Here is a 114,422-nt window from a genome sequence, read left to right as displayed (position 1 = left end):
GTCGCTCCCCTGCGTGCTTCCCATGACGGCCATCTGGTGGCACGCCGCGTTCCTCGCCCCGCCCGACTTCGCCTGGCCGAACGTCCTGCAGGTGAGCATCATGGTCGCCGTCGCCTGGACGTTCGGCAACAGCACCCGGATGCTGGTCGAACGCAACAAGCAGCTGGCCCACCTCACCGGACGGCTGCGCCAGGAGCAGGAGGACAAGGCGCGGCGCGCCGTCACCGAGGAACGGGTGCGCATCGCCCGTGAGCTGCACGACGTGGTCGCCCACCACATGTCGGTCATCGTGATCCAGGCGGGGCTCGCCCGGTACGTCTTCGGCACCGACCCCGCCACCGCGCGCGGCGCGCTCACCACCATCGCCGACACCGGCAGCGAGGCCATGGGCGAGATGAGACGGCTGCTGTCCGTCCTGCGCATAGAAGCGAGCGACGACACGGATGGCTACGACCCGGCACCCGGCCTGCAACGGCTCGAACAGCTCGTGGAACGGGTGAACTCGGCCGGCCTGCCGGTGAAGATGTCGATCACCGGCGCCGTACGCACGCTACCTCCAGGAATCGACCTGTGCGCCTACCGGATCGTCCAGGAATCCCTCACCAACGTGCTGAAGCACGCGGGCCCGGCGACGGCGACGGTCTCGCTCCATTACGGCGCCGAGCTGAAGCTGCGCGTCACCGACGACGGAAACGGGTCGACCGTCACCCCGGACGGGGACGGTCACGGCCTGATCGGCATGCGCGAACGCGTCAAGCTCTACGGGGGCACGGTCACGGCCGGGCCGAAGCCGTCAGGCGGATTCGAGGTCTCGGTCACCCTGCCCCTGGCCTCCCCGGCCATGGACGATCGCCCTTCGTAGTCCGATGACCAAGAACTTGTTCACAATGATGGGGAACCTGCGATACTACACAGCGCCCGCTGAAAAGCCTCCCGGGCCCGCCCTAGAGGCGGGCCCGGGTCATTCTGGCTCTTTCACGAGGCCTTGTCGGGCCGCTCCGAGATGCGGATGGCGTTGACGATTGTCATGCCCTGCCGCGTGGCGAAGCGGACGTTGAGCTGGCCGTCGGTGACCTTCACCGTGTATTGCCTGCTGACGGCCGTGTACGTGCCCGCCTCCAGCGCCAGGTCCAGCGCCGGGATCGCGAGCTGGCCCTCGACGAGGACGTCGAAGACCCGGCGTCCGATCTGCGTCGACTTGACGTCGGCGAAGTCCAGCTCCACGGTGTACGTCCCGGCCGGCACGTTGTCGAAGCGATATTCCAGCATCCCTTCGCGAGCCGACTTGAACAGCGCCTGGTCGTCGGTGCCCTTGATGGCCTTGGACGAGGTGCTCGTACGGGTCGAGGTGGCGATATACCCGTAGCCGCCCGTGCTGTACTTCTTGTCGGCCGTCCACGCGTCACCGGCCGTGTCGGTCACGGCCTTGGTGCCGCCGGCCTCCAGAGCCACCTGGAGCTTGGGCACCACGACCGTCACCGTGACCTCGATGATCGGCTGCCGCCCGCTGGCCGACTTCACGATCAGCTTGCCCGAGCGGTAGGTGCCCGGCTGAACGCCGGTGCTGGACACGCTGACCTTCAGCGTGACCGCCTGCCCCTTGGCCAGGTTGCCCGCCGTCGGTGTGACGCCGATCCAGCTCTGCGCCGGGTCGGTGGTGACGGTGTACGCCGTGGGCGAGCCGAGGTTGGTCAGCTCCATCGTGCGGGTCCTGGCGGCGTTCGTGGGCATCACCACGGTCAGCTCGCTGACCGAGGGGCTGACCCGGCCGGTGACCAGCGCGGTGTCGATCCTGGTGACCGTCGTCGGCGCGATCGTCACGGTCTTGGTGAAGGTGCCGTAGTTCTCCTTCGACACCACCACCTCATAGTCGCCGGCCAGGACCTGCCCGTAGAAGGCGCCGTCCTCGCCGGTGGTGTAGGTGGCCACGTCGCCCACCTTCACGGTCGCGCCCGCGAGCGGCTTGCCGTCGTTGGCGTCGGTGACGGTGCCGGTCACCAGGCCGTGCCTGCTCGCGATGAACGTCAGGCCCTGCCCGTTGGACAGCGCGGGCTCCTCGTTGGCGTACTGGAGCGCGTCGGTGCCCGTCGCGTTCTCGATGCCGACCGTGGCGCTGGTGCCCTTGTCACGCTCGCTCTCGATGTCCTTGTAGCGGTAGCTCATCGTGCCGTCCTCGCCCAGCAGGGCCGCGAACGAGATGCGCTGATCGGCGGCCGAGTAGAACTTCGCGTTGCGCCACTCGACCACGAACTGGCGGTGCGGCGCCGTCCCCGTGACGCCGGTGTAGACGCCGCTGTCGGCGTCCACCACCAGGTCGTCCCAGTACGGGTAGACGGCGTTGTTGGGCGTACCAGCGCTGGGCAGCTTGCTGTTGCTGCCGGTGACGACCTTGTCGGTGGCGAAGGTGGCGAACCCGTTGGTGCTGATCCACGCCTTGCTCTGCCCCACCCCGTAGAACGGGACCGGGAACGGCAGCGTCACCTGCTGTGCCTCGTCGTCGCCCGAGAGCGCGAGCTTGTCGGTGCCCGCGACGTACGGGGCGGCGGCGCTGCGGCAGGTGTAGCCGAAGTCGTCGCCGCGCAACGGCAGCTCGACGTCCTTGGTCACGTCCCCGGCCACCGTGACGGACGCCGTGGCGCCGCTGGCGCAGCGGGAGGCCGGAGTGATCGTGAGGTCGTAGGTGCCGTTCGGCAGCGACATCCGGTAGCGGCCGGCGGCGTCGGTGACCGCGCTGACGGGCGTGCCGGCCGCCTCGACCTTGGCGCCCGGCTCCGGCGTGCCCGCCGTGGTGACCGTGCCGGTCACCACGCCCGTGGCCTTCAGGGTCATCACCACGTCGGCGGTGGTGCTCTGGTCGGCCGCGATCGTCGCCGTCGCGGTGCCCTTGTCGTAGCCGAACTTCTCCGTGGTGATCTGGTAGTCGCCCGGCAGCAGGCGCGGGACGGCGTACGTCCCGTCCGTACCGGTGACCACCGTACGGCTCAGCGGCCCGGACAGGGTGACCGTGGCACCGGACACCGGGCTGCCCGCGGCGGTGACCGTACCCTTGAGGTCGCCGAGACCCCCGCGCGGCGCGGCGGAGACCGCGGCGAAGGCGTCCAGGCGGCCCTCGCCCCAGACGTTGTTGTCGGCGGCGGTGCCGCCGCAGCTGGTGTCGTTGACGTCGATCGCGGTGCTGTCGAGTAGCGGCCGGGTGGCGGCCACGTCACCCTGGAGACCCGGCGAGGCCGACCAGATCAGCGCCACCGTCGCGGCCAGGTGCGGCGAGGCCATCGAGGTGCCCGTGTAGCTGTCGTAGCCGTTGCCGGGCACCGAGGAGCGGACGTCCACGGCGGGGGCGGCCAGGTTCGGCTTGATCTCGCCGTTCTCGCCCTCGCCCTTGCTGGAGCGGGCGTACAGGACGTTGTTGACGTCGAAGCCGCCCGCGCTGTAGCTGCTCACGTACTGGCCGGGCGAGCCGCTGGTCCGGCAGGCGGGCCCCTCGTTGCCGTTGGCGAAGGCGGGAAAGATGCCGGCGGCGACCCACGCGTCGACGATCTCCTTGTACCAGGGGTCGAAGCCCACGCCGCCCCAGGAGTTGTTGACGATGTCGGGGGCCAGGTCGGGGCGCGGGTTGGCGCCGTTCAGGTCGGTGGGGGCGAGCATCCACTGGCCGGCGGCGAGCAGCGAGGCGTCCGTGCAGGTGTTGACCTCACAGCCCTTGGCGGCGATCCACTTGGCGCCGGGCGCCACCCCGATGCCACTGGCGCCGACCATGGTGCCCATGACGTGCGTGCCGTGCCCCAGGTTGTCGCAGGGTGCCGCGCTCGGGCAGATGTGCGCCGGGTCGAACCAGTTGTAGTTGTGGTCCACGGAGCCGTCAGGGCTTCTGCCGCGGTAGGCGGCGGCCAGCTCGGGGTGGTCGAACTGGGCACCGGAGTCGATGGTGCCGACCACCATGCCTTCGCCGCGGTCGCCGAGCTCGTTCCAGACGCGCGGGGCGTTGACGCGGTCGATGTTCCACTCGACGGCGTTGACCTTCGCCACGGCCTTGCCGGGCTCCGGCTTCGGCAGCGACACGGTCCGTACGGGGTCGATGCGGTCCACTTCCGGCAGGGTGGCGATCTCGGCCGCCAGCTTGGGGTCGGCGGTCACTCTGACGGCGTTGACGATCCAGTACGGGGTGTAGTCGGCCTTGTGGGAGTCCAGGAGCTTGCGCAGGGCCGCCTGCGAGCTGCCGGCCTTGGCGGTCTTGGCCTCGAAGACCTGCTCGGCCTTGTCGTCCTTGGTCGTGGCCCGGCGGGCACCGCTGAGGTCGGCGGTGCCCTTCAGGCGTACCCAGAAGGTGGCCTTTCCGTCCGCTGCCAGGTCGGCCTGGACGGATTGATTGATCTTTCCCGGGTCGGGCGCGGCTTGGGCCACGCCCTGGGGGAGGATGAGGGTGACAGCGGCGGCGACCGCGATCAAGATCGCACGCCAATGGGGGGTGGACGGCACACGCTCTCCTTCACGCCATGGAGTAGAGCTGATCTTTACGCCTATGGGGAGAAGAGTGAAGAGAACGTGTCAGCTTTGCAAGGGCCCGACCATAACAAGACATGACTTGTCATGAAATGTGATCTGGTAACCGCATAAGCCGCTAGGGGCCTGCATGGAGTTGAGATCAAGGGGATTGGCTGCGCTGCCCGACCTCGCGCGAGCAACCGTCGGCGCAGACAGCGGGTGCGGGAGGGGATCTTGACCACGCCTACGGAGACGGCGTTGGCGACCAGAGTCCGGCCGCGGTTCCGTCCTCTACATGCTTGCGATAGGTGAGAACCTTGCCATGGATGATCTCCAGGCTCGCCGTCAAGTCGGCGATCTTGTCACATCAGGAGCCACTCCACATCCTCCGGGTCATAGACCCGCTGCCCCCCGGCTGTGCGCGGGATCGGGCGGAGGAAGAGCTCCTCCCGCTCGAAGAACCGCAGCGCGTGCACGCCCAGCCCGGTCGCCTTCGCGACGTCGCCGATGGAAAGGGCATCTTCAGTTGCGTACCTGCTCATGCAGTTCCGCCTAGCTTGACCTAGATTGCACTCTAGATTCTAACGTTCGAGGCATGGCAATCACGCAACACAAGATCGGTTCGGGATTCGACGCGCACAGCACAGCGAACGACGTTCTGGCCGGTATCCAACTATCCGGCAAGAACGTCCTGGTCACCGGCGGTTACTCGGGCCTCGGCCTGGAGGCCACAAGCGCGCTGGTCCGCGCCGGGGCACACGTCATTGTGCCCGCCCGCCGTCCTGCGGTGGCGAGGCAGGCGCTGTACGGCGTTCCGCGAACGGAGGTGCAAGAGCTCGATCTGTCGGACGCCGACAGCATCCGGACCTTCAGTCACCGGTTCCTGGAAACCGGCCGCACCCTCGACATCCTCATCAACAACGCGGGCGTCATGGCCTACCCGCACAGGCTCATCGGTTCCGGTTGGGAAGCGCACTTCGCCATCAACCACCTCGGGCACTTCGCTCTGGTCAACCGGCTGCGCCCAGCGCTGCCCCCCACCGGGGCACGAGTGGTGTCCGTGGCCTCGTCCGGGCACTTCCTGTCCGACATCCGCTGGGACGACCTGCACTTCCGCCACGGCTACGACCATTGGTCGGCCTACGGGCAGTCCAAGACGGCCAACGCCTTGTTCGCCGTCCACCTCGACACCCTCGGCGCGGCCAGTGGCGTGCATGCCTTCGCGGTACACCCCGGCAGCATCCTCACTGAACTACAACGGCGCATCCCCCAAGAGGAGCAGATCGCCCAGGGCTGGATCACCCGGGACGGCCGGCACGCCGACGGTTTCAAGACTCCAGCCCAGGGCGCGGCGACGGCCGTATGGGCGGCCACCTCGCCCCTGCTCGACGAGCACGGCGGTGCCTACTGCCAGGACTGCGACGTCGCAGAGCCCGCGATCACCGACGACATGCTCATCGGCGGTGTCAAGCCGTGGGCGGTCGATCCCGGCTCCGCATCCCGGCTCTGGGCCCTCTCCAGCGAACTCACCGGGCTGGATCGCTTCTCCTGACTCGGGGGTGAGGTCACCACGCGCCCTGGCTGGATCGGCTAGACCTGGTTGGGGATCGCCCCGCCGTAGCGCCTGTCGCGCTTGGCGAAGGTCTCACACGCCTCCCAGAGATCGCGGCGGTCGAAGTCCGGCCAGAGCCGGTCGAGGAACACCATCTCGGCGTAGGCCGACTGCCACAGCAGGAAGTTGGAGAACCGCTGCTCCCCCGACGACCGCACGAACAGGTCGACCTCCGGGATCTCCGGCTCGTCCAGATAACGGGCGAACACCTTCTCGTTGACCTTCGACGGCCTGACCCGGCCCGCCGCGATGTCGTCGGCCAGCCGTAGCGCCGCCTCAACGATCTCCGCCTGGCCGCCGTAGTTGACGCAGAACTGCAACGTCAGCTTGCGGTTGTCCTTGGTCAGCTCCTCGGCCGTCTGCAGCTCGGAGATCACGCTCTTCCACAGGCGGCCCGGCTTGCCCGCCCAGCGCACCCGTACGCCCATCGCGTGCAACTCGTCACGGCGGCGGCGGATGACGTCGCGGTTGAAGCCCATGAGGAAGCGGACCTCGTCGGGCGAGCGCTTCCAGTTCTCCGTGGAGAAGGCGTACGCGGACAGGTAGGGAATGCCCAGCTCCAGCGCGCCCTCGATGACGTCGAACAGCGACGCCTCGCCGGCCTTGTGCCCTTCGGTGCGCGGCAACCCGCGAGCCTTGGCCCAGCGGCCGTTGCCGTCCATGATGATCGCCACATGCTTGGGCACCAGGTCACGCGGGATCGGCGGCGCAACCGCGCCGGACGGATGCGGGGTCGGGGGTCGGACGTTCACACATGCTCCCTTTCGACGTGTCGGAGAGAGCGTATTCCGTGCTCGAGGTGCCATTGGAGATATGCGGCGACGAGGCCGCTGCACTCGCCGCGATGCCGTGACTGCGACGCGTCGGCCGTGGCCCAGTCGCCGCGCAGCAGCGCGGTCATCAGCCCGATCGTCTCCCCCGCGGGCACCACCGATCCGGACGGTTTGCACGCCCCGCACACCACGCCACCGGCCACGATGGCGAACGCCCTGATCGCCGGGGCCTGACACCGGGCGCACGCGTCCAGCGCGGGGGCATAGCCGGCGACCGCCAGGGAACGCAGGAAGTAGGCGTCGAGCACCAGCCTGGCCTCGTGCTCGCCGTCGGCCAGCGTACGCAGCCCGCCCACCAGAAGCAGGAACTGCCGCAGCGCCGGCTCCTTCTCGCCCTGCGTGAGCCGGTCGGCGGTCTCCAGCATCGCCGTGCCCGCGGTGTAGCGGGGATAGTCGATCGCCAGCGCCTCGCCGTAGGGCCTGATGGTCTCCGCCTGCGTGACGACGTCGAGGGTGCGGCCGGTGTGCAGCTGCAGGTCGACGTGGGTGAACGGCTCCAGCCTGGCCCCGAAGCGCGAGGTGGTGCGGCGCACGCCCTTGGCCACGGCGCGGACCTTGCCGGTGCGCTTGGCCAGGATGGTGACGATGCGGTCGGCCTCACCGAGCTTCTGCGTGCGCAGAACCACGCCTTCGTCACGATAGAGACTCACTCGCCCATCCTATGGCGCGCCAAGGTCATGCTCGGGTGGACTTCGCTTCGCGAAGCCCGGGTCGAACGGTGGCGCGAAGCCCGGGTGGAACGGCTTCGCAGAGCTCGGATGGAGCGACTTTGCGCAACCCTCACTAGACTTTGACGTCCGTCCCCGCTCTACCCGTTGTTCAACCCCCCGCAACCGCCTCGAAAGGGAGTCATGACCCGCGTGGTCCTGCTGGGCTCTTCGCCCGGCCCCGACACCGCTCCGACCGGCCTGAGGCTGGCCGCGCTGCCTGGCAATCCCACCGTGGCCGAACGGCTGCGCAGCCAGATCCTCTCCCTGGATCCGCAGCCTGCCACGATCGAGCCCGGCGACGTGGCCTCCGCTCTGCGCGCGCTGGCCGACGTAGCCGAGTCCGCAACGGAGAACCTGTTCCTGATCCCGGACAACTCGATCGTCCACGACGAGCTGATCTACCAGATCACCAAGGCCAAGCGCGGCGCGCTGGCCCTCGTCGCCAAGGAGCCGCGCCCGGACGTGGTCGACCAGGCGCAAGAGGACATCGTCCCGATCGACGAGGCGGAGCCCGAGATCGGGCTCAACAAGCTCGAAGGGCTGCCCGTCCGCGCACGCGCCGGCAAGTCCCGCGTCATCTCCGTCGGCACCGCCAACCACGCCGTGACCAGGCCCAACACGGTGCTGCTCGGCCCCCTGCACGTGAGCGCGCGCAACGCTCCCATGCTGGCCGAGACCTGCCGCGAGCTCGCCGACATGGCCGGCTCGTTCGGCGCCGACGATGACCTGATCCAGCTGATCGTCTTCGGCCTGGTCCGCAAGGGCGTGTCCGTCGGCATCCGCGGCCGCCGCGACCTCTTCTACCGCCGGGTCACCACCCAGGAGGAGGTCAACGAGGCCGGCACCGAAATGTCCGGCATCGACGAGGACCGCGCCAGACTCGACAACGCGGTCAAGGGTGCGGACGGCTTCTTCACCACCTATTTCGTCTCCACCTACTCCCGCTTCATCGCCCGCTGGGCCGCCCGCCGCGGCCTGACGCCCAACCAGGTCACGCTCATCTCGATCACGCTCGGCGTGCTCGCCGCGGCCTGCTTCGCCACCGGCGCCCGGCCGTGGATGGTCGCGGGCGGCGTGCTGATCTACTTCGCCTTCGTCTTCGACTGCGTCGACGGCCAGGTCGCCCGCTACGCCCGCAAGTTCGGCGTACTCGGCGCATGGCTCGACGCCACCTTCGACCGCTTCAAGGAATACGTCGTCTTCGCCGGCCTGGCCATCGGCTGGGTCGTGTCGGGCAACGGCGATGACATCTGGATTCTCGCGCTGGCGGCGCTCGGCCTGCAGTCCACCCGCCACCTGCTCGACTTCTCCTTCGGTGTCTCCAACCGCCGCAAACCGCCCGCCCAGCTGCCCACGCTTCCCCTGGACGCCCCCGACGACCGCGCCCTGCGCAAGGCGCTGGAGCGTCGTAAGGTGGAGCGCAGCCAGGGCATCCGCGGCGTCCTCAAGATGTGGACCCGCGCCGGGCGGTTCCGAGCGGTGCACTGGGCGCGTAAGATGATCGTCTTCCCCATCGGCGAGCGGTTCGCGGCCATCGCGATCACCGCCGCCCTCTTCGACGCCCGCATCACCTTCCTCACACTGGTGATCTGGGGCTCCGTCGCCGCCGCCTACACCCTCACCGGACGCCTCATGAGGTCGCTCGCATGATCACCGCACCACTGGCCGCAGCTACCCCCACGCCGGATCCCGACGAGGAACGCCGCCGCATCCAGACCGCCCGCCTCCTCGCCTACCGCGACGACGGCCCTCTCGTGCACGCGCTGGCGGGCCGCATCGGCAAGGGCATCCCGCCGGTCCCGGCCACGCTCGTCGCCCTGCTGGCGGTGGTGGCCGTGACGGTCACCGGCGTATTGAAGCCGGGCCCGATCCTGCTCCTGCCGCCGCTGATCGTCCTCCTGCTGGTCCTCCCGACCGCCCCCCGCGACCACTTGGGCCGCCTCGACTGGCTCACCCCGCCGCTGCTGCGCGGCGCCGAGTTCCTCACGATCATCACGGTGGGGCTGGCGGCCGACGTACCGAAGTGGCTGCTGTTCGTGCTCGTGTACGTGGTGGGTTATCACACCTACGACACCGTCTACCGGACACGGCAGAGCATCTGGCCGCCCGCCTGGGTCTTCCACGCGGGGCTCGGCTGGGAGCTACGCCTGCTGATCATCGGGATCGGCGCGGCGCTGGGCGTACTGACGCCGGTCCTGGCGGTACTGACGGCGTACCTGTTCGTCCTGTTCGCGGTGGAGAGCGTGACCAGCTGGGTCCGCCTCGACAAGGCCTCCGCCCAGGCCGGCGCCGACGCCGAACAGGACCTGGAGGCGTCCCCGGAGGACGCCATGGAACAGGCCACCGGAGAGGCCGAGAAGGGCTGAATTTCTCGCCACACCACCTCTGTGAAGGCTCGTCTGCCATCCAGGGGTGGTGTTTTATTTTCAAGGAACGAAGCGGGCAACCCCAGGAAGGCTAGCCGGGCCCCTTTTCGAGCGTGGTCGGTTGTGCGCTAGCCACGTCCTTCCAAAGGATCTACGCTGTCGAACGCAGATTCGCATCCCTTGGAGGTCACATGCGCTCAGCACGACGGATCGCTGCCATCTGCGGCGCGTTAGCGATGGCGGCCGGCCTCATGGTCACCTTGGCGACCAGCGCCTCGGCCGCCGACTCCACCACCTACCTCGGCGGCGTCATCGGCAAGGGTGACGTGGCCGTGGGCGGAGGCAAGGTGTTCGTCTCCGCGTCGGACCGAATCGTCGTCGCGGACACCAATGGCGCGCTCACGGGCGCCGTCACCGGCCTGTCCAATGCCCAGGACCTCGTCGTCACGCCCGACGGGGCCCGCCTGTACGCGGCGCTGAGCGGCTCAGACGAGGTGGCCGAGATTGACACCGCCACCCTTGCCGTCACCCGGCGCTTCGACGTGGCTGCCCACCGATGCCCGCAGCATCTGTCGTTGTCCGGCGCCCGTCTGTGGGTCGGCTACGGCTGCAACACACCGGGTGCTTGGGAGAACGGCGCCTACAGCCTCGACCTGTCGGCGACCGCGCCGCAGCCCGCAGCCCCCGTGAAGCACGGCGTCGGGGCGGCCCCCCTGGTGGCCGCTGCTGGGGACACTCTGGTGGTCGGCACGACGGGCACAACCAGCTCCGACCTGCTGATGTTTGACGTGGGCGGCGACAATCCCACCCCCCGGGGCACCCTCGACGGCTTCACCTCCGGCCTGGCCTTCCTTGAGGAGCTCGCCATCACGCCGGACGGCTCTACGGTCATCACGGTGGCGCGCGCGGAGAGCCGGCTAGAGGCCTGGGACACCACCAGCCTGACCGCCGTGCGCGCCTACACCGACGCACAGGGAGACGCAGTCGCTGTCGCGCTCAGCCCGGACGGCGCCCGCCTCGCCGGCGGGTGGGCGAGCAGCGCGTCCAAGCCGCGCGTCACCGTCCACGATGCGGCGACGGCCCAGCAGACCAACGCCTACGAGGACACGACGAGGGAGCCGGTATACGCGAGCGTCGCCTTCTCCGGCAGCGACCTCTTCGCCGTGCAGCGAGAGCGGAAAACCGGACGGCTTTACCTGTGGCGCGTGCACGGTGCCGCACTCCCCGCGTCCGCCGTCCGGCTGACGCCCCCGGCCGAGGCGAAAGCGCTCGAACCGCTCACCATTACCGGCCAGCTTACAACGAACGGCCTGTCGGCTCCCGGCGCGCAGCCGCTCGTGGTGACCCGCCAGCCGCCCCGTGGTGCCATCGTGACGCTGCCCACCGCCACGACCAAGGCAGACGGCACGTTCACCATCACCGACACCCCGCCGATCGGCGGATGGACCACCTACCAGGTGCTCTGGGACGGCGACGCGGGCTTCCGGTGGAGCAGCGCCTCCGTACGCGTCTTCGTGTCCCGGCGCGAGTGGACCCTCACCCTGACGGGGCCGGACGTGGGCACCGTGGGGCAGCCGCTGCAGTTCAGCGGCACGCTGAGCAACGTCGACCCGGTCTCTCCAGCGGGCGTCCCCCTGTCGGTGCGGCGCGCCGTCTTCACCCCCGACGGCAGCTACTACACCGAGCTGCCCAAGCTGACCACCGGCGCCGACGGGTCGTTCAGCTTCTCCGACACGCCCGTGGAGAGCGGGCCGCAGACGTACATCGTCACGAAGGCCGAGGACAACGTGTACCTGCCAGCCCAGGCCTCGCACGATGTCAACGTCCAGGCCGCTACCCAATAAGCGAGCAGGGGCCACGATGACGCCCCCGCGTCGCGGCCCCTGGGGACGGCGACATATTCGGGACGATCTTGTGTGGAGCATATGTCACGGGCGCCCTTTGCCTAGGTCATCTAGGGCCTGGATGCAGTACGGCTGGCGTCGGCCCCGCCCCCCGGTGTAGCTGCGCGCCGTCGCGCGGCTGGGGCTGCTGCTAACCGAGGGCCTAATGAGAGATAGCGGGGTTGCTCGTGTTGATCGGGCAGGCGTCGAGCTGTAGCCGCTGGCAGGTGAGCACTGTGAGGCCCTGGATCTTGAGTTCTGTCCAAAGACTGTGCGCAGTCGGTCAAGTACTGCGCACAGCTGCTCATTGGAGGAGAGCCGTTACCCAAGAGTAAGGACTGCGACGAATATCCCTTCGCCGCCACACACGAAGGATCCGCAGGGGTTACTACCAACCGAAACGTTGCGGTCGACTTCATCGCCCACGACCACAACGGGAGTGTCGGCTCCAAGCTGAAGTGGTTCCGGCAGAGCTACCGAGTCTTCGGCTCGGACGCAGCCAACGCAGAGGATAAATTGCATCCCTTCGAGAGCTTCTATGTGAAGACTCCCAAAGATTAGACCGACCATCCCAGAAGCGAGTCGGCAGCGCTTCAGGCGTTGAGAGCGGCGGAGTCGACGGTACGGGCCTTGGCGTCCAACGCGCTCATGGTGGGGACGACGTATGGCTCGGAGCGTGTCCTGCATCGGGTCAGGACCTTCCGTCGTGCGTATGGCGGGCCGCCGTCCAACGCTCTTCGGTCTTTCGACGAACGTCTTCACGCCACTCTGCTCTGAGGGGGATCATGGTCCGCATTGCCGTCTCCGGCCATCGGGGCTTGCCGGAAGAGACTGTCCTACTGATCGATCGGGCGGCACATGAGGCGCTCGCGGAGTACCTGCCCGACATCAGTGGGTTGTCCTGCTTGGCGGATGGAGCCGATCAGATCTTCGCTCGCGGGGTGCTGGACCTTGGTGGAGTACTGGAGGTCGTGATTCCGGCCAAGGAGTACCGAGACGGGTTGCCGAGCGAGTGCCATGCGGCTTACGACGAGTTGCTGGGCCGGGCGATCCGGGCCCACAGGCTGGACTTCGTGGAGTCCACCTCGGAGGCCCACATGACGGCCAGTACGCGCATGCTTGACGACGCCGATGTGTTGTTCGCCGTCTGGGACGGACAGCCCGCCCGAGGCTATGGCGGCACCGCCGACGTGGTGGCCGAGGCCCGGGGGCGGGAGATGTCCGTCCGGGTGATCTGGCCCGAAGGAGCCCGGCGAGGTAGGAGTCTTTAGGCGCTAGATAGCACCAGGTCCTCGGCGTCGCGCCCGTCGGCGGTCGAACCACGGCGTAGCGGTCGAGTGCCGCCAGCCGTGCGGCCACGGCTGAATTCTCGCCACACCACCCCTGTGACGGCTCGCCTGGAGGGCTTCAGGGAGTCGCGACCTCCATGTCCCCGGAGTCGCTGGACAGCGCGATCGAACGCTGGGCCGAGGTGTCACTGGCGGTCCTGATGACCTTGTTCCCGGAGTCGGTTCTGGCGTCGATCCGGTACGGCCTCTGCGGCACGTGGATCACGGTCTTGCCCGAATCGGTGACGGTCGTGACCTTGTCGGGCGGCCCGGTGAAGGTCAGGGTCATGTCCCCCGAATCGGTCTTCGCGACGACGTACTTGGCCGTCAGGCCGCTGGCCTCGACGGTCCCGGAGTCGCTCGTGGCCTCCAGCGCGCCCGACAGCCCCTTCAGCGTCAGGTCCCCCGAGTCGGAGCGGACCTTGACGCGCAGACCCTTGGGCACCTCGACCTGGTAGCTCACGTCGCAGGTCACGCCCCAGGCGCCCAGCCCCCAACTGGTCGGGCAGTCGAACGCCAACTCCAGCGTGTCACCCCGTACCTCGCGGCGGGTCGTCGGCTTGTTCTTGCGCCAGTTGAGGCGCTCGATCACATGGATGCCCTGCCGATCCGACTCGACCACGTCCACGGTGCCGGCGTCGGCTTCGATGTGCAGCGCTGCCACCTTGTCGGTGAGGTCGTACGACTTTGTGTCCGCCTCGGACGTAATACCGGCGCCGCATCCGGTCAACACCGCCGCGAGCCCGAGCAGGCCCGCGATCACCGCCGTTCTCTCGATCTTCATGGTGCTCAATTCTGCGCGATCCGCCCCGTACCAGGCCTCAAGGGGATCCCTGAAATCCCCCTGATGACATCACTGAGTGAAACCGGCGATCACCAAGGGCAGCGCGTGGCGAACGGTCTGGTTGTGGTCCACGTCGCCCGCGTCGGTGAGGGCCTGCGTCGCGCCGCGGGAGCGCAGGTCGTTCTGGCAGTACAGGGCGTTGTCGTACGCGACGTCGGAGTCACCCTTGGCGTGGTGGAGGCGTGCCGGGACGTCCGGCTTCCAGGCGCAGGTGGAGTCGAGCGCGGTCATCAGCTGCTTGAGCTTGCCGGTCGGCTTGCGCACCTTGTCCAGGAACTCCGCCATGAACAACTTCTCGGACGTCGGCGGCAGCGCCTTGGCGATCCCCACGGCCTGGTGGTTCCCGTCGAAGAACCCCCTCGGCCTGCTTGCCGTACGGACCACGATAATAGAGCGATCGCTCCGGAATGGTGTATCTTGTGGATGTCGTCCTGACCGGAGCAATTACCGAAAGTAATGAGGCGATCTTGGTGCGTGGGCGGAAGCGGTCACGGGAGCAACCTCGCCAGCGGAGCCGAGGGCCTTCCGCGCCCGCGCTCGCAGTGGAGCCGATCTCCGGACTCGTGCGGCATCCCCCCTGTGGCGACGTCAAGTCAGGAGTTTTCGATGTTTCGCAGATCTCTGTCGGTCGTTCTTGCGACGGCCTCCGTCATGACCCTGCAAGCACTCGCGTCAGCACCGGCGAACGCGGGCGCGTACGGCTGCACCGGATCGCTGGTGCGCAGCTGGCCCCTGCCGCTGAAAGACGCCATTACCCGAAAGACCTATTACCGGAGTGACGTCAAGCTCTACTACAACGCGAGAACCGGCTGGAACTGCGCCGTCCTCGCCAAGCGTCCCGGCCTCCCACGGTACGGCGTGCGCACTCCGATGAATATATATATGGAAAACGCCCTTATGGGCGACGACAATGTGAAGAACGTGAAGAACAAGAGAGACTACGATGGTGGGAACTTCAAAGTCTACGCGGGTCCGGTGAAGGTCTACGGCAGGAACCTCTGCGTGACCATCAAGGCCGAACACGATGACGCCGAGAACCACGGCAGCGAGCCCACCAAGTACCAAGGTCGTCTCTGGCTCCTCAGGGTGGGTTGTCGCTGATCCGCTCGAACCGCTGAACCACCGTGCCGGCGAGCTTCCTGCGGGCTGAGCGAGTACGCCGCCCGCAGGATTCCTATGCTTGGGCCCGTGCACGATCACTCTGGCCATCAGCATCCTCTCGACCGATGGGGGAACGCGCTGCGCTACGTCGCGGCGCTGGCGCCGATGCTCTTTTACGGCGCGCTCTGGGTCTGGCTCGTCCCGCAGGAGCCGGATCGGCTGCCGCGCGCCCTGCTCGACGTGGGCCTGAGCGTGGTGGCGCTGGTCCTCATGAGGTGGCGGCACCGGTGGTCGTGGCAGATCGCCGCGGTGACCGCGCTGCTGACCGTCCTGTCCAGCATGGCGACCGGTCCCGCTTATGTGGCGTACGTGTCCCTGTGCGTGCACCGCCGCTGGCGGCAGATCATCCCGATCGCGGCCCTGTTCTGGGCCTGCGCGGGCGGGTACGCGTTCGCGGACGGCCCCACGCAGCAGGCCATGATCAGCCTGGTCACCAGCACCGCGATCCTCGGCGGGCTGACCGTCTTCGGTCTCTACCTCCGCTCCCTGCGCGAGGCCGACCTGGCCGCCAAGCGGGCCGAGCTGCAGCGCATCGAGCAGGCCAAGCTGACCGAACGCGCGAACATCGCCCACGAGATGCACGACGCGCTGGCCCATCGCATGTCGCTGCTGGCGATGCTCGCCGGCGGGCTGGCCTACCGAACAGACCTCGGCCCGGAGGAGATGCGGCAGACCGCGCAGGCCGTCCAGGAGAGCGCCCACCAGTCACTCAACGAGCTTCGCACCGTGCTCGGCACCCTCCACTCCGAGGGCGATACCGCGGGCCCGCAGCCGACACTGGCCGACCTGCGAGAGCTGTTCCATGAGGTACAGGCCGCCGGGCAGAAGGTCGACGTGGCCGACACCATCGAGCAGCGCGACCTGCTGCCCACACAGACCGGGCGCAACGCCTACCGGGTCGTTCAAGAGGCGCTCACCAACGCGCGCAAGCACGCGCCAGGCAGCAGCGTGACGGTCGAGCTGAACGGGCAGCCGGGCGACGCGCTGTGCATCCGCGTGACCAACCCGACGCCTTACGGGGCTTTCGCCGGTCCCGGTGGCAGGCTGGGCCTGGTCGGCCTGGGGGAACGGGTCCGTATGGCGGGCGGCACGATAGCGCACGCCAACCAGAACAGGCACTTCGTCCTCGATGTCCGGCTGCCGTGGAAAGCTTGACCCCCTGAAAAGTTGCCGCTCAGGGCCTCTGCGTCCAATGGCGATCGAGTTCGCCATAACACGCGGCCGGCGCGCGGTAGTGCGCAGCCCAGATCTGGTTGCCGAAATCGAAGTGCCACCATTCATCGGCGTCGCACCGAAAGCCGGCGCCCGTCATCGCGTCCCGGAGTATACGCCGGTTATTCCTGGCAGTCGGGTTCCGGGCGTCGTCTTCGAAGTAGAGCGCGGCTGACTCCGGCCCGAAATGGTCATATGGCGTGCCCATGTCGAGCTCACGCCCATCTGCGTCCACCAGGGTCAGATCCACGGCTCCCCCGGTGGCGTGCGGCGGGATGCGCCGCGAGCTCCCGGGGTCCGTGACGAAGACCTCCGCTTTCTTCCGCAGCTCGTCTTCGTCCACGTCTGGATGGCCCGCTCGCAAGGTGGCGACATAATCGTCGAATATGTTTCGCTGCACGAGCCTGGGGCGGTAACCGTCCCATATCTTGAAGGTCAGCGGCGCCAACGCCCGTTGAATGCCCACCAGCATTCCGGCAACGGCCTGTCGCACGAACATCGCGCTCGTCGGCGACAGCCCGCGGTGGAAGTAGGAGGAATGGCACTCGAACGGGTAGCACGTCAGGTCCGCCAACGGATCCCCGTTCTCTCGTATGACGACGTGCTCGAACTCGGCTGCCGTCATGAACGCGCCGCCAGTCGGCAGATGCGTTCGCACAGCTCCGGGAAGGCGATCCCGGCCGCCTGTGCCGATTGCGGGAAGAGGCTGGTGGCGGTCATCCCGGGAAGGGTGTTCGCCTCAAGGCACCAGATCCCGCCGTTCTCGTCCATCCGGAAATCCACCCTGCTGTACGCCCCCAGTCTGAGGCTCTGGTGTGCGCGCACGGCCAGTGCCCGCAACTCCTCGTCCATAGCGGCCGGAATGTCCGCGGGGAAGATTTCCTCAGCTCCGCCGACCTGGTATTTGGCCTCGTAGTCAAATATTTCCCGGCCTTCCGTCCTGATCTCGCCTACGGCCAGCGGCGTGCCGTCCAGGACGCCGACCACGAATTCGCGACCCGGCACGAAACGCTCGACCAGCACGTCCGCGTCGCGCATGCGAGCCGCCTGTACGGCATCGCTCAGATCCTCCCGGCCTTTGACGAGAGTCAAGCCGATCGACGACCCCTGGGCGTTGGGTTTGACGATGACCGGGCCGTCGAAGGGAATATCGTCGAGATCGGTATCAGGCCGTAGGAGAACCCATTCCGGCGTGGGGATCCCTGAGGTGCACAACAGCCGCTTGGCGATGTCCTTGTCCATCGCCATGGCACTCGCGAGGTGCCCGCTGCCGGTGTACGGCAGGCCGGCCGAGTCGAGGATGGCCTGGACGACGCCGTCCTCGCCGGCCCCTCCGTGCAGCGCGAGGAAGACGACGTCCACGCCCAGCAACTCCTCCACCAGTCTGGGAGCGACCGCCGCGGTGGGCGGCCTGACCGGGTCTGGAGGGGCCGGGGCGACCTTCGCCCGCATCACGCGTTCCGCGTCGGCCGGACTGAGCCTGCCCTTCGCGATGTCGAAAGCGTCCACGCGATGCCCGAGCGCGCGCAGGGCGGACATGACCTGCGCGGCACTCGCGACCGAAACGTCTCGCTCCGCGCTCACCCCGCCGAGGAGCAACGCCACGCGCATGGATTTCCTGGGCGGAATCTTCAAGACGCCCCACTCTCGAACTCTCGTATGATCGCGTCAATGTCGTCATAGAAATGCATGGCGTCCTCCAGGACGAGAACTTCCGCCTGAACGGGCACCGCGTCCGCACGCGCTTTCGCCATGTACGCATGGATCGGCCGAACGAGATCATCGGGCACCAGCCCCGGATCGCCGATCAGCGCCGTCATCCCGGCGTTGCGTAAATAGAGGGCGGCGATGATCGCCTGCTTGCCAAAGACCGGATGGGGATCGACGAGGGCGACATGAGCGGCCATGACCAGACGACCTTCGCAGCGGATCACCGTCTCGGGCGTGACGCTATCGACAATGTGAAAGACATGGCACTCAGCCGGTGATCCATGGCTCACCAAGACAAGCGGAATAGGGGGCATCGTTCACACAATCCGTCAAAGCCTCAGAGCGCCTAGTAGGACAGCCGAGGCGAGGCGCCAGGACGGGATGACACCCTCGCCCTTCTTGATCGTCTGCCCATCGATTCGACGTCCTGGGCCGCGTACCGCGTCTGGGTGCCGTTACCGGCCCGCACCCAACGCATCAGGTTGACGACGTCCACATTTCCTCCACTCAGGTGAGTTTCTGTCGGCTGATCTCCTCGATCAGCGGTTCGCGCATGTTCCGGTGGAGCACGCGCGACACGGCGCGGCCCGTGCGCCCGTCCGGGTCCCTCCGCGGGAACGGCGATCGTTCACGCATAGGGAAAGTTACGGCTGCGTTTAACGATTCAGCAACCCATGAACATCGTTATCGCAGCTCAGCTGGTCTTAATTGGCGAAACTACGCTGTAGGCAAATGCAACATCACTTGGCCGTGTGCAGCAGATCAAGCACGCCTGACGGCATGCTTGTACGTCCTGCGGCGGAGCACCCCATCGAGGACGTCTGGTACCGGGCGTGGTCGGCGGGCACCCGATCGATGGGGCTCCCTATCCAGATCATGAACCCCAGGCATGGTACCAATATAACAGAGCATGTGCTCCGGAATGGAAGAGTGCGCTCTGGAAGCCGATCTGCGGCGTCCGGGCCGACCAGGGAGCCATCTCGGTCGGATTCTCGACCTGTGTCAGCATCGGCGTGGCCAGGAGCCATTGGAGTGTGATTCGAGCGATTAGGGTGAGCAGTGAGGGCACACTAGTCGGGTAGCGGTTCTCTGCCGGGAGACGCGGATGGCGTTCTGGTCGCGGCTGTTCAAGTGGGGGGCCGGCGATCCGCTGGCCGAGCGGGAGGAAGCGCGTCGGCAGGGGATGCGGGATGCCCGGCAGCATCCGCTTGGGGAATTCACGGACCCGGAGTTCCAGCCTTCGTACGTGACCGAGGTGCGTGCTCTGGCGCGGGAGCGGATCACCGAGGTCGATCGGCGACTGGCGGCCACCAGGACCGCGCTGCTTGAGCGGGCTGTGGGGGCTCGGGAGACGATACTGCGCGAGCTCGGGCGGGCCGATCTGCGGCCGGTCGGCGGCAATGGGTCCGGATCCGGCGTCAAGGGTGCCGGATCGGCGGGTGATTCCACTGCTGCTTCTGCCGATGCTTCGGCCCGGGCCTCCGCTGGTGGGGAGGATGCGTTCATTTCCATCGCGGAGGCCAGGCGGCGGCGGGGTGAGGCGCGGCGCAGGGTGGTGTTACAGGAGGCCAGTGACACGGTTCATCGGGCCAGGGCGCAGATCGAGCGGCTCACGCAGGAGTGGGAGAGCGCGCTGATCGAGCGCAACCACGCCGTGGAGACCGTGCATGCCAGGGCCGAGCAGCTCATCGCCGCTTATCGGGGTGGGGTGATGCGGGCTCATCCGCGCAAAGAGGAGATTCCGTCGCTGTGGAAGGGCGAGGTCATAGCCATGGACTCCTCGGGGGACAGTGCTGCGGCGGTCTCCGGGCGGGAGGAGATCGGGCGGATCATGGAGGAGGTCGAGGCGCGGATCGAGGTGTGGCACGCCGAGGTCATACCGCGGGCGCTGCCCGGCGAGGTACGGCGCTCCCTGCCCAGAGAGGCAACCGCCGATGCCGACCCGGACTCGGAGGGTTCCGATGGGGACCTCGGTTCAGACGCCATCTCCGATGAGGACCTCGGTTTGGACGTCACCTCCGATTCGGACGCCGCCATGGGGTCCGACGCCGATCCCGATCCCGGCCCCGATGCAGGCCACCGCCCCGCCTCCGACTCGACCTCCGATCTGGGCCCCGTTGAAGAAACGGCGCCTGATCGGGGGGTCAGGTCGAAGGGTGACGAGCCGAGAACCGGAGGAGGGCGATGACGGACGGAGGTGGCGGCGACGTCGGGGGTCGGGGGGAGTCCCAGACACAAATGGCCAGGCGGCGGGCAAGCGTTGGGGGGCGGTCGGTGGCTTGGGCGGGCACCGCGCCACAAGCGAGGGCTTCGGTGGCCTGGGCAGGCGTCACGCGGCGGGCGATGGCTTCGGCGGCCGTGGTGGTGCTGGTGGTGGGCGGGGTCGCTGGATGTGGGACTGAGGCGAAGGCCGTGTGTGGGGTGGTCGTGGACTCCACGAGTTATGCCGATCCGGCGACCTCTCGCAGTGATGTCACCTCCAAGTTGCCCGCCTTCGCCCAGGGCTGTGACTGGATCGCGTACGCCGCCGTGACCGGAAGCTCCGAGAGCAGTACATGCCGCCAGGACCCGGTGTCCATCGCAGCGACCAAAGCCGAGAACCCCAACGCGAACCCGGTCGTCGAGGACCGCATCCGGGCCCATCGGATCACCGAGGTGCTCCCCCGGGCGGTGAAGTTGTTCGACTGCCCGACCGAAGGCGAGGGGTCGGATGTGCTGGGGGCGCTCCGGTACCTGGTCAAGCAGATGAGCGCGCAGCGGCAGCCGGACAAGGCGCATCAGATCATCGTGTTCAGCGACCTCATCAACAACCGGGGTGAGCTGAACATCAACAAGCTCGACCTGAGCGAGGCCGCCAGAAGGCAGAAGGCCAAGCAGTTGCGGGAGTCGCAGTTGATGCCTGATCTGGCGGGTTACGGGGTGGTCGTGCATGGGTTTCTGCGGGAGAAGACGGCGAGTCCTGACCGCTTCCCGCTGCTGGAGGACTTCTGGAAGGAGACGTTCGAGGCGGCGGGAGCGAGTCCGGTCGATCTGCTGTAGCGGAGCGAGTTCGAGAGCGCTCTCTATCGGCGGCGAGTGGTCTTACTCTGAGCGGTCAAGGCCGTGTTGACACGGCGTTACGCCTGTGTTTACGTCTCGTTGAGAGAGCGCTCTCTAGCACGAACAACCCCTGCTCAAGCCTCCGCATCCCCCAGGAGCAAGGAATGGCAGCACAATCACCGAGCCGCAGGCGCTTGGCGGCGGTGGCCGTGGCGCTGGCGGTGCTCGCCGCCCTCTTCGTGCACGTGGCCGTGAGTGCGTCCGCGGCCGTGCCCCCAACCCCTTCCGGCTGGTCACTCGTCTGGTCGGACGACTTCAACGGCAACGCGGGCGCGCCGCCCTCGTCGGCCAACTGGATCGTGGACACCGGGCACGCCTACCCGGGCGGACCAGGCAACTGGGGCACCGGCGAGATCCAGAACTACACCGGCTCCTCCTCGAACCTCGGCCTCGACGGCGCCGGGAACCTGCGCATCACACCCCAGCGCAGTAGCTCCGGCGAATGGACGTCGGCACGCATCGAGACGACGCGATCCGACTTCAAGCCGGCCGACGGGCGGGTGCTGCGCATCGAGGGCCGCATCCAGATGCCGAACGTGACCGGTCAGGCCGCCCTCGGCTACTGGCCGGCGTTCTGGGCGCTCGGCTCGCCGTACCGGGGTAACTACTGGAACTGGCCGGGCATCGGCGAGTTCGACATCATGGAGAACGTCAACGGCATCAACTCCGTCTGGGGCGTCCTGCACTGCGGCGTGAGCCCCGGCGGGCCGTGCAACGAGACCACTGGCCTGGGCGCCAACCGCGCCTGCCCCGGCTCGACGTGCCAGGAGGCCTTCCACACCTACCGCTTCGAGTGGGACCGCAGCGTCAGTCCCAACCAGTTGCGCTGGTACGTGGACGGCCAGCAGTTCCACAGCGTGAGCCAGTCGCAGATGGACGCCACGAGCTGGGCCAACATGACCGGGCACGCCGGGTACTTCCTGCTGCTCAACGTGGCCATGGGCGGGGCGTTCCCGAACGCGCTGGCCGGCAGCGGGACGCCGGTCGCGGCCACCGTACCGGGGCGGCCGATGGTCGTCGACTACGTGGCGGTATGGCAGAGCGGCAGCTCCGGACCGACCAACCCGCCAGGCGGGGTGGACGCCCGCTCGACCATCCAGGCCGAGAACTACCAGGCCCAGTCGGGCACCATCGTCGAGACCACCACGGACACGGGCGGCGGCCAGAACGTCGGCGCCATCGCCAACGGCGACTGGCTCCGCTTCGACGGGGTGAACTTCGGCTCCACGGCCGCCGGGCAGTTCAAGGCCAGGGTGGCGTCGGGGGCGGGGGCCGGTGTGAGCGGGCTCGTGCAGGTACGGCTCGACAGCCCCACCGCCACGCCGATCGGCGACTTCGCGCTGGCCAACACGGGCGGCTGGCAGAACTGGCGGACGGTGCCGGCGAACATCTCGGGAGTGACCGGTACGCACACGGTCTACCTGACGTTCAGCAGCGGGCAGCCGGCCGACTTCGTCAACGTCAACTGGTTCACGTTCTCCACCACCTGATCGCCCCGGTCCGTCAGTCCCCTGAGGGACCGTCTCTCGGGGGAGATGGCAGGACCGCTCTGATCATCTGGCTAGGGTTGGCGTCATGATTCTGCGCCATGTGACGATCGACTGCACCGAACCGTACGAGCTGGGAACCTTCTGGAGCCAGGTGACCGGGTGGCCGTTGTCCGACGAGGACGAGCCGGGTGACCCCGAGGTGCTCGTCGTGGCGCCCTCGCCCGTGCCGGGCCTGCTGTTCATCCGGGTGCCGGAGGGCAAGACGGTGAAGAACCGGATCCACTTCGACTGGATGCCGACCGACCGGACCCGCGACGAGGAGGTGGAGCGCATCATCTCCCTTGGGGCGAAGTTGCACGAGGACCACCGCAAGGCTGACGGGCGCGGTTGGGTGACACTGCGCGACCCTGAGGGCAACGAGTTCTGTGTTGAGCGCAGCGAGGCCGAGCGCGCCAGTTGAGCTGATCAGACACCTTGCCCACCGCATGGGGCGGCCCGCCGCACCTCAAGTTCCCTGAGGGTTGGTGCTGCGGCGTCTGACCACGATGCGTTCGGCCCAGCTCGCCGCCTCCGGGTCGTGCAGGCCCTCCACCACGCCGCCCAGGTACGCCGTGCCGAGGCTGTCGAACCCGCTGTCGAGCTGTCTCATCCTGCTGGCCTGACGCCGCTCGACGGCCTGGAGGTACTGGGCGACGCTCTCCGCGTACCCGGCGTCTCGCTGGTAGTCGGCCTGGGCGGCGGCGCAGGCCGACGCCTCGGCGTCGCGTTTGGCGCGCAGCTCACGCAGTCGGCGGTCGTTGGGGTTGTGCATCCTGCGCCCCAGGTCGGCGGCGATCAGCGCGGTGGCCACGAGCAGGGCGAGCAGCAGGATCATGGTGGGCAGGAGGCCGACGCCCGAGGAGGTGGGCCCGATCTCCTGGCCGTCCACGACCAGCGGCTTGACCAGGGCCTCGCGGCGAAGCACGGCCACGGCGACGATCAGGCCGAGCCAGACGAGCGCGATTCCGATCAGCAGCCAGCGTCCCTTGGCGGGGCTGCCGTTCTCCTGCCAGGCCCGGAACGACCTGCCGTACATGTGCGGCGCGACCAGCATGATCAACGCGGCGCCCGCCGCGAGCAGGGCGGTCATCGCCACGCTGTCGCCCCAGTTCAGGATCACCTGGTAGAGGATGGGCACCTCGACGATCAGCAGGAGCAGCAGGAGCAGCGCGGCAGGCAGCCAGCGGCGTACGACCGGCCAGCGGCTGCCGGACAGCGCGATGGAGCTCGGGCGGCCGTCGCCGGGGCGCCGGCTCGGCTGCTCCAGCTCGCGCACCCGGCGCTGGGTGTCGTCGAGGGCCTGCCGGGCCTCCCCGAACGTGCGCTGTGACTCGGTCAGCTTGATCTTCTGTGCCTCGAACTCGGCGCGGGCCTGCTGGATCTCGCGCTCGGTGAGGTTCTCGATCTGGGCCAGTTCGGCCAGGCGCTCGTCCTCCAGCTCGTGGAAGCGCGGCACGCTGCCGGTTTCGAGGGTGAGCGTGTCGATCTGGCCGTCGGTGGCGTGGGCGCGGCCCAGCTCGCGTTCCTCGCGGCGGCGCTGCGCCCAGTCGGGCAGGTGGTAGAGGTCTCCGTCGTACGCGACGGCGGGGGCGATACGGGCGACCTGGCGTGGCTCGTCGGATTCGTCCCCGTGCTCGTCCCCGTGCTCGTGCTCGTTCCGGCGAGTGAAGCGCATGCGGCCTCCAACGCGGTCCTGTCTTTCGATGCTAATCGCCGGGAATGCGGAACAATGGCGTCGTGAGTGAATTGCCGGTGATCGATATCTCACCGCTCCTGCTCTCCAAGGACGCGGGCTTTCGGGATAAGGGCGTCGTGGCGGAGCGGATCGGCGCCGCCTGCCGGGACAGCGGCTTCTTCTACGTCTCCGGCCACGGGGTCTCCCCCGAGCTCGTCGCCCGCCTCGACGCGGCGGCCAGGAGGTTCTTCGAGCTGCCAGTCGAGGTGAAGAACGAGATCTCGATGGAGCGCGGCGGCCGGGCCTGGCGCGGGTTCTTCCCGGTCGGCGACGAGCTGACCTCGGGCCGGCCGGACCAGAAGGAAGGCGTCTACTTCGGCGCCGAGGAGCCCGCGAGCGAGCTGCCATTGCACGGCCCGAACCTGTTCCCCGAGCAGGTGCCCGAGCTGCGCGCGGCCGTACTTGACTACCTCGGCACGATGACCGGCGTCGCCCAGGCCGTCATGTCGGGGATCGCGCTCAGCCTGGAATTGCCTGAGGACTATTTCCGCACCGGCTACACAACCGATCCGACCATCCTTTTCCGGATATTTCACTATCCGCCTGCGGTGCCGAACAAGGACGAGTGGGGCGTCGGCGAGCACACCGACTATGGGCTGCTCACCCTCCTGCTCCAGGACGGCAACGAGGGACTCCAGGTCCACACCTCTAGCGGCTGGATCGACGCGCCACCGCTGCCGGGCACGTTCGTCTGCAACATCGGCGACATGCTGGACAAGCTGACCGGGGGCCTCTACCGGTCCACTCCGCACCGGGTACGCAACCTGAGCGGCAACGAGCGCCTGAGTTATCCGTTCTTCTTCGATCCCGGGTGGGATTGTGAGGTGCCGCCACTTCCGTACACACCTGGCGGCCGCGCGCGCTGGGACGGGCAGGATTTGCGGGCGTTCAGCGGCACTTATGGGGACTATCTCCTCGCGAAAGTGTCCAAGGTCTTTCCCCATCTCGCCGAGGCGCTTGCGAAGTAATACGCGAAAACCCCGGCGCGGTGGCCGAGGTTTCATGAATTAACTACACAGAGTAATGATGGTAATTTTCCTCGCAGCCCGGGTCGACGTCGAGGACCTCGACGGTGGCCTCCTGGCCCACCTCGGCGATCCCCCCGAGATGGTCGATGTGTTTCCAGGACTACGATGCCGGCACAGGCCGTCATCGCCACGCGTTCCAAGTTGCCGATCGATGGCGTTCGCGATCACCTCGTCGGCGCCCTCGACAGCGTGCCGGCAGATCATCGCAGCCCTGACATTGTCGTGCCACATGCGGGCCATGAAGTGCTTGAGTCCCGTGCCGGACTCATATGGCCAATCTCCATTCAGGGCTGCCATCTACTTCCGGCCAGAGGTGCGCTACGCGCGCTGTCTCGGAAGCTACAAGCTCGTTTACTCTCTGCCACAAGTCGACTACTCACTGTTAGCTACTGGGTGTCTGTCATCCGCAGACTCCCCGAGAGCAAGGAGTAGTCATGAAGCACCTCACCCGCCACGCGGCAGTGGTCGTGGCCGCCCTGGCGGCCGCCACCGGGCTCGCGCTACCGACCACCACCGCGCACGCGGCCGAGTCCTACGCGTGCCCCCGAGTCGTAGGGGTCTGCGTCTGGACCGAGCCGGGCGGCCAGGGCGATCTAAGGCTGCTGTGGGACGATACGCCCTACATCGCCCCGCCCGTGCGCAGTGCACAGAACCAGACCCCGGAACCCTGGTGTTTCTACAACGCGCCGGGCTACCAGGGCAATGAGCGCAGGGAGGTCGCGCGCAACGAGACCGTGGCCGACTTCGGCTTCGACGCCCTGTCCGCCAAGCAGGGTCCCTGCCAATGGGGTTAGTGCTCCCGTCCGCCCTGCCGCCACTTCGGTAGGCGGGCATCGCGGGAGTAGCTTCTCCGTCGCATGAGACCGTGCCGCCGGGCCCATCGAAAAGGGTCCGGCGGCACACCCATTAAGTGGATTCCCGCACCACGAGGCGGGTCGGGACGATGACCGACGTGGTGTGCCGACCTTCCAGCCTCGACAGCAGCAGCCTGGCCAGCGCCATGGCCTGCTCCGCGACCGGGGCCTGGACCGTGGTGAGGGACGGAGTGGTGCAGGCGGCCGCGTCTATGTCGTCGAAGCCCGCGATCGCCAGGTCGTCAGGCACCCGCCGGCCCGCCTGACGGGCCGCGCGCAGCGCGCCGATCGCCAGGTGGTCGGAGGTGGCGAAGACGGCGTCCAGCCGGGGGTTGTCCGCGAGCAGGCGCCGCGCCGCCGCCGCGCCCGACTCCAGGGTGGGGTCGGCGGTGGCGATCAAGGGGTGCGCGCCCGCCCGTTCGAGCGCGCTCCGGTGGCCCGTCAGGCGGTCCTGGACCGTGACCAGGTCCAGGGGGCCGCAGATGATGCCCAACTGGCGGCGGCCGGCGGCCAGGAGGTGGTTCGTCGCCGCCGCCGCGCCACCGATGTTGTCCACGTCCACGTAAGGGACCAGAGAGGCGACCGGCGGCTTGCCGAGCAGGACCAGCGGCAGGCCCGTGCGGGCCAGGCTCTCGGTCAGCGGGCCGGTCCGGTCCGGCATGGCGAGGATGACACCATCCACCAGCCGGGCCTCGACGTGCTGGACAATGCGCCGGTGGCTCTCCGCCGTGTCGGCGAGCATGAGCGTGATCCGCTTGCCCGCCCCTTCCAGGACGCTCGTGACGTACTGGACGACGGCCGCGGTCAGCGCCTCACCACCGGGCCTGGGCGCGGACAGGACCAGCGCGATCGACTCCGTGCGGCGCGTGACCAGGCTGCGGGCCGCCGCGTTGGGGACGTAGCCCAGCTCCTGTACGGCGCGCAGCACGCTGGCGCGGGCCTCGGAACTGACCGACGCCTCGCCGTTCATGACGCGGGACGCCGTGGCCCTGGAGACCGAGGCGCGGGCGGCGACGGTCTCCAGCGTGGGCCGTTTCGGGCGGCTCTCGCCCAGGCCGTTGCGCTTGATGACGTCGCGGTACCAGTGGGCGCTGTCCTTCGGCCGCCGTCGCTGGGTGGCGAAGTCGACGTGGTAGACGCCGAACTTGCGCTGGTACCCGTCGGCCCATTCCAGGCAGTCGAGCAATGACCAGAGCAGATATCCGCTGACCCGCGCGCCCTCCTCGATCGACACCCGGAGTGCCCGCAGGTGCTCCTCGATGAAATTGATCCTGTCGACGTCGTGAATGCCGTCGCCCGATATCACGTCGACGAAATCGGCGCCGTTCTCGGTGAGCATCAGCTGGGTTTCTGGATATTCCCGGGAAAGGCGGCGGAGCAGCAGCGGGAGTGCGTCCGGGACGATCGGCCAGCCCATCGCGGTCACCGCTGTGGGCACGGTGCAGAAGAGAATTCCCGCGCTTCCCGGATAGGCCGGGTCGGCGGGCTGGCTCGGCTGGGCCTGTACGACGGTCGGCGCGTAGTAATTGACGCCGAGCAGGTCGATCGGCTGGGAAATGGTGGCCAGGTCGCCGTCCTGGATGTGGTCGAGGCCCGCGGCCCGCTCGATGACCGGGAGCAGCTCGGCGGGATAGGAGCCGCGCAGCACGGGCTCCAGGAACTGCCGGTGCAGCAGCGTGTCGATCCTGGCCACCGCCTCCGCGTCCTCCTCCGGCAGCTCCATCGACAGGTCGCCGACCTGGCCAGGCGTCATGACGGGGCCGAAGTTGAGCACCAGCCCCACCTTGGACGGGCGCAGCGCCCGGGTCGCGAGCCCGTGCGCCAGCAGCAGGTGGTGCGCGCTTCTGAAGGCGTCGCCCGCCGAGGTGCGGCCCGGCGCGTGAATGCCGGAGCCGTAACCGAGAAAGGCCGCCACCCACGGCTCGTTGACCGTGAACCAGGTGTCGACGCGGTCGCCCAGCCGGTCGTGCACGACCCGCGCGTAGTCGGCGAAATGGGCGGCCGTGTCGCGGACCGCCCAGCCGCCCTTGTCCTCCAACGCCTGCGGCAGATCCCAGTGGTAGAGCGTCGCGTACGGCTTTATGCCCGCGCCGAGTAATTCGTCGACCAGCTTCTCGTAGAAATCCAGCCCGGCGGCGTTGATCCGCCCCGAGCCATCGGGGACCACCCGCGGCCAGCTCACCGAGAAACGGTAGGCGGTCACGCCCAGGTCTTTCAGCAGGCCGATGTCCTCGACATATCTGTGGTAATGGTCGCAGGCGGCCTGCGAATCGGAAAAGGTGTCCCAGATGGACGGTCCCCGGCCGTCGGCCACATTGGCGCCCTCAATTTGATAGGCGGACGTCGAGACGCCCCAGACGAAATTCTCGGGAAAGGCTGCGCTGCTCACTTGCCCAGTATCCTCCGGTGAAAGATCGAGCGCCCAGTCTCCCCCGGCGCGCTCGTCGCGCGCCAGCCGGGACAGGCTGTATACAGGGCGCGTGGAACTGGACCGGCTGGATCGTGACATCATCGCGGCGCTCGTCGACGACGCCCGCCAGACCTATGCGGAGATCGGGCAGCGGGTCGCCCTGAGCGCGTCGGCCGTGAAGCGCCGGGTCGACCGGCTGCGCGATGCCGGGGCGATCACCGGGTTCAGCGCCAGGGTGGCGCCGCAGGCGCTTGGCTGGACCACCGAGGCGTACGTCGAGCTGTTCTGCCAGGGCAAGACCAAGCCGTCCGACATCGCGCTGGCCGTGGCCAAGTGCCCGGAGGTCGTCGCGGCGGCCACGATCACCGGGGAGGCCGACGCGCTGGTGCACATCCGGGCCACGGACGTACGGCACGTCGAGCGGGTGATCGAGCGGCTGGCCGCCGAGGCGTTCGTGGTGCGGACCAAGAGCTCGATCGTGCTGTCGCGGCTCGTCGACCTGCCGCCGGGAGCCATCCCCGAGGTGCCGCCCACCAGCGGTGCCCTGCCGGAATCGGACCCGTTCGGGGGTGCCGTACCGGGTGAGCGCAACAGAACGCAGGTCGGTGGCTGAGACTCGCAACAGACCCGCGCGTACACGCAATGTCAACCCCTTGGCCTGCGCAAACATAAATTTCTAGGCTGTCTTCGTCCCCTCCGGGGACATTTCCCGACGACCCCGACGGAGACCTGCATGCCCAAGCACTTCCTCATGTGCCGCCCGGAATACTTCACGGTCGAGTACGCGATCAACCCGTGGATGCATCCCGAGGCCGACACCGACCGCGATCTCGTGATCCGGCAGTGGGAGGGCCTCAAGTCGGCTTATGAGAGCCTCGGGCACCAGGTCAGCCTCATCGATCCCGTCGAAGGGCTGCCCGACATGGTGTTCGCCGCGAACGGCGCCCTGGTCGTCGGCGGGCGCGTCTACGGTGCCAGGTTCGCCTTCCCGGAGCGGGCCGCCGAGGGTCCGGCCTACCTGCGCTGGTTCGCCGAGAACGGCTTCCCGGTCAAGGAGCCGGTGCACGTCAACGAGGGCGAGGGTGACTTCCTCACGCTCGACGACGTCATCCTGGCCGGCACCGGCTTCCGTACGAACCTGGCGGCGCACCAGGAGGCGCAGGAGTTCACCGGCCGGCCGGTGATCTCGCTGACGCTGGTGGACCCGCGTTTCTACCACCTCGACACGGCGCTGTTCCCGATCGACGGCCGCAACGTCGCCTACTACCCCGCCGCCTTCTCCGAGGGCAGCCGCGCGGTGCTGGCCCGGCTGTTCCCGGACGCGGTGCTCGCGACCGACACCGACGCCGAGGTCCTCGGGTTGAACGCGGTCAGCGACGGCACCCATGTGGTGATCAACGCCGAGGCGGGCGACCTCCAGCTGGAGCTCAAGCGGCGCGGCTACGAGCCGATCCCCGTCGACCTGTCAGAGCTGCGCAAGGCAGGCGGCGGCCCCAAGTGCTGCACGCTGGAGATCCGGGGGGAGAACTGAGATGAGCACCACCCAAGAGCTGATCGACGTAAGCGAGCGCCGTAGCGCGCACAACTACCACCCGCTGCCCGTGGTCATCCACGAGGCACACGGCGCGTGGGTGACCGACGTCGAGGGCAAGCGTTACCTGGACTGCCTGTCCGGCTACTCCTCGCTCAACTTCGGGCACGGCAACCCGAAGATCATCCAGGCGGCTCAGGAGCAGCTGAAGAACCTGACGCTGACCAGCCGGGCGTTCTATCACGACCAGTTCGCCACGTTCTGTGCCGGGCTCGGCGACCTCACCGGCAAGGACATGATCCTGCCGATGAACACCGGCGCCGAGGCCGTCGAGACCGCCGTCAAGGTCGCCCGCAAGTGGGGCTACGAGGTCAAGGGCGTCCGGCCGGAGCAGGCCAACATCATCGTGATGGAGGACAACTTCCACGGCCGGACGACCACGATCGTCAGTTTCTCCACCGACCCCGACGCCCGCGACAATTTCGGCCCCTACACCCCGGGATTCCGGATCGTGAAGTACGGCTCGGTCGAGGCGATCAGGGAGGCCATCGACGCCGACACGGTGGCGGTGCTGCTGGAGCCCATCCAGGGCGAGGCCGGGGTGCTGGTGCCACCGGACGGCTACCTCCCGCAGGTGCGGGAGCTGTGCACCGCCGAGGGGATCCTGATGATCGCCGACGAGATCCAGTCGGGTCTCGGGCGCACCGGCAAGACGTTCGCCTGTGACCACGAGGGCGTCGTGCCCGACATGTACGTCCTGGGCAAGGCCCTCGGCGGCGGCGTCGTACCGGTCTCGGCGATCGCCGCGAACGCGGACATCCTCGGCGTGATCAAGCCGGGCCAGCACGGCTCCACCTTCGGCGGCAACCCGCTGGCCTGCGCGGTCGGCAACGCGGTGATCGAGATCCTCAACACCGGCGAGTTCCAGGCCAGGGCGACCGAGCTCGGCGAGGTGCTGCATGCCCGGCTGCGCGAGCTGATCGGCCACGGTGTGGTGACGGTACGCGGGCGCGGGCTGTGGGCGGGCGTCGACATCGACCCGTCGCTGGCCAGCGGGCGCGAGCTCTCCAAGGCGCTGATGGCGCGCGGCGTGCTGGCCAAGGACACGCACGGCTCCACGATCCGGCTGGCGCCGCCGATCGTGATCTCGGAGGAGGACCTCGTCTGGGCGGTCGACCAGCTCGCCGACGCGCTGGCCTCCTTCGGTCAGAACTAGAGACCACATCTGGAAACAGGTACGGCCCGCGCATCCACTCCGGGGCGCGGGCCGTACTGGTTCAGCCGGTCTTCGTAGGGACTGGGGCCGGCGGCTCAGTGGTGACCGAGTCGGTCGTCGGCTCAGCGGTGGCCGAGTCGGTCGGCTCAGCGGTGGGCGGGACGGTCGTATCGGCAGGAGGCGCAACGGTGACCGTGGCGGTCACCTCGACAGTGGGCGGGGCGGTCGGCTGTCCGGTGGAGTCCGCCGTCGCGCCGGGTTGGGGCATGCAGGAGGAGTCCTTCTCCGCCTTACCCGCTTGCTCCGGCAGCCGGTTCCCGACAGCCACCTTCAGCTGGGCCGTCAGGGCGAGCACGCTGCCCACCGGCGCGCCGGCGGCCTTGACGTCCACGACCGTTTGCCGCTCCCCCAGCAGCACGTGCGTGTCCCGATCGAAGATCAGCTGCTCCAGGATCCCCTGCGACTCCCTGCCCAGGGCCACCCCCTGGCGCCCGGCGGAGTCCTCGACCCCGTCGGCCACCCGCACCCCCGGGATCTCCTTGGCCGCCTCGAACAGCGCGTCACGCTGCGCCTTGGGCATGTACGTCTCCCTGACCAGGTCGCCCGCCGAGACGAACGCCTCCCGGTCGGCCTCCCCCTTGCCGCCGGACTGCGCGGACTGCCGCTTGTAGAGGGATGCCCGCATCGCCGCCGGGTCGTCCGGCAGCGTGCTCAGGTAGGCGTAGTCGGTACGGAAGGCCGCGAGCCGGTCCGGGCAGGAGGCCAGTTGCATCCAACTCTCCCCCTTCCACTTGCGTGCCTCCTCGGGCAGCGGCTCGCCCGGGCATGGCTTGGGCTTGAGCCCCGCGATGAGCAGCAGGCCGTCGGCGCTCGCGTCGGCCGACTGCCAGATCTCGCGGTGCGTCCGGTAGAGATAGCGGGTCATCTTGCCGCTGGTCTGCGTGAACGAGCTGTACATCGTGTCGGACGCGACCATGATGAACTGCCCCGGCCTGGGCTGCAGCTCACCGTCCGACACGGCCGCCGACTGGGTGGCGGCCGACGTGGCCACTCCCAGCTTCGGCTGCTGCGCCGACAGAGCCACGGCCACGCCCCCGACAAGAGCGACCGTCACCCCGAACGCGGCCGCGGCCTGCCAGCCCAGCTTCGGAAAGCGAAACCCGCGCCCCTCGCGGGCCTCGCGCAGCAATGTCGCTGTCGTATTCGCCGCTCTCACGTCGTGTTCCTCGGATACTTTGAACGTATCCCCCGCCGAGGGCCAGCCCAGCAGGTCCGGCTCCGGGTCACCGGCGTCCGACCCCACGCCGACTCCCACAGAGACGGCCACGCCGTCGCCCTCACCGACTGGGCCGTGCGCTGACGGGACGTGCAAAATCAAGGTCGCTGTGGGAGACGTCGTGACAGTGCCAAAAATGTACGGCCTCGGGCCCATCGAGGTGACAGCGATCACCGGCGGCGCGGTCGAGATGGTCGCGCCGCTGACAGGGTCGGGCTACAGCATTTCGGGCTGTAACGGTGGCGGCATTGTGTCGTCGGAGGGTGGCGGCGTCCGGCTGAGCTGCGACCAGGGAACCGTCGCGACCATCAACGACGCCATGACCCTGAAGGTCGTCAAGATCCGCGACACCGTCGCCCTCCTCCGTATCGAACCCGCAGGGTGACGTACGGCTGGGCCTTCCCCCACGGGAGTGGACACGCGTTGGGGTGTGTCATGCGGCCAGTGTCAGGCCGCCACACCTTCGTCGTCGAGGACGCGAAGTCCTGCCTGGCCACGTCAGGGCGGGTCTGCACGGCACGCACATCCGCATCCCATGTCGCCCACGCCCTCACTGCGATATCGAGTCGGCCTGGGTGATCGCTAGGGCGACAACCAGCCAAACCGGATCGGGCAATGCTGACATGTCTCTCTTCGGACAATGAACTGCTCAGATGTGCCGATGACATACTATACCGTATAGTATGGTCGCTGGATGGGGACTGGCCATGCCGGCGTGGGCGATCTTGTCCTCAACGTGTGGATGCCGAAACGCAGGCAGGCAATGGATGGGCGACGCGCCGGTCCTGATGCCCATAAGGAGAAAGACAGGTGCGTGACGCGATCGGCTGTGCGCGTTCAGGAGCGGAAGAGTGTGCGGCGCAGAGTGGCGCAGTCAGCCACGGCGCTGATGTCGGCGGCCCAGGACTTCCCGCGTGTGAACAACGCCTACGTCTCCCGTCCGCACCGCTTTTGGTTGCTCTGCGGTGACCCCGGTGTACGGCATGCAATTCACCCCCGAAGGCCCACACCCCGACGACGCGTTCACCAACGCGCTGGACAAGCACGACCTGGGGGATTTGTGATCCGTGTAGAGATTCTGGACACGTCACCGATATTCGCGTTGGGCCTGACGCACATCCTCTCCGACGCCGGGATGAAGGTCCTCGACGTGCGGAACTCGCTGACCGAGTGCATTCCCTGGCTGGCGGACGCCCTTCTGATCGATCCGGACGCGTTGCCGGACGTCTTCGGTTCCATCTCCCGTTTCTCAGCGCACACGTCCGTCGTCGTGCTGCCCTGGAATCAGTCGTCCATGGACGACTCCTACCTGCTAGCCGGCGCCTCACTGGTGCTCAGCAAGGCCGCGCCCGGTGACGTGCTCGTGCGCGGAATCCGCGCGGTCACCACCGGGCCGTCGGCCAGGCGCGCCGAGCAGCCCCACCCGGCCGGCCAACTGGCCCTGACCGAACGGGAGAGGGAAGTGCTCCGCCGCATCTCTCAAGGGCTGACCCACGGCCAGATCGCCACCCGTCTAGGCCTCAGCAGGCACACCGTAGACACCTACGTCAAGCGTCTACGCACCAAACTCGGCGTCGGCAACAAGGCCGAGCTCACCCGAGCCGCCCTGCTGGGCCAGGTCGCCGGGGACGGCTGACCGGCGCGTCGCACGTTTGCGGGACCAGTCCACTCACCCGGCACCCCGAGCTGTGCCCCCGCATGGAAGCCGAGGCACGGCGAGGAGAGCACACGGACGCCCCGGACGTCAGGGACGCGCATTCCCCATGCACACCTTGTCGGCGTCCCCGCCCAGGTCGGGAACGCCGATGTTGCTGCTGAACTTGCCTGCCACCAGCGTCCGGGCCGCAACGTAGGGCTTCGGGGTCCCGAAGCCCATGTAGCGCCAGACGATCGCGTCCACCGACAGGTTGTTGTCGTACGACACGATCGAGCCGAACGTGAACTCGAAATCTCTCAACGAGAAACAGGCATTGGTGCTCCCGCTGGCGATCCGGTCGCCACCGAAGTTGGGCTGGTCGTAGATGCAGAGCCGGTTCACCGGGCATGAGAGGGCGGCTGTGGCGGGCGACGCCGTCACCAGCATGCCTCCCGCCGCGAAGAGCAGTGCCGAAGCGGCAATCGCGGTTTTCCTCTTCCACGTCATGTGGATTCCTCCTGGAGAATACGATCTAGGAATATGTTTGACACTGACTGACGCCTTCGACGTCCTCCGAGCGGAGCAGCCGATGCTCAGCGGAAATGGTTGAACGCGATGCCGTTGGTGAGGGACGTGATTCCGCTCTGCACTCCGTCGATTTTGACCGTGTGCCCCGACACGTGTTTCACGTACACCCGCATGAGGAACGTCCGGGTGCCGCAGGCGGCGTCGATCGGGATGCCGGACAGTGCGGAGTAGCCGACGGAATGATGCGCGTCGTCGGTGATGGTCCGGCGGGCGGACGTGCTGTGCGTGCGGCAGGTGTGACCGGTCGTGTCGAGCTGGATGAATTCGAAGCGCGTGTCCACGACCGCGTTCTTGCCGCGCGGGTAGGCCTCCATCTCGTCGGTGCATGAGGAGGTTCCCCGGTAGCACGTCGTCAGTTCGACGTTCGCCCGGGCCGAGACGGTGACCGCGCCCAGGTGGGCCTGCCACTTGTGGACCGGGGTGCCGTCGTCGTAGAAGACCCAGGCGTCCCGCCGGGCCGGGCCGCCACCGACATAGGTGCAGGAGGCGGTGAGGTCGTCGCTCTCGCAGGCGGGGTTCTGCCACCAGCGCGCGCCGGTCTGATCGGTGTCGTCGGCTTCCAGCCAGGTGCTGCCCGCGACCGCGGTCAGGTGGTAGGTGCCCTCCAGGGTCGAGTAGGCCGTGCCCTGGAGCACACAGGTGTAGACGCCCGCCGTCGGCGCGGTGAAGAGCAGGTCCGCGTAGAGCGGCAGATGGCCCGGGATCGCGTACGTGGCGGTATCGCTGCCCTCGTGGTTGCGGGCCGACGCCGCGACGACGGACACCGTGGCCCCCGCCGCGTTCAGGCACCTGACGCGCTGGGTCAGGCCGACGATGCCGGTTGTGGTGCTGGTGGCTTCCAGCCGGCCCCGCAGGTGCCGTTTCTCCCCGGCGGCCAGCGTCATCGTCCGCCGGACCAGGTCGACCGTGGCGTTCCGGGGGATGTTCTTGTCAGCCGCCAGAGTGACACGGGTGATGCTCCCGTCGCCCGTGCCGGCCGCGTCGGCCGGAGCGGACCCGAGCAGTGCCGGCGCCATCGCCAGGGCGGCGACGAGTGCCCCGCGGACGAATGTCGTCGTGGTCGTGGTCATGCGCGTATCGGCCCGCCTCTTCTGGGCGCCGTCCACGGCGGTCGGCGCGGTGCTGTTCGCCGGTCCACTCAGCCGGCACCCGGAGCCGTGCCCCCGCATGGAAGCGGGGTCACGGCGAGGAGAGAACGCGGACGCCCGGGTCGGGAGACGCCCGCCGGGCGTCAGGGACGCGCCGACCCCATGCACACCTTGTCGTACGAGGCGAGGCCCAGGTTGGGGTCGCCGATGTTGCTGCTGAACTTGCCGACCACCAGCGTGCGGATGACGGTGTACCTGCCCCAATCGACATGGCGCCAGACGAGCCCGTCCACCGGCAGGTTGTTGTCGTACGACACGATCGCGCCGAACCTGAAATCTTGCGGTTCGAAACAGGCATTGGTGCTTCCGGTGATGATCCGGTTGCCTTCGAAGTTGGGCTTGTCCCAGATGCAGAGCCGGTTCGCCGGGCAAGGGCCGTCGGCGGCGGCGGGCGATGCCGTCACCAGCATGCCCCCACCGCGAAGAGCAGTGCCGAAGCGGCAATCGCGGTCTTCTTCTTCCAAGTCAGGGGATTTCTCCTGTCGTGCTGAGCTCATATGGAGGCATAGTCCGCCGATCAAACCTTTCCAGCCACCGGCGGGACCCCGATCCTTCTGTACCGATGCCCTGATTATCCGGGTATGAGTTAAAAGTAGGGAGCCCACAAAAAGGGTCTTGACCTTGCCGACGGTGAGCTGTAAGAGCTCGGCGATCTCGGAGTTGAAGATGCCCTTGCCGATGAAGGTGAGCACCTCGCGCTCGCACCGGGTGAAGTCGTCGACGCGCGGCCGGGGCCGCCCAAGCGGCGGCAGGCGGTCAGCCACGCCAGCGTCCGCTCCACAACCAGCGGCGAGAGATGATGTTGAAGCCGCGCTGGTCCGCAGGCTGGCGCGCGGCACTGGCCGCGGTCGCCGAAGACGCGCAGCCGGAGCAGGCCCGCGCCGCCCTCGCGGCCCTTAGCTGAGCCGCCACGCCAGGAGGCCCTCCGCAGCCCGCTGGGCCGTGAAGCCGGCCGCGTCAAGCTCGGCGTCGAGCCGCCCCCTGCCGGGCCGGTGGCTGACGCTCACCACCTCGTCCTCGCTGATCAGCACCCCCCGCTGCCTGATCTGGTAGAGGAAGCGCCACCTGACGGTCTCGCCCGCCGCCTCCAGCACCTGTCCCCAGATCTCGTACGTGTGCCTGCCGACCTGGTACGACCCCATGCGCTCGAGCTCGCCCGGGACGGAAGGAGGTGGTTCGCGGTGGTTGAACACCAGGAGCCCGCCGGGTTCGAGCTGCCTGGCCAGGACCTCCCAGAGCCGCTCCCGCTCGGCGGCGTCGAAGCCGTGCAGGACCGAGATCATCACGATGGCCTCGACCGGCTCGTCGACCTCCACGTCGAGCGCGCCGCACGGCAGGACGGTCACGCGGGACAGCAGGTCGGCGCGCTCGGCCAGGCGGGAGACCAGGACCGAGCGCATGCCGAGCGACGGTTCGACGGCATAGATCTCCGCCGGCGTCTCCCACGCGATCAGCTCGGTGATCAGGCCGGTGCCGGCCCCGATCTCCATGATGCTCCGGCCGATGCCGCTGAGCAGCGGCGGGAGGAGCCGGCGTACTTCCGGGACGTGCCCATCCTCGTGCCACAGGTCGTAGAAGGGCACGGCGACGGAGTACTGGTCATGGTACACAAAAGCCAACGATAACCGTTTTCACGGAATCCGTACAGAATCGATGTGCTTGACCGCGTCACCCGATGATTCGTACCAGTCCAATTCGCCAGGGAGGGTCAGCGTGGCCACGGCGTTCTGGAACCACGGCCCGGCGATGACCTCCCAGCGAAACGGCGGGCGCGGAATGCGGGCCAGCCGCGCCAGCAGCCCGCCGACCAGCGTGGCCAGGCCGAACTGGCTGAACACGTTGGCCCAGCGCAGCACCGGGCTGAGCGGGTTGCGGATCGGCGAGCAGACGACCTGGTAGATCGGCCGGCCGTTGACCTTGGCCAGGTAGGAGTAGTGCACGTCGCCGGACAGGACCAGCACCGGCTTGCCGACCTCGACCAGCAACCGGGCCAGGTCCTCGAACGAGCGGCGGAAGGCCGCCCAGTGCTCCAGGTCGATCGCCTGCCGGAACCGCTCCGAGAACCGCGCGACTAACCGGCCCCACTTGCCGTCGCAGAGCGCCTCGTTCCAGTTCTGTACGAAGTGGACGCCCTCGGGCAGCAGGAACGGGATCGACGAGCCGATGACCAGCCGCTCGGCCGGCTTGGCGACCTCTTCCCGCAGCCAGGCCCACTCGACCGGGTCGAGCATCCGCCGGTCGCCCGGGGTGAGCTGCCTGGCGCAGCGGGTGTCGACCATGATCAGGCGGGTGTCGCCGAGTTCGCGGGAGTAGCTCCACCGGTTGCTGCTCGGGTCGGCGTCGGCCCGCTCGGCGAAGGCGTCGAGCGCGTCGCCGCCCTCGCCCTTCAGCAGGCCGGCCAGCAGCGCGTCGTCCGCCCGCTCGGCCGGCGACAGGTTGCCGAGGTGCTGGTAGACCCAGTAGGCGCCGAGCCCGGCGATCACCCGGCGCTTCCACCAGGAGGTCGCGGCCATCTGCTCGCGCCATGTCTGTGAGGTGTTCCAGTCGTCGCGCAGGTCGTGGTCATCGAAGATCATCGCGGTGGGCACGGTGGACAGCGCCCACCGGATCTCCGGCTCGGTCCACGCCTGGCGGTAGAGCTCGGCGTACTCCTCGAAGTCGGCGATCTCCTTCTGCGGCTCGCTGTTCCTGCGCGCGGCGATGAACTCCAGCATCTCGGGCGACGGGTTGTCGGCGTAGACCTGATCGCCGAGGAGCAGCAGCAGGTCCGGCCACTCCTCGGGGCCGGCGTCCTTGAGGTGCGAGCCGTAGGAGCGCAGCACGTCCTCGCCGTGGGTCAGGACGTACGTGCCGTCGTGGGGCACGCTCGTACGGCAGGAGCCGAACGCCAGCCGGCTCGGCCCCTCCGCCGGGAACAACCTGATCCGACTGGGTGGCCAGCCTTCCAGCGGCCAGACCCGCTCTTCCCCTATCTTGACCACGTACGAGTCGACGTCCTCGGTCAGGCCGAGCAGATCGACGATCGCGTAGTGATGTCCGTGGACGGTGAACGTGGACGAGGTGAAGGCGCGGCCCGCGGCCTCCACGGTGACCACGCCGGGTTCGCCGACCTCCGCCCAGATCGAGGCGCTGGCTGAATCGACGTAACGCAGCATGGGCCCGACGACCAGTGCGGGCATCAATCCCCCAGATTCGACAGTTCGGCACACTTGCCGGGGCAAGCCTGCCAGAGTGGCGCGTTTGCAGCATCCCGCTCAGCGCATGTAATTGATGACAGCAGATCGCCTTGGATACGGCAATCCGAAAACCGTAGGCGGCGATAAACGCCGCGCTCTAGGATGATCGTGACACGAACGCCCAAACAAGGCAGGCAATGGCGCCTGTCTTACGTACCGGGCGTAGACAACAGGAGGACTCCCTTCCATGACCGTCATGGTGCCGTCAAGGACGCCGGCCCTGATCACACCTGGCCGCCAGGCCCTCGATTCGGCTCTCCACCAGCTGGACCAAGCCGCCGAACATCTCCGGCTCGACGCCGGGCTCCGCACGATGCTCGCCACGCCGCGCCGATCACTGACCGTCTCGGTCCCCGTGCGCCGCGAGGACGGGCACATGGACGTCGTACAGGGCTTCCGGGTCCAGCACAACGTCTCACGCGGGCCCGCCAAGGGCGGCCTCCGCTTCCACCCCAGCACCGACATCCATGAGGTCACCGCGCTCGCGATGTGGATGACGTGGAAGTGCGCGCTGGTCGGCATCCCGTACGGCGGCGCCAAGGGCGGCGTGGCCGTGGACCCGACCGAGCTCACCCAGCGCGAGCTGGAGCGCGTGACCCGCCGCTACGTCAACGAGATCCTTCCGATGATCGGCCCGGAGAAGGACATCCCGGCCCCTGACGTCGGCACCGACGAGCAGACCATGGCCTGGATCATGGACACCTACAGCGTCAACACCGGCTACTCGGTGCCCGGCGTGGTCACCGGCAAGCCGCTGACGCTGGGCGGCTCGCTCGGCCGGACCGGCTCGACCTCGCGCGGCGTCCAGATCGCCGCCATGTGCGCGCTCGGCCGCTCGCCCGAAGGCGTGACGGTGGCCGTACAGGGGTTCGGCAAGGTGGGCGCCCCGGCCGCGCAATACCTCTCCGACGCCGGCTGCACGGTGGTCGCCGTGTCCGACGCGACGGGCGCGGTGTACGCCCCCGGCGGGCTCGACATCGCCGACCTGCGCGCCTGGGCCGCCGAGTCGGGCGGCGTGTCCGGCTACCGCCACGCGGACGCCCTTGACCATGCCGAGCTGTTCGAGCTGGACGTGGATGTGCTGGTGCCCGCGGCCCTGGAGGGGGCGATCACCGCCGAGAACGCGCCGCGGATCCGCGCCCGCCTGATCGTGGAGGGCGCCAACGGACCCACCACGCCGGAGGCGGACGAGATCCTGGCCGCGGGCGGCACGATCGTGGTGCCCGACATCCTGGCCAACGCGGGCGGGGTGATCGTGTCGTACCTGGAGTGGGTGCAGAACATGCAGGCCTACTCCTGGAGCGGCGGCGAGGTGGAGCTGAAGCTGCGCGAGCTGATGGAGGGCGCCTACGCCGAGGTGCGTTCGCTGGCCACGGCCCGCGACCTCACCCTGCGGCAGGCGGCGCACGTCATCGGCGTCGGCCGGGTGGCGGAGGCGCACCAGATGCGCGGCCTCTACCCGTGACGGCCTGAACTTTAGTAGGCCCTGAGGTATCCCTAGGTTCGATGCCCGTGCCTCCACCGGCCCGCCATGGTGGAGGCATGAGGGGATTTCTGGGAGTGATCGCGGTCATTCAGGGGTTGGGCGGATTCGTGGCGCGGGTCTTCTTCGACACCGAATGGGGCCTGCTGCACAGGTTGTTCGACATCCCGACCCCCGTGTACCTCGCGGTCGCGGCAGCCGGCGTCGCCCTGCTCATCTGGAGCGACCAGGACCGCACCCCCCAATAGGGACACCAGCCACCACAGACCGTCACAGAGACCGAGACGGTCGCGTGACGAACCCCCGGGGGCCTCTAGCGACCCTCATAGAGGCGGTAGGTGGCCAGGATGTTCAGCCGGTGCAGGTCGCGGCAGAGCTGAAGCATGCCGGCCTGAGCCAGTTCCCGTGGCACCGCGTAGGCCGTGAGCGCCGCCGACAGCGCCGGGTCCAGCCGCTCCGCCCACGGGTTCGAGCAGACGGCGAACGTCTCCTCCAGGCTCCGCCCGGCCGCCACGCTCGCGGCGACCTCGTCGTGGAGCACCTCCAGGTAGCCGACGAGCGCGTCGATGGCCGCGTGCCCGTCACCCATCGGCCCGTGACCCGGCACGATCGTGTCCAGATCGGGCAGCGCCTCACGCATCCGGCGCAGTGAGGCCAGGTAGGGCTCGGGTCCGCCCTGCAACAGCATGTGCGCGGTGCCCGCGTGGCAGAGGAAGTTGCCGGTCCACGCGGTGCGGGTGTCGGGGACGTACACGACGGTGTCGCCGGGGCCGTTGCCCGGACCGAAGTGGTGGAGCTGGACCAGCCGCCCGCCCAGGTCGATCTCGGCGTAGGAGTCGAACACCACGTCCGGGGTACGCCACTGGCTGACCTCGTCGAGCAGCCCGTCGTCGCCGTACATGTTGGCGGACCTGATCTCCTTCTCGTACGCGAGGTCGGACATCTCGCTCTTGTTCCGCCGCGACGAGACGACGACCACCTCGGCGGGGAACGCCGCGTTCCCGAACGTGTGGTCGCCGTGATACGTGGTGTTGACCAGGTAGCGCACGGGCTTGGCCGTCAGCTCGGCGGCGAGGCGCTGGATCTGATGGGAGATCGCGGGCGTGATGCCCGCGTCGACCACCAGCGCGGCGTCGCGGCCGGTGATGAGGCCGTTGTTGTCCTTGGGCGGGATGCCGGCCATCAGCGCGTGCACACCGTCGGCGAAGGCGTGCGGAGCCAGCTCCAGGCCGACCGGTGACAGGTTGGGCCCGCCGTATCCCTCGGGCCGCTCGGCGATCTCGCGTTCCGGAATTCTGGACTTGGACATCTTCTGCTCCTCTCGGCTGCTGCTAAAATAATAGAACACTCGATTATTTTACAAGTGATTGGATGGCCCTTGTGGAGACGACGACAGGCCGACGCGGCCCGGGCCGCCCGCCCAAGGCCGAGGCGGGAGACACCAAGGCGGCCCTGCTCGACGCCGCGTTGCGGCTGTTCGCGCGGCACGGCTACGCGGGCACCTCGATCAGGGCGATCGCCCGCGAGGTGGGGCTGAGCGAGAGCGTCCTGTACGCGCACTTCCCCGGCAAGCAGGCGATCTACGAAGCGGCGATGTCCCTGGCCGGGCCGCAGGTGGCACTGGTCGCCCTGGGCGGCGAGGGCCCCGGCGACGACCCGGCGGAGTTCGTCCGCGCGTTCGCCGACCGCGTGCTGGCCGCCTGGGACACACCTCAGGCCAGGCAGAGCATCAGCCTGGTCTCCCGCGACGGGCTGATCCACGACGAGATGCTCGGCCTGGGCATCGAGCGGGCGCTGGCGGGCTTGGCGGAGGTGTTCACGCGCTGGCTGGCTGAAGGGCGGGTGCGCGACGATCTGGGGTCGCCGGACGATCTCGCGTACTCGCTGCTGGGCCCGATAGCGCACGCCCGCGTGCTGTGGCTGCACGACGGGGCCACGCCGGAGCAGCGCGAGCTGGCCCGGCGGCGGACGACGGCGCACGCCGCCCTGTTCGCCCGCGCGATCACGCCCTGATCGGCCCGCCCGCGGCGAAGCCTGTTCAGCAGCAGGCTTTGGATCTAACGTGCGAATTGCCCCCTGCATCAAGGAGCCGTCCATGAGCAGCGTCGAGCAGTTCGGCTACCGCCAGGAGCTTCAGCGTTCCCTGGGCTTCGCGGATCTGATGATCTACGGCTTGATCTTCATGGTGCCGATCGCGCCGTTCGGCATCTTCGGCAACGTCTTCGCCCTGTCCGGTGGGATGGTGGCTCTCGCCTACATGATCGGGCTGGTCGCGATGGCGTTCAGCGGGCTGTCGTACGCGCAGATGGCCAGGGCCTTCCCGATGGCCGGCTCGGTCTACACCTACGCTGGCCGCGGCATCGCGCCGCCCGTCGGATTCATGGCCGGGTGGGCGATCCTGCTCGACTACCTGCTGGTCCCGGCACTGCTCTACCTGGTGGCGAGCACGGCCATGAACTCGTTCGTGCCGGCGGTGCCGGTGTGGCTGTGGCTCGTCGCCTTCGTGCTGCTCAACACCGTGGTGAACTATTTCGGCATCCAGATGACGGCGCGCATCACCCGGATCATGCTGGTGGCCGAGCTGCTCGTGCTGGCGATCTTCCTGGTCGTCGGCGGCATCGCGCTGGCGCAGGGCAAGGCCACGACGGGCGCGCTGACCCCTGTCTACGACTCCTCGAGCTTCTCCTGGACGCTGGTGTTCGGGGCGGCCTCGGTGGCGGTGCTGTCGTTCCTCGGCTTCGACGGCATCTCGACGCTGGCCGAGGAGAACCGCGAGGACGCGCGGCGGCTGGGCCGGTCCATGGTGGCCGCGCTGGCGCTGGCCGCGGTGCTGTTCGTGGTGCAGACCTGGGTCGCGGCCCTGCTCGTGCCCGACCGGGCCGCCCTCCTGGCCCCAGGGGCCCAGCTGGGCAATGCCTTCTACGACCTGGCCTCGTACGCCGGTGGCGCCTGGCTGGGTGTGTTGTGCGCGGTCGCGACGGCCATCGCCTGGGGTTTCGCCAACTCGCTGGTCGCGCAGGCGGCCACCTCGCGGCTGCTGTTCGCGATGGCGCGGGACCGGCAGTTACCCTCGTTCCTGGCCCGTATCGACCCCAAGCACAAGGTGCCGGTGAACGCCACGTTCGCGGTCGCGGTCGTCTCGCTGCTGCTCGGTGTCGGCATGAGCCTCTACGACAAGGGCATCGACCTGCTCAGCACCATGGTCAACTTCGGCGCGATGACCGCGTTCCTGCTGCTGCACGTGGCTGTCGTGGTGCACTACGTGGTGCGGCGGCGCAGCCGCGACTGGCTGGCGCACCTCGTCGTGCCGGTGGTCGGCTTCGCCGTGCTGGTCCTCGTCGTCATCAACGCCGACGTCGCGGCCCAGCGGCTCGGCTTCATCTGGCTCGGCATCGGGCTGCTCGCCACGATCGCGCTCTATGTCCTGGGCCGCAAGCCCGTCCTGCCCTCGGAGGTCTCGTGAACGTCGTCTCCTATCGTCCCTCTCCGGAGGAGTTCGGTTACACCTTCGGCGGGCGCGCCCCCGTGGGCAAGGTGACGCCGGGCACGATCCTCGAACTGTTCACCGAGGACTGCTTCGGCGGCCGGGTCCGCACGGTCGACGACCTGCCGTCGCGGGTATGCGAATTCCCCTACCTGAACCCCGTCACCGGCCCCTTCCACGTGACGGGCGCCGAGCCCGGCGACACGCTGGCGTTGCACTTCGTCTCGATCACTCCGGCGAGGGACTGGGCGGTCTCCACCACGTTCCCGCACTTCGGCGCGCTGACCGGCACGCACACCACCGCCATGCTGCAGCCACCGCTGGAGGAGCGGGTCTGGCGCTACGACCTCGACACCGCCAAGGGCGTCGCCGTCTACCACGCCCGCAACAGCGACTACAGCGTGGAACTGCCGCTCGACCCGATGCACGGCACGGTCGGCGTCGCGCCCGCCGCGAACGAGTCGCGGATGACGATCACACCCGACGCGCACGGCGGCAACATGGACACCCCCGAGCTGCGCGCCGGCGTCACCGTCTACCTGGGCGTCAACGTGGCGGGCGGCCTGTTCTCCATCGGCGACGGCCACGGCCGGCAGGGCCACGGCGAGGTGTGCGGCACCGCGGTCGAGGCCGCCATGAACACGGTCGTGGCGGTCGAGCTGATCAAGGGGGTGGCGACGCCCTGGCCGCGGCTGGAGGATGATCTGCATCTGATGTCCACCGGATCGGCCCGGCCACTGGAGGACGCCTACCGCATCAGCCAGCACGACCTGGTCACCTGGACGTCGGCGCTGACCGGACTCGACATGCTCGACGCCTACCAGCTGGTCAGCCAGGGCGGGCAGGCACCGGTGGGAAACGTCTGCGACACCAACTACACGATGGTCGCCAAACTTCCCAAGTCCTACCTCGGCACCCCGGCCGCCTACGATTCGGCGCACTCGCGGCTGCGCGCCCTCGGCGCCCAGTACACGGTTGGGTAAACCTTCATGTCGCAGGTCAGAGCACTGATGATCATCTGCCTAGAGTGTACGGGTGCTCAGGATGGTGCTCTCTCTGGCCCTGCTCGATCCGACCGGCCTCGCGGAGGTGCCTCAGCGATCGGTGCCTACGCGCAAGGTGCTGACACCGGACGGCGACCGCCTGGGGTACGCACTGGTCCCCCGCCCCTACACCGGCGTCCAACGGCTCATCGGGGTGCTGCTCGGGCATGATCCGGCCACCCGTACGACCGTGATGTGCGGGGGCACCGTGATCAGGTCGCGCAGCCGCAGCCTGGTGCTGACGGCCGCGCACTGCCTCTACCACGACGGCCGGCCGCTGCGGCAGGTCGTCTTCCTGCCGGGCTTCGACCAGGGGCGGCCGCCGTTCGGCGTCTGGCCGGCCGTGCGAACCTGGGTGCCCGATCAGTGGCGGGGCCGGCCGTACTCCGCCGAGCTGCTGCCGTACGACGTCGGGCTGGTCGGGGTGATGCGGCGCGGCGGCACGCTGGAGGACACGACCGGGCCCGGGCTGCGCACGCTGGCCACCCGCAGGGGTACGTCGCTGCGCGGGCTCGACCTGCTCGGCTACCCGGCGGGGCGGCGGTATCCCGGCACCCGGATGTACCACTGCGTGGGGGACGCCAAAGAGGCCACCGCGCAGGGGCCGGGCGTGCTGGTGACCCAGAACTGCCACGCCCCGTCGGGCGGCAGCGGCGGTCCGGCCGTGTACGGGCAGGAGGTGGCGGGGGTCGTGTCGTCCTCCAGCCCGATGAGCGACGCGGGCGGGTTCACCGTGCTGGCCCGGCTCGGCGGCCGGCCGTTCAGCCGCCTGCTGGCCGGCGCCGACACCTGGATGCGCCACAGGCAGAGCTCATAACGGCGGCCCGGCACAGGCCGCGCTCGTCTCGGCGCCCCGGGGGCCGGTCATGAGGCGTTCGCGACGATGTCCTCGCAGATGGCGTGGCTGATCAGCGCGTCGTCCGCGCTGATCGTGCGGCCGTCGCGGACCGCGGTGAGGAACTCCAGGCAGATGCGCTCGATGCCACGCTGCCGGGCGACCGGGACCCAGTCGGGCCGCCTGGTGAGCGTCTCGCCGCCCGCGTAGTCGGTCACGTCGCCCAGGTTGACCACCCGGCGTTTGACGCCGTCGCCCATGACCTCGCAGGTCTCCTCCGTGGCCCCGCTGACGCGGTTCATCAGGCCGATGGCGGTGAAGCCGTCGCCGGACAGCTCCAGCACGATGTGCTCGATCAGTCCGTCCTGGACGCGGGTCCTGATCCGGGTCTCGGCGACCTCGCCGGGCGCGAGGAAGCGGAGCGTGTCGACCACATGAATGAAGTCATCAAATATCGCCCGGCGGGGCACGTCGGGGTAATTCTCGCGATTCTTCGCCATGAGCACGAGGTGCCGAGGGAGGGCGAGAAGTCCGGTGTATCCGGGGGCGTACCGGCGGTTGAAGCCGACCATCAGCGAGCGCCTCTTCGCCTTCGCCAGCCGTACGAGAGCCTCGCAGTCGGCCAGGTTGTCGGCGATCGGCTTGTCCACGTAGACGTGCGCCCCGGCGTCGAGCAGGGGCTCGACGATCTCGCGGTGGGCCCCGGTGGCGGCGTGCACGAACGCGACCTCGACCCCGCTCTTGATCACGTCGTCCACCGAAGTGGACCGGGCGGCGATCCGGTAGGTATCGCCGAGCCGGTCCAGGGTCTTGCTGTTGCGCGTACAGAGGTGCAGGTCGAGGCCCGGCTGGGCGGCGAGTACGGGCAGGTACGCCTTCTCCGCGATGTCGCCCAGGCCGATCATGGCTGTTTTCACGCCTCGAGCGTAGCCGCGAGCGCCTCGTCGATAGGCGTGGGCGCGACACCGAACGTCCGCTGGAAGGCCGAGGAGTCGAGCACGTACGGCGCGGTGAACTGGTAGCGGACGTGCTTCAGCTCCCTGACCATCGGCGAGAACAGGCCCATCGCCTGGACCAGCGGCCACGGCAGCGTGGCCAGCTTGGGCGCGGGCCGCCCCTCGATGGCCGCCATCCGCTCACCGATCTGGCGGAAGCTGAGCGGGTCGCTGGTGGGCACGTGCCACGGCCGCCCCCAGGCCCGCTCGTCGGTGCCCGCGACGATCAGCGCGTCGGCCACGTCGGGCAGGTACGTCCAGCTGTGCGGAATGTCGGCCGGGAACACCAGCTGGATGGTCTTGCCCGCCCTGAACGGCACGAGGAACCGCCCGCCCAGATGCGACTGGTCGGTGGCGCCGGGGCCGAAGTAGTCGGAGCCGCGCACCTCGGTCGTCCGGATCCGGCCCGCCTTGTGCGCGGCCAGCGCGTCGTTCCAGATCTTCGCCCGCACCTGAGCCTTCGGGGTGGCCGAGGCGAGCGGCAGGTCCTCGGTCATCGGGCCCTTGACCGGGCCGTAGGGGTAGAGATTGCCCAGGATGACCAGCACCGCGCCCGTGGCCTCCGCGGCGCCGAGGAACGACTCGGCCATCGGCGGCCAGTCTGTCAGCCAGCGGTGGTATTGCGGGTTGACGCAGTTGTAGAGGACATCGGCGCCCTTGGCGACCTCCGTCAGCCGGGCCACGTCGGCGACGTCGGCCGCCACCTTGTGGACCCCGGCGGGACCGCTGCCCGAGCGGGTCACCACGGTGACCTCGTGCCCCTGGGCCAGGAGCTTGGTGGCCAGATGCGTGCCGACCTGGCCGGAACCCACGACGACGTGCTTACCCATGATCAGACCTGCTTCCAGACGATGCGGAGGACCGCGTTGAGGACGAAGAGCGCCGCGAAGACGGCGGCCGGTGCGACCCGGCCCGCGGCGTAGAGCGCCAGGGCGCCGCCGCCGAACCAGAGGATCTCCAGGGCGACTCTGGCCAGGCCGGTCAGCGGGAACGTGGCGTTGGCACCGCCGCCAGCACCGAACAGGGCCCAGGCGCCGATGAACAGCGCCACCCCGCCGAGCCCGGCGAGGAGCTTGATCGCCCAGTCGGGGCTCACGGTGAAGCCCCAGTACCCCACGGAGACCAGAACACCAAGCTCCAGGAAGAACATCAGAGCCATGTTGGCTCCCTTGGCGATGCTCAGCATTTCAACCTCCGCGTGACTGCCGTTCGCTTACAAGAGCAATGCTCTCTCATCAGAGCGGCAATCGTCAAGAGCGGTGCTCTCGTTTTTTCGCAGTGCTCTGATATGGTCGGAACATGACTGCGAGCCGTACCGCGAGAGAACGTGTCAGGGCCGAGCTGACCAAAGAGATCACCGACATCGCCCGTCGCCAGCTGGCCACCGAGGGCGCGGGCGGCCTCTCCCTGCGCGCGGTGGCCCGCGAGATGGGCATGGTCTCGTCGGCCATCTACCGCTATTTCCCCAGCCGCGATGATCTGCTGACCGCGCTGATCATCGACGGCTACAACGCGCTGGGCGCGGCGGTGGAGCGCGCCGACGAGGACAGCCCGCCCGGCGACTTCGCGGGGCGCTGGCTGGCCGTCTGCCATGCCGTACGCGACTGGGCGCTGGCCCATCCGCACGAGTACACGCTGTTGTACGGCTCCCCCGTGCCCGGCTACCAGGCGCCGGAGGAGACGATCACGGCCAGGCTGCGCGATGTGGCGGTGTTCGGCCGGATCACCGCGCAGGCGTACGACGCGGGCGCGCTGACCCCGCCCGACCTCGCCCGGCCCGCCCCCGCCGCGCTGTCGGCGGACGCGGCGAACCTGCGCCAGATCATGCCCGGGGTCCCCGACGACCTGATCTTCCGTGGCCTCACCGCGTGGACCGGCCTGTACGGTTGGGTCAACTTCGAGGTGTTCGGCCAGTTCGAGAACACGATCGACGACAGGCGTGGGAGCTTCGAGCAGTCGGTGCGCACGTTGGGCGCGCTGCTGGGCCTCAAGCCCGCGTGAACGCTTTGCCTGCCCACCTGCCCGCCTACCTGCCGGGCTCAGGCTCGGGTGAAGAGCGGGACCATGACCTCGTCGGCGATCTGCACGAGAAGCTCGTCCGGGATGGGCAGGCCCTGGAAAAGGAAGTGCTGCCGGAGCAGCGCCTGACCGGCGTCGAGCCGGCGCGGGGTCACGTCCTCGGGGGCGACCTCGCCGCGCTCGACCGCCCGCCGGACGATCTCCCGCATCAGCCGCCTGCCGGTGCCCTGCGAGTTCTCCCGGAACGTGGCGGCCCGCGACTCATCGCCCAGCGCCTCGCTGAGCAGCCCGCGCATCGCCTCACCCGCGGGACCGGCCAGCGCCTCGGCCGTCCGCCGCAACGCCGCCAGTATGTCGCCGCGCAGGCTGCCCGTGTCGGGGACGGACAGCGCGTCGGGCAGTACGTGATAGACGGCGTCCATGACCAGCTCGATGCGGGTGGGCCAGCGCCGGTAGAGCGAGGCCTTACTGGCCTTGGCCCGCTCGGCGACGCGCTCCATGGTCAGCCGGGCGTAGCCGACCTCGGCGAGTTCGGCGAGGGTCGCCTGATAGATGGCGACGTTGAGCGCCTCGCCGCGCCGCCGCGGCAGCTTGCGGTGGTCGGTGACCATGACAGGCATCCTATGAGGCCGCGGTGACCGTGCCCGCGCCGTCATCTGAGACCGGGGCCACCACACCCCCGTCAGAGACCGCGGCGGCCGCATCCCCGCCAGGGTCGGAGGCGGCCGCATCCCCGCTTGAGTGGGCGATGACGACGGTGCCCGCGTCCCCGTCGACGGTTACCACCTGCCCGTCGACCAGCGTGGACGTGCCTCCGGCCGTACCCATGACGGCCGGGATCCCGTACTCCCTGGCGACGATCGCGGCGTGCGAGGCGGCGCTCCCGGTGTCGACGACGACGGCCGCCGCACGCTGGAACAGCGGGGTCCACGACGGGTTGGTGTAGGGGCAGACGAGCACGTCCCCGCTCGTCAGGCCGCCGAACTCGGCCGGATCCCGGATGACCTTGACCGGCCCGGTGGCGCTGCCGCCGCCCGCGGGCGTCCCGGTCACGATCGCGTCGCCCGCGTCGCGGACGGGGAAGATCGCCCGCGGGTCGATGAGCCGCACGCCCGAGAGTTCCTCCCGCTTGGCCGCCCGCTGCTGCACGACCGCCCGCAGACCGTCGAGGCACTCGTCGGAGGCGGCCAGGTCCTTGATCGACTCCAGCTCCTCCAGCCGCAGGTGGAAGACGTCCTCGGGCCGCTGGAGCACGGCCGCGTCGCGCAGCCGCGCCCCGATCTCCAACAGCGACCGACGCAGGATGGGCAGCGGGAGCGTGAAGTAGAAGTGGCTGTCCTCGCGGAACGCGTGACCCGCGCGAGCCGCCTCGACCCAGCGTACGACCCGGGCCCTCCGGCGCCCGGCCCGCAGCAGGGGGTGACGGAGCAGCCGCTCGAACGCCCCGCCCGCTCCCAGAGTCGCCTTGCCCGCTCCCGCAGCCGCTCCGCCCACTCCCACTCCTGCGGCAGCCCCGCTCGCTCTCGCTTCCGCCGCCGCCCCGTCCGCGGCGGGCGCGGGAGAGGGCGGCTTGGACGCGAGCACCCTGATCGTTCCGAGGACGATTTCCGGAGCCTCACCCCAGGTGGGCGGGGTGGCCAGAATCGGAGTCACCGTCTCCCGGTGCCCATATTCGGCGAGGAAGTCGCGCAGTTTCGCGGCGAAGCCGGAGGGCATCGGATCCGCGTCGAGCGCTCCGGTCGCCCGGGCCTCCTCGGCCAGTTCCTCCAGCGCCTGATTGGCGTCGGAGGTACGGGTACGCGCGCCGGTCATCAGCTCGCCGAACAGCGCGCCGCGCCGCAACAGCTTGACCGCCACCAGCAGCCGCAACAAGGCGAGCCCGGTACCAGGCAGGTAGTCGGTACGCAGGTCCGTCACCGGCCGGACCAGGTCCAGTGCCTGTCTGGGCACCCGAATCAGCTCCGGCCAGGGCATCGAGGCCAGGTCACGGGCCGCCAGCTCGCGGTTCGCGGCAAGGAAGGTCTGGAAGCGCGGATCCTCCGTCCACCGGGCGGGATCGTAGCGCCTGGCCCGCCGAACGAGCCGGAAGGGGATTGCCAGCAGACCGGCTGTCACCCGCGGAGAGCGGGGCACCAACCGGTAGACGACGCCGTCCTCCTCCTGCAGAAAGTCCTCGAACACCCCCTTGATGCCAAAGGCCGCCGCGACCTTGGCCATCATGCCCGCCGGACCGTACGGCAGCCAGGTCGTCATATCGATCGGATAGGGGCGTACGGGCAGATACTCAAGCAGAACGCTGCCGACCTTGCGCTGGACCGGGTTGAGCGACCCCACGGGCGGCGGCGGAAGCGCCGTCATGGGACGGGCCTGGACCAGGCTCACCCGGCCGCCCGCGTACGCCCACTCGATGTCCTGCGGGCGGCCGAACCGAACCGCGACCTCGCTCGCCAGCCGGGCCAGCTCAGCGAGCGCCGCGCGGGGCAGCGCCTCGCCGGCGGTGGGGTCTCCGGTCTCGTGTACGACGCCGCCGCCGGCCGTACCGCGGATGACCACCTCGCGACGGCCCGGCGTGAAGGAGGTGATCCGCCCCGAGGCGTCGAGCACGTAGTGGTCGGGCGTGACGAGTCCCGAGACGACGGCCTCGCCGAGCCCGCTGCTCGCGTCCACGACGATCTGCGTACGGTCGCCGGTGACCGGGTTCGCGGTGAACAGCACGCCGGCCGCCTCCGACTGGACCATGCGCTGCACGACGACCGCGATACGCACCTCGGCCGCGTCGACACCCCGCTTCTCGCGGTAGGCGACGGCCCGCTCGGTCCAGAGCGAGCCCCAGCACCGGCGGACCGCGTCGACCACCGCCTCCGCGCCCACGATGTTGAGGTAGGTGTCCTGCTGCCCGGCGAACGCCGCCCCGGGCAGGTCCTCCGCGGTGGCACTGGACCGAACCGCCACGGGGCCGCCGCCGAGCTCGGCATAGGCGCCGGTGATCGCCTCGCGCAGGTCTGGGGGGATGTCCACGTTCTCGAAGTACGTACTGGTGTCGTGCCCGTCGGCGACCAGTTCGTAGGCGGCGGTGGTCACGACGAAACCGCCCGGGACGGGGAAGCCCTTCTTGACGAGCTCGCCCAGGTTGGCGCCTTTGCCTCCGGCCAGAGCCAGGTCGCCGCGGCCGAAGGCGTTCAGGGGTGCTACGAGTTTCACTGGCCCTCCTTGGCTTTCACTCGGTCCTCGTCGGCTTTCACTTGCTCCTGATCGTCTTTCACTTGGTTCTCTTCGGCTGTTCACCGGCTCTCCTCGACTGTCACTGGTTCTCCTCGGCGTAGGCGGTGGTGCGGAGCGGTCGCGCCGGCAGCGCGAACGCGAGGACGAACGCCACGGCGAGCAGCGGCGCCATGGCCGCGAACACCGGTGGCACGGCCGTGGCGAAGGCGTCCCGCACGCTGCCGGGCAGGTCGGCCGCCTCCGTGGCGGTGATGCCGGACCTCCAGGTGATCAGCGCCCCCACCAGCGCGACCCCTGCCGAGGCGCCGATCTGCCGCGTGAACGTCACCGCCGAGGTCGCGGTGCCGAGATCGGCGTAGTCGACGGCGTTCTGCGTGGCCAGCACCATGACCTGCATGACCAGCCCGACGCCGAGCCCCATCAGCAGCATCATGGCGGCGATCGCCACCGCTCCTCCGCGGTCGCCCACGATCCCGATCAGCGCCAGCCCGGCCGCCGTCAGCGCCGTGCCCGCCACCGGGTAGGGCTTGTAGCGCCCTGTCCTGGTGATGAGCCTGCCGGAAACGATGGTGGTGGTCAGCACGCCTCCCATGAGCGCGGTCACCAGCAGGCCCGCCTGGGTGGCGGTGGAGCGCAGGGCGATCTGCAGGTAGGCGGGCATGTACGCGATGGTCCCGAACAGGGTGAATCCGATGAGCAGGCTGATCGCCACGGGCACGGCGAAGGCGCGGTCGCGGAACAGACGCAGCGGCAGAATCGGATCGGCGGCGTACCGGGCGCTCACCAGCCACGCCGCCCCGCCCGCGACGGCCAGGGCGAGGAAGGCCAGGTTCCTGGTCTGTCCCAGCATGACCACGCCGACCACGGCGACCGCCAACGTGACCGCACCGGCGAAGTCGATCGGCGCGCGATTCTCGACCGTGACCTCGGGCTTGGGGAGCCGCAAGGTCGCCGTCAGCACGACCAGGGCGAGCAGCCCGAGCGGCGGGTAGATCGCGAAGATCCACCGCCAGCTGAGCCGGTCGATGAAGAACCCGCCCAGCAGCGGTCCACCGACCGCGGCGACCACGTACGCGGCACCGATCAGACCCAGGTAGCGACCGCGCTCACGCGGGCTGACGACCTCCCCGATGATCGCCTGCGCCCCGATCATCAGCCCGCCGCCACCGATGCCCTGCACCGCACGGAACGCGATGAACTGCGGCATCGAGGCAGCCACCGAGCACAGCACGGCACCGGTGACGAAGATGACGATCGCCGCCTGCATCATCGGCTTACGCCCGTACCGGTCGCCGAGCTTGCCGTACAGGGGCATCACGACGGTCGCGGCGACCAGGTAGGCGCTGATCACCGCCGGCATCTGATCCAGCCCGCCGAGACTCCCCGCCACGGCGGGCAGAGCGGGCGCCATGATCGTCTGATCGAGCGCGCCCAGCAACATCGCCAGCAGCAGACCCGGCAGCACGAGACCCATGGCACGCTCCTTAGAGAACGAAACGTTCTCTAAGGAGCATACGATTCACCCCATAGAAACGCAACGTTCACTAACAATCGCGAGCGCGTACTAAAGACCGATGTGCGCTACCGCTTCGCCGTGGACCCCACGACGCCCTGATCCCCCTGCCCCGGCGGGAGATCGTGAGCGGCGAGCACTTGGGCCGCATGGTGACGGTGGGCCGCGAACAGCTCCAAAGCGGCGTCGGCGTCGCCGGCACGCAGGGCGTCCGCGAGCAGGCGGTGTTCGTCCGCGATGTGCTCGAGGTAGCCGTCGGAGCTGCGGCCGATCCGGGTCAGCAGGAACAGGTGGATCTGTGAGCGGATCGCCTGCCAAGCTTCACTCAGGCGCCGGTGGTGGGCGGCGTCGTAGACGGCGTCATGGAACGCGAGGTCACAGCGGACCATCGCGTGCGCGTCCGCTGCGCGCCTCATGCCGTCGACCACCTTGTCGATCTTGACAAGGTCCTCTTCGGAAGCGTGGGCGACCACCCGCTGCACGGCCAGGTGCTCAAGCGCGCCGCGCAGGCTGTCCAGTTCGGCGATGTCCTGCGGGGACAGGGTGATCACCGTGGCGCCGCGATGCCACTGGCTGCGGACCAGTCCCTCGCGCTCCAGCAGGAGCAGCGCCTCGCGCACCGGGCCACGGCTCACGTCCAGCGCCTGGGACAGTTCGACCTCGCGCAACTGGGCCCCGGGGGCGTACACGCCGCCGAAGATGGCCTCCCGAACGCGATCGGCGACCTCATCGGCCAACCCTCGACGGCGGGCGGGAGCCACTGTGGCCTGTTCACCCATCAGCTTTACCCTCCAGAGATTGTCTCAATGTTAACAACCTCTCCGCCAGTGTCGTAATGTCGACATTAGGACATTCTCATCCCCGCGCTCCCAGGAAGAAGGCCCACCATCATGAGCGTGTTGAACTCCCCGATCCCACGCTTCCACCTGGCCATGCCGGTCGACGACATGACGGCCGCGCGCCACTTCTACGGCGAGGTACTCGGCCTGCGGCACGGCCGCAGCGCCGAAACCTGGATCGACTGGAACATGTACGGCCACCAGTTCGTCACTCACCTGGCGCCGGCCCGGGCCCAGCAGATCCACAATCCGGTCGACGGCCATGACGTCCCGGTGCCGCACTTCGGCCTGATCCTCACGATCGAGGACTTCCACACGCTGGCCGACCGACTCCGTGCGGCAGGCGTCCCGTTCGTGATCGAGCCCTATGTGCGCTTCGCCGGGCAGGCCGGAGAGCAGTGGACGATGTTCTTGCTCGACCCGGCCGGCAACGCCCTGGAGTTCAAGGCGTTCGCCGACGACGCCCAGGTCTTCGCTGCCTGACCGTACGTACTGCCCGCCTGCCACATCGCATGTCGTGGCACGCCCCTCTTTATGGGTGTTCCGCCGTGCTGCCATCCACCTGAAAGAAAACAGCTCTCGAAAGGATGATCATGAAGGTGTTCCTGATCGGCGCCGCCGGCGGTGTGGGGAACCGGCTGGCCCGCCTGCTGACCGCCCGCGGCGACACGGTGACGGGGATGTTCCGCAACCCTGCCCAGGCCGAGACCGTGCGCGCCTCCGGCGCCACCCCGCTGACCGGCGACCTCATCGCCGACACCGTGGACGACCTGGCGACCAGGATGAGCTCACATGACGCGGTCGTGTTCTCGGCCGGCGCACACGGCACCGGGAGGGACCTCACTACCGCGATCGACGGCAAGGGGCTGGAGAAGGCCGCGGACGCAGCCGCCCGTGCCAGAGTGTCGCGATTCGTCCTCGTGTCGGTGTTTCCCGACGCGCTGCGTGGCGGCGAGCCCAACGAGGGCTTCGAGCACTACATCAAGGTCAAGAAAACCGCCGACGTCTACCTCGCCCGTACCGGCCTCGACTGGCTCATCATCCGCCCCGGCACCCTCCTCGACGAGCCCGGCACCGGCCGGGTCACGGCTGGACCGGCGATCGAGTACGGCAAGGTGCCACGCGACGACGTGGCCGCCTTCATCGACGCGGCCCTGCACGAACCGGCCTTGAACCGCGCCATCGTCGAACTCACCACCGGCGACACACCCATCACCGAGGCGGTCGCCCATCTCCTGCGCCACGCAACCGGCCAGGACGGACCCGCCTGACGATGTCCGGCACGGCAGCCATTGGGTGGTCTTCCTCGCCCTGCGTTGCCCGCCAAGAGCGGCTGCTATGCGGGCGGCCCAGCCGCGTGCGCGTCAGGCGGGCCCGACTCATGCAGCTTGGCGAGGAAGGAAGCCGATTGTCAGGTCCGCGTCCAGCGCGGCGGCCAGCCGTCTCAGGGACGCCACGGTGATGTTGCCACCACCCGTCTCCAAACGGGACACCTGCGGTTGAGTCATCCCCGCACGCTCAGCCAGCTTAGCCAGCTCCGCCTGCGACAGGCCAAGAGCAACGCGCCGGTCGTAGACAAGCTGGCCGAGTCGCTGCTCGGCTTCCGCCTCTTCGTAAAGCCTGGCGTACTCGGGGTCGTTCATCTCACCGGCGAGGCGTCGATGCCGGGTTGTCTGCCACTTGCTGTGCCCGCTCACAGACCTTCCTTGCATTCTGTGGATGGCCCCCGATGAGGGCCGAAGCGGGTGCACTCATCGGGGGCCCGCCCGGCCTGGAGCCACGGGGGGAAGATCCCTGCCGGACGTTCTGCGGCGGCTCCCCCACTCCCCCTCCTCGAGAAGGAGGAGCCGCCTGACCTGGGCTGGCTGCGCGTTCAGCCAGGGCCACACCCGCCAACCGATCCGGAGACGGATTCGGAGACCGATTCGGGAGCGGACGGGTCAGGGGAAGATGGGACGGCCCGGATGGCGCACCAGACGGTACGGCCAAGCCCACGGCCGTGCTCTCGGGTTCCCCAGTCTTGGGAGATCTCACGGACTATCAGCAGCCCACGACCGTCCTCCGCCTCCGGCTCCTGCCGGATGTGCGGGCCGGAGAAGGCGGAACCGGGGTCACGCACCTCCACATAGACCATCTCGTCCGTCGCGGTGACGGTGAGGCCGATGAAGTCGTACGGTTTGGCGTCGGAGTGGCGGAGCGCGTTCGTCACGAGCTCGGACGCCACCAGCACCGCGTCGTCGACAGCAGGATGATCGTCTCCGAGCCATCTGCGCACTTCGGAGCGGGCGTGCGAGACGGACTCGCGAATGCCCACGAGCTGGATCGAGCCGATGACCCTCGGCTCCGCACTCGCTGCTTTCATTACTTCACCCACCCGAAGAAGTCGGCCTCGATCGGCCTTCCAACCATCCCAAGTCTCGGCTACATTGAGTAGTCAATTGACTTCGATAAGCCATCAACCGTTTCGCTGAAAGTCGTGTTGAAACGGTGGCCATCCCCCTGGAGGTCAGATGCCTAAGGAAAGCGAGCTATGCCCTACTGACTCACCGACCGCACTGTTCGGCTTCGAGTTGCGGCGACACCGCAAGGCCAGAGGCTGGTCCCAGATCCGTCTGTCGAAAGCGGTGTCCTACTCCGTCGGCACGATCAGCATGATCGAGACAGCCAGACGGTCACCAACGGAGGAGTTCGCCCGCCACTGCGACGAGGCGCTGGAGGCGGAAGGGGCGCTGATGCGGCTCTGGCCGATGGTCAGTCATGCGCAGGCTCCTCCTTGGTTTCGGCCCTGGCTCGAGGTGGAGGCCACGGCGGAGGCGATCCGGACCTGGGAACCGCTGGTCGTGCCCGGCCTGCTGCAGACCGAGGACTACGCCAGGGCGGTCCTGAGCGGTGATGTCGGCGTGACGTCCGAACAGGTCGAGGAACATGTGATCGCTCGAATGGAACGCCAAAGCATCCTTAGGCGTCCCAAACCGCCATTGTTGTGGATTGTGATCGACGAGGCAGTTCTGCACCGCCCGATCGGCAGCCCCGCCGTGATGTCGGCGCAGCTCACTCGCCTTCTAGAAGATGGCGAAGCTCCCCGGATTACCATCCAGGTTCTTCCCCTCAATGCCTACTCCACGACCGGCCTTGCCGGCGGGTTCGCCATCGCGCAGGCACATGGCGTCTTCGACACAGCGTATGTCGAATCCGCTGGCGTCATGAGTCGAGTAACCGAGCGACCAGAGGACGTCCGCGTCCTAACATATAGATATGAGGGGATTCGCTCAGAAGCGCTGTCCCAACGCGAATCCCTAGACCTGATCAAGGAGACGCTGCAGCGATGGACGAGCTGACCCGCGAACTCGACACAGCTACCTGGCGCAAGTCCACCCGATCGGGGCCCGACGGCGGCAACTGCGTTGAGGTTGCTGAACTGTCCGAAGGACGCCGAGGTGTCCGCGACAGCAAAAACCCCAGTGGTCCGGCCCTCATCTTCACTCCTGGCGAATGGAGCGCCTTCATCAGCGGCGTGAAGGACGGCGAGTTCGACTTGTAAATATGTTCGCACAAAGGGAAGACTCTCCGCTCATGCGGAGAGTCTTCCCTTGATCCGTAAGGCGACCAGCCACGAGGGTTTTAGAGCATCCTGCTGGGCGCAGCGGTTAGCAGCGATGCTCGCAAGCATTCCACGATGGTGAGCCACGCGCCGAGCTCCCTTTGACTGGTGGCATCACCCACAATTCGTCCGCCGAAGAGTGGCCGTCGGTCTCTGTGCTGAGCCCCGCGTCGAGGCCGATCTCATGAGCCTGAGCCCGTTCGTCGCGTTGGCGAAGGGTGCCTGGAGCTTGCTGGCGTATCGCTTGGCCTGCTCAATGCCCTCGTCCTCGCTGGTGGGCGTCTGTCTTAACTCCACCACCACGATAGGCAGTCCCCGACGGGAGTTTGAGCGCGTAATCGGCGCGTAGCTGCGTTCCCCGCCCCGGCCTGCCCCGGTGGCCACGATCTTCCCGCCCGTGACGGTGCACTCGTCAACCATCTCGCGCTGGCCTCATCTCGACCGTTTCAGCGAATCCTCAATGAATTTCACTCTCACCGGCGGAAAGCCCCGCAGGTCACAGCCAGTTCCCACCTGACAAGATCGAGGTCGGGCAAAGAAGCTCATTGCATAACAAAATTCCAACGCGCCATACCTTTCACTGCGCTTAAACTTGTTTTGTTGATGCGATGTTGATTACCGTGTGACCACGTGAGGGACGCCGCCTCCTGATCTGTTCTGGTGCAGCGAGCCGTACAAGGGGATCATCTTGGCCAACCTCGACCGCGAGGCGATGCGGGCCGTGGCGGAGCGGATCCAGCGACTCTCGGACGAGCACTGGTGGGCGCTCGATCCCTCCTGCCACCTGATGGAGAACGACGCATGGGTGGGGCCCACGGGCGCCCGGTTCGACTCCCAGGTCCACGCCGACCGGCGGGAGTTGCAGGACATGCTCACGCAGGCCGTACACAGCGCGAACCAGAAATTGGCTTCCCTTCCGGATAAGCCATGACGGAGTTCACCGGAGTGAAGCCGTCCGAATTCGACGCGATGGCGGGCAAGCACACCGAGGCCGCCAGGCGACTGGAAGAGCTGGCGCAGGCCCTGCACAGCGAATTGCAGGGCGCCGGGCTCGACACTTCTCCGGCGGCTCGGCTGCGGCAGTTGGCCGGACGTGTTACCACGCAGGCTGAGGACCTGCGGCGGCGGCAGAAACTGGTCCACGAGTTGCAGCGGCAGAAGGTCACCTTCGGCATGAGCACGGCAGCCGGGAGCTTCCTCGAGATACCCGACGGCCTGGAGGCCGCCAAGGGGCTACTAGACGGAACGCTGGCCGGTCGCGCCGCGCTGAACGCCGCAGATGGGGATGCCAAGGCGCTTGCCGAACTGAAGAAATACGCGGCGCGGACCGGGGACGCGGAGTTCGTGAAGGCATTCCTGGGCACGCTGGGCACCCAGGGCGTGACGCGGCTGCCTGGCTCGCTGGCCGCGCGACTGCGCGACGCCGGGACCCACGGGGACTCCGATCGCCTGGCCCAGGTCTCCAGCCAGGGCAAGGACGCTCTGCGCATGCTGAGCGCGGCTCTGGCCAGGGGAACCGATCCGAAGAATCCCGCGTACATGGGCGCCGAATTCCTCAAGGACTTGGTGAGGGAGGGCCGGGCCCAGCAGAAGGCCGGCGACACGAAGTACACGGGCTACCAGGCTCAGGCGCTCATCTGGCGTGCCCACGACGGGAAGCCTCCGTACTCGAAGGAGTTCATGGAGGTCGTCGGGCGTGACGTGATCGTCTACGAGTACGAGCAGCGTAAGGATGAATGGGCAGCGAGTAAGGACCTGCTGGGCCGGATGTTCGCGGGAGCCCAGGTTCCCATAGTCGACCTGGCGGGCGCGCTCGGCCTTGGCACCATGCTGAGACCGGGAACGCATGCGGGCAATCCAGGCGCGAAGGCCATGTCATCGTTGGTGGACGACCTTTTCCACGCGGCGAAATCCAGCCGGGAGGCGTCCCACGCCCTGCTGGACCACACGCCGGCCGGGTGGCAGGAGTCTGTGCTGCACTATCTGCTGACGACTCGGTGGGGTGCCTCTCGTTATCTGAGCGACTACGCACCGTTCAATGACATGCTGGTGACAGCTACGACCGGCCGGGATGAGGCCTCCCAGAAGCTGGCTGCCGAGATGATGAAGACCGTCGCCGACGAGGTCCGCTCTGCCTTTGGCAAAGGGGAGAGCGGAAATCTGGAGATAAAGAACAGAGAGACGTTCGATCGTTTCGCACCCCTGGGCTACCCACTGGCCCACGCGATCGCGGCCAACATCGACCAGGTCTCCAATCTCCTCCTGAACCATGCGGTCTTCCACCAGGTCGCGGCCACGGACATGTCCTACGCGCTGGCGCTGGCCACCTCCCACGACACCGGGTTTGAGGCGCTGGTTAGAGCACAGACTGAACACATGCGAGCGGCGCTGGACACCGTGCCTCCGGTCGGTCTCAACGCTTCCAACGCTGAGCGGTTCGGTTTCACAAAGGCCGACGTCAAGGCATTCGACTTCGATGGTGATGGGCGAGTCGACAAGGCTGACATCAAGCAGTTCCTGACAGGCCGGACCGTGGATGAGGCGCGTTCCTTCTCCCACATCGTGGAGATCCGCCGTCAGGTACTGATCGCCCAGGGGTTGGACGACAAGAAGGCGGACGAGTCGCTGAAGACCATGGTGAGCAACGCGATTGGGCTACTCCCCGTGCCGGGAGCCAAGCAGGTGGGCGAACTAGCCGCCGGAGCCTTCGGCAAGTTGATCACTACGGAATATGACAAGCTAACCGGCGCCGCTTATGACGAGATTGCCAAACAGGTCGCCCAGCAGATGTCTGAACATCGGCGGGGCCTGGATGAGACGTACCGGACATTGGCGGACAACCGACTGGCGGTCGAGAGGCTGGCAGAGCAGATGCTCGCCACAACCATGCTGAATAAGGGCCTGCTGGACGACACCAATATGAATGATCGGACATTCGCGGCTGGAACCCCGCCGACGATCAAGCCCTTTGCCGAGATGAGTCCGCAGGAATACAGCGACTTCCTTGAATGGGTTCGGAAGAAAGGCGGAGGCAGCGATGTTTTCGATCGCTTCAGCGGCACCTTTCGCAGGACCAGCGAGGTGGACGATTATCTCGGTCTTGATATCCGGTCCGGAGGCGGAAAATGAGGCATTACTGTCTGCCCGGCGCTCTGGCTGTCCTCGCGTTGCTCACCGTAGCCTGTACCCCGGAAAACAACATCGTCTCCACACCGGCCCCAGCCCTTCAACCGGTCATGGATTCCGCACCATACGTCTGCAAGCTCATTCCTGAGCAGGCGTTTCGCTTGGTAAGCGGTGCACCTGGGTCTCTCGTCGAGAAAACGAGTGGCGGCGAGAAGAGTGGTGAGTGCTGGGCCCCTGATATAACCCCTCGCCATCTGGAGGTGGGCTGGCTCCAAGTGGGCGGCGGGACTAGCCCGGAGAGCTTGGACTTCGTCATGGACGACAGGCGCCAGGTCTACACGAGGTATGGCGGAGTCGCACTTCCTACCGACCTCGGCGACGGCCTGGCCGCATACCTGCCGAATACATCGTTTGCCGACCAACCGTACCGAGTGAGTGCCAAGTTCCGCTGCGGTGGCAAAGAACGAATGATTGACATCTACCTAGCCCAGGTCGCCAAAGGCAGGGACGCGATCAAGGACATGACCGAGCTCATGCGCATCGCCCAAAAACGCTACGGCCACCTGTACAACTGCACCCCCGGCGCCTAGCAAGCGACCCCGCCGCCAAAACCCAGCCAGCCCGTAGCGTCCCAGAATGTCCCACTCACGACACATTCACTTGAGCCCAAAATCGGACTCAGATGCATCTCTGCCACACCGCGATGAACAAAACCACACCCGGATTCCGATGACCGTGCGTCATCGACAACAACCTCTTGCGACGATGTACTCACACACAGTGATCCCGGCCGCCAAGGCCGGGATCCTTCCAGCTACCGAAAAGGTAGGGGTACATGAACGAAGAGGCGGAGACTCGCGACGTGAAACTTCGCGCGGCAGCCGTCGAAGCGACAGCGCGTTCCCGTAATGGGGCCTATCGCGGCCCTCGCGCGCGGCGCCAACATGCGAGCCTCCCGACGAACGGCTGCCCATGCCTGGAAGGCATACACACCGCCATCGCCTCAACGGCGGTCGCCGTTGCCCAGATAAGAGTTGAAATCGCCAGCATCAAGGCGGAGACGTCCCAGGACTTCGCAGCTCTCGGAGACGAGATCGCCGGCCTTCGACGGCACACCCTCGAGCAGCTCACATCCGCCCAGGAGCAGATGCTAGGCAGACTCGACACCCTGCAGCGCACAATGACCGACGTGGGACTGACACTCGATCGGCTGCTGGACAAGGACGGCGCCTAGCGACGAATAGGTCCTGAGTCGTTCGGGAAATGACAAAGGGTGTTGAGGATTTGTCTGTTGTCACAAACCGATCATCAACACCCTTATCACAGACCGTACGTGACGGTCGGTCGGACGAGCGCCGAAACTGGCCGAGGCCCAGTTGCTGACCCTGGCAGTGGCCCAGGACCCACTCGGCCTGCACCCCGAGACCCGCGCCTCCATTCCGGGCCCGCCGACCGCACTCCCTTCGTGGTGAGCGCGGAGATGACTCCCATAAGCGAGGCCATATTGGTGACGGCGTCCAGGCCGGCACCCCACAGCGCAAGCCGGCCCAGCTACCCAGCCAAGGTCGCGTGATGAGGCAACTAGCTGGCGAAGCCCGCGATGAGCCCAATGGTCAGGGCGGTGCGCTCGGGGATGTGTTCGACGATGGCGTGTTCCCCTCGGGAATGGGATCCCGCTCCGACGGGACCGAGTCCGTCGAGGACGGGCCGGCCCAGGGCTGAGATGAAGTTGGCGTCGCTGGCCCCGCCGACGCCGGCCTCACGGAGGTCCCAGCCGTGCTCGATCGCCACCTTGTACGTCCTGGCGTACAGGTCCTGGGAAGCGGGGTTGGGTGTCATGGGCGGCCGGTTCCATTCGCCGGAAAGCGCCACCGAGACCCGGGGGTCGGGGGCGCGCAGCGAGGTGAGTGCGGCGTCCACCCGGGCCATCTCGGCCGGGTCGGACACGCGTACGTCGATGCCGCACGTTGCCTGGCCTGCGGTGACGTTGGTGCCGGTGCCGCCGCTGACCAGGCCGACGTTGACCGTCGTGCCGAGCGAGGGGGCGCCCAGGTCGGCGATCTGGGTGATCAGGTCGGCTATGGCGTGGATGGCGCTGGCACCGGCGGTGGGGTCGAGGCCGGCATGGGCCTCGATCCCGGTGACGGACACCTGGAAGATGCCGACGCCCTTGCGGGAGGTTTTGACCGCGCCGTCTATGGCGCCCTCGAAGACCAGGCTGGCCAGTGCCCCGGCGCTGGCCGCCTCGATGCGGGCGCGGGAGGCCGGGCTGCCGATCTCCTCGTCGCCGTTGAACAGCAGGCGGACCGTGGGATGCGGCAGGCCCAGCTCGCGCAGCCCGCGTACCGCCCAGACCGCCTGGACGAGGCCTGTCTTCATGTCGAAGACGCCGGGTGCGCTGATGACGCCGTCGGTGATCTGCCACGGCCAGTCCGCGAGGGTGCCGACCGGCCACACGGTGTCGTAGTGGCCGACCAGCAGGACGAAGCCGGGGGCGGTGCCCTGGTAGGTCAGTTCCAGCACGTCGCCGTACTGGCCGCCGTCGTGACGGGTGAACTCGTCCGGCTCCCCGGCGCGGTCCACCGCCCAGCGGAAGATCGCGTCGAGTGCCCCGTCCAGGAGCTGCTTGTCGTTGCTCGGGCTTTCCAGTTCGACGAGCGTGCGCAGGTCGTCGAGCATGGCAGGGAGCGCCTGGCGGGTCCACGTGGGAGCCGGTGTCACTAAAGGATCCTTCCGTTTCGGGTGAGGGTTCGGGTGAGGGTTCGGGCGAGAGTTAGGAGGGAACGCCGGGGCCCAGCGGGATGCCGAGCGCCCACCATGCCAGGAAGAACAGTGTCCAGACCACGAGCATGATCAGGCACAACGGCATGGTGAGGGCGATCAGCGTGCCGATGCCGGCCGATTTGCGGTAGCGCTGGATGAAGCCGAGGACCAGCACGAAGTAGGGGCTCATCGGGCTCAGGGCGTTGGTGCAGGAGTCGGCGATGCGGTAGACCGCCTGGGTGGCCTCCGGCGAGATCTTCAGCAGCATCAGCATCGGCACGAAGACCGGGCCGACCAGCGCCCATTGGGCGGAGCCGCTGGTGATCAGCAGGTTGATGAAGGTGACGATGATCAGGATGCCGACAAAGATCATCGGGCCGTTGATCCCGGCGGATTTCAGCAGGTCCGCGCCGTTGATCGCGACGATGGTGCCGATGCCGGTCCACTTGAAGTAGGCCAGGAACTGGGAGATGGCGAAGAACAGCACGAGGACCGGCGCCATCTCGCGCATGCCCTCGGCCATGAACGTGGGCACGTCGTTGCCGCTCTTGATGGTGCCGGCGACGCGGCCGTACACGATTCCGACGAGGCAGAAGGCGACGCCGAGCATGACGGAGATCGCGTTCAGCAGCGGGCCGGTGACCAGGCTGCCGCCCTCGCCGCGTAGCGGTGAGTCGGCCGGGATGATGGACAGCGCGATCAGCGCGGCGATCACCAGCAGCGCGACGCCGGACCAGCGCAGCCCGCGCCGCTCCTTGTCGGACAGCTCCAGCGCGCCTAGGTCGCCCACTTCGGCGTCCTCGTCGATCGGCATGCTCGCCGCCCGCTTGGTGAGGATCGTCTCCGTCACCACGGTGATGACAATGGACAGCACGACCGACGAGCCGATGGAGAAGAAGTAGTTGGCGAGCGGGGTGACGGTGTAGCTCGGGTCGATGGTGTGCGCGGCGTCGGTGGTGATGCCGCCCAGGATGACGTCGAGCGGGGTGACCACCGGGCTGGCGTCGAAGCCGGCCGCGACCGAGACGAACGCGACCACGACGCCGACGATCGGGCTGCGGCCGACCGCGTAGAAGGCCAGGCCGCCCAGCGGGATCAGCACGATGTACGCCGAGTCGGCGGCCACGTGGGAGACCATGCCGGTGAAGGCGAGCGCGAACGTGACCCACCGGGCCGGTACGCGGGAGACGCCCCGGCGCAGGACCGCCGAGAGCAGCCCCGCTCTGTCGGCCACCGCGACGCCGAGCATGACCACCAGGATCGTGCCCAGCGGGGGGAAGGTGGTGAAGCTCTTGATGGCGTCGCCGAGCATCAGCGTGACGCCCTCGCTCGACAACAGGTTCTTCACCGCGACGGTCGTCTTGTCGGCGGGGTTGACCGCCGACACTCCGGCCGCCGACAGGATCCAGCTCAGCGCCATGAGCACGACGCTCAGGATGATGAAGAGCCAGAACGGATGAGGCAGCTTATTACCGGCGCGTTCGACGCTGTTCAGCACGCGCATGGTCACGTTTAAGGCACGTGATTCTTTCTCAGCGGACACGGTCGTCATGGAGACCCGGTCATCCTTTCTTGGTCGTTTCGCCTGAGGCACAGACCGAACGCGAAAGATGCCCCGTCTCTTTATTGCGAGTCCGCACCTGCGGGCCATACTTTAACGGCGGCAGGATCATCTCGCAATAGCTGATTGTCAAGGATGTCTCACCAGTTGAGAGCCGTTGTGCGGGCATGCGAAATCGCCCGCACGATGTCGGGTGTCAAATGAATTTCGACAAACTTAAGACGCCTATAACATTCAGCCGACAAGCCAGCGACTGAGATAGAAAGCGGCAATTCCGACAGCTGTCACGAGCAGGAACCTCTTCGATACCAAACCCACGAGGAAGGTGACCACGCCGCCTATCAGATAAGGGTTCGTCAGGGTCAGCTCGACGCCGTCCCCCGAAGGCGCGAGGACGGCCGGGAACACCAATGCGGCCAGCACGGCCGGCGGCGTGTACCTGAGCAGCGTCTCCGCCAGCGGCGGCATCTCCCTGTCGGCGAAGAGGGCCAGCGGCAGGTAGCGCGGCAGGAAACTGCACAACCCCATGCCGAGGATCAGCAGCGCCATGCTCATCGGGCGATCTCCTTCGTCCTCGTCTTCGCCGCGTACTCGCACGCGGCCCCCACCACCGCTCCCACCACCGCGGCCAGCACGACGCCGAGGTTGTACGGCAGGTCCCGCGCCAGCATCACGGTCACCCCCGCGGCGCAGATGGCCGCGGCCACGCGCCAGTTCGCCAGCCCGATCGCGAGCATGGCGATGAACATGGCGGTCACCGGGAAGTCCAGTCCGAGCCCTCGCACGTCTGGGACGGCCGAGCCGAGGGACATGCCGATCGCCGTGCACAGCATCCAGGTGACGTACAGCAGTGAGGACGCCCCGAGGAAGAACATGTGCTTGTTGTGGGTGAGTTCGCCCTTCCTCAGCCGTTCGATCGCCACGAAGAAGACCTCGTCGATCAGCCCGAACCCGAGCAGCACCCGCCACCGCTGGGGCACTTCCTTGATGTACGGGATCAGGATGGTGGAGTAGAGGAGCATCCGGAGCCCCAGGATGAGCGTGGTGAGGATGATCGCGGCCCAGCCCGTGCCGCCGGCGATGAGGGCGAAGCCGACGAACTGGGCGGTGCCGGAGTTCACGGCCATCGCCAGGCCCAGGGTCGCCCAGCCGGAGAGCCCGCTCGACAGTCCGAGTACGCCTCCGGCGATGCCCATGGGAATGGCGGAGGCGAGGAACGGCACCATGCTCCTCGCTCCGGCGAGGTACTGCTGGCCGGGGGTCAGCGGTGTGACCGCCTGGGGGGTGTTCGTGGTGGTCATGTCAGTGCGCTTCGCTCCGTTGATCTTCCGTAAGTGAAACCGGCGGGTCTTCCGTAGGGGGTGCCGGCTGGTCTTCCGTACGTGGTCCCGGCTGATCCTCCGAACACGGCACCAACCCGTGCAGCAGTGTGGCCACGGCGTCCGGGGCCGTCCGGCAGAAGTAGTGGCCGAAGGGCCCGAGCTCCGCGAGCCGCGGCCGATCGGCGAACAGCGACCAGTCCTCGTACCTCCGCCGGTGGTCAGGGGTCAGCGGATCGTCCGAGGCATGGACGACCGTGAGCGGCGCGCGCAGCCTGGCGACGGGCCCTCGCTCGGCCGCCGCCAGCAGATAGCCGTTGGCCGAACCGGAGTCGTGCCGGAACGTCCTGGTGACGAAGGCCGCCTGCTCGGGTGAGAGCACGTCGAGCCCGGAGTAACCGGTCGCCTCGACGAGCCAGCGCACGATGTCCTCATCCGTCATCGCGTCCACCCGCTCCATGGACTCGCGAGTGGTCCGGGCGTCGTGCAGCAGTTTTCCGGCCACGAAGACGTGGAGCGGCGCGTTTCCGGCCGCTTCCATCAGGCGTGCGGTCTCGATGGCCAGAGCCGAGCCGACGCAGTGGCCCCAGAGCACCACGGGCCGGTCGGCGAGACCGCGGATCTCCTCCACCACCCGCCGCGCCGCCTCCTCGATGGACAGGAAGGGCTCGTCCGGATGGCCGGGGTCGTGGCCCGGCAGCTCCACGCCATAGACGGCCACGTCGGCGCCCGCCTTGTCGAGGGCGGTGGCCAGCGGCTCGAAGTTGACGGCGTTGCCGGCCGCGTAGGGAAAGCACACAAGGACGGACCGGGCTCGGTCGGGGTCGGCCGACAGCGAGCGAAGCAGCGGCGAGCGGGGCGCGCCCTCGTTCAGACGAGCCTCGGCCACCTCACACAGCGGTCCCAGGGTGGAGTTGCGCATCAGGTCGGTGAGTGACACGAGCCCCTCCAACTCCATGACCACCCGCATGGCCGACAGCGAGCTGCCGCCGAGCTCGAAGAAGTTGCCGTCGAGGGTGATCTGCTCCAGCGGCACGTCGAGCACCCTGGACCACGCCTCCGCGATGCGCGGTCCCACCGCTCCGGTGGGACGACGGCCCGTCTCCCCCTCGGCACTCCGCTCTTCGGAACGGTGAAACGTCAGGCGTCGGGGTGCCTGGAACAGCTCAAGGCCGCCGGGCATGCGGCGTCCGTACACACCTGTGGTGGGGATCGTGACCCCGTTGGCGATCAGCACGATCCGCCCCGGCGTGGCGAAGGGCACCCGCAGGCCGTGTTCGTCGACGACCCGCGCCCGATAATGGTCTGCCAGCTTCGGCAGGACGCTCTCGCTCTGTTCCATCGTGATCAGCGCCGCGCTCTCCTCGCCGGGCAGCAGATCGGCGAGGTGATGGAGGGCGGCCGGATCGGCTGTCATCTGCTCGAACGCGGCGATGTAGTACGCCCCCATCCGCGCCACCTGCCAGGGCTCGAAGAGGTGGGCGTGGTAGTGCAGGCTGAGCCGTACCTCGTCGGTGATGAAGTGCCTGGAGAACTCAGCGCGCAGCACGAACTCCGTCTCCGAGTTGGCCCGCACATCGAGCAGGGAGAAGCCGTCGAGCTCCTCCAGTTGCCTGAGCAGGTAGAAGTGCGTGAAGTTGAAGGCCGTCTCGAACAGCGCCTGTTGCGTCCCCAGGTCGTGCTTCATCCGCGCCATCGGGTATCGCCGCGCGGGCAGCAGTTCGACCTCGGCCTGGTAGACGTCGCGCACGAGGCTCTCCCAGGAGCCCTCGCCCGTGCGCACCCGGAAGGGCACCGTGTTGAGGAACAGGCCGATCGAACGGGTGGCGCCCTCCGCCTCGGGCCGGCCGCTGTGCTCGTACCCGGTCATGACGTCGCGCTCGCCGGTGATCAGGGAGAGGACCTTGACGTGCGCGGCCATCGCGACGTTCTTGACCGGCACGGACAGCGCCTCGGCCAGCGCCACGATCCGGTCGGACAGGCCGCGCGGGAACTCCACCTCGTGGAAGACGACGGGGAAGACGTCCGGCGACGCCGATTCCCTCGTGCGGGGCACCTCGGTGAAGGTGCCGCCTTCGAGCACGCCCGCCCAGTAGGAGCGGTGGCCCTCGTCGGCGAGGGACCGGCGCTCCAGTGAGACGTAGTCGCGCGCGTACCCGTCCGGCTCCACGTCAGGCAGCGGCTGTCCGTCGAGCAGCCGGTAGTAGGTGTCGAACAGCGTGGTGTGCACCAGGGTGATGCTCCAGCCGTCCAGTGCGGAGTTGTGCTGGCTGAGCGTGTAGCGGAACAGGTCGTCGCCGAGCACGTGCACGTGCAACCGGACGAGGCCGGGCTCGGTCCAGGTGAAGCGATGAGCCTTCTCCCGCTCCGCCCATACGTGGTACCAGGCGTCCTGTTCGTCCTCGTTCATGCCGCGCAGGTCGGCGATGTACAGCGGTGACGGCGCGTCCTCGTGAACGAGCTGCAGGTACTCGCCGTAGCCGGTGAGGTGGTAGCTGGTACGGAAGATCGGGTTCGCGGCGACGATGTGCCGGACCGCCCGCTCGAAGCATCCGGCGTCGAACGAACTCTGAATCGTGTAGCTGATGATGTCGTGATATTCGACTGTGTTGTGTGACAGTTCGCTCTGAAAGACCAGTCCCGCCTGGAGCTGCGTCATCGGGTAGGCGTCGGCCACCCCGGCCGGGATCTTCGCCCGGTCCTCGGGCGTCAGCAGCTCGAACGGCCCGAGCGGGCGCGTCGCCTGATCCGCGTCCCGCGCGAGAGCGACCAGACTCGCGATGGTCGGATTCTCGAAGAGCTGCTGGAAGGTGAAGTCGAGGCCGCACGCGCGTGCCCTGGCCAGCACGGTGACGAAGTGGATCGAGTTGCCGCCGAGCGCGAAGAAGTTGTCGTGCACACCGACCGATTCGACGCCTAGCACCTCGGCCCAGACGCGGGCCAGGTCCGCCTCCTGCGGCGTGCGCGGGGCGACGTGGTCCACCGCGCGGGCCGGCTCGCCGGGGTCGGGCAGCGCGCGGCGGTCCAGCTTGCCACTCGGACTGAGCGGGAACGAGGCGAGCGTGACGAGGCGGGCGGGGACCATGTACTCCGGCAGCGTGCGCCTCAGGTGCTCCTTGAGCTCATCCTCGGGCAGGGGCTCGGCGGCCACGACGTAACCGCACAGATGATCCTGGCCGCGGGGGATGACGACGGCGTCCCTCACAGCGGCGTGCTGCCGCAGCCGCTCCTCGATCTCACCCGGTTCGATGCGGTATCCCCGCAGCTTGACCTGGTGGTCGATGCGGCCCAGGTACTCGATGCCGCCGTCGGCCAGCCTGCGGGCCAGGTCCCCCGTACGGTAGACGCGCTCCTCGCCCGCTTGGGGCGCGGCGACGAAGCGTTCGGCCGTCAGTTCAGGGCGACGCAAATACCCGCGAGCCAGCTGGACCCCGGCGACGCACAGCTCCCCCGGGACGCCGACGGGCTGGGGTCGCAGGTCCGCGTCGAGCACGTGGACGCGCGTGTTGTCGACCGGCCGCCCGATCGGCACCATGTTCTCGCGGCCGTGGCAGGCGTAGTGGGTGACGTCGACGGCCGCCTCGGTGGGCCCGTACAGGTTGATCAGCCGGCATCCCGTGACCACCTCGTGGAAGCGTCGCACGTGGTGGGCCGGCAGCGCCTCGCCGCTGGCGAACACCTGCCGCAAGGTGCCCAGCCTCCGCTGCTCACCCGGTCCTGAGATGAAGTCGAGGAAGGCCCCCAGCATGGACGGCACGAAGTGCATCGTGGTGACGCCGTGCCGCTCGACCGCGGCGGTCAGCGCCTCCGGTTCCCGCTCCGCGCCGGGCTCGGGCAGGCACACCGACGCCCCCGCGAACGTCCACCAGAACAGCTCCCACACCGAGACGTCGAACGACGTGGGCGTCTTCTGCATGATGACGTCCGCGGAGCTGATCGGGTACGCCTTCTGCATCCAGCCGATGCGGTTGACGACCGACCGGTGCTCGATCCGCACGCCCTTGGGAGCACCCGTCGAACCCGAGGTGTAGATGACATACGCGAGGTCGCGGGCGCCGCCCTCGACCGGCGGCGTGCTCACCTCCTGCGCGTAGGTCCCCTCGTCCATGAGGTCGAGGACGGCGACGTCGTCGCCGACCAGCTCCTGGTGGCGGCGCTGGGTGAGGACGAGGCGGGCGGCGCTGTCATGGAGGATGTACGCGATGCGGTCACGCGGGTTGCCCGGGTCGATCGGCAGGTACGCGCCCCCCGCCTTCAGCACGGCGTAGACGGCGACGAGCATCTCCGGCGAGCGATCCGCCAGCACGGCCACGAGGTCGTCGCGGCCCACGCCGCGGGCGCGCAGCGTGTGCGCCAGGCGATTGGCACGGGCGTTCAGCTCGGCGTACGTGAGCAGGAAGCCGTCGCCCACCACGGCCACGGCGTCAGGGGTCGCGGTGACCTGGCGGCTGAAGAGCTCGTCGAGCCGCACCGAGTCCTCGAAGGCGGCGTCCGTGTCGTTCGCCTTGTCGATCAGCGCCAGATCGTCGTCGGATCGCAGGTCGAAGGCGGCCATCGCCGTGTCGGGCGAGGCGGTGGCCTGGTCGAGCAGCATCACGCAGTGCGTGAGAAGCCGCCGGGCGGTGTCGGGGCCGTGCGTGCCGGTCCGGTGCCGCAGTTCCAGTGCCAGCCCGGCCGGTCCGCGTACGAAGGCGAAGGCGAGTGGGAAGCCGGGCCGTCCGGCGGGATCCGCCTCGTCGCGTACCGCGTCCACGAGCACGTCGGCGAACGGATCGTCCCCCTCCCCCGCCGCGGTCCCGAACTCGGCGGCGAGCAGCTCGATCGGGTAGTCCTGGTGTTCGATCGCGGCCCGCAGCCGGTCCCCGACCTCGCCCAGCAGCCCGCGCAGCGTGGTGTCCCGCGTGACCGGCAGCCGCAGCACCAGCGAGGAGGCCAGCGGCGCGGGACTGCCGGGCACGGGGACAGGAGCGGTGGCCAGCACGGACTCCTCGCCGCCGCCGTAACGCTGGAGCAACGCGCCTAGCACGGCGATCAGCACGGAACGCAGGGCGATGTCCTGGCCTCGGGCCAGCTTGCCGAGTCTGGCCGCCAGCTCGGGGCCGAGGTCGAGCGCGGTCACCGCGCGCGCCGCCTCCCCTGGCGAACCACCGTGCGTGTCGGACGGGAAGCCGGTGCGCTCGGGCAGCGCCGCGAGCTGGGCGCGCCAGAACACCCCCTCGCGGCGACGCTTCGCGGCCGCGACCTTGAGCCTGCCCAGGGTCTCGATGGACTGCATGGCCCCTCCAGTTCAGAAGTCGAAGTCGAACGCGAGCGCGGGCAGGCCGGGCCGGGCCGAAGGCGCCCGGCCGAGCTCGCCGAGCGGCGTGTCCGGTTCGGCGAGTGCCGCGTCGAGCAAGGACAGGAACTCGTCCCGGAACGTCTCCACGGTGGGGCGCAGGAAGAGGTTCGTGGCGTACGCCAGCCGGGCCTCGTACCCGTCGGGTGAGTCCTCGACCTGCAGGTCCAGATCGAAGATCGTGCGCCGGGTGGCCTCCGGCCGCCACCGGGGCCGAGCGCCGAGGAAGTCCACCTGGTGCAGCCCCGTGTCCTGCATCGCGAAGAACGCGTCGAAGAGCGGGTGGCGGCTGAAGTCATGCTCCCCCCGCATCGCCACCAGAGCGTCGAACGCGTGATCCTGGTGGTCCCCGGCAGCCAGCGCGTGCCGGGCCACGGCTCGCAGATACGCGCGGAACGGCAGCTCGGGGGCCGGGTACGCGCGCAGGCACAGGGTGTTGACGAACATCCCCTGAACCCGGTCCACCCCCGGCAGGTGCCGTCCGGAAAAGGGCGTCCCGACCGTCACGTCGTCGCCCCCGCTCACCTGTCCGAGGAAGACGGTGTACACGGCCAGGATCACCTGGAACGCCGTCACCCCCTCGGCGCGGGCCAGCTCCCTGACCGCGTGGCTGCGCTCCGCGCCGAACGCGAACGGCAGGTGGTCCCCCTCCGTCCGGCGGACCGCGGGCCGGGGCAGGTCGATGGGCAGGTCGAGAGGTTTGACCGGCCGCGCGAACGTCTCGGCCCAGAAGCCACGCTGGGTCTCGGACAGCGCGCGCCGCTCCGGCCCGTTCGCCCACTGCGCGAAGTCCCGGTAACGCAGCTCCACCTCGGGGAGCGGCTCGCCCCTGAGCAGCGCGGCCCACTCGGCCATCAGCAGGGCGAGCGAGCGGCCGTCGGTGAGGAGGTGGTGAATGTCCAGCACCAGCCGGGTCCCATGGTCGTGCCGCGCCAGGGCCGCACGCCACAGGGGGGCCTGATGGACGTCGAAGGCGCGGATCCACCTCTCGGTCCAGCCGTCGAGATTCGCACCGCGAAACAGTCCGACCTCATCCAGCGTCGTACAAAGCACCTCGTGAACGCGCTGGTACGGCTGCCCGTCGTCGCCCACGGCCACGTCGGTGCGCAGGATCTCGTGCCGCTCGACGAGGGTCGCCAGAGCGGCGCGCACCCGTCCGGCGTCCATCCGGCCAGGGAGGTCGACGACGATCGGCAGGTTGTACTGGGTGCTGGACGGGTCCTTGATCTGCTCGACATAGACGCCCTTCTGCTGGGGTGACAGCGGGGTCCGCTCGGTGGCCTGGTACGGACGCGGCCCCACCACGTCGGCGCCGTCCGCGGCACGGACCAGGTCGGCCAGCGCTGACACCGTACGGACCGCCAGCACGGCCGAGACCGGGCAAGCCACCCCGAACCTCTTCCGCACCCTGGCGGCCAGCCGGGTCGCGGTGAGGGAGCTGCCGCCCAGCCGGTCGAGCGGGTCGTCGACGCCGATCCCGCGCACGCCGAGGACGTCCTCCCACAGCTCGACGAGCTCTCGCTCGAGCTCGTCCCCAGCCGTCCCGCCGCCTGCGGGGATCGGCTCGGGCAGCGCGGCTCGGTCCACCTTCCCGTTGACGTTCAGCGGCAGCGCGGGCAGCACCACGATCTGGGCGGGCACCATGTGAGCGGGCAGCGCGCGCTCGATCTCCGTCCGCAGTCGCTCCGGTTCCAGGGACCGCTCGCCCGAGACGTACGCGCGCAAGTGGCCGTCGGACGAATCCGGAGCGCGCCGCTCCACCACCACCGCCTCGCGCACTCCGGGGCGGGCCAGTAGCGCGGCCTCGATCTCGGCCGGCTCGACGCGCAGACCGCGCACCTTGATCTGGTGATCCGTTCTGCCGAGGAAGTCGATCGACCCGTCGGGCAGCCTGCGCGCCCGGTCGCCCGTCCGGTAGAGGAGCTCTCCTGGCCGGAAAGGGTGGGGGACGAAGGCGCGCGCGGTCAGGTCGGGGCGCCCGTGGTAGCCGAGCGCCAACCCGTCGCCGCCGACGTACAGCTCGCCGGCGACGCCCGCTGGAAGCGGTTGCCGGTCCTGGTCGAGCACGTACGCGGTGGTATTGGGCACTGGGCGGCCGATGGGCACGCGTTCGCCGATCGGCTCGCGAACCTCGTGGCAGGTGGAGATGACCGCGTTCTCGGTCGGCCCGTACGCGTTGACGAGCCGCAGACCCGGATTGGCCCGCAGCACGGACCTGGCGTGCTTGGCCGAGAGCACGTCACCTCCCACCAGCAGGTCCCGCAGCGGCCCGAACACGGTCGGGTCCTCGTCCGCGAGCTGACCGAACAGCGCGGAGGTGAAGAGCGCCGTGGTGATACCCCCGTCCGCCAGCGCCCGCCTCAGCTCCGCGCCGTCAAGGAACGTCTCCCGATCGAGGATGTGCACGGTCCCACCGCAGAGCAGGGCGGCCCAGGTCTCCCAGACGGAAGCGTCGAAACCGGTCGCCCCGATCTGCGCGATCATGGCCGTGGAGTCGAGCCGTACATAGCCGACGCCCCGCACCAGACGGACGATGCCGCGATGCGGGACCAGCACGCCCTTGGGCCGTCCGGTGGTCCCCGAGGTGTACATCAAGTACGCGACGTCCGACGCGGGGAGGTCGGCCTCGGGTTCGTCCGCCTCGGGTTCGGCCGACCAGTCCTGGGCGTCCACCGCGATGGCCGGCCCGCGGGCCGGCTCTCGCGTGGTCAGCTCTCGCGTGGTCAGCAGGAGGCCGGTGCCGCTGTCCTCGATCAGCTGGGAGATCCGATCCGCCGGATGGGCGGGGTCCATCGGCACGTAGAACCCGCCGGCCTTCAGCACGGCGAGCGCCGCGACGATCAGGTCGGGGGTACGCGGCAGCAGCAGCGCCACAGGTTCGGCGGGACGCAGCCCATCGCGGCGTAACCTCTGGGCCAGCAGAGTGCTGCGGTGGTGCAGCTCGGCGTAGGTGAGCGTGGTGTTTCCGTGCACCACCGCCGGGTGGCCGGGCGCCGCCTCGGCCTGCTCGGCGAAGAGCCGCTCGACGCGGCTGTCTCGGGGATAGTCCGTGGCCGTGCCGTCGCTGCCGTCCAGCAGCCGATCACTCATGGGAGATCACCCCCGCGAGGCCGTTCACCGTCGGGTGCAGGTACAGCTCGCGCATCGGAAAGGCGGGCAGACCGCGGTCGCGCATGGCCGCCGCCACCCGCATGGCGTACAGGGAGTTGCCGCCGAGCTCGAAGAAGTTGTCGTCGGGACCGACAGGCACGCCGAGCACCGACTCCCACACCGCGGCGAGCGCGCCCGCCAGCTCACCTGACGGAGCCCGGATCGGCGCGGCGGGCGCGATGACCGGCACGGGAAGCCCGCGAACGTCGAGCTTGCCGTTGGCGGTGAGTGGCAGCGTGTCGAGGGGCGTGATGGTGGCGGGCAGCATGTGCTCCGGCAACACCTTGGCGGCTCGTTGCCGCATCGCCGCCGGATCGCCGCCGGCCGGCACCACGTACGCGTCGATGCGCGCTCCTGCGGCGTCCCGATCGCCGTTCAGCACCACGGCGGCCGCCGTGACGGAGGGGTCGTCCAGCAGGACGTTGCGGATCTCGTCCAGCTCGACGCGGAATCCGCGCAGCTTGACCTGGGTATCGAGACGGCCGAGGTGCTCCAGCCGGCCATCGGGCAGTAGCCTGCCCCGGTCGCCGCTGCGGTAGACGCGGCCCATCGTGAAGGGATCGGGCAGGAAGCGCTGCGCGGTCAGCTCGGGACGGTCCAGGTACTCCAGGGCGACTCCGTCTCCCCCGACGTGGATCTCGCCGGGGACGCCGCACGGCACGGGACGGCCGCGCTCGTCGAGGACGTACAGGTGCCAGCCGGGCAGGGCATGCCCCACGGACCGCGACCCGGTCATCGCCTCACGGCGGGTCACGTTCTGCGCCGTCACGTGCACCGTCGTCTCCGTGATGCCGTACATGTTGACCAGCCGGCACCGATCCTCCGGATACCGGTCGAACCAGGCCCGCAACGGCCGGGCGTCCAGCGGTTCACCGCCGAAGATCACCAGCCGGACCGCCAGCCGCTCGTCCTGCCGCCGGTCGGCCTCCATGAGCTGGGCGAACGCCGACGGCGTCTGGTTCAGCACGGTGACGCGCTCGCGCGCCAGCAGCTCGCGGAACTCCTCGGGCGAGCGAGAGACCCAGTACGGCACCACGACCAGCCGGGCACCGGTGAGCAGCGCTCCCCAGATCTCCCAGACGGAGAAGTCGAACGCGCTGGAGTGGAAGAGCGTCCAGGTGTCACCGGGACCGAGCCCGAAATCCTCACGGGTGGCCGACAGCAGGGCGATGACGTTGCGATGCGGCACCACGACGCCTTTCGGGCGCCCGGTCGAGCCCGAGGTGTAGATGACGTACGCGGCCTCACCCGGCCCCCGCCGCCCTGGACCGGCACCGCCTGCCTCGCGCCCGCAGGTCTCCAGCTCTTCGGGCCTGACCACGCTCGCCGGTCCGCCCCCGGGAAAGTCCCTGTCCGCGATGACGACGCGTAATGCGGCGTCCTGAGCCGTGAACGCCAGCCGGTCGGCCGGGTAGGCCGGATCCATGGGCACGTACACCGCGTCCGCCTTGAGCACGGCCAGCATGGCGACCACGAGATCGGGCGCGCGTCCGAGGCAGACGCCGACGCGCTCCCCCGGACGCACGCCCCGGTCGAGGAGGGCGGCGGCGAAGCGGTCGGCGCGCGCGTCCAGTTCCGCGTAGGTCAGGGAGCGGCCCTCGCAGGTGAGCGCCACCGCGTCGGGACGCTCCGCCACCCGGGAGGCGAACACGTCGTCGATCCGCTCCGGCCGCCAGTCCAGCCGCCGTAACGGACGGCCGAGGGCGACCACCTGCCGTGTCTCCGCCTCGTCCATCAGCTCGACGTCGGCGGGGACCAGGCCGGCGGGCGCGTTGGCCAGCTGCTCGTAGGCGCGGACGACGTGGCGGGCGAAGCGCCTTGCCGAGTCGGCGTCCACGTCTTCCAGCCGATGGCGTACCACCAGCTGAAGGCCGCCGTCCGGGGTGTGGCCGGGCACGATCGTGAGCGGGAACGGGGCTGTCTGGCATGGAACGTGCGTACCGGAGCCGCTGTCCGCCGGCCCGTCGGTGAGCAGACCGGCCACGACCCGGCCGCCGGTCTCCGCGAGGAGTTCGGCGTACTGCCGCCCGTCGCACCGCCCGCCGTCCGAGGCCAGCGCTTGGGCGGTCTCGGCCACCAACTCCCCTGCGGTGCGCGCGCCCGAAAGGTCCAGCGCCAGCAGGAGTCCGACGTCGAACGCTCCCAGCGCTCCTTCCGGCCGCTCGGGCACGGGGCCGAGCACGCCGACGACCGGATTCTCCTGGTTCTCGTACCGCCCGAGCACCAGCCCGACCGCCGCCGCCATCGTGGCCGGCACGTCCGGCCCGGCCTCGCGGATCGCCACGGTGACCAGGCCGGTACGGTCACCCGCCGTGTCGTCGCCACTGGCCCACGCAATGCGTCCGGAAAAATCCGCTTCCCGCCATCTTTTGAGCGTTTCGGCGTCCGCGGCGGCGTGACCTGCCTTCTCGTACGTGGCCTCCTCATACCGAGCCCGACCGGTGAGTACATCGGCCACAGTGCGCAGTGACAGGGCGTCGAGATTGGCGCGATGGGCGACGAGCACGAGGTCGGCGGGCCCGTCCGCGTAGTGCAGCAGCACCGCGCGCAGCAGGGCGCCCTCGGCGTCCAAAGGACGGTGCAGTTCGGCCTCGACGCGGCGGTCCGCCACCGCGGAGTCGCAGTCGGCCGGAACCCGCTCGTCCCAGAGCCGGGGCAGCCGGTCAGGCGTGTCCCCCCACCAGGTGCGGACCGCGCGTTCGAAGAGCCCGGCCAGCCAGGTGGCACCAACGCCATCGGGCAGCCTGACGCGCCGGGCATGGCAGTGTGCGGAGGGCGAGCGGTCCGGGGGGATGAGATCGGTTCGGGGCACGCGGTGATCTCCAGAGCGTGGTCGTGGTGAAAGTGCGGGCGTCAGCGTGCGGTGAAGCCGCCGTCGACGGTGAGTACGCTGCCGGTGACCTGCCGGGATTCGTCGGAGGCCAGCCATAAGGCGGCCGAGGCGACGTCGTCCGGCTCGATGAGGGTGTTCATGGGCTGGGCCTGCACGAAGGCCTCCTCGTGCTCGCCCACCGGCACGTCGAGCGAACGTGCGATCTCCGCCAGCATCCGGCCCTCGACCTGGGGGTCATCGCGGACGGAGCCAGGGCACAGGGCGTTGACCCGGACCTTGCGCGGGGCGTAGTCGAGCGCGACGGCCTTGGTCAGGCCGATGAGACCGTGCTTGGCGGCCACATATCCGGCGAAGTGCCGATATCCCACCAGCCCGGCGGTCGAGGCGATGTTGACGATGCTGCCGGAGCGCTGCTCGACCATCAGTTTGCCGACCGCGCGGATGGCGCGCCACGCACCGGAGAGATCGACGTCGATCATCAACTGCCACTCGTGTTCGTCGATCTCGTGCGCCATCTTGCCGGAAGGGGCGGCGATGCCGGCGTTGTTGACGAGGACGTCGATGCGGCCGAAGCGCCCGACCGCCATGGACACCGCGGCCTCGACTTCGTGCGTCTCCCGTACGTCGGCCTGCCTGGTCATGACGGAGACGCCGAACTCCCGGCAGAGTTCGGCCGTGTATTCGAGCTGACTGGCGGAGCCGAGCGCGTACGGCACCCCTGGCAGGTCGCGCGCGACGTCGAGCAGCACCAGGTCGGCGCCCTCCCGCGCGAACATCCGGGCGCTGGCCCGGCCCAGCCCGCGGGCCGCGCCGGTGATGACGGCCGTCTTCCCGGACAGGCGCATCGTCATCGCTCTTCCGGCGTCGCCAGGTCGGCGCCGATCAGCCGCAGCAGGGGAGCGGGATCATCGGCCAGGTACATGTGCCCTCCGTCGAGCTCGACGGTGTTGAACCCGGCGGTGGTGGCCCGCTCCCACTGAGCGATCAACGCCATGTCCACCAGCTCGTCGTCGAGACCGTGTACGGCGGTGATCGGTGTGGACAGCGGCTTGTCGGACTGGGGTCGGTAGCTCTCGTGCAGTTCTACGTCGGCGCGCAGCATGGGCAACAGCAGCGCCCGCATCTCCGGGTCCTCCAGGGCCGGGTGCGAGTATCCGGCGAAGGAACGGATCCGGGCCAGGAACTCCTCGTCGGCCAGGCCGGTGGCGCGACTCTCCCGCCCGTTCCACGGCCCGGGGGAACCGCTGACGTACAGGCGGGCGAGCCGCAATCCGGTCACGCCGCTGAGCCGGTGCGCGAGCTCGTACGCCAGCACCGCCCCGAGGCTGTGACCGAAGACGGCCACCCGGGAACCGGGGCCGATTCGCTGCAGCACCTGCGAGCACGCCTCGTCCGCGGCGCGGGCGGCATCGGTGTGCGGAGGTTCGACGAAACGCTCCTCACGGCCGGGCAGTTGCACCGGCAGGATGCTCAGGCCCTCGGCCAGGTAGCGCTGCCATCCCTTGAAGAAGGAGGCGCCGGCCCCGGCGAAGGGCAGGCAGATGAGGTAGGTGGGTTCCATGATCCGTTCTCCCGTCTGTAGACGGTGTCTCGGCTGTGGGGGGGTAGGTCGCATCGCCCGTCACGGCGTCGATGGTCACGGCGCTGCGAACAGTCGCGAAACGTCACCGAACGTATGCATCCTTGATCGACAACGTCAAGATCCACATCTCTGATCTAACAAACACTTAAGGTTCGGATGTGATGCGCGGGGCCATACTCATCACCGGACGTCCTTGATCTTCGGATCTCTGGCCGAACATCCGTCCGCATGCCACAATGCGGGGCACCGCAGCGATCATGACCACATGACCCGATGCCGCCTGCCCTACCGGGAGCCGCATGGGAGGGGGACCTCGAGCGCTTCCTGCGTCTGCGGATCAAGAACAGCGCGACGCATGAAGGGGAGTACATGGACCTAGCCGCTGAGGGCGACGCGCTGTCGCAGCTCATCACGACGATCATGAACGCCATGAGGGCCGCGGGCAACGACAACGACGAACGCCAGCTGGCGCAGATGTCCGAGGCGTGCAAGGAGTTGGCCGCCAGTCTGGACACCGTGGGCGACAAGAACATCGACCCGGCCGTGCAAAAGGGCCGCAAGCAGTGGACCGGCGACGCGGCCACGCACTACCAGGAGATGGTCGACACCTACTTCGACCCGGCCGAACGGAAGGCGCTGGTCAAGAGCCTCGGCCACGTGTCGGAAGTGCTCCTCATGGCCAAGGAGGCGACCCACGAGACCAAACGGGCGTTCCGGGAGCTGCTGAAATCCATCCTCCAGGCGCTGGCGATCAGCGTGGCCCTGTCCATGTTCACGGGCGTGATGGGCAGGTGGGCCGCGTGGGTCGCCAGAGCCAAGATCGCCGCCCAGGGCGCCGGCCTCGCGGCCACCATCCTGGCGCGGCTGATCTGGTTTCTCAAAAAGGTCGCCGTACCCCTGCGCAAGCTGGCCGAGCTGATGAAGAGGAGCAAGGCGCTCAGGAGGGGCCTGACGGTCTTCAAGTCGCAGAACTGGGTGCTGAACGGCACGCAGGGCATGAGTTTCGGCAAGACGGCCCTGACGTCCTTCAAGAGCTACGCCAAGATGTTCGGCCTCCAGCTGGGCGCCGGCCAGTTCATGTTCGTGGGCCTGGGCCGGGAGCTCAAGGGCCAGTCGTTCTTCGCGCCCTTCGGCCTCCAATACGCGCAGATGGTGAATTCCGCGGCGATATCGTCGGCCTTCCCCTGGGGCCGCGTCGGCTGGGACAAGGCAAAGAAGGCGTACGGCGCCAAGGCCCTCTTCGCGGCAGGAGCCATGACCGGAACGGGCTACACGATCATCAACGACAGGCTCGAAGGCAAGACGCTGGGGCAAATGGTCAAGGACATCGGGAAGGTGGCGGTGCTGAACGGCGGCTGGGGCGCCCTGAACGGTGCCGCCCTCAAAAAGATCGGCATCACCGGCGACTTCCAGGTCCAGCTCTTCAACTCCACCGGCGCGATCATTCCCGGCACCGCCCTGCGCAACCTTCCCCCACCCATCGGCGTCCCCTTCAAACAGACGGAGCCGCCGGCGCACATCGACCATAAGAAGTACCCGCAGCCTGATGCTCCCCCATTGATGGACCGCCGGCCAGCGCCCCCCGTCACCCCCGCCCCCCAGCAATCGTCACACCAGGTCGCAGGGCAGGACACGCTGGCCGACATCGCGAAGCGGGTCTACGGCAGCGAAAAATACTGGCCCGAAATCTACAACGCCAACCGCGACGTCATCGGTTCGGACCCCAATGCCCTGAAACCAGGTACGAAACTGAAACTCCCGGATCTGAAATAACCGACTGGAGCGCGCGATGACCGGAAAGAGCCAGGAAGTCGGATATTCCACGGACGACCTGAAGAAAGGAGGAAAGGCCACCGACGAATCGACGAGCCTGCTGTCCACTCCCCGAAACGCTTTCGCCGAGTCGGCCAGGCCGACGTCCACCTGCTTCGGCCTGCTCCCCGAGGGATCCCAGGAACTGGCCGACGACTATCTGAAGTTCTACACCAACACCATCGACTGGATGGACTCCCTGATGTGGAACCTGAACAACGCGGGCCTGACTCTGAACCAGACCGGAAAGAACTACGACCGGACCAACCCGACCGGATAAGCCCCCAAAGGGAGAACATGAGTTCCGTCGACCCCAAAAATATCTACCAGGACGAACTCCACCGAATCTCAGAAGAAGCCGAACAGGCACACAGCCGCCTGAAGAAAGCCGGTGGCGGCTTCAAGGACGTCTACGGCGCCGGCGAGAGCGCCGACGGCAAGATCAGGGCCCGTACCGACTCCGGCGGCCGCATCACCGAGGTGCGCCTCGACCCACGCGCCATGAAACTGAGCAGCCAGGACCTCGGCGAGGAGATCACCCTCGCGGTGCGGCGCGCACAGGACGACTGCGAGAGAAACCACGAGGATCTGCTACGCGACGCCGTCGGCCGGACGCCACCGTCCCCTGACGCGGCCATGGAACAGTTCGAGGAGGTCATGCACTCCTTCAATCGCGCCATGAACAATCGAGAGAGCCGAATCGACCAGATCCTGCGGGAAATGGACCAGTAAGTCGACCGCGCCACACCGTGCTCAGGGGGCGCGGTCGACTGAGAACGGTCAGCGCGACGCGCGGTTGACCGCCGAGATGATCGCCTTGAGCGAGGCCGTCGTGGTGTTGGCGTCGACCCCCACCCCCCACAGCACCCGGCCGTCGACGTCGCACTCCAGGTACGAGGCCGCCTTCGCGTCGCTGCCCGCGCTCATCGCATGCTCCACATAGTCGAGCACCCGCACCCGGATGCCCACCTTGGCGATCGCGTCGATGAAGGCCGAGATCGGGCCGTTGCCCACGCCTTCGATCTCGCGGATCTCGCCGTCCAGTCGTACGTCGGCGCCGATGCGGTCCTTGTCGTCCCCGGCCGACTCGTGGCGGTGGGCCATCAGGCTGAGGCGGCCCCAGCGGTTGGCCGGGTTGGGCAGGTATTCGTCCCGGAAGATGGAGTACATCTCGGCCGAGCCGATCTCGCCGCCCTCGGCGTCGGTGCGTGCCTGGACGACCTTGGAGAACTCGATCTGCAGCCGTCGCGGCAGGTCCAGCTGGTGGTCGGCCTTCATGATGTAGGAGACGCCGCCCTTGCCCGACTGGCTGTTGACCCGGATGACCGCCTCATAGGTGCGGCCGATGTCCTTGGGGTCGATCGGCAGGTAGGGGACGGCCCAGGTGAACTGGTCGACCGGCACCCCGGCCGCGGCCGCGTCGGCCTCCAGATGGTCGAAGCCCTTCTTGATGGCGTCCTGGTGGGAGCCGGAGAAGGCGGTGTAGACCAGCTCGCCGCCCCACGGGTGGCGCGGGTGCACGGGCAGCTGGTTGCAGTATTCGACGACGCGGCGGATCTCGTCGATGTCGCCGAAGTCGATCTGCGGGTCGATGCCCTGGGAGAACAGGTTCATGCCCAAGGTGACCAGGCAGACGTTGCCGGTGCGCTCGCCGTTGCCGAACAGGCAGCCCTCGATGCGGTCGGCCCCGGCCATGTAGCCCAGCTCGGCGGCGGCCACGGCGCTGCCGCGGTCGTTGTGCGGGTGCAGCGACAGGACGATCGAGTCGCGGTACTTCAGGTGGCGGTGCATCCACTCGATCTGGTCGGCGTAGATGTTGGGCGTGGCCATCTCGACCGTGGCCGGCAGGTTGACGATGACCTTGCGGTCGGGCGTCGGCTGCCACACGTCGTTGACCGCGTCGCAGACCTCGACGGCGTAGTCCAGCTCGGTGCCGGTGAAGGACTCGGGCGAGTATTGGAAACGTACGTCCACGTCGGTCGCGTCGGCGAGCTTCTTGACCAGCTTGGCGCCCTCGACGGCGATGGCGGTGATGCCGTCGCGGTCCTGCCCGAACACCACCCGGCGCTGCAGCGTGGAGGTGGAGTTGTACAGGTGCACGATGGCCTGCTTGGCGCCCTCGATCGACTCGAAGGTGCGCTCGATCAGCTCGGGCCTGGCCTGGGTCAGCACCTGGATCACCACGTCGCCGGGGATCCGGTCCTCTTCGATGATCTGCCGGATGAAGTCGAAGTCGGTCTGGCTGGCCGCGGGGAAGCCGACCTCGATCTCCTTGTAGCCCATCTTCACCAGCAGCTCGAACATCTGCAGCTTGCGATGGGCGTCCATCGGGTCGATCAGTGCCTGGTTGCCGTCACGCAGGTCCACGGCGCACCATCGCGGTGCTTCGGTGATGACCCGATCAGGCCAGGTGCGATCGGTCAGCCGGATCGGTTCGAACGGCTGGTAACGCTGGAAAGGCATCGGGCTGGGCTGCTGGGCGGTCATGTCTGGAGCTCCTCGTCGGTCGAAAGAAAAGCGGCCGACGCGCATGGCTCGCTCCGCGGCGAGGGAGCCGGCCTCAGTGGCCCCCGCCGCGGCAGCTAAGAAGGAGGCCACGCAGCATGCCTTGCACGCTACCAGACGTCTCGCGGTAAACCGTCCTTGATCTCACATGATGAGAACCGACAGGCAGGTGACGCAGCCTTCCAGCTTCTCGAATTCCGAGATGTCCACCAGCGTCACCTCCAGCCCGCGTTCCTGAAGCATCTTGCAGGTCCGCGGCGCGGAGGCGGCCATCAGCACGCGGTCGCCGCCCAGCAGCACCACGTGCGCCCCCGATTCCTCGGCGGGCACGAGCAGTCCCGGCAGGTCCGCGCGATCGGGGTCGCCGATGAGCGTGCCGTCCGGCAGCGCCGTGACGGCCGACTTCAGGTGCAGGACGCCGGTCAGGTCCACGGGCACCACCTGCCGCTCCGGCAGCAACGCGGTGAGCTGGGTGATCCCCTCGTCGTTGGTCCTGGCCGACCTGCCGACGTACACGGTCCTGCCGACCTGAAGGACGTCGCCGCCGTCGAGCGTGCCGGGCCGCGCGATTCTGACGGACTTGACCCCGAGCTCCCGTACGAGGGCCGCCACGGTGTCCACCTCGGGCCGTCGCTCGATCGCCCCCGGTCTGGTCAGTACGGCCAGCCGGTCGCAGACCACCACCATGTCCTCGACGAAGGGCCCGTCGGGCAGGTCGTCGGCCGCCTCCACGTGGCGTACCTGCCACCCGGCCCCCTCCAGCGCGGCGACGTAGCGTTCGTGCTGGTCAAGGGCCCGTTCGTGGTCGACCGGTTCGCGCTCCACATGCGTGACGATGCCCTCGGAGATCCGTGGGCCGGGCTTTCTTACCAGCGCGATACCAGGCATAGGCCGTGTTCTATCACGTAGTAACTAAAGTCTTGGACATGCGTGACAACGAGATTCTCACCAAGATCAGTGATCTGGTCACCGAAGAGCACGAGTTGCGGAGCAGGCTGTCGGCGGGCGAGGTCAGCTCGGACGAGGAGCACGCGCGGGTCAGGGAGCTGGAGACGGCCCTCGACCAGTGCTGGGACCTGCTCAGGCAGCGCAGGGCGAGAAGGGACGCGGGCGAGAACCCGGACGGCGCCAAGGCCCGGCCGGTCGGCGAGGTGGAGAACTACCGGCAATGACGGGAAAACGGGCCTGATCTCACCTCTCCGTTTCCTTGATGTTAAGCGGACGTTAGATCTAGCCCGTCTCCCCTTGTCGGAAGAACCTTCTGCGGAGAGGCTCTGGCCTGCACCTACTCCCCCCAGGCCCCGCACAGGAGGTAATCCAGTGAGCCAACCCCGCGTGCCGTGGAAGGCAGTGATCGGCGGTTCCGTCGGCAATCTGGTCGAGTGGTACGACTGGTTTGTCTACAGCAGTTTCGCCGTCTATTTCGCCGCCTCCTTCTTCCCCAATGGCAACTCCACCGCACAATTGCTCAACACCGCGGGCATCTTCGCCGTGGGCTTCTTCATGCGCCCGATCGGCGGCTGGCTCCTCGGCCGCTACGCCGACACGAAGGGCCGCAAGGCGGCGCTGACCATGACGGTCACGCTGATGTCGCTGAGCGCGCTGCTGATCGCCATCGCCCCGACGTACGAGTCGGTCGGCTACTTCGGCGCCGTGGTCCTGCTGATCGCCCGCCTCCTGCAGGGCATCTCCGTGGGCGGTGAGTACGCGGCCAGCGCCACGTACCTGACGGAGGCCACCCCCGCGGGCAAGCGCGGCTTCGCCTCTAGCTTCCAGTACGTGTCGATGACCGCCGGTCAGCTCGTCGGCCTGGGCCTGCAGATCATCCTGCAGAACACGATGACCAAGGAGGCGCTCAACTCCTACGGCTGGCGCATCCCGTTCATCATCGGCGCCCTCGGCGCGGCGGTCGTGTTCTACCTGCGGCGCAACCTCCTGGAGACCGAGGCGTACGACGAGGAGGAGCAGGACAAAGACGGCGAGAAGAGCGAGCGCGGCACCATCAAGGCGCTGATGGCCCACAAGAAGGAAGCGCTGCTCGTCATCGCCCTGACCATGGGCGGCACGGTCGCGTACTACACCTACACGACCTACCTCACCAAGTACCTGGTCAACACCGCGAACCTGCCGAAGGAGACCGCGTCGCTGGTCAGCTTCTCGGCGCTGTTCATCTTCATGTTGATCCAGCCGCTCGCCGGCGGGCTGTCCGACCGGATCGGCCGGCGGCCGCTGCTGATCACGTTCGGCATCGGGTCGATGCTCGGCACCGTACCGCTCATGACCGCGCTGTCCAGCGTCTCCGGCTTCGTCGGCGCGTTCATCCTGTCGCTCGTCGGTCTGATCATCATCACCGGCTACACCTCGATCAACGCGGTGGTCAAGGCGGAACTGTTCCCGACGCACGTTCGGGCGCTCGGCGTGGCCCTGCCGTACGCCATCGCGAACGCCCTGTTCGGCGGCACGGCGGAGTACGTCGCGCTGTGGTTCAAGTCGGCGGGCGTCGAGTCCGGCTTCTACTGGTACGTCTCGGGCTGCGCCGCCGTGTCACTGGTGGTCTACCTGACCATGCGCGAGACGCGCGACGTGGCGCTCTCCCGCTCGGAGCGAGAGGGAGCGGCGGAGTCTGTCTCCGTCCGGGCCTAATCTGGCCTGATGCGAGTTCTCCTGGTCGAAGACGACGATCGACTCGCCTCCGCGCTCACCACGGCCCTCGCGCGCCATGGCCACCAGGTCGCGCGCGCGGGGCTGGCAGTCGACGCCCTCCGCCTGGCGGGGGGCGTCGACTTCGTCCTGCTGGACCTGGGCCTGCCCGACATGGATGGCCTTGAGGTGCTGCGCCGCCTGCGCCGGGTGTCGGCCGTGCCGGTCATCGTGGTGACCGCCCGCACGGAGGAGCGCGAGGTGCTCCGCGGCCTGCGGTCCGGGGCCGACGACTACCTGGTCAAGCCGTTCCGTACGGTCGAATTAATGGCCCGCATGGAGGCTGTGATGCGCAGGGGCACCCGCCCGATGCCGACGCGGGACCACGTGGTGAGCGTCGGCGATGTGCGCATCGACCTGGAGGCCAGGCAGGTCACCGTGTCGGGTGAGCAGGTGACGCTGACCAGGCGCGAGTTCGACGTGCTGGCGCTGCTGGCCCGCGAGCCTGGCGTGGTGCGCAGCCGCGAGGAGATCCTGGACGAGGTCTGGGGCGACCCGCTGCTGTCCGCCTCCCGCTCGCTCGACGTGCACGTGGCCGGGCTGCGGTCGAAGACCGGCCGCCCGCATCTGGTCGAGACGCTGCGCGGCACCGGCTACCGCCTGGGTTCCACGGCGTGAACTCCCGCCTGGTGGTCACGTTCACCACACTGATCGTGTTCCTCATCGCGGCGCTGGCGGTGCCGCTCGGCTTCGCCTACGCCTCGCACCGCACGAACCGCCTGCTGCTCGACCGCCGCGCCGACGCCACCCGCTTCGCGGAACTCGCCGACCAGGCCGCGCGCGACGACGACCGTACGGCGCTGACGGCCGAGGTCGTCCGCTACGCCGACCTGTACGGCGCGGCCATCCGCGTCCGCGACAGGGACGGCATGATCGTGGTCACGTCCGGCCGCTTCGACGGCGACGACCAGGCGGAGACCCGGCTGGCTCTGAGCGGCCGTACGACCGAGGACCTGCCCACGATCAGCCCCTTCGGCCCCGCGAAGGTCCTGCTGGCCGAGCCGGCCGGCCGGGACGCGCAGCTGTCCGGCGTCGTGCTGCTCCAGGCCCGCACCGACCAGTCACGGCTGGACGTCTCGCTCGTCTGGGGCGCGCTGGCGCTGGGCGCACTGATCGCGCTGGGCTACTCGGTGCTGGCGGCCAGACAGCTGGCCCGCTGGATCCTGCGCCCGGTGACCGAGCTCGACCGCACCACCCGGGCCATCGCGGAAGGCCACCTCGACGCCCGGGCCAATCCCGGCGGAGGGCCCTCGGAGCTGCAGCGGCTGGAGGAGCGGTTCAACGCGATGGCCGACGCGGTGTCGGGGGCGATGGAGCGGCAGCGGGCGTTCGTGGCCGACGCCTCGCACGAGCTGCGCACCCCGCTGACCGTGCTCGGGCTGCGGCTGGAGAACCTGGAGCCGCACCTACGTTCCGACGGCACCACCGAGTTCGAGGAGGCCATGGCCGAGCTCGACCGGCTGGCCCTGCTGGTGGAGGACCTGCTGGCGCTGGCCAGGGTGGAGGCGGGCGCGGGCGGCGAGACCAAGGAGATCGAGCTGCGGCCCCGGCTGGCGGTGTGGCGGGAGGTCTACCCGGCCAAGGACCTCACCCTGCGGGTGGATGTGCCGGAGATGTCGCTCGTGCCGGAGGCGGCGGCCAGGGTGGCGGACATCGCGCTCGACAACGCCCAGAAGTTCGTGCCCGCGGGCGGCACGGTGACGGTCACGCTCTCCGACGGCGTCCTGCGGGTCGCCGACGACGGGCCGGGGCTGGCCGAGGAGGAGCGGGGTGACGCGCTGGGCCGGTTCTGGCGGTCGGGCGCGCACGCGAACGTGCCGGGCAGCGGGCTGGGGCTGGCCATCGCCACCGAGCTGGCCAAGTCGTGCGGGGCGACGTTGAGCCTGCTGCCCGCCGTACCCCATGGGCTGGTCGTGGAGTTGCGGCTGGCTGAGCCGTACACGGAGCTATAACGCTTGTTCAGCCGTAGACGGACCGGTAGTAGCGGGCGGCGCCGGGGTGCAGGGGGACGATGCCGGTGCCGATGGCGTAGCGCTTGTCGAGGAGGCCGCCCGGCGCCGAGGGGGCCTGCAGGCGGTCGCGGGCGCTGAAGAGCGTCTCGGTGACGGTGTAGGCGACGTCGTTGGACAGGGCCTGGCGGCAGACCAGGTAGCTGGGCGTGCCGACGGTGCGGACCGGTTTCGAGCTGCCGTACACGCCCGCAGGGATGGTGGCGTGCTCATAGACCGGGCCATAGATGCGGCGCAGCATCGGCACGAACTGCTCCAACGAGACGATCCTGATGCCGCCGAGTGAGGCGAGCGCGGGGGTGGGCACGCCGCCCGACCAGAAGAACGCGTCGATCACGCCGTCGACGAGCGCCTTGATCGACCCGTCGAGGCCAAGCCTGGCGGTGATGTGATTATGTACCCCGGCGGCGTCGAGCACCCGTTCGGCGGTCACAGCGGTGCCCGATCCGTCGGCGCCGATGGAGACCTGCCGCCAGGCCAGGTCCTTGGGGGCGAAGATGTCCGAGTCGGCGCGTACCACCAGATGGACGTAGTTCATGTACATCCTGGCCAGCGCGGCGACGGGCTGATGGCGCACGCGTACGGCGTCGTCGGCGCTGTCGGCCAGCGAGAACCCGAGGTCCGCCCGGCCGTCGGTGAGCATGGTGAGATTCTGGACGCTGGCCGCGGTCTCGATCACCTCAACGGTGAACCCGTCGCGCCGTAACTCGGCCGCGAACCGGTCGCCGAGCGCCCCGTACGGCCCACCGGCCAACCCGGTCGCCAGCCGCAGCGAGCGTTGCTCCGAGGCGGTGACCGAGCAGCCCGCAGCGTTCAGCGCGGCGAGCGCGAGAAAGACACGGCGGGACATCGGCACAGGCTCACGTTATCGAATCAAGCAGAATGGACAATGTGACCGAACGGGACGCGCACCTTCGAATCTCCGCAGACCTGATGATGTTCCTGCCCGTGAGCCGGCGCCGCGAGCGCCACCGGATCACCATCGGCGGCAGTTCGACCCTGGGCCACCACGTGGAGTCGGCCGGCATCCCGCTGACGGAGGTCGGGCCGATGACCGTCGACGGCCGCGGCGTCGGCCCCTCCTACCAGCCCGCGGCCGGCGACCTCATCGAGGTACGGCCGGTGCCCAGACCCCAGCCGCTGCCCCGCGAACCCCGCTTCCTGCTGGACGTCCACCTGGGTACGCTCGCGCGACGGCTGCGCCTGCTCGGCCTCGACACGGCCTACCACAACGACATGGACGACCCGGCCCTGGTGGTGCAGGCCAACGAGGAGCGCCGGGTGCTGCTCACCCAGGACCGCGGCCTGCTGCGCCGCCGCGCGCTGTGGCTCGGCGCGTACGTGCGCGGCTCCCGCCCCCACGACCAACTCCGCGACCTCCTCGAACGCTTCACCCCACCGCTACGCCCGTGGACGAGGTGCACGGCCTGCAACGGCGAACTGGTCCCGGTGGAGAAGCGCGAGGTGCTGCCGGTCCTGGAGGCGGGCACCCGCCACGCCTATGACGCGTACGGGCGGTGCCAGGAGTGCGGGCACGTGTACTGGCACGGCGCCCACAGCGGCCACTTGGAGGAGATCGTGGCGACGGCCCGGCAGTGGGCGGCTACGGGCTGAGGCAAGGGTCGAACCTGTCGGCCTCGGGCAGGTAGCGCTGCCACTCCCGCTCGGTCAGCGACCGGCCGGCGCGGCGGCAGACGGCGGCCGCCACCTTGCCGCCGTCGAGCGGGAACGTCCGCACCACGCCGTCGGGCATGGCGCTGTAGAGGGTGCCGCCGTCGGCGCTGAAGGCCAGTGACCCGTCGCCCAGCGGGATCTTCTTCTGGCCGTCGAAGACCAGGCCGAGAGGCAGCCTGCTGGGCACGTCCCACAACCTGACCCGGTCCCCGTCCTCGTACGTGGCGATGGTGCGGCCGTCAGGCGACCAGGCGATCTCCTGAATCGCGCTGCCCGGCACGGCGGGGAACGCGCCGACGGGCGCCTTCAGGTCCGCGTCCCACAACGTCATCCGGTCGGGCCCCGAGAAGGCGATGAGCCGGCCATCGGGGCTGAAGGCGTGAGTGCCGCTCAACCGGCCGAGCCCCTCGGCGATCGGTAACCGGGTGCCGGTCGCCGGGTCGATGGGCTGAGGCACCACGCCGGCCACCAGCAGCCTGCTGTCAGGGCGGAAGGCGAGCGTGCCGGGGGCGGGCACGGTGGCGCGGGTGGCGGTGCCCTTCGCCAGGTTCCACAGCTCGAGGGGAGCGCCGGCGTAGCCGGGCCCGTTGGGGGAGATGGCCAGCGTTCGGCCGTCGGGGCTGAAGGCCACGTCGTCCGCATCCGCGGCCTTTACTGTGTCGAGCACGCGGGCCGTGTGCGCGTCCACGATCCGGGTGCCCGACTTGTCGCCGACGGCCAGCCGCCCACCGTCCCGGCTGAAGGCCAGTGCGGGCTCACGGCCGATGACATCGATCGGCGGCCCGAGCGGGCGCTTGGTCGCCACGTCCCACATCCGGGTCTCCCCGGGCCTCGTGATGACCACTGTGTTTCCGCCCGGCCCCAGCAACGCCTGCCCGTCAGGGGTACCCGTGGTCAGCGGCTGGTCGAACAACATGGATATGTCCACGGTGTCGATCTCGCCGGCGTCGGACTGGTAGCGCAGCACACGGTCGGCCTCGTCGAAGTGGACACCGTTGATGTGCCCTGGCAGGTCGCGCTCCAGCACGACCGGCCATCCGGCGCGCCCCCACATGATGAGCTCCCCCTGATTGGTCCAGCCCGCTAGGTAGCGGTCACCGAAGCCGAAGGCGGCATTCCGGTCCGCTTCGCCGCCGTAACGTGCCACGATCACGCCTCCGCCCGGGACGGTCCAGACGCGCATCCGTCGCTCGGCCGGCCGTGGCGCATTCTCGCTGACCATGAGCGCCCGCCCGTCGTCACTCAGACTCACGTACGTGACCTCAGTCTTGGCGGGCAGCCAGGGCGCGGGCAGCCGCTTGCCGGTGCGCAGGTTCCAGAGCTCGACCTTGCCTTGCCCGCCCGTGGACACCACGCCGACGCGGCGCGCCGGGTCCACCGCGTCGAGCCCCGCCCCCGATCCGGCGGTCAGCCGCTTCCGGGTGGCCACGTCCCAGGCGCGCTCGGCGCCGCCGGTGCCCTCGGGTACCAGCAGGGCGCGACCGGCGCGGTCGAAGGCAAGTCGACCCTGTGCCCCGGGCGTCACGAACCCACCGCCGAACGCGGCGCCGATCGCCGTGCCAGCCATCACGTCCCAGAGGCGCACATCCTTCTCCTCCAGCACGGCGAGTGTCCGCCCGTCGGGACTGAGCGCGACCTGGCGCACGGCCGTGCCTACGCCGGAGAACTCGCGGAGCAGGCGGTGCGCGCGTACGTCCCAGAGCCGCACCCGGCCCTCCTGAACAGCCGCCAGCGTGCGTCCGGTGTCGTCTAGTCCGTAGACAGTGCTCGGACTGGCATACGGGTCGGTGAAGACGTCGCTCGCCGGCCTGGACAGCGACTCGTACAGCGCGCCCCGCGTCTCGGCCAGGTCAGGGTTCAGCCGCCAGCCCGCGACGGTCAGCAGCCTCGCCAGCCGCGGGTCGCTCTCCCGCAGGTCAGCGGCCTGCAACGCGAGCGACTTGGCCAGCGCGTCGTCACGCTGTCTGCCGGACTCCCTGCGCAGGTACTCGGCCGTCCCCAGGCCGGCCAGGGCCGCCACCAGCAGTACGGCCAGCGCCGCCGCGAGCAGGCCGCGCCTCCTGGACTGGCTTCTGGTCTGCTTGGCCGCGGCGTCGAGGAACTCCCGTTCCCTCCTGGCCAGCGTGAGGTCCTTGCGTTCGGCGGCGGCCCACTGGAGTGTCCGGTCGAGGCTGGAGCCATGCAGCAGGTCGCCGGGTTTCCGGCCGTGGCCGTCCCAGAGGCCGGCCGCCTCGACCAGGCGCCGGTGCACCGGCAGCCCCTCGCGGTTGTCGGCCACCCAGGTCCGCAGCCGGGGCCATGCCTGGATCAGGGCGGGCTTGGCCAGCTCGTATGATTCGTCGGTGCTCGTCACGAGGCCCGCCGCCTCGAAGAAGGTGAGCAGGGCGGACACGGCCTCGGTCTCGGGCAGTTCGTCGCGGGTCACCGGCCTGAGTGAGCCGTCGCCGTCGAGCATGCGCAGCAGCACCTCGGGGACGGCCGCCCGCTCGGCCTCGGACAGCTCGTCGTACAGCTCCTCGGCGATCGCGCCCAGGTCGGGCTCGGCCGGGCTGCTGAGCGGGCTGGCCAGCGCCCCGCCACGAGAAAGCGGGTCGCCGTCGGCGCCGATCAGGTCCAGCAGGGCCCCGCGCGCCGAGGGCCGCGCGGCCGGGTCCTTCGTGAGCGCGCTCGCCACGAGCCGTCCGAGCGGGTCGGCCAGGTCGGCCGTGTCGGGGCGGAAGTCCATGACCTCGCCGATGACCGCGACCGGCTCGCGTACCTCGATCGCGTCCTCGCCCCGGGCCGCGAACAGCACCACCAGCCCCCACGCCCACAGGTCCGCCGCGGCCGTCGCGCCCCGCCCGGCCAGGACCTCCGGCGCCATGTAGTTGGGCGTGCCCATGACCGGGCCGGTGGTCGTCGGACCGGCCTCGCGCGCCACGCCGAAGTCGATCACCCGGGGACCGTCCGGTCCGAGGATGATGTTGTCGGGCTTGAGGTCGCGGTGCACGACGCCGGCCTGGTGGATGGCCGTCAGCGCGGTGGCCACGCCGATCGCCAGGCGCCGCAGCGTGTCACCCTCGTAGGGGCCGTGCTCGGCGATCACCTGCCGCAGGTTGGGGCCGGGCACGAACTCGCTGACGATGTACGGCTCGCCCACCTCGATGATTCTGGCCGTGCAGAACGAGGCCACCCGCGCGGCCGCCGCCGCCTCCCTGGCCAGCCTGGCCCGCGACTCGGGATCATCGAACCTGGGCACCTTGACGGCGACGCGCTCCCCCTCCTCGCCGTACGCCTCATAGACGACGCCCTGGCCACCGGCGCCCAGCCGCCCGGCGAGCCAGTAGCGGCCCAACCGGTGCGGGTCGGAGGGAGTCAGAGGGATCATCAAGTGTGTAATTGTGGTCGATGTCGCTCTGCTGAGGAAGGCCGCGTGGAATTTCGCATCATGGGTCCGCTGGAAGTGCTCGACGGCGACGACGACCGCACACCGAGCGCGCCCAAGCACCGCGACCTGCTGGCGATGTTCGTGCTCAACGCGCGCCGCCCGCTCACCGTCGGACGGCTGCGCGCGCTGCTGTGGCCGCGCGAGGGCGGCGACCGGTCCGATTCCCTGGTCCGGGGCTATGTCGGGCAGCTGCGCCAGCTCATCGGCAAGGACGTGATCACCACGGTGTCCGGCACGTACACGCTGGCCATCGGTGAGGAACAGCTCGACGTCGACCGCTTCAGGTCGCTGGTGGAGCGGGGCTCGTACCAGGAGGCGCTGGCCCTGTGGCGTGGACCGGCGCTCGAGGACCTCGACCCCGACGGGGAGCGCTGGGTGGAGACGCGGCGGCTGCGCGAGGAGCTGGAGGAGCTGCGGCTGTTCGCCCTGGAACGCCGGGTGCAGCTCGACCTCGACGCCGGCCGCCACCGGGAGCTGCTGTCGGAGCTGCGGCGGCTGGCCGGGCAGCATCCGCTCTGGCAGCGCTTCCGCGGCCAGTACATGCTCGCGCTCTACCGGAGCGGGCGGCGGGCGGAGGCCCTCGACGCGTACGCGGCGTTACGTGAGGCGCTCGACGACGGCCACGCGATCGAACCCGACTCCGACCTGCAGCTGCTCTATCACCGCATGCTGCACGACGACGTGTCGCTGCACGTCTCGGCGGGGCCGCCGGTGCTGCTGCCGCACGACGTGACCGGGTTCACCGGCCGCGCCGACCTCCTCGATCTTGTGGCGGGCGAGCCGATGGCGGGCGGACAGGTCGTGGTGCACGGGCAGGCGGGCGCGGGCAAGTCGGCGCTGGCCGTGCACGTCGCCTGGCGGGAGCGCGAACGCTTCCCCGACGGGATCCTCTACGCCGACCTGCGCGAGACGACGGCGCCCGCGGCGGTGCTCGAGGACTTCCTGCGCTGGCTGGGCTGCCCGGCCCAGGCCGTCCCCGCCTCCCTCGACGGACGAGAGCGACTTTTCCGTACGTACGCGGCCAACCGCCGGCTGCTGGTGCTGCTCGACAACGCGTCGGCCGAGAGCCAGGTGCGGCCGCTGCTGACGTCCTGCCCCACGGTGGTCACCAGCCGTTCCTCCCTCGGCGGCCTGTCCGGCGCGACCCGCGTGTCCGTGGGCGTGCTCGGCGAGGAGGACGCGCTCGACCTGCTCGTCCGCACCTCCGGCCGGGTGGCCGACCAGGCGCTGGGCAGGCTGGCCAGGTTCTGCGGCGGGCTGCCGATCGCGCTGCGCATCGCCGGGTCCCGGCTGGCCGCCCGGCCGGGCTGGACCGTCGACTACCTGGTCGGCCTGCTGGAGGACGAGCATGAGCGGCTCGACGGGCTGCGCTCCGGCGATCAGGCCGTACGCAGCGTGCTCGCCATCGGCTACGACGGCCTGCCCGACCCCGCCAAGGCCACACTGCGCGGGCTCGGCGCGCTGTCGGCGCCGGACTTCGCGGACTGGGTGGCGGAGCTGTTCGGCGGGCAGGCCGAGGCGCTGGTCGACGCCGGGCTGCTGGAGACGCACGTGGTCGACGTGGCCGGGCAGGTGCGCTACCGGCTGCACGACCTGACCCGCCTGTTCGCCCGCGAGCAAGCGAGCCAGGGCGCGCCGGACGCGCTCGTACGGCTGATGGACATGGTCCTGGCCAGGGTACGGTCCTCGCGCTTCTCGCTGGTCTCCGGCGATCCGGGCACCCTCGTGGCGACCAGGGACATCAGGGAGTCGGTCGAGTGGCTCGCCGCCGAGCGGGCCTTCCTGGTCAGCCTGGTCTCCGACCTCCATCAGGCCGGCCTCGACGACGGCTGCCGGCGGCTCGCCCACCTGCTCGGGCCGTACCTCGAACGCCACCGCTTCCTCGACGACTGGCGCCACATCACGGCGGCGGCGCTGGAGTCTGCGCGGCGCGCGGGCGACACCATGGGCGAGGCGCTGATCCTGCGTGACCTGGGCGACCTGCACCTGGCCGAACGGGAGTGGGACCTGGCGCACGACCGGCTCAGGCTGGCGCTCGGCATGTTCCTGCGCGAGGGACGCACCCGCGACGTCAACCAGACCAGGCGGCGCCTCGGCCGTGTCCACCTCGAACGCGACCGGCTGCCCGAGGCCGAGCGCGCCCTGCTCGGCTGCCTGAAGGCGGCGGAGAACGATCGCGACGCCGCCGAAGCGCTGCGCGTGCTGGGCGTGGTCCTGCACCGCGCGGGCCGCCTCGACGAGGCCGCGGACCGCCTCCAGACCGCCGCCGGCCACCTCGCCGCGCTCGGCGACCGCTACCGGCAGGCCGACACGCTCCTGGATCTGTCCTCGGTACGGCTGGCGCAGCACGCGGTCCCCGACGCGAGGACGGCCGCCGAGACGGCCAGAGGAATCGCAGTACGGCTCGGCGACCAGCTGCTCGACGCGTACGCCCTGCTCGCCCTGGCCCGGGTGAACCAGGCGGAGGGCGCGGCGGAGCGCGCCAGGGAGCTGGCGGGGTCGGCGCTGGCGGTCTTCGAGGCGCTGGAGGACGATCTGGGCCGTTCCCAAGCGCTGCCCATGGTGGGGTGAAGCATGGTGGGCTGAGACGGGTGGGCCGACCGGAAACCGACTCGACATCCCCCGGCAACATCGCGGAAACGGCCGGTTCTTAAGGTCCGGGCCATGCGGCTTACCCCACACGAGCAAGAGCGCCTGCTCATCCACGTCGCCGCCGGGGTGGCCCGGCAGCGTCAGGCCAGGGGCCTGCGCCTCAACCACCCAGAAGCTACCGCGATCATCGCGTCGTTCCTGATGGAGGGGGCCAGGGACGGGCGGACCGTGGCCGATCTGATGGACGCCGGACGCTCGGTGCTCGGGCGGGACGACGTCATGGAGGGGGTGCCCGAGATGCTGGACTCCGTCCAGATCGAGGCGACCTTCCCCGACGGCACCAAGCTGGTCACCGTGCATCGGCCGATCCCATGACCACTGACGAAGCCGACCCCGTGTCCACTGACGAAGCCGATCCCGAGACCGCCGCCGAGGCCGAAGTCGAGGTCGAGGTCACTGGCGCGGCCGAGCGCCGCGTGCAGGACGAGCCGATGATTCCGGGCGAATATCGGCACCCCGCCGACGACATCCCGCTCAATCCGGGACGGGCGAGGGTGACGGTCCGGGTCGTCAACACCGCCGACCGGCCGGTCCAGGTCGGATCGCACTACCACTTCGCCGCCGCCAACCCCGGGCTGGCCTTCGACCGCGCCGCCGCCTGGGGGATGCGGCTCGACGTGCCCGCGGGCACCGCGATCAGGTTCGAGCCGGGCGTCGAGCGCGACGTGACCCTGGTGCCGATCGCCGGGCGCCGCGTGGTGCCCGGCCTGCGACCGGAATGGGCGGGCCCCCTCGATGGCTGACATCTCCCGTGCTCGATACGCCGCCCTGTACGGCCCCACCACGGGCGACCGCATCAGGCTGGCCGACACCGACCTGTTCGTCGAGGTCACCGAGGACCTGTCCGTGGGACCGGCGGGGGCCGGGGACGAGGCGGTGTTCGGCGGCGGCAAGGTGATCCGTGAGTCGATGGGCCAGGCCAGGACGACCCGGGCCGATGGCGCGCCCGACCTGGTCATCACGGGCGCGGTGATCCTCGACCACTGGGGTGTGGTCAAGGCCGACGTCGGCGTTACCGACGGCCGGATCTCCGCCATCGGCAAGGCCGGCAATCCGGACACCATGGACGGGGTCGACATCGTCATCGGCCCCTCCACCGAGATCCTCAGCGGCAACGGCAAGATCCTCACCGCGGGCGCCGTCGACTCCCACGTGCACCTCATCTGCCCGCAGATCCTCGAGGAGGCGATCGGCGCGGGCGTCACCACCATCGTCGGCGGCGGCACCGGACCGGTCGAGGGCACCAAGGCCACCACGGTGACCGGCACCTGGTACCTCTCCAGGATGCTGGAGTCGCTCGACTCCTACCCGCTCAACTTCGCGCTGCTCGGCAAGGGCAACACGGTGAGCGCCGAGGGCCTGGTCGAACAGCTCGAAGCGGGCGCCTCGGGGTTCAAGCTGCACGAGGACTGGGGCTCCACGCCGGCCGCGATCGACGCCTGCCTGACCGTGGCCGACGCGCACGGCGTACAGGTGACGATCCACACCGACACGCTCAACGAGGCCGGGTTCGTCGAGTCGACGCTGGCCGCCATCGGTGACCGGACGATCCACGCCTACCACACAGAAGGGGCGGGGGGCGGGCACGCGCCCGACATCATCAGGATGGCGTCGTTCGCCAACGTCCTGCCCTCCTCCACGAACCCCACCAGGCCCCACACCGTCAACACGCTCGACGAACACCTCGACATGCTGATGGTCTGCCACCACCTGAACCCGTCGATCCCCGAGGACCTGGCCTTCGCCGAGTCCCGGATCCGGCCCACCACGATGGCCGCCGAGGACGTCCTGCACGACCTGGGGGCGATCTCGATGATCGGCTCCGACTCGCAGGCGATGGGCCGCGTCGGCGAGACGATCATCCGTACCTGGCAGACGGCGCACGTCATGAAGCGCCGTCGTGGCGCTCTGGGCGGCCCCGCGGACAACCTCCGTGCCCGCCGCTACATCGCGAAATATACGATCTGCCCGGCCATCGCCCACGGCCTCGACGCCGAACTCGGCTCCGTCGAACGCGGCAAGCTCGCCGACCTCGTCCTCTGGGACCCGGCGTTCTTCGGCGTCAAGCCCACGCTGGTGCTCAAGGGCGGCGTGGTGGCCTGGGCCCAGATGGGCGACGCGAACGCCTCCATCCCCACGCCGCAGCCGGTGCTGCCCCGCCCGATGTTCGGCGCCGCCCCGGCCACGGCCGCCGCCACCTCGCTCCACTTCGTCTCACCTCTCGCCCTCGACGCGGGCCTCGCCGACCGCCTCGCGGTCCGCCGCCGCCTGGTCGCCGTGGCGGACGTACGGGGGCGGGGCAAGGACGCGATGCCGCTCAACGACGCGCTGCCCCGGATCGAGGTGGCTCCGGACACGTTCGAGGTACGCGTGGACGGCGACCTGATCGAACCCATGCCCGCCGAGACGCTCCCGATGACCCAGCGCTACTTCCTGTTCTGATTCTGATGAACCCCGCACTCCTGCTCCTCACCGACTCCCGGCTCCCGGCCGGGGGCCACGCCCACTCGGGCGGCACCGAACAGGCGATCGCTACGGGCGTGGTCCACGACCTGGCATCCCTGGCCGCCTTCCTGAGGGGCCGCCTACGCACCTCCGGGCACGTCGCCGCCGCCCTCGCCGCCGCCGCCTGCACCTTGGGCAAGGAGAGCTCGTATACGGAGGCTTGCGCGCGGGCACGGTCGGAGGAGAGCTCAGGGACGGAGGGTTCCGCGCGGGCCCGGCCGGAGGCGCTCGGCGCGTCCCGAGCCCGGCCGGAGACGCTCGGCGCGTTGTGGATCCTCCTGGACGCGGAGGCCGACGCCCGGACCGCCTCGCCCGCCCAGAGGGCCGCCTCCAGGACCCAGGGCAGGCTGCTCCTGCGAGTGGCCCGCCGCCTGTGGCCGTCACCCACGTCCGACGACCTGGCGGCCATACCGAATCCTCGCCACTCCGTCGCGCTCGACGACCTGGCGCTGGCCGTACCGAGCCCCCATCACCCCATCGCGCTCGGCGCGGCGGCGCACGCGGCGGGAGCCTCGCCCGAGGACGCCGCTCTGGCGGCGGCCTACCACGCGATCACCGGCCCGGCCACGGCGGCGGTCCGCCTGCTCGGCCTGGATCCGGTAGCGGTCCACGGCCTGCTCGCCGACCTGGCCCCGGACCTCGCCGCCACGGCCTCTGACGCCACGCCGTCCGACCTGACCCCGGACCTCGCCGCTACGGCCTCTGACAGCACACCATCCGGTCTCGCCGCCACCGCTTCTGACGCCACGCCGTACGGCCGGCTCTGGGCCGAGTTGCCCGCCCGGTCCGCCCCCGCGCTGGACCTGCTGGCCGAGCGGCATGCGGGGGCCAAGGTCAGACTGTTCGTCTCCTAGGAAGGACACACGCCATGGGCGCCAATCACGACGACCATCACCACGCGCCCGCCCACCACGGCAGAGCGCTCCGCCTCGGCGTGGGCGGGCCGGTGGGCAGCGGCAAGACGGCCCTGGTCGCCGCCCTGTGCCGCACGCTCGGCGACTCCCTGCGGCTGGGCGTGGTGACCAACGACATCTACACGACCGAGGACGCCGACTTCCTGCGCCGGGCCGGGGTACTCGACCAGGAACGCATCCTCGCCGTCGAGACCGGCTGCTGCCCCCACACGGCCATCCGCGACGACATCGCCGCGAACCTCGACGCCGTGGAGACCCTGGAGGACCGGTTCGGCCCGCTGGACCTGGTGATCGTGGAGAGTGGCGGGGACAACCTGACGGCGACGTTCAGCCGTGGCTTGGCCGACCGGCAGATCTTCGTCCTGGACGTGTCCGGCGGCGACAAGGTCCCCCGCAAGGGCGGGCCGGGAGTGACCTCCGCCGACCTGCTGGTGATCAACAAAACCGACCTGGCACCGCTGGTGGACGCCGACCTGGACGTGATGGCCCGCGACGCAGCGGCGGTACGCGGCGACAAACCCGTCCTGTTCACCTCGATCCGACAGGACTCCTCGGCGTCCTCCGTGGCGGCCTGGGTCGCCGAGCAGGCCCTTTCCTGGCCCCACGAGCCCGTCTCAGCGGCATGAAGGCCGTCGCCCTATGACTGACACGGGCTCGCCGGAGACAGCGTCAGAGACCTCGTCAGACGCCCAGGAGGGCACATCGGCGAACACCTTCGCGGCCGCCGGGCGGCAAGCGACGCAGGCTCCGGCAGACGTCAGGCAGCGGGCCCAGGCAGAGGCCGGGCGGGCGATGCAGGCTCCGGCGGGCGTTGGGCGGCGGGCGATGCGGGCTCGGGCGGCCGTCGCGACCTCCCTGGCCGGTGGCCGGACGGTCATCAGCAGGCTGAGCTCGATGCCGCCCCTGACCTTGCGGCAGACGGGTCCGCGGACCGTACACCTGGTCTCCACGGCGGCCGGCCCGCTCGGCGGCGATCGGCTCGAACTCGACCTCGACATCGCACCCGGCACCAGCCTCGAGGTCGGCTCGGTGGCCGGCACGCTGGTGCTGCCCGGCGACGGCGAGTCCGTCATGGTGATCTCCGCGCACGTCGGGGCGGGCGCCGCACTCCGCTTCGCGCCGCAGCCGACGGTGCTCGCCGCCGGATGCGCCCACCGCCTCGTGGTACGACTGACGCTGGCGGCGGGCGCGCGGGTGTTCTGGCGCGAGGAGATCGTCTTCGGCCGGTACGGCGAGGCGCCGGGCCGCTGCCACGCCCGCTTCGACGCCACCTACGACGGCCGTCCCTTGCTCAGGCAGGAGTACACGGTCGGCGACCCGGCCACCGACGCCTCCCCCGCCGTCTACGGCGACGCCCGCTGCGTCGGCACCACCCTGATCGCCCCGCCCCTGGACACCCCGCCCCTGATCAGCCCGTCCCAGGACACGCCCCTGATCAGCTCGTCGGAAGCCGCCTCAGGGGCCGTGGTCGCGGAAGGGGTGGCCGTGTTGCCGCTGGCCGGACCAGGTGTGCTGGTGTCCGCCCTGGCCGCCGACGCCGTCTCGTTGCGCCGACGTCTGGAGTGGGGTGAGAGTGTGGCCCTCGGTAACCTGGCAGGGGCAGCGCGCCCCACCTAAGGTGATCAGGTGGCCGACTCTCTCTCACCGAGCCCCGCGAAGCCCAAGGCGCGGCGCGGCTACGCGTTCGTCATCGCGGTGGCCGGGGCGCTGCTGGTGTTCTGCGCGTTCCTGCCGTGGACGGGGGTCGAGGCCAGGCTCGGTGCCATCGGCGGCGTGTCCAACGACATACGGGGCATCGACGACAGTCTTGGCGTGTACGCGCTCATCGCGGGGATCGCCACGCTGGCGCTCGGGGTCGGGGGCGTGTTCGGCCGGCCCAGGGTGGCCGCGCTGGCCGTCATCCCGGGGGCGCTGGCGACGATCGTGCTGGTGATGTTCGTGGTCGATCCGCCCGGTGTCGGCAATGGGGTCTCCGTCGACCTCGGGTTCCTGTCGATCGAGCCGGGGATCCGTTACGGCTGGTTCGCCGCACTGGCCTGCGCCCTCGCCGCAGTCGCCCTCGCCGTCCTGTCGCTGGTCCGCGGCCGTCAGTCGTGAAAAGACCCGTGGGCCGTGAAAGGGTCCGTGGCGTCCGTCGTGACAGGGTCTGTCAGTCGTAGAAGCCCAGGCGGCGCAGCTGCTTGGGGTCGCGCTGCCAGTCCTTGGCCACGCTGATCCGCAGGTCGAGATAGACCCGAGTGCCCAGCAGCCCCTCGATCTGGGCGCGTGCCCGCGTCCCGACGTCACGCAGACGTTCGCCCTTGTGGCCGATCACGATCGCCTTCTGCGACGGCCGTTCGACGAACATGTGCGCGTAGATGTCGAGCAGATCATCCCGCCCTTCGCGCGGCATCATCTCGTCGACCACCACGGCGATCGAGTGCGGCAGCTCGTCGCGTACCCCTTCCAGCGCCGCCTCCCTGATCAGCTCCCCCACCAGCACCTGCTCGGGCTCGTCGGTGAGCTGTCCGCCCGGGTAGAGCGGCGGCGACTCCGGCAGGTGCTCGATCAGCACCTCGGCCAGCACGTCGAGCTGGTCACCCGACTGCGCCGACACCGGGACGATCGCCGCGAACTCCGCCACCTGCGACAGCGCCAGGAGCTGCTGCGCGATCTGCTCCTTGGAGGCCAGGTCGCATTTGGTGAGTACGGCGACGACCGGCGTCTTCTTCACGGCCGAGAGCTTGTCGGCGATGAAGCGGTCGCCCTTGCCGATGGGCTCGTTGGCGGGGACGCAGAAGCCGATCACGTCGACCTCGGTCAGCGTGGACAGCACGAGGCTGTCGAGCCGCTCGCCGAGCAGGGTGCGAGGGCGGTGCAGGCCGGGGGTGTCGACGATGACGATCTGGGCCTCGGGCCGGTGCACGATGCCCCTGATGACCCGCCGGGTCGTCTGCGGCTTGGACGAGGTGATCGCCACTTTCGTGCCGACCAGGGCGTTCATCAGCGTGGACTTGCCGACGTTCGGCCTCCCAACGAAGCAGGCGAATCCGGCGCGATGGCTGTCTGGCGAAGTCACATAGTGCATTGTGGCCTATCAAACGCCCTGTTGACGCCACCAGGCAAACGCGTCGGGCAGCACCAACGGCATCCAGGTGGTCGTGGTCAGGCCGGCGATCTCCGGCTCGGTCGCCCATCGGGCGTCGGTGATCTCGTCGCCGTCGGGGGTGGGCGTGCCCGACTCGATGACGCAGGCGTACACGGCGATGACGTACGCGCACTGGTGCCCATTGGGGTAGACGGTGCGGAATTCGGGCCCGCCGTACACACCGATCAGGCCGCGCGGCGCGACGTCTATGCGGAGTTCTTCCTGAAGCTCTCTGACCAGGGCGTCCTCGGGGCGTTCGTCGGGGTCGACGCCGCCGCCGGGCGCGGCCCAGAGGCCCACGTCGCCGTGACGCGCCATGAGCGCCCGGCCCGCGGAGTCGAACACGAAACCGCAGACCGACGGAAGCATCAGCAGATCGGAACCGACCTTGGCCCGCACCGCGGCCAAATGCGGCGAAATCGCCACGTCAGCCCCTCAACGTGCCGTCGGGCCCGGAGCCCTTCAGCGTGCCGTCGGGCCCGGCCACCAGCAGCGCCTTGACGCCCAGCTCGGCGGCCACCGCCTCGTCCTCGGCGCTCGGCCCGTCGCCCGCCGTGACCAGCACAGCCGCCTCCAGCGTCTGCGCGCCGCTGGAGATGGCCGTGGCGACCGCCACCTGCACCGCGGAGAGCGTGAGGGAGGAGAGCGCGACGTTCGTGGCGGAATAGGTGCGCCCGGTCTCATCGCGTACGGCGGCGCCTTCGGCCGAGCCGTTGCGCGCCCTGGCCGCCCGCGCGAGCGTGATGATCTTGCTGTCTTCTGGATCGAGAGTCACGAACTCTAGGTTAGGCGCTGACCATCCCCACAGGTTAAGCACTGACCATCCCCACAGCGGCGCTGAGCACCTGCCGGGTACGCTCCGGGTCCACCTTGGCGATGCCCGTGTGCACGACGGACACCAGCGTGTCACCCGAGCGGGCGAGCATCACGTCCAGCGCGTACGGGTAGCCGTTCAGCCGCCCGCGCAGCTCCGCGCCCACCACCTCGTCGCCCACGTCCTCGACCGGCAGCATCGTCAGCCGCAACCGGGTGCCGCCGCCCGCCCGCACCGCCCGGCACGCCTCCAGCGCCTCGGTCAGCTCCTCGATGCGCCCCTCCGCCTCCGAGCCCGCGTAGCGCGCCAGGCCCACCCCGGCCACCTCGCCCAGCTCGTCCCCTTCGAAGCTGGCCGCCGCCTGCGCCGTCAGCGCGAGCGCGGGCGCCCGCCCCGCGGCCGGATCCAGCGCGGCCCGGCAGTTGTGGTCCGCCGCCGCGAACGGCACCCGCCACGGCTCCTCAGACCGGGCGGAGAAGCCGTCAGGCAGCTGCGGATCCTTGTTCAGCACCTCGCGCAGCCGGGCCATGGCCTGGACGTCGACGTAACTCTCGGCCGGCCCGCCGCCGCATCCGGCGAGCAGCCCGCCCATGATGGCCAGGACGATGATCCCGCATTCGATGATCCCGCATTCGGTGATCCCGCGTTCCATGATTCCCCCCGGTTCGCAACGTCCCCGGGCGACGAATACGGCAATCCACCAGAGTCGCCAACAAAGCCCCAAACGCTAAAAGGGGGCTCTCGTCCGGCTTACCGGACGTGAACCCCCTTTACGCCGAGCAACGTCACGTTCGGCTAGCAGACCGAGACGTTGTCGTCCCCCCAGGGGCATCCTCCCGCCGCGAACCCCACCCGGCGTTCGGATGCTCCCCCAGTGACACCCACCGCACTGGGGTGTCGGGATTAAGGCTGTCGTACGCCGCTTGCAACAGACTTGTAGAACACTTGCCACATCCATCGCAAAAGGGTCAGCGCGCTGTCAGTCGTGCTCGGCGGCGGCGGGTACGACATCACCCTCATGCGGAGCCACCCTGCGGACGACCACGGTGCTGATCCGGTTGCGGCGCCCGGCGAGGCTCTCGGCCGTCAACTGGAGCCCGGCCATCTCCGCCTGAGAGCCCGCGATCGGCACCCGGCCAAGCGCGTGGGCGAGCAGCCCGCCGACGGTCTCGACGTCGTCGACCTCGATCTCGGTGTGGAACAGCTCGGCGAGCTCGTCGACCGGCATCCGGGCCGTCACCCGGAGCCCGCCGTCGGGCATGGTCTCGACGCGGGGCGCCTCCCGGTCGTATTCGTCGGCGATCTCGCCCACGATCTCCTCGAGCACGTCCTCGATCGTGACCAGGCCGGCCGTCCCGCCGTATTCGTCGATGACGATGGCCAGGTGGATCTGCCTGGCCTGCATCTCGCGCAGGAGCTGGTCGATCGGCTTGCTCTCGGGGACGTAGGTGGCCGGGCGCATGATCGACTCGACCTTCTCCTCGCCGCCGTCCTCCCCCGAGTCCGACTCGTGCACCCTGCGGGTGACGTCCTTGAGGTAGGCGATGCCGATGACGTCGTCCTCGTTCTCGCCCACGACGGGGATGCGGGAGAAGCCGCTGCGCAGCGCCAGCGACAGCGCCTGGCTGAGCGTCTTGCCCCGCTCGATGAAGACCATGTCGGTGCGCGGCACCATGACCTCGCGCACGAGCGTGTCACCCAGCTCGAAGACCGAGTGGATCATCTCCCGCTCGTCGGGCTCGATCATCCGCCGTTCCTCGGCCAGATCGACCAGGTCGCGCAGCTCCGCCTCAGAGGTGAACGGGCCGTCGCGGAACCCCTTGCCGGGGGTCAGCGCGTTGCCGAGCAGGATGAGCAGCTTGGGCAACGGGCCGAAGATCCGGGTCAGGCCGTAGACGATGGGGGCGCTGGCCAGCGCGATCGGCTCGGCGTGCTGACGGCCGAGGGTGCGGGGCGAGACGCCGACGATCACGTAGCTGACCACGATCATGACGGCGGCCGCGCACACGTACGCCCAGCCCTGGTCGTGCATCAGGTCGATGAACAGCAGCGTCGCGATCACCGTGGCGATCAGCTCGCAACTCAGCCGGAGCAGGAGCAGCAGGTTGAGATAGCGCGGCGGGTCGTTGACGATGGCCCGCAGCCGCGGGGCGCCACGCCGCCCCTCGCGCACGAACTCCTCCGCGCGCACCCTGGAGATGCGCGTCAGTGCCGTTTCCGCACTGGCGATCAGGCCACCGATCACCACGAGGGCGATGGCCAGAGGCAACCAGGCGTTCACCGCGGGCTGCGCACCTCCCGCCACGACTCGAGGAGCCGGGCCTGCAGGCCGAACATCTCCTTGTGCTCCTCAGGCTCGGCGTGGTCGTAGCCGAGCAGGTGGAGGATGCCGTGCGTGCACAGCAACTCCAGCTCCTCCTGCGCGCTGTGACCGGCCTCCTCCGCCTGCCGGGCGGCCACCGGCGGGCAGAGCACCACGTCGCCGAGCAGCGCCGGGTCGGCGGCGGTGTCGGCGTCGCCGCGCGCCCCGCCTCCCGGTCGCAGCTCGTCCATGGGGAAGGCGAGCACGTCGGTCGGACCCGGCTCGCCCATCCACTTCTCGTGCAGCTCGGCCATCGTGCGCTCGTCGATCACCACGATCGACAGCTCGGCGAGCGGGTTGATGCCCATCTCGCCGAGCACGTGCGTGGCCAGGTCGACCAGGCCCTGCTCACCGACCTCGACGCCCGACTCGTTGTTGATCTCGATGCTCATAGTCGATTCCTCAACGTCTTTTCCTCAACGTCGCTTTCCTCAACGTCGCTTCCCCCGATGCTGGACCTGCTTCGGCTCCTGAAGCGCGTCGTAGCGGCCGTAGGCGTCGACGATCTCGCTCACCAGCTTGTGGCGGACCACGTCGGCGCTGGTCAGCCGGGAGAAGTGGATGTCGTTAATGCCATCGAGGATCTCCTGGACCACCCGCAGGCCGCTGACCGTGCCCGAGGGCAGGTCGACCTGCGTGACGTCACCGGTCACCACGATCTTGGAATTGAAGCCGAGCCTGGTCAGGAACATCTTCATCTGCTCGGCCGAGGAATTTTGCGCCTCGTCGAGGATGATAAAGGCGTCATTGAGGGTACGGCCGCGCATATATGCCAGCGGTGCCACCTCGATCGTGCCCGCCGCCATCAGCTTGGGGATCGACTCGGGGTCCAGCATGTCGTGCAGCGCGTCGTACAGGGGGCGCAGATAGGGGTCGATCTTCTCGTAGAGCGTGCCCGGCAGGAAGCCGAGCCGCTCCCCCGCCTCGACGGCGGGGCGCGTCAGGATGATGCGGTTGACCCGCTTCTCCTGCAGCGCGCGTACGGCCTTGGCCATCGCGAGATAGGTCTTGCCGGTGCCCGCGGGACCGATGCCGAACACGACCGTGTACTGGTCGATGGCGTCGACGTAGCGCTTCTGGTTGACGGTCTTGGGCCGGATCGTCCGGCCGCGTGAGGACAGGATGTCGAGCGACAACACCTCGGCCGGGCGGTCGGACGTCATGCGCAGCATGGCGATGCTCCGCTCGACCGCGTCGGCGGTCAGCTCGCCGCCATTGCGCAGCACCTCGACCAGCTCCTCGAACAGGCGCACGACAGCGCCGCTCTCGTCAGGGCTGCCGGTGACGGTGATCTCGTTGCCACGCACGTGGATGTCGGCCCTGAACGCACCCTCGATGACGCGCAGCAGCTCGTCACGGGAGCCCAGGAGGCTGACCATTGGGTATTCGTCCGGTATCAGCACCTTGGCTTGAGTGCGCGAGGGAGGTGCCGTTCTTCGGGATTCATGTAGTTCGGACATGGGCAGGCCAGCGGCCTGATGCCTCCCGGTCTGTTCGGATGTACTTCTCCGCCCATCGTAGCCGGGACCAGGCTGATTGCTCGCGCCAATATCACCGCGCCGGATCAGCCGGGCGGCCACCGCAGATCGCGCCCGCCGAGCACGTGGGCGTGCACGTGGAAGACCGTCTGCCCGGCGCCCGGCCCGGTGTTGAAGACCACCCGGTAGCCGCGCTCGGCCACGCCCTCCTGCACCGCCACGGCGTGCGCGGTCTTGAGCACGTCGTCGGCCAGGCCGTCGTCGGCCTGGGCCAGGGCGGCCGCGTCGGCGTGGTGCTCCTTGGGGATGACCAGCACGTGCGTGGGCGCCTGCGGGTTGATGTCGCGGAAGGCCAGCGCCCGGTCGTTCTCGAGGATGATCTCGGCCGGGATCTCCTTGGCCACGATCTTGCAGAAGAGGCAGTCGGTCACAGGCAGCACCCTACCCACAGGGCTCGCCCTCCTCGGTCCTGCCCAGCTTGGCCGCCTCCAGTTCTCCGGCGATGATCCCGATGTCGCGAAGGGTCGGCTCCTCCGCGGCGAAGAGGTACTTCGTCACGCAGGCCCTGAACACCTCGCTGAACCGGGTGTAATGCTCCAGCTTGGGCCGCGTGGCCGTCGGCAGCGACTCCTTGATCGCGGACGCCAGTCGCTGGAGGTCGTCGCGTGTCGGCGGGGTGCCCGTCTCGCGCGCGTCGGCTTCGGGGCAGACGGCCACGTCCTCGTAGGCGGCCTCGACGACCGGGGCGTAGCCGCCGCAGGCGAACAGTCGCCGCTGGTTGTCCGGCTGGAGGAGGTATTTCACGAACTTGAGGACGCTGTCGTACTTGGTGGATCTGGCGGTGATGGCGAGGTTCGAGCCGCCGAGCGTCGCCGGGCCGGGCAGCTTCGACAGCTTGAACGGCGTTCTGCCGTCGGTGATCAGCTGCAGATCCGCGTACGGCCAGTGCCGAAGGTATCCGGCACCCCCGTCGGCGAAGGCGGCCAGGCTCTCGGCCTCCTTGTCCTGCCAGGAGTCCCCCAGCGTCTGGTCGCTCTGCCACTGCCGCATCCACCGCAGCGCGGCGAGCGCCCGACGGTCGTTGGGCGCCTGGTCGAGCACGATCTCGCCGTCGTTGTCCACCACGGTGGCGCCATAGGCGCGGAGCAGTTCGAGCAGCCCCACGGTCCTGCCCTCGAAATCGGCGAGCTGCGCCAGGTACCCGCCGCGGCGGTAGGTGGCCCCGGCCTGGCGGGCGGCCGGCCAGAGCTGGTCCCAGCTCGTCGGCTCCGGCAGGTCGGCCCTGCGGTACAGCAGCCCCACGTCCACCGCGAACGGCAGCGCGTACTGCTTGCCGTCCCACTGACCACTCTCGCGCGCCTGGCGTACCAGACCCGAGGGGACGTCCTCGGGCCGGATCTCGCTGAGCAGGCCGGCGGCGGCGAACTCGGCCGTCGAGGCCATGTCGATGATCAGCAGGTCGTACGCCTGGCACGGGTCGGCCTGGGCGGCGGCCAGCATCTCGTCGCGCTTGAGGTCGGCCACCCTGGAGATCTCGATCATCTGGACGAGCGGGCCCTTCCAGCGGCGGATCAGCTCCCTGCGCGCGCCGCCGACGCTCACGTCATCGCCGGTGGCGACCCTGATCACGTCGTCGTCCACGCACTGCTCCGCGGGCGCCGGCCGCTCCTTGACGCCGACCACGCCGAGCGTGAGCAGCACCCCCGCCGCCGCGCCCACGGCCGCGGCCCGCCATCGCCGCACGGTCACGGGCTCTCCCGCCACAACTCCGTCAGCTCTTTGTCGACCTCGTCGACCTGGTCCTGGTACGGCGTCGCGGCCTCGGCCCGGCTGATGGGCGCGCACTTGACGACCTCGCCGGCGGCCTTGACCAACCGCGCGATGTGGTCGGCGTCGCACCGCTGCTCCCCGATGAGCAGCAGCCGTACCCTGAGCCCCTTCACCTTCCGCAGGGCGGCCACCGTACGGCCGAGGTCGCCCGCCTGGTGACCGCCGTCGGTCAGCATGACCACGACCGGGTTGGGGGTGTCCGCGAGCAGGGGCGCCGCCTGCGCCAGCACGTCCCCGAGCGGGGCGTCGCGCCCGTGTACGGCCAGCGTCCCCAGCCGTCCGGCGACCTGAGCCGAGCCCGTCACCAGGGTCTCGCCGATCCCGCCGGAGTCGGAGAAGGTGGCCAGCCGGACCGTGTCGCGGCCCTCGCGCAGCCGCCTGAGCAAGGTGCTGGCCCCTGAGCTGGCCCGCTGCAGCGCGGTGCCGCCCGTGATCGGATTGCCCATCGAGCCCGACGCGTCGACCAGCAGCAGGAACGACGTCTCCGGATGCGCCTTGCCGAGGCGGTCGATGAGCCGGGCCGGTTCCACGGTGGCCGGTTCGGCGCTGTCGGCCTGTCCCGAGTCGAGCTCTTTGCCGAGCGGCATGGGTTCCTTGCGGTCGGACACGCCCGCCGAGTCGCGGTAGCCGTAGGGGGCGAGCTCGTCCTGGGCGAGCCAGTCGTGGAAGTCGATCGCCGCCCGCTCGCGCGCGTCGTTCCACTGATCGGCCCACTTCAGCCGGACGTAGCGGTAGCTGAGGGTGGGCAGTCCGTCGAGCCGGTGCCAGGACAGGCCGGCCGTCTGCCGCCCCGGAGCGCAGGCGCCCAGGTCCTGGTGGTTGTTGACCGCGTAGACGAGGTGCTCCGGCACGATCATGGCGAGCGATTCCTTGACGGTGTCGAAGCGGTCGCGGGCGTAGCAGAGGAGGCTGGCGGCGTCGGAGAGCGGGAGGTTCGGCGGGGTGTAGGCCATCTCGTCAGAGATGTCCTTGGAGGTGTCGGAGCCGTAGAGCCCGGCGCTGGCGATGAGTCCGATCTCCGACAGGTCGGCGCGTGGCCTGGCCAAGGGTGCCCCGACGCTCTCCAGCCAGGCCCGCATCCCGGGCAGGTCCGTGGGCGGGGACTGCGTGCCCAGCCGCGCCTCCAGCGCGGGCGTGAACGCCACCAGCAGCGCGGAGGTGGCCACCGGGGTCATCCGGTCGAAGGTGACCTGGCCCAGGTTGGCGAACGCCTGGCGGAGATATTCCTCGGTGGCCGCGCTGGAGGGGATCCAGATGTCGGGGTGGACCGCGATCAGCGCGCGGTAGGTGCTGCTGTTCCAGGAGGCGGGGTCGTTCCACTCCTTGTTGGCGGCCTGGGACATGGTGGCGAGCGGTGGCTGGGGGGTCACGGAGAACCGCACCCGCGGGCAGCCGCGCAGGTCGGCGCTCTCGTCGGCGTAACGGCGGCCGGCCGCCTGGAGGGCGGCCACGTTCTCGGCGGAGGTGAGCACCCGCAGCTCCAGCGGCTGGTCACAGGGGGTGGAGAGCGCCCAGCCCAGTCCCATCCGTACGAGCGGCCCGCCCTGCAGGACGAGCACCATCGCGAGCACCCCGGCGACGAACCCGAGCGCCCCGGCCGTCAGCGGCCCGGTGCGCCGGCTCACCCACTCGACAGCGGCCCTGACCAGCAGAGCGACGAACACGATCAGCCGCCACACCCCGCCGAAGAACGCCCGCAGCAGGGTGCCGAGCCACGCTACGGCCGTCCCGACGGGGCCGAGCCGGGCGCCGAGCAGGACCACCACCACGAGCACGGTCAGGACCAGGATCACCAGGGAGGCCACGATGAACACCACGCGCCCGACCGCGCCGCCGCCCAGCAGCGGCGCCGCCACCGCTCCCAGGAAGGCCCACAGTGGCGTCACGATGGCAGCCACGTCCTTCAACCGCTCGCTCCGAGCGGCCGGGGCGGCTCTGCGGGGTGACTGGGGGCGCCGCATTCTCCCTCGATCCTAGATCGGACGGAATCTGCTGTCTCCGTTGCGAATCGGTAATCCGCCGTGCCGTGCGTCCGAAGATCCTCGCGGTTAGGGTTAGTGTGCGAGACTGCCGAAAAATAAGACGATTCAGGGTCGGGCGAAGCCACCTGGCGAGGACACGACTGGCTAATGCCCTCTAAGGAACCGCAAGAGCGTAAACCCTCCGGGAAGGCCGCGCGTCCCAATGATGTGACCACCGAAACCCTCTTGGCCGACAGGTCGCTGGGGGCGGTGCCGGTCGGGTGGGACGCCGACATGGCCGTGACCGCGCTTTACAGTGCGCACTTTCGGTCATTAGTGCGTCTCGCTGTGTTGCTGGTGCGAGACATGGCAACCGCGGAAGAAGTCGTGCAGGACACGTTCGTCGCCATCCATGGCGCCTGGCGTAGACTGCGCGATCCCGACAAAGCACTTGCCTACCTGCGGCAATCCGTCGTCAACCGGTCCCGTTCCGTGCTGCGTCACCGCGCGGTCGTCGAGAAGTACGCGCCCAAGGGCCTGCCCGATGCTCCGAGCGCCGAGAACGGCGCGATCGGCGAGCTCGAACGCACCGCCGTCATCGAAGCGCTAAGGTCCCTGCCAACACGTCAGAGAGAGGCACTCGTCCTTCGCTACTACGGTGATCTGTCCGAGGCTGAGATCGCCCACGCCATGGGCATCAGCAAGGGTGCGGTCAAGAGCCACACAGCTCGTGGCATGGCCGCCTTGCGATCCGTCCTGGAGAAAATGTCATGACCCAGTCCCCCGACGAGTACGGCGATGTCCTGCGCCGTGTGCTCCGCGCGGAGGCGGACACGGTCGTGCCCTCGCCGGAAGGACTGGAGATCATCCGCGCCCGCATCGAGCGGCGCGGGGTGCGCAACCTGTTCTGGTGGCGAGCGGGCGCCGCCGCCGCCAGCGCGCTGCTGGTGGCGGGCACGATCGTGATGGTCGTCCCCGAGCTGCGCCACAAGGTCATGCAGCAGGACACCATCGAGCCCTTGGGAAACTCCACGTCCAAGCCGCCGGCCAACTCCTCGACCAGCCGGCCGGCCTCGCCCAAGTCGAGCCCGCCGCCGGACGATCCGCCCGCCGTGGTGCCCGCCCCGATCACCTCCGCGCCGGTGCCCGCCTCGGAGACCGCCAAGTCCACCAGCAAGCCGACGCCCAAGGCGACGCCGACGCCCAAGTGCCCGACCCCCATCGACCCGACCCCTACCGAGGAGCAGCCGCCGAAGGACTGCCCTACGGACGAGGAGACACCCACTCCGACGCCCACGCCCACCCCGACGCCGTCGGACACGAGCACCCCCGGCGGGCTTTGCCCGGTCGAGGAGTGCCCGCCGACCGACATCGACACGACGGCCAACACCTTCGCCAGCCCGCTCGGCGGCACCCCCCTCGCCACACCGTGAGCACCGCTAGCGGCTGAGAGCTCACCAGCGCCCGGTTCGCGCCATGAGTACGGCCGCCGCCGCCACCCCCGCCGTCGAGGTACGCAGCACCGTCGGGCCGAGCAGCATCGGCACCGCCTTCGCCGCCCTGAACCCGGCCAGCTCCGCGTCCGAGACGCCCCCCTCGGGCCCCACCACGACGACGATGTCGCCCCCGGCGGGCAGCGTCACGCCCGACAGCGGCTCGGCGGCCTCCTCATGCAGCACCAGACCGAGCGCCGCGCCGCCGAGCAGCGCCTCGACCCCGGCCGTGGACACCGGCGCGGCCACCTCCGGCAGGTGGAACCTGCGGGCCTGCTTGCCCGCCTCCCGGGCCGTCGAACGCCATTTGGCCAGCGACTTGGCCGCCCTGTCGCCCTTCCACTGGGTGACGCTGCGAGCCGCCGCCCAGGGCACGATCACGTCGACGCCCGCCTCGGTCATCATCTCGACGGCCAGCTCGCCCCTGTCGCCCTTGGGCAGCCCCTGGACGACGACCAGCCTGGGCTCGGGCGGCGGCACCTCGTAGCGGCCCAGCACGTCGAGTCTGAGCGCGTCCTTCAACGCCTCACGTACGACGCACTCGGCGACCGTGCCGGCGCCGTCCGTCAAGTCGATCCGCTCTCCGGCGCGCAGGCGCCGGACCGAGGCCGCGTGGCGCCCTTCAGGACCGTCGAGGACCAGCTCCGGCCCGGTGCGGTCGGCGAGGCCGTCGGCCAGGAATACCGGCACGGTCACCGGCGATCACCCCAAAGATTTTCACGTTCAGTAGCCATAGGATCACGAAACGATTAAGGTTGGCCGCGATCGCACCTTCCTGAGGTCACTCTACGAGGGGTCCAGAGCGGTCAACGACCCCCTCCTGAAGGAGAAGGCTTGAGGTGCCGCCAGGTGCTTTGAAGCCCCGTGTTGACCAGCCCTAGTCATCACTGTTGGAGGTGTAATCCAGATGGCTACCTTTCACGCAGGACCGCAAACCCACCAGCGAATGCTTCCTCAGTTCGCTGCTCTGGAATCCGTGGGAGCAGACACGCCCGAGGGTGGGCACGAAACGGCTCACGGACGCGCGGC

Annotated in this window: 102 protein-coding genes and 1 pseudogene (1 of these 103 running past the window's edge); 52 read left to right on the top strand and 51 right to left on the bottom strand. The window is 69.1% G+C overall.

Going from position 1 to position 114,422, the window contains the following annotated elements:
- A protein-coding gene (locus tag AB0L53_RS05420; RefSeq protein WP_363990671.1) for a sensor histidine kinase crosses the window boundary here: on the top strand, positions 1–862 show its 3' portion. It extends 347 nt beyond the left edge of the window; only the last 862 of its 1,209 coding nucleotides appear in the window; its start codon lies beyond the left edge, outside the window; its stop codon occupies positions 860–862.
- A gap of 113 nt (positions 863–975) precedes the next feature.
- Here the strand turns inward: AB0L53_RS05420 and AB0L53_RS05415 are convergent, their stop codons facing one another.
- Entirely contained in the window at positions 976–4,476 is a 3,501-nt protein-coding gene (locus tag AB0L53_RS05415) for a S8 family serine peptidase (protein ID WP_363990668.1), read from the bottom strand.
- Positions 4,477–4,844: 368 nt separating this feature from the next.
- A complete protein-coding gene (locus tag AB0L53_RS05410; protein ID WP_363990665.1) occupies positions 4,845–5,024 on the bottom strand; it encodes a MerR family transcriptional regulator in 180 nt (59 codons plus the stop codon).
- A 53-nt stretch (positions 5,025–5,077) separates the two neighbouring features.
- Between AB0L53_RS05410 and AB0L53_RS05405 the strand changes: the two genes are divergently transcribed.
- Positions 5,078–6,034, top strand: a complete 957-nt coding sequence (locus AB0L53_RS05405) for an SDR family NAD(P)-dependent oxidoreductase (RefSeq protein WP_363990662.1) — start codon at positions 5,078–5,080, stop codon at positions 6,032–6,034.
- Positions 6,035–6,072: 38 nt separating this feature from the next.
- Here AB0L53_RS05405 and AB0L53_RS05400 read toward each other — a convergent pair whose 3' ends face one another.
- Positions 6,073–6,846, bottom strand: coding sequence for an isoprenyl transferase (locus AB0L53_RS05400; protein ID WP_363990660.1), 774 nt, complete (start codon positions 6,844–6,846; stop codon positions 6,073–6,075).
- Positions 6,843–7,577, bottom strand: a complete 735-nt coding sequence (gene recO, locus AB0L53_RS05395) for a DNA repair protein RecO (protein WP_363990657.1) — start codon at positions 7,575–7,577, stop codon at positions 6,843–6,845. The genes AB0L53_RS05400 and recO overlap by 4 nt, the downstream gene beginning before the upstream one ends.
- A 201-nt stretch (positions 7,578–7,778) precedes the next feature.
- Between recO and AB0L53_RS05390 the strand changes: the two genes are divergently transcribed.
- The 4 genes from AB0L53_RS05390 (at position 7,779) to AB0L53_RS05375 (ending at position 13,157) form a co-directional block, all read left to right on the top strand.
- Positions 7,779–9,287 carry a CDP-alcohol phosphatidyltransferase family protein gene (locus tag AB0L53_RS05390; RefSeq protein ID WP_358535750.1) on the top strand — a complete coding sequence of 503 codons (1,509 nt, stop codon included), beginning with the start codon at positions 7,779–7,781 and terminating at the stop codon, positions 9,285–9,287.
- Positions 9,284–10,003, top strand: coding sequence for a DUF5941 domain-containing protein (locus tag AB0L53_RS05385; protein WP_363990654.1), 720 nt, complete (start codon positions 9,284–9,286; stop codon positions 10,001–10,003). The genes AB0L53_RS05390 and AB0L53_RS05385 overlap by 4 nt, the downstream gene beginning before the upstream one ends.
- A gap of 191 nt (positions 10,004–10,194) precedes the next feature.
- Entirely contained in the window at positions 10,195–11,847 is a 1,653-nt protein-coding gene (locus AB0L53_RS05380; protein WP_363990651.1) for a hypothetical protein, read from the top strand.
- Positions 11,848–12,671: 824 nt separating this feature from the next.
- Complete coding sequence (locus tag AB0L53_RS05375) at positions 12,672–13,157, top strand: hypothetical protein (protein ID WP_363990648.1); 486 nt, start codon at positions 12,672–12,674, stop codon at positions 13,155–13,157.
- A gap of 136 nt (positions 13,158–13,293) precedes the next feature.
- Here the strand turns inward: AB0L53_RS05375 and AB0L53_RS05370 are convergent, their stop codons facing one another.
- Positions 13,294–13,998 carry a DUF4097 family beta strand repeat-containing protein gene (locus tag AB0L53_RS05370; RefSeq protein ID WP_363990645.1) on the bottom strand — a complete coding sequence of 235 codons (705 nt, stop codon included), beginning with the start codon at positions 13,996–13,998 and terminating at the stop codon, positions 13,294–13,296.
- Between the two features lie 69 nt (positions 13,999–14,067).
- Positions 14,068–14,442 (bottom strand): hypothetical protein, encoded by a 375-nt coding sequence (locus AB0L53_RS05365; protein ID WP_363990642.1) that lies wholly within the window; start codon positions 14,440–14,442, stop codon positions 14,068–14,070.
- A 222-nt stretch (positions 14,443–14,664) separates the two neighbouring features.
- On the opposite strand from AB0L53_RS05365, the gene AB0L53_RS05360 reads away from it, so the two are divergent.
- Positions 14,665–15,159 (top strand): hypothetical protein, encoded by a 495-nt coding sequence (locus AB0L53_RS05360; RefSeq protein ID WP_363990639.1) that lies wholly within the window; start codon positions 14,665–14,667, stop codon positions 15,157–15,159.
- 87 nt (positions 15,160–15,246) lie between these two features.
- Entirely contained in the window at positions 15,247–16,374 is a 1,128-nt protein-coding gene (locus AB0L53_RS05355; protein WP_363990636.1) for a histidine kinase, read from the top strand.
- Positions 16,375–16,393: 19 nt separating this feature from the next.
- Here AB0L53_RS05355 and AB0L53_RS05350 read toward each other — a convergent pair whose 3' ends face one another.
- Genes AB0L53_RS05350 through AB0L53_RS05340 form a run of 3 tightly spaced genes read right to left on the bottom strand, consistent with a single transcriptional unit; the run spans position 16,394 to position 18,431 of the window.
- Complete coding sequence (locus AB0L53_RS05350) at positions 16,394–17,056, bottom strand: M15 family metallopeptidase (protein ID WP_363990632.1); 663 nt, start codon at positions 17,054–17,056, stop codon at positions 16,394–16,396.
- On the bottom strand, positions 17,053–18,042 hold the full coding sequence (locus AB0L53_RS05345) for a D-alanine--D-alanine ligase (protein ID WP_363990629.1): 990 nt from the start codon (positions 18,040–18,042) through the stop codon (positions 17,053–17,055). The genes AB0L53_RS05350 and AB0L53_RS05345 overlap by 4 nt, the downstream gene beginning before the upstream one ends.
- Before the next feature lie 20 nt (positions 18,043–18,062).
- Positions 18,063–18,431, bottom strand: coding sequence for a hypothetical protein (locus tag AB0L53_RS05340; RefSeq protein ID WP_363990626.1), 369 nt, complete (start codon positions 18,429–18,431; stop codon positions 18,063–18,065).
- Positions 18,432–19,246: 815 nt separating this feature from the next.
- On the opposite strand from AB0L53_RS05340, the gene AB0L53_RS05335 reads away from it, so the two are divergent.
- From AB0L53_RS05335 to AB0L53_RS05320, 4 genes are all read left to right on the top strand, one after another.
- Entirely contained in the window at positions 19,247–20,329 is a 1,083-nt protein-coding gene (locus tag AB0L53_RS05335; protein ID WP_363990623.1) for a hypothetical protein, read from the top strand.
- 125 nt (positions 20,330–20,454) lie between these two features.
- Positions 20,455–21,180, top strand: coding sequence for a hypothetical protein (locus AB0L53_RS05330; RefSeq protein WP_363990621.1), 726 nt, complete (start codon positions 20,455–20,457; stop codon positions 21,178–21,180).
- 164 nt (positions 21,181–21,344) lie between these two features.
- Positions 21,345–22,730, top strand: a complete 1,386-nt coding sequence (locus AB0L53_RS05325; RefSeq protein ID WP_363990619.1) for a glycoside hydrolase family 16 protein — start codon at positions 21,345–21,347, stop codon at positions 22,728–22,730.
- A gap of 85 nt (positions 22,731–22,815) precedes the next feature.
- On the top strand, positions 22,816–23,190 hold the full coding sequence (locus AB0L53_RS05320; protein WP_363990616.1) for a VOC family protein: 375 nt from the start codon (positions 22,816–22,818) through the stop codon (positions 23,188–23,190).
- Positions 23,191–23,235: 45 nt separating this feature from the next.
- On the opposite strand, the gene AB0L53_RS05315 is transcribed toward AB0L53_RS05320, so the two are convergent.
- Positions 23,236–24,444: a hypothetical protein gene (locus AB0L53_RS05315; protein ID WP_363990613.1), complete on the bottom strand. Its 1,209-nt coding sequence runs from the start codon at positions 24,442–24,444 to the stop codon at positions 23,236–23,238.
- Positions 24,445–24,506: 62 nt separating this feature from the next.
- Between AB0L53_RS05315 and AB0L53_RS05310 the strand changes: the two genes are divergently transcribed.
- Together AB0L53_RS05310 and AB0L53_RS05305 are read left to right on the top strand one after the other, a co-directional pair.
- Positions 24,507–25,472, top strand: coding sequence for a 2-oxoglutarate and iron-dependent oxygenase domain-containing protein (locus tag AB0L53_RS05310; protein ID WP_363990610.1), 966 nt, complete (start codon positions 24,507–24,509; stop codon positions 25,470–25,472).
- Positions 25,473–25,966: 494 nt separating this feature from the next.
- Positions 25,967–26,326: a peptidase inhibitor family I36 protein gene (locus AB0L53_RS05305; RefSeq protein WP_363990608.1), complete on the top strand. Its 360-nt coding sequence runs from the start codon at positions 25,967–25,969 to the stop codon at positions 26,324–26,326.
- A gap of 112 nt (positions 26,327–26,438) precedes the next feature.
- Here AB0L53_RS05305 and AB0L53_RS05300 read toward each other — a convergent pair whose 3' ends face one another.
- Positions 26,439–28,775 carry a GH1 family beta-glucosidase gene (locus tag AB0L53_RS05300; protein ID WP_363990605.1) on the bottom strand — a complete coding sequence of 779 codons (2,337 nt, stop codon included), beginning with the start codon at positions 28,773–28,775 and terminating at the stop codon, positions 26,439–26,441.
- 91 nt (positions 28,776–28,866) lie between these two features.
- Between AB0L53_RS05300 and AB0L53_RS05295 the strand changes: the two are divergent.
- The 3 genes and pseudogenes from AB0L53_RS05295 to rocD all read left to right on the top strand — a co-directional run.
- A pseudogene (locus AB0L53_RS05295) lies at positions 28,867–29,301 on the top strand (Lrp/AsnC family transcriptional regulator); the annotation flags it as partial.
- Between the two features lie 228 nt (positions 29,302–29,529).
- Positions 29,530–30,327, top strand: coding sequence for a dimethylargininase (ddaH, locus tag AB0L53_RS05290; RefSeq protein ID WP_363990602.1), 798 nt, complete (start codon positions 29,530–29,532; stop codon positions 30,325–30,327).
- Between the two features lies 1 nt (position 30,328).
- Positions 30,329–31,543, top strand: a complete 1,215-nt coding sequence (gene rocD, locus AB0L53_RS05285) for an ornithine--oxo-acid transaminase (protein ID WP_363990599.1) — start codon at positions 30,329–30,331, stop codon at positions 31,541–31,543.
- Between the two features lie 61 nt (positions 31,544–31,604).
- On the opposite strand, the gene AB0L53_RS05280 is transcribed toward rocD, so the two are convergent.
- Positions 31,605–32,870, bottom strand: a complete 1,266-nt coding sequence (locus tag AB0L53_RS05280; protein ID WP_363990597.1) for a CU044_5270 family protein — start codon at positions 32,868–32,870, stop codon at positions 31,605–31,607.
- 85 nt (positions 32,871–32,955) lie between these two features.
- On the opposite strand from AB0L53_RS05280, the gene AB0L53_RS05275 reads away from it, so the two are divergent.
- Both AB0L53_RS05275 and AB0L53_RS05270 read left to right on the top strand, forming a co-directional pair.
- The gene (locus AB0L53_RS05275; RefSeq protein WP_363990594.1) at positions 32,956–33,204 is read left to right on the top strand and encodes a hypothetical protein; all 249 of its coding nucleotides are present in this window, start codon (positions 32,956–32,958) and stop codon (positions 33,202–33,204) included.
- 675 nt (positions 33,205–33,879) lie between these two features.
- Complete coding sequence (locus AB0L53_RS05270) at positions 33,880–34,455, top strand: response regulator transcription factor (protein WP_363990591.1); 576 nt, start codon at positions 33,880–33,882, stop codon at positions 34,453–34,455.
- Between the two features lie 108 nt (positions 34,456–34,563).
- Here AB0L53_RS05270 and AB0L53_RS05265 read toward each other — a convergent pair whose 3' ends face one another.
- The 5 genes from AB0L53_RS05265 to AB0L53_RS05245 all read right to left on the bottom strand — a co-directional run bounded on the left by AB0L53_RS05265 (position 34,564) and on the right by AB0L53_RS05245 (position 39,370).
- Entirely contained in the window at positions 34,564–34,962 is a 399-nt protein-coding gene (locus AB0L53_RS05265; RefSeq protein ID WP_363990588.1) for a peptidase inhibitor family I36 protein, read from the bottom strand.
- Between the two features lie 86 nt (positions 34,963–35,048).
- Positions 35,049–36,113: a hypothetical protein gene (locus AB0L53_RS05260; RefSeq protein WP_363990586.1), complete on the bottom strand. Its 1,065-nt coding sequence runs from the start codon at positions 36,111–36,113 to the stop codon at positions 35,049–35,051.
- 161 nt (positions 36,114–36,274) lie between these two features.
- On the bottom strand, positions 36,275–36,955 hold the full coding sequence (locus AB0L53_RS05255; protein ID WP_363990583.1) for a peptidase inhibitor family I36 protein: 681 nt from the start codon (positions 36,953–36,955) through the stop codon (positions 36,275–36,277).
- A gap of 132 nt (positions 36,956–37,087) precedes the next feature.
- Positions 37,088–37,801 (bottom strand): class I SAM-dependent methyltransferase, encoded by a 714-nt coding sequence (locus AB0L53_RS05250; RefSeq protein ID WP_363990581.1) that lies wholly within the window; start codon positions 37,799–37,801, stop codon positions 37,088–37,090.
- A gap of 21 nt (positions 37,802–37,822) precedes the next feature.
- Entirely contained in the window at positions 37,823–39,370 is a 1,548-nt protein-coding gene (locus tag AB0L53_RS05245; RefSeq protein WP_363990578.1) for an alkaline phosphatase D family protein, read from the bottom strand.
- Positions 39,371–39,614: 244 nt separating this feature from the next.
- On the opposite strand from AB0L53_RS05245, the gene AB0L53_RS05240 reads away from it, so the two are divergent.
- A complete protein-coding gene (locus AB0L53_RS05240; protein WP_363990576.1) occupies positions 39,615–40,892 on the top strand; it encodes a Glu/Leu/Phe/Val dehydrogenase in 1,278 nt (425 codons plus the stop codon).
- 77 nt (positions 40,893–40,969) lie between these two features.
- Positions 40,970–41,158: a hypothetical protein gene (locus AB0L53_RS05235; protein WP_363990573.1), complete on the top strand. Its 189-nt coding sequence runs from the start codon at positions 40,970–40,972 to the stop codon at positions 41,156–41,158.
- Positions 41,159–41,223: 65 nt separating this feature from the next.
- Here AB0L53_RS05235 and AB0L53_RS05230 read toward each other — a convergent pair whose 3' ends face one another.
- Positions 41,224–42,219, bottom strand: a complete 996-nt coding sequence (locus AB0L53_RS05230; protein ID WP_363990570.1) for an MBL fold metallo-hydrolase — start codon at positions 42,217–42,219, stop codon at positions 41,224–41,226.
- Between the two features lie 62 nt (positions 42,220–42,281).
- Here AB0L53_RS05230 and AB0L53_RS05225 point away from each other — a divergent pair, with 62 nt between their 5' ends.
- The 4 genes from AB0L53_RS05225 (at position 42,282) to AB0L53_RS05210 (ending at position 46,254) form a co-directional block, all read left to right on the top strand.
- Positions 42,282–42,923: a TetR/AcrR family transcriptional regulator gene (locus tag AB0L53_RS05225; protein ID WP_363990567.1), complete on the top strand. Its 642-nt coding sequence runs from the start codon at positions 42,282–42,284 to the stop codon at positions 42,921–42,923.
- Between the two features lie 82 nt (positions 42,924–43,005).
- A complete protein-coding gene (locus AB0L53_RS05220; protein WP_363990565.1) occupies positions 43,006–44,373 on the top strand; it encodes an APC family permease in 1,368 nt (455 codons plus the stop codon).
- Positions 44,370–45,377 (top strand): acetamidase/formamidase family protein, encoded by a 1,008-nt coding sequence (locus AB0L53_RS05215; protein ID WP_363990562.1) that lies wholly within the window; start codon positions 44,370–44,372, stop codon positions 45,375–45,377. The genes AB0L53_RS05220 and AB0L53_RS05215 overlap by 4 nt, the downstream gene beginning before the upstream one ends.
- 52 nt (positions 45,378–45,429) lie before the next feature.
- Complete coding sequence (locus AB0L53_RS05210; RefSeq protein WP_363990559.1) at positions 45,430–46,254, top strand: hypothetical protein; 825 nt, start codon at positions 45,430–45,432, stop codon at positions 46,252–46,254.
- Positions 46,255–46,301: 47 nt separating this feature from the next.
- Here the strand turns inward: AB0L53_RS05210 and AB0L53_RS05205 are convergent, their stop codons facing one another.
- The 3 genes from AB0L53_RS05205 to AB0L53_RS05195 are packed head-to-tail and all read right to left on the bottom strand — an operon-like array spanning position 46,302 to position 48,453.
- Entirely contained in the window at positions 46,302–47,189 is an 888-nt protein-coding gene (locus AB0L53_RS05205; RefSeq protein WP_363990557.1) for a Gfo/Idh/MocA family oxidoreductase, read from the bottom strand.
- Positions 47,186–48,097 (bottom strand): NAD-dependent epimerase/dehydratase family protein, encoded by a 912-nt coding sequence (locus AB0L53_RS05200; protein ID WP_363990554.1) that lies wholly within the window; start codon positions 48,095–48,097, stop codon positions 47,186–47,188. Before AB0L53_RS05200 ends, AB0L53_RS05205 begins: the two co-directional genes overlap by 4 nt.
- A gap of 2 nt (positions 48,098–48,099) precedes the next feature.
- Complete coding sequence (locus AB0L53_RS05195) at positions 48,100–48,453, bottom strand: YrdB family protein (RefSeq protein ID WP_363990552.1); 354 nt, start codon at positions 48,451–48,453, stop codon at positions 48,100–48,102.
- Between the two features lie 113 nt (positions 48,454–48,566).
- On the opposite strand from AB0L53_RS05195, the gene AB0L53_RS05190 reads away from it, so the two are divergent.
- Positions 48,567–49,268, top strand: coding sequence for a TetR/AcrR family transcriptional regulator (locus AB0L53_RS05190; protein WP_363990548.1), 702 nt, complete (start codon positions 48,567–48,569; stop codon positions 49,266–49,268).
- A gap of 38 nt (positions 49,269–49,306) precedes the next feature.
- On the opposite strand, the gene AB0L53_RS05185 is transcribed toward AB0L53_RS05190, so the two are convergent.
- From AB0L53_RS05185 to AB0L53_RS05170, 4 genes are all read right to left on the bottom strand, one after another.
- On the bottom strand, positions 49,307–49,906 hold the full coding sequence (locus tag AB0L53_RS05185) for a TetR/AcrR family transcriptional regulator (RefSeq protein WP_225290790.1): 600 nt from the start codon (positions 49,904–49,906) through the stop codon (positions 49,307–49,309).
- 1 nt (position 49,907) lies between these two features.
- Positions 49,908–52,487 carry a PEP/pyruvate-binding domain-containing protein gene (locus AB0L53_RS05180; protein WP_363990544.1) on the bottom strand — a complete coding sequence of 860 codons (2,580 nt, stop codon included), beginning with the start codon at positions 52,485–52,487 and terminating at the stop codon, positions 49,908–49,910.
- Positions 52,488–52,587: 100 nt separating this feature from the next.
- The gene (locus tag AB0L53_RS05175; protein WP_363990541.1) at positions 52,588–53,982 is read right to left on the bottom strand and encodes an MFS transporter; all 1,395 of its coding nucleotides are present in this window, start codon (positions 53,980–53,982) and stop codon (positions 52,588–52,590) included.
- 107 nt (positions 53,983–54,089) lie between these two features.
- A complete protein-coding gene (locus AB0L53_RS05170) occupies positions 54,090–54,800 on the bottom strand; it encodes a GntR family transcriptional regulator (RefSeq protein ID WP_363990538.1) in 711 nt (236 codons plus the stop codon).
- Between the two features lie 111 nt (positions 54,801–54,911).
- Between AB0L53_RS05170 and AB0L53_RS05165 the strand changes: the two genes are divergently transcribed.
- Positions 54,912–55,343, top strand: coding sequence for a VOC family protein (locus AB0L53_RS05165; protein WP_363990536.1), 432 nt, complete (start codon positions 54,912–54,914; stop codon positions 55,341–55,343).
- A gap of 110 nt (positions 55,344–55,453) precedes the next feature.
- Positions 55,454–56,131, top strand: coding sequence for an NAD(P)H-binding protein (locus AB0L53_RS05160; RefSeq protein ID WP_363990533.1), 678 nt, complete (start codon positions 55,454–55,456; stop codon positions 56,129–56,131).
- Positions 56,132–56,239: 108 nt separating this feature from the next.
- Here AB0L53_RS05160 and AB0L53_RS05155 read toward each other — a convergent pair whose 3' ends face one another.
- Both AB0L53_RS05155 and AB0L53_RS05150 read right to left on the bottom strand, forming a co-directional pair.
- Positions 56,240–56,557 carry a helix-turn-helix domain-containing protein gene (locus tag AB0L53_RS05155; RefSeq protein WP_363990530.1) on the bottom strand — a complete coding sequence of 106 codons (318 nt, stop codon included), beginning with the start codon at positions 56,555–56,557 and terminating at the stop codon, positions 56,240–56,242.
- Positions 56,558–56,733: 176 nt separating this feature from the next.
- Positions 56,734–57,222, bottom strand: a complete 489-nt coding sequence (locus AB0L53_RS05150) for an ATP-binding protein (RefSeq protein WP_363990527.1) — start codon at positions 57,220–57,222, stop codon at positions 56,734–56,736.
- 148 nt (positions 57,223–57,370) lie between these two features.
- Between AB0L53_RS05150 and AB0L53_RS05145 the strand changes: the two genes are divergently transcribed.
- The 6 genes from AB0L53_RS05145 (at position 57,371) to AB0L53_RS05120 (ending at position 62,821) form a co-directional block, all read left to right on the top strand.
- Positions 57,371–58,198 (top strand): helix-turn-helix transcriptional regulator, encoded by an 828-nt coding sequence (locus AB0L53_RS05145; protein WP_363990524.1) that lies wholly within the window; start codon positions 57,371–57,373, stop codon positions 58,196–58,198.
- Positions 58,186–58,401, top strand: coding sequence for a DUF397 domain-containing protein (locus AB0L53_RS05140; RefSeq protein WP_363990520.1), 216 nt, complete (start codon positions 58,186–58,188; stop codon positions 58,399–58,401). Before AB0L53_RS05145 ends, AB0L53_RS05140 begins: the two co-directional genes overlap by 13 nt.
- A 748-nt stretch (positions 58,402–59,149) precedes the next feature.
- Positions 59,150–59,392: a hypothetical protein gene (locus tag AB0L53_RS05135; protein WP_363990516.1), complete on the top strand. Its 243-nt coding sequence runs from the start codon at positions 59,150–59,152 to the stop codon at positions 59,390–59,392.
- Positions 59,389–61,590, top strand: coding sequence for a hypothetical protein (locus AB0L53_RS05130; RefSeq protein WP_363990513.1), 2,202 nt, complete (start codon positions 59,389–59,391; stop codon positions 61,588–61,590). The genes AB0L53_RS05135 and AB0L53_RS05130 overlap by 4 nt, the downstream gene beginning before the upstream one ends.
- Before the next feature lie 299 nt (positions 61,591–61,889).
- On the top strand, positions 61,890–62,177 hold the full coding sequence (locus tag AB0L53_RS05125; RefSeq protein WP_363990509.1) for a hypothetical protein: 288 nt from the start codon (positions 61,890–61,892) through the stop codon (positions 62,175–62,177).
- 245 nt (positions 62,178–62,422) lie between these two features.
- Entirely contained in the window at positions 62,423–62,821 is a 399-nt protein-coding gene (locus tag AB0L53_RS05120) for a hypothetical protein (protein WP_363990506.1), read from the top strand.
- A 347-nt stretch (positions 62,822–63,168) separates the two neighbouring features.
- On the opposite strand, the gene AB0L53_RS05115 is transcribed toward AB0L53_RS05120, so the two are convergent.
- The 9 genes from AB0L53_RS05115 to AB0L53_RS05075 form a co-directional block, all read right to left on the bottom strand.
- Complete coding sequence (locus AB0L53_RS05115; RefSeq protein WP_363990503.1) at positions 63,169–64,308, bottom strand: M20 family metallopeptidase; 1,140 nt, start codon at positions 64,306–64,308, stop codon at positions 63,169–63,171.
- Between the two features lie 52 nt (positions 64,309–64,360).
- Positions 64,361–65,854, bottom strand: a complete 1,494-nt coding sequence (locus tag AB0L53_RS05110) for an AbgT family transporter (protein WP_225290779.1) — start codon at positions 65,852–65,854, stop codon at positions 64,361–64,363.
- Positions 65,855–66,145: 291 nt separating this feature from the next.
- On the bottom strand, positions 66,146–66,466 hold the full coding sequence (locus AB0L53_RS05105) for an AzlD domain-containing protein (protein ID WP_363990501.1): 321 nt from the start codon (positions 66,464–66,466) through the stop codon (positions 66,146–66,148).
- Positions 66,463–67,212: an AzlC family ABC transporter permease gene (locus AB0L53_RS05100; protein ID WP_358429487.1), complete on the bottom strand. Its 750-nt coding sequence runs from the start codon at positions 67,210–67,212 to the stop codon at positions 66,463–66,465. The genes AB0L53_RS05105 and AB0L53_RS05100 overlap by 4 nt, the downstream gene beginning before the upstream one ends.
- 1 nt (position 67,213) lies before the next feature.
- Positions 67,214–72,505, bottom strand: coding sequence for an amino acid adenylation domain-containing protein (locus tag AB0L53_RS05095; protein ID WP_363990497.1), 5,292 nt, complete (start codon positions 72,503–72,505; stop codon positions 67,214–67,216).
- Between the two features lie 12 nt (positions 72,506–72,517).
- On the bottom strand, positions 72,518–75,655 hold the full coding sequence (locus AB0L53_RS05090) for an amino acid adenylation domain-containing protein (RefSeq protein ID WP_363990494.1): 3,138 nt from the start codon (positions 75,653–75,655) through the stop codon (positions 72,518–72,520).
- Positions 75,648–78,527: an amino acid adenylation domain-containing protein gene (locus AB0L53_RS05085; protein WP_363990491.1), complete on the bottom strand. Its 2,880-nt coding sequence runs from the start codon at positions 78,525–78,527 to the stop codon at positions 75,648–75,650. The genes AB0L53_RS05090 and AB0L53_RS05085 overlap by 8 nt, the downstream gene beginning before the upstream one ends.
- 41 nt (positions 78,528–78,568) lie before the next feature.
- On the bottom strand, positions 78,569–79,399 hold the full coding sequence (locus AB0L53_RS05080) for a mycofactocin-coupled SDR family oxidoreductase (RefSeq protein ID WP_363990488.1): 831 nt from the start codon (positions 79,397–79,399) through the stop codon (positions 78,569–78,571).
- The gene (locus AB0L53_RS05075) at positions 79,396–80,109 is read right to left on the bottom strand and encodes an alpha/beta fold hydrolase (RefSeq protein ID WP_363990485.1); all 714 of its coding nucleotides are present in this window, start codon (positions 80,107–80,109) and stop codon (positions 79,396–79,398) included. The genes AB0L53_RS05080 and AB0L53_RS05075 overlap by 4 nt, the downstream gene beginning before the upstream one ends.
- Before the next feature lie 390 nt (positions 80,110–80,499).
- Between AB0L53_RS05075 and AB0L53_RS05070 the strand changes: the two genes are divergently transcribed.
- Genes AB0L53_RS05070 through AB0L53_RS05060 form a run of 3 tightly spaced genes read left to right on the top strand, consistent with a single transcriptional unit; the run spans position 80,500 to position 82,674 of the window.
- A complete protein-coding gene (locus AB0L53_RS05070) occupies positions 80,500–81,903 on the top strand; it encodes a hypothetical protein (RefSeq protein ID WP_363990483.1) in 1,404 nt (467 codons plus the stop codon).
- A gap of 16 nt (positions 81,904–81,919) precedes the next feature.
- Positions 81,920–82,222, top strand: coding sequence for a hypothetical protein (locus AB0L53_RS05065; RefSeq protein WP_363990480.1), 303 nt, complete (start codon positions 81,920–81,922; stop codon positions 82,220–82,222).
- Between the two features lie 17 nt (positions 82,223–82,239).
- Positions 82,240–82,674, top strand: coding sequence for a YbaB/EbfC family nucleoid-associated protein (locus AB0L53_RS05060; RefSeq protein ID WP_363990477.1), 435 nt, complete (start codon positions 82,240–82,242; stop codon positions 82,672–82,674).
- Positions 82,675–82,722: 48 nt separating this feature from the next.
- On the opposite strand, the gene leuA is transcribed toward AB0L53_RS05060, so the two are convergent.
- Complete coding sequence (gene leuA, locus AB0L53_RS05055; RefSeq protein ID WP_357947329.1) at positions 82,723–84,429, bottom strand: 2-isopropylmalate synthase; 1,707 nt, start codon at positions 84,427–84,429, stop codon at positions 82,723–82,725.
- A gap of 162 nt (positions 84,430–84,591) precedes the next feature.
- Complete coding sequence (gene ddaH / locus AB0L53_RS05050; RefSeq protein ID WP_363990474.1) at positions 84,592–85,335, bottom strand: dimethylargininase; 744 nt, start codon at positions 85,333–85,335, stop codon at positions 84,592–84,594.
- Positions 85,336–85,373: 38 nt separating this feature from the next.
- Here ddaH (AB0L53_RS05050) and AB0L53_RS05045 point away from each other — a divergent pair, with 38 nt between their 5' ends.
- From AB0L53_RS05045 to AB0L53_RS05030, 4 genes are all read left to right on the top strand, one after another.
- A complete protein-coding gene (locus AB0L53_RS05045; protein ID WP_363990472.1) occupies positions 85,374–85,619 on the top strand; it encodes a DUF2630 family protein in 246 nt (81 codons plus the stop codon).
- Between the two features lie 148 nt (positions 85,620–85,767).
- On the top strand, positions 85,768–87,090 hold the full coding sequence (locus tag AB0L53_RS05040) for an MFS transporter (protein WP_363990469.1): 1,323 nt from the start codon (positions 85,768–85,770) through the stop codon (positions 87,088–87,090).
- 9 nt (positions 87,091–87,099) lie between these two features.
- Positions 87,100–87,765, top strand: a complete 666-nt coding sequence (locus AB0L53_RS05035) for a response regulator transcription factor (protein WP_357947318.1) — start codon at positions 87,100–87,102, stop codon at positions 87,763–87,765.
- On the top strand, positions 87,762–89,099 hold the full coding sequence (locus AB0L53_RS05030; protein WP_363990465.1) for a HAMP domain-containing sensor histidine kinase: 1,338 nt from the start codon (positions 87,762–87,764) through the stop codon (positions 89,097–89,099). The genes AB0L53_RS05035 and AB0L53_RS05030 overlap by 4 nt, the downstream gene beginning before the upstream one ends.
- Before the next feature lie 7 nt (positions 89,100–89,106).
- On the opposite strand, the gene AB0L53_RS05025 is transcribed toward AB0L53_RS05030, so the two are convergent.
- Positions 89,107–90,006, bottom strand: a complete 900-nt coding sequence (locus AB0L53_RS05025; protein WP_363990462.1) for a TAXI family TRAP transporter solute-binding subunit — start codon at positions 90,004–90,006, stop codon at positions 89,107–89,109.
- 32 nt (positions 90,007–90,038) lie between these two features.
- Between AB0L53_RS05025 and AB0L53_RS05020 the strand changes: the two genes are divergently transcribed.
- Entirely contained in the window at positions 90,039–90,770 is a 732-nt protein-coding gene (locus tag AB0L53_RS05020; protein WP_363990459.1) for a Mut7-C RNAse domain-containing protein, read from the top strand.
- Here AB0L53_RS05020 and AB0L53_RS05015 read toward each other — a convergent pair.
- Positions 90,760–94,197 carry a WD40 repeat domain-containing serine/threonine-protein kinase gene (locus tag AB0L53_RS05015; RefSeq protein ID WP_363991926.1) on the bottom strand — a complete coding sequence of 1,146 codons (3,438 nt, stop codon included), beginning with the start codon at positions 94,195–94,197 and terminating at the stop codon, positions 90,760–90,762. The genes AB0L53_RS05020 and AB0L53_RS05015 overlap by 11 nt on opposite strands.
- A 45-nt stretch (positions 94,198–94,242) precedes the next feature.
- On the opposite strand from AB0L53_RS05015, the gene AB0L53_RS05010 reads away from it, so the two are divergent.
- From AB0L53_RS05010 to AB0L53_RS04975, 8 genes are all read left to right on the top strand, one after another.
- Entirely contained in the window at positions 94,243–96,828 is a 2,586-nt protein-coding gene (locus AB0L53_RS05010; protein WP_363990456.1) for a BTAD domain-containing putative transcriptional regulator, read from the top strand.
- Between the two features lie 93 nt (positions 96,829–96,921).
- Entirely contained in the window at positions 96,922–97,224 is a 303-nt protein-coding gene (locus AB0L53_RS05005) for an urease subunit gamma (RefSeq protein ID WP_358535578.1), read from the top strand.
- Positions 97,225–97,340: 116 nt separating this feature from the next.
- Positions 97,341–97,652 (top strand): urease subunit beta, encoded by a 312-nt coding sequence (locus AB0L53_RS05000; protein ID WP_363991923.1) that lies wholly within the window; start codon positions 97,341–97,343, stop codon positions 97,650–97,652.
- On the top strand, positions 97,645–99,351 hold the full coding sequence (locus tag AB0L53_RS04995; protein WP_363990453.1) for an urease subunit alpha: 1,707 nt from the start codon (positions 97,645–97,647) through the stop codon (positions 99,349–99,351). Before AB0L53_RS05000 ends, AB0L53_RS04995 begins: the two co-directional genes overlap by 8 nt.
- Positions 99,352–99,356: 5 nt before the next feature.
- Positions 99,357–100,268, top strand: coding sequence for an urease accessory UreF family protein (locus AB0L53_RS04990; protein WP_363990450.1), 912 nt, complete (start codon positions 99,357–99,359; stop codon positions 100,266–100,268).
- Positions 100,269–100,282: 14 nt separating this feature from the next.
- Entirely contained in the window at positions 100,283–100,954 is a 672-nt protein-coding gene (gene ureG / locus AB0L53_RS04985; RefSeq protein WP_363990448.1) for an urease accessory protein UreG, read from the top strand.
- A 13-nt stretch (positions 100,955–100,967) separates the two neighbouring features.
- Complete coding sequence (locus AB0L53_RS04980; protein WP_363990445.1) at positions 100,968–101,945, top strand: urease accessory protein UreD; 978 nt, start codon at positions 100,968–100,970, stop codon at positions 101,943–101,945.
- Between the two features lie 9 nt (positions 101,946–101,954).
- Entirely contained in the window at positions 101,955–102,425 is a 471-nt protein-coding gene (locus tag AB0L53_RS04975) for a hypothetical protein (protein ID WP_363990442.1), read from the top strand.
- A gap of 52 nt (positions 102,426–102,477) precedes the next feature.
- On the opposite strand, the gene era is transcribed toward AB0L53_RS04975, so the two are convergent.
- From era to AB0L53_RS04925, 10 genes are all read right to left on the bottom strand, one after another.
- Positions 102,478–103,395 (bottom strand): GTPase Era, encoded by a 918-nt coding sequence (gene era / locus AB0L53_RS04970; protein WP_363990439.1) that lies wholly within the window; start codon positions 103,393–103,395, stop codon positions 102,478–102,480.
- A 9-nt stretch (positions 103,396–103,404) separates the two neighbouring features.
- A complete protein-coding gene (locus AB0L53_RS04965; protein ID WP_363990436.1) occupies positions 103,405–103,881 on the bottom strand; it encodes an NUDIX domain-containing protein in 477 nt (158 codons plus the stop codon).
- Between the two features lies 1 nt (position 103,882).
- On the bottom strand, positions 103,883–104,230 hold the full coding sequence (locus tag AB0L53_RS04960) for a cytidine deaminase (protein WP_363990432.1): 348 nt from the start codon (positions 104,228–104,230) through the stop codon (positions 103,883–103,885).
- Positions 104,231–104,264: 34 nt separating this feature from the next.
- A complete protein-coding gene (locus AB0L53_RS04955) occupies positions 104,265–104,921 on the bottom strand; it encodes a hypothetical protein (protein WP_363990429.1) in 657 nt (218 codons plus the stop codon).
- Between the two features lie 327 nt (positions 104,922–105,248).
- Positions 105,249–106,550 (bottom strand): hemolysin family protein, encoded by a 1,302-nt coding sequence (locus tag AB0L53_RS04950; RefSeq protein ID WP_363990426.1) that lies wholly within the window; start codon positions 106,548–106,550, stop codon positions 105,249–105,251.
- Positions 106,547–107,023, bottom strand: coding sequence for an rRNA maturation RNase YbeY (ybeY, locus tag AB0L53_RS04945; RefSeq protein WP_363990423.1), 477 nt, complete (start codon positions 107,021–107,023; stop codon positions 106,547–106,549). Before ybeY ends, AB0L53_RS04950 begins: the two co-directional genes overlap by 4 nt.
- Positions 107,024–107,062: 39 nt before the next feature.
- Complete coding sequence (locus AB0L53_RS04940; RefSeq protein ID WP_363990420.1) at positions 107,063–108,091, bottom strand: PhoH family protein; 1,029 nt, start codon at positions 108,089–108,091, stop codon at positions 107,063–107,065.
- A gap of 104 nt (positions 108,092–108,195) precedes the next feature.
- Entirely contained in the window at positions 108,196–108,546 is a 351-nt protein-coding gene (locus tag AB0L53_RS04935; protein ID WP_363991920.1) for a histidine triad nucleotide-binding protein, read from the bottom strand.
- 4 nt (positions 108,547–108,550) lie between these two features.
- Positions 108,551–109,858, bottom strand: coding sequence for an extracellular solute-binding protein (locus tag AB0L53_RS04930; RefSeq protein ID WP_363990417.1), 1,308 nt, complete (start codon positions 109,856–109,858; stop codon positions 108,551–108,553).
- The gene (locus AB0L53_RS04925) at positions 109,855–111,837 is read right to left on the bottom strand and encodes a vWA domain-containing protein (protein WP_363990414.1); all 1,983 of its coding nucleotides are present in this window, start codon (positions 111,835–111,837) and stop codon (positions 109,855–109,857) included. The genes AB0L53_RS04930 and AB0L53_RS04925 overlap by 4 nt, the downstream gene beginning before the upstream one ends.
- A gap of 357 nt (positions 111,838–112,194) precedes the next feature.
- Here AB0L53_RS04925 and AB0L53_RS04920 point away from each other — a divergent pair, with 357 nt between their 5' ends.
- Together AB0L53_RS04920 and AB0L53_RS04915 are read left to right on the top strand one after the other, a co-directional pair.
- On the top strand, positions 112,195–112,674 hold the full coding sequence (locus tag AB0L53_RS04920) for a SigE family RNA polymerase sigma factor (protein WP_214638568.1): 480 nt from the start codon (positions 112,195–112,197) through the stop codon (positions 112,672–112,674).
- On the top strand, positions 112,671–113,333 hold the full coding sequence (locus AB0L53_RS04915) for a hypothetical protein (RefSeq protein ID WP_363990411.1): 663 nt from the start codon (positions 112,671–112,673) through the stop codon (positions 113,331–113,333). The genes AB0L53_RS04920 and AB0L53_RS04915 overlap by 4 nt, the downstream gene beginning before the upstream one ends.
- A gap of 21 nt (positions 113,334–113,354) precedes the next feature.
- On the opposite strand, the gene AB0L53_RS04910 is transcribed toward AB0L53_RS04915, so the two are convergent.
- Complete coding sequence (locus AB0L53_RS04910; protein ID WP_363990409.1) at positions 113,355–114,089, bottom strand: 16S rRNA (uracil(1498)-N(3))-methyltransferase; 735 nt, start codon at positions 114,087–114,089, stop codon at positions 113,355–113,357.
- Positions 114,090–114,422: the final 333 nt, after the last annotated feature.

This window comes from Nonomuraea sp. NPDC052129, assembly GCF_040680095.1.
Taxonomy (GTDB): Bacteria; Actinomycetota; Actinomycetes; order Streptosporangiales; family Streptosporangiaceae; genus Nonomuraea.
This window is presented reverse-complemented; position numbering and strand designations above follow the sequence as displayed.

Excerpts from the sequence above, each read along its gene's own strand:
- AB0L53_RS05360 (WP_363990639.1), top strand. The coding sequence starts at position 14,665 with ATGTTTCGCAGATCTCTGTCGGTCGTTCTTGCGACGGCCTCCGTCATG.
- ddaH (WP_363990602.1), top strand. The coding sequence starts at position 29,530 with ATGCCCAAGCACTTCCTCATGTGCCGCCCGGAATACTTCACGGTCGAG.
- AB0L53_RS05175 (WP_363990541.1), bottom strand. The coding sequence starts at position 53,982 with ATGGGTCTCGTGCTGCCGGGTCTGCTGCTGGCGATGTTGCTGGGCGCG.
- AB0L53_RS05145 (WP_363990524.1), top strand. The coding sequence starts at position 57,371 with ATGCCTAAGGAAAGCGAGCTATGCCCTACTGACTCACCGACCGCACTG.
- AB0L53_RS05065 (WP_363990480.1), top strand. The coding sequence starts at position 81,920 with ATGACCGGAAAGAGCCAGGAAGTCGGATATTCCACGGACGACCTGAAG.
- AB0L53_RS05245 (WP_363990578.1), bottom strand. The coding sequence starts at position 39,370 with ATGCCCGCACTGGTCGTCGGGCCCATGCTGCGTTACGTCGATTCAGCC.
- AB0L53_RS05035 (WP_357947318.1), top strand. The coding sequence starts at position 87,100 with ATGCGAGTTCTCCTGGTCGAAGACGACGATCGACTCGCCTCCGCGCTC.
- AB0L53_RS05350 (WP_363990632.1), bottom strand. The coding sequence starts at position 17,056 with ATGACGGCAGCCGAGTTCGAGCACGTCGTCATACGAGAGAACGGGGAT.
- AB0L53_RS05095 (WP_363990497.1), bottom strand. The coding sequence starts at position 72,505 with ATGCAGTCCATCGAGACCCTGGGCAGGCTCAAGGTCGCGGCCGCGAAG.
- AB0L53_RS05225 (WP_363990567.1), top strand. The coding sequence starts at position 42,282 with ATGGCCCTTGTGGAGACGACGACAGGCCGACGCGGCCCGGGCCGCCCG.
- AB0L53_RS05195 (WP_363990552.1), bottom strand. The coding sequence starts at position 48,453 with ATGCTGAGCATCGCCAAGGGAGCCAACATGGCTCTGATGTTCTTCCTG.
- AB0L53_RS05170 (WP_363990538.1), bottom strand. The coding sequence starts at position 54,800 with ATGGGTGAACAGGCCACAGTGGCTCCCGCCCGCCGTCGAGGGTTGGCC.
- AB0L53_RS05320 (WP_363990616.1), top strand. The coding sequence starts at position 22,816 with ATGATTCTGCGCCATGTGACGATCGACTGCACCGAACCGTACGAGCTG.
- AB0L53_RS05375 (WP_363990648.1), top strand. The coding sequence starts at position 12,672 with ATGGTCCGCATTGCCGTCTCCGGCCATCGGGGCTTGCCGGAAGAGACT.
- AB0L53_RS05240 (WP_363990576.1), top strand. The coding sequence starts at position 39,615 with ATGACCGTCATGGTGCCGTCAAGGACGCCGGCCCTGATCACACCTGGC.
- AB0L53_RS05100 (WP_358429487.1), bottom strand. The coding sequence starts at position 67,212 with ATGACCACCACGAACACCCCCCAGGCGGTCACACCGCTGACCCCCGGC.
- AB0L53_RS05105 (WP_363990501.1), bottom strand. The coding sequence starts at position 66,466 with ATGAGCATGGCGCTGCTGATCCTCGGCATGGGGTTGTGCAGTTTCCTG.
- AB0L53_RS05230 (WP_363990570.1), bottom strand. The coding sequence starts at position 42,219 with ATGTCCAAGTCCAGAATTCCGGAACGCGAGATCGCCGAGCGGCCCGAG.
- AB0L53_RS05235 (WP_363990573.1), top strand. The coding sequence starts at position 40,970 with ATGAGGGGATTTCTGGGAGTGATCGCGGTCATTCAGGGGTTGGGCGGA.
- ybeY (WP_363990423.1), bottom strand. The coding sequence starts at position 107,023 with ATGAGCATCGAGATCAACAACGAGTCGGGCGTCGAGGTCGGTGAGCAG.
- AB0L53_RS05370 (WP_363990645.1), bottom strand. The coding sequence starts at position 13,998 with ATGAAGATCGAGAGAACGGCGGTGATCGCGGGCCTGCTCGGGCTCGCG.
- AB0L53_RS05165 (WP_363990536.1), top strand. The coding sequence starts at position 54,912 with ATGAGCGTGTTGAACTCCCCGATCCCACGCTTCCACCTGGCCATGCCG.
- AB0L53_RS04980 (WP_363990445.1), top strand. The coding sequence starts at position 100,968 with ATGACTGACACGGGCTCGCCGGAGACAGCGTCAGAGACCTCGTCAGAC.
- AB0L53_RS05275 (WP_363990594.1), top strand. The coding sequence starts at position 32,956 with ATGTACGGCCTCGGGCCCATCGAGGTGACAGCGATCACCGGCGGCGCG.
- AB0L53_RS05335 (WP_363990623.1), top strand. The coding sequence starts at position 19,247 with ATGGCGTTCTGGTCGCGGCTGTTCAAGTGGGGGGCCGGCGATCCGCTG.
- ureG (WP_363990448.1), top strand. The coding sequence starts at position 100,283 with ATGGGCGCCAATCACGACGACCATCACCACGCGCCCGCCCACCACGGC.
- AB0L53_RS05405 (WP_363990662.1), top strand. The coding sequence starts at position 5,078 with ATGGCAATCACGCAACACAAGATCGGTTCGGGATTCGACGCGCACAGC.
- AB0L53_RS05005 (WP_358535578.1), top strand. The coding sequence starts at position 96,922 with ATGCGGCTTACCCCACACGAGCAAGAGCGCCTGCTCATCCACGTCGCC.
- AB0L53_RS05345 (WP_363990629.1), bottom strand. The coding sequence starts at position 18,042 with ATGCGCGTGGCGTTGCTCCTCGGCGGGGTGAGCGCGGAGCGAGACGTT.
- AB0L53_RS05020 (WP_363990459.1), top strand. The coding sequence starts at position 90,039 with ATGGACAATGTGACCGAACGGGACGCGCACCTTCGAATCTCCGCAGAC.
- AB0L53_RS05060 (WP_363990477.1), top strand. The coding sequence starts at position 82,240 with ATGAGTTCCGTCGACCCCAAAAATATCTACCAGGACGAACTCCACCGA.
- AB0L53_RS05305 (WP_363990608.1), top strand. The coding sequence starts at position 25,967 with ATGAAGCACCTCACCCGCCACGCGGCAGTGGTCGTGGCCGCCCTGGCG.
- AB0L53_RS05385 (WP_363990654.1), top strand. The coding sequence starts at position 9,284 with ATGATCACCGCACCACTGGCCGCAGCTACCCCCACGCCGGATCCCGAC.
- AB0L53_RS05325 (WP_363990619.1), top strand. The coding sequence starts at position 21,345 with ATGGCAGCACAATCACCGAGCCGCAGGCGCTTGGCGGCGGTGGCCGTG.
- AB0L53_RS05090 (WP_363990494.1), bottom strand. The coding sequence starts at position 75,655 with ATGAGTGATCGGCTGCTGGACGGCAGCGACGGCACGGCCACGGACTAT.
- ddaH (WP_363990474.1), bottom strand. The coding sequence starts at position 85,335 with ATGCCTGGTATCGCGCTGGTAAGAAAGCCCGGCCCACGGATCTCCGAG.
- AB0L53_RS04990 (WP_363990450.1), top strand. The coding sequence starts at position 99,357 with ATGAACCCCGCACTCCTGCTCCTCACCGACTCCCGGCTCCCGGCCGGG.
- AB0L53_RS05140 (WP_363990520.1), top strand. The coding sequence starts at position 58,186 with ATGGACGAGCTGACCCGCGAACTCGACACAGCTACCTGGCGCAAGTCC.
- AB0L53_RS05045 (WP_363990472.1), top strand. The coding sequence starts at position 85,374 with ATGCGTGACAACGAGATTCTCACCAAGATCAGTGATCTGGTCACCGAA.
- AB0L53_RS05410 (WP_363990665.1), bottom strand. The coding sequence starts at position 5,024 with ATGAGCAGGTACGCAACTGAAGATGCCCTTTCCATCGGCGACGTCGCG.
- AB0L53_RS05015 (WP_363991926.1), bottom strand. The coding sequence starts at position 94,197 with ATGATCCCTCTGACTCCCTCCGACCCGCACCGGTTGGGCCGCTACTGG.
- AB0L53_RS05380 (WP_363990651.1), top strand. The coding sequence starts at position 10,195 with ATGCGCTCAGCACGACGGATCGCTGCCATCTGCGGCGCGTTAGCGATG.
- AB0L53_RS05390 (WP_358535750.1), top strand. The coding sequence starts at position 7,779 with ATGACCCGCGTGGTCCTGCTGGGCTCTTCGCCCGGCCCCGACACCGCT.
- AB0L53_RS05075 (WP_363990485.1), bottom strand. The coding sequence starts at position 80,109 with ATGGAACCCACCTACCTCATCTGCCTGCCCTTCGCCGGGGCCGGCGCC.
- AB0L53_RS05260 (WP_363990586.1), bottom strand. The coding sequence starts at position 36,113 with ATGACCACGACCACGACGACATTCGTCCGCGGGGCACTCGTCGCCGCC.
- AB0L53_RS05150 (WP_363990527.1), bottom strand. The coding sequence starts at position 57,222 with ATGAAAGCAGCGAGTGCGGAGCCGAGGGTCATCGGCTCGATCCAGCTC.
- rocD (WP_363990599.1), top strand. The coding sequence starts at position 30,329 with ATGAGCACCACCCAAGAGCTGATCGACGTAAGCGAGCGCCGTAGCGCG.
- AB0L53_RS05190 (WP_363990548.1), top strand. The coding sequence starts at position 48,567 with ATGACTGCGAGCCGTACCGCGAGAGAACGTGTCAGGGCCGAGCTGACC.
- AB0L53_RS05185 (WP_225290790.1), bottom strand. The coding sequence starts at position 49,906 with ATGCCTGTCATGGTCACCGACCACCGCAAGCTGCCGCGGCGGCGCGGC.
- AB0L53_RS05130 (WP_363990513.1), top strand. The coding sequence starts at position 59,389 with ATGACGGAGTTCACCGGAGTGAAGCCGTCCGAATTCGACGCGATGGCG.
- AB0L53_RS04955 (WP_363990429.1), bottom strand. The coding sequence starts at position 104,921 with ATGGAACGCGGGATCACCGAATGCGGGATCATCGAATGCGGGATCATC.
- AB0L53_RS04940 (WP_363990420.1), bottom strand. The coding sequence starts at position 108,091 with ATGTCCGAACTACATGAATCCCGAAGAACGGCACCTCCCTCGCGCACT.
- AB0L53_RS05000 (WP_363991923.1), top strand. The coding sequence starts at position 97,341 with ATGATTCCGGGCGAATATCGGCACCCCGCCGACGACATCCCGCTCAAT.
- AB0L53_RS05120 (WP_363990506.1), top strand. The coding sequence starts at position 62,423 with ATGAACGAAGAGGCGGAGACTCGCGACGTGAAACTTCGCGCGGCAGCC.
- AB0L53_RS05200 (WP_363990554.1), bottom strand. The coding sequence starts at position 48,097 with ATGGGTAAGCACGTCGTCGTGGGTTCCGGCCAGGTCGGCACGCATCTG.
- leuA (WP_357947329.1), bottom strand. The coding sequence starts at position 84,429 with ATGACCGCCCAGCAGCCCAGCCCGATGCCTTTCCAGCGTTACCAGCCG.
- AB0L53_RS05265 (WP_363990588.1), bottom strand. The coding sequence starts at position 34,962 with ATGACGTGGAAGAGGAAAACCGCGATTGCCGCTTCGGCACTGCTCTTC.
- AB0L53_RS04915 (WP_363990411.1), top strand. The coding sequence starts at position 112,671 with ATGACCCAGTCCCCCGACGAGTACGGCGATGTCCTGCGCCGTGTGCTC.
- AB0L53_RS04920 (WP_214638568.1), top strand. The coding sequence starts at position 112,195 with ATGGCCGTGACCGCGCTTTACAGTGCGCACTTTCGGTCATTAGTGCGT.
- AB0L53_RS05220 (WP_363990565.1), top strand. The coding sequence starts at position 43,006 with ATGAGCAGCGTCGAGCAGTTCGGCTACCGCCAGGAGCTTCAGCGTTCC.
- AB0L53_RS05110 (WP_225290779.1), bottom strand. The coding sequence starts at position 65,854 with ATGCGCGTGCTGAACAGCGTCGAACGCGCCGGTAATAAGCTGCCTCAT.
- AB0L53_RS05160 (WP_363990533.1), top strand. The coding sequence starts at position 55,454 with ATGAAGGTGTTCCTGATCGGCGCCGCCGGCGGTGTGGGGAACCGGCTG.
- AB0L53_RS05080 (WP_363990488.1), bottom strand. The coding sequence starts at position 79,399 with ATGACGATGCGCCTGTCCGGGAAGACGGCCGTCATCACCGGCGCGGCC.
- AB0L53_RS05315 (WP_363990613.1), bottom strand. The coding sequence starts at position 24,444 with ATGCGCTTCACTCGCCGGAACGAGCACGAGCACGGGGACGAGCACGGG.
- AB0L53_RS05070 (WP_363990483.1), top strand. The coding sequence starts at position 80,500 with ATGGACCTAGCCGCTGAGGGCGACGCGCTGTCGCAGCTCATCACGACG.
- era (WP_363990439.1), bottom strand. The coding sequence starts at position 103,395 with ATGCACTATGTGACTTCGCCAGACAGCCATCGCGCCGGATTCGCCTGC.
- AB0L53_RS04995 (WP_363990453.1), top strand. The coding sequence starts at position 97,645 with ATGGCTGACATCTCCCGTGCTCGATACGCCGCCCTGTACGGCCCCACC.
- AB0L53_RS05025 (WP_363990462.1), bottom strand. The coding sequence starts at position 90,006 with ATGTCCCGCCGTGTCTTTCTCGCGCTCGCCGCGCTGAACGCTGCGGGC.